The organism is Agrococcus sp. ARC_14, from assembly GCF_022436485.1.
In the GTDB taxonomy this organism is placed as follows: Bacteria; Actinomycetota; Actinomycetes; order Actinomycetales; family Microbacteriaceae; genus Agrococcus.
The window spans coordinates 1,565,540-1,679,822 of the sequence record NZ_JAKUDO010000001.1 but is presented as its reverse complement, the minus strand read 5'-3'; the positions used below and the strand labels follow the sequence as shown (position 1 = coordinate 1,679,822).

The 114,283-nt window shown below is 67.6% G+C and carries 106 protein-coding genes and 2 tRNA genes (1 of these 108 only partly in view); 56 read left to right on the top strand and 52 right to left on the bottom strand.

The annotated features are described in order from the left end of the window. Positions 1-103 precede the first annotated feature (103 nt). The 4 genes from holA to MKD51_RS08280 all read right to left on the bottom strand — a co-directional run bounded on the left by holA (position 104) and on the right by MKD51_RS08280 (position 5,024). Entirely contained in the window at positions 104-1,084 is a 981-nt protein-coding gene (holA, locus tag MKD51_RS08295; protein WP_240239852.1) for a DNA polymerase III subunit delta, read from the bottom strand. Between the two features lie 9 nt (positions 1,085-1,093). After that, positions 1,094-3,364 carry a ComEC/Rec2 family competence protein gene (locus tag MKD51_RS08290; RefSeq protein ID WP_240239851.1) on the bottom strand — a complete coding sequence of 757 codons (2,271 nt, stop codon included), beginning with the start codon at positions 3,362-3,364 and terminating at the stop codon, positions 1,094-1,096. A gap of 141 nt (positions 3,365-3,505) precedes the next feature. Further along, positions 3,506-4,084: a ComEA family DNA-binding protein gene (locus MKD51_RS08285; RefSeq protein ID WP_240239850.1), complete on the bottom strand. Its 579-nt coding sequence runs from the start codon at positions 4,082-4,084 to the stop codon at positions 3,506-3,508. A 148-nt stretch (positions 4,085-4,232) separates the two neighbouring features. Further along, on the bottom strand, positions 4,233-5,024 hold the full coding sequence (locus tag MKD51_RS08280) for an SDR family NAD(P)-dependent oxidoreductase (protein WP_240239849.1): 792 nt from the start codon (positions 5,022-5,024) through the stop codon (positions 4,233-4,235). A gap of 107 nt (positions 5,025-5,131) precedes the next feature. Between MKD51_RS08280 and MKD51_RS08275 the strand changes: the two genes are divergently transcribed. Continuing rightward, positions 5,132-5,680, top strand: coding sequence for a MarR family transcriptional regulator (locus tag MKD51_RS08275; protein WP_240239848.1), 549 nt, complete (start codon positions 5,132-5,134; stop codon positions 5,678-5,680). 17 nt (positions 5,681-5,697) lie between these two features. Here MKD51_RS08275 and leuS read toward each other — a convergent pair whose 3' ends face one another. Beyond that, complete coding sequence (leuS, locus tag MKD51_RS08270) at positions 5,698-8,241, bottom strand: leucine--tRNA ligase (RefSeq protein WP_240239847.1); 2,544 nt, start codon at positions 8,239-8,241, stop codon at positions 5,698-5,700. Positions 8,242-8,356: 115 nt separating this feature from the next. Here leuS and MKD51_RS08265 point away from each other — a divergent pair, with 115 nt between their 5' ends. Next, entirely contained in the window at positions 8,357-8,827 is a 471-nt protein-coding gene (locus MKD51_RS08265; RefSeq protein WP_240239846.1) for an SRPBCC domain-containing protein, read from the top strand. Positions 8,828-8,899: 72 nt separating this feature from the next. On the opposite strand, the gene MKD51_RS08260 is transcribed toward MKD51_RS08265, so the two are convergent. Beyond that, a complete protein-coding gene (locus tag MKD51_RS08260; RefSeq protein ID WP_240239845.1) occupies positions 8,900-10,240 on the bottom strand; it encodes an anthranilate synthase component I family protein in 1,341 nt (446 codons plus the stop codon). A gap of 12 nt (positions 10,241-10,252) precedes the next feature. Here MKD51_RS08260 and MKD51_RS08255 point away from each other — a divergent pair, with 12 nt between their 5' ends. Both MKD51_RS08255 and MKD51_RS08250 read left to right on the top strand, forming a co-directional pair. Then, a complete protein-coding gene (locus MKD51_RS08255; protein WP_240239844.1) occupies positions 10,253-11,044 on the top strand; it encodes an aminotransferase class IV in 792 nt (263 codons plus the stop codon). Next, the gene (locus tag MKD51_RS08250; RefSeq protein WP_240240886.1) at positions 11,044-11,703 is read left to right on the top strand and encodes a DedA family protein; all 660 of its coding nucleotides are present in this window, start codon (positions 11,044-11,046) and stop codon (positions 11,701-11,703) included. Before MKD51_RS08255 ends, MKD51_RS08250 begins: the two co-directional genes overlap by 1 nt. Here the strand turns inward: MKD51_RS08250 and MKD51_RS08245 are convergent. Next, entirely contained in the window at positions 11,700-12,341 is a 642-nt protein-coding gene (locus tag MKD51_RS08245; RefSeq protein ID WP_240239843.1) for a TetR family transcriptional regulator, read from the bottom strand. The genes MKD51_RS08250 and MKD51_RS08245 overlap by 4 nt on opposite strands. Between MKD51_RS08245 and MKD51_RS08240 the strand changes: the two genes are divergently transcribed. The 5 genes from MKD51_RS08240 (at position 12,340) to MKD51_RS08220 (ending at position 15,746) form a co-directional block, all read left to right on the top strand. Beyond that, the gene (locus tag MKD51_RS08240; RefSeq protein ID WP_346986701.1) at positions 12,340-13,086 is read left to right on the top strand and encodes an SOS response-associated peptidase; all 747 of its coding nucleotides are present in this window, start codon (positions 12,340-12,342) and stop codon (positions 13,084-13,086) included. The two genes, MKD51_RS08245 and MKD51_RS08240, sit on opposite strands and share 2 nt — an antisense overlap. 62 nt (positions 13,087-13,148) lie before the next feature. After that, positions 13,149-14,186 (top strand): phosphatase domain-containing protein, encoded by a 1,038-nt coding sequence (locus tag MKD51_RS08235; protein WP_240239841.1) that lies wholly within the window; start codon positions 13,149-13,151, stop codon positions 14,184-14,186. Next, a complete protein-coding gene (locus MKD51_RS08230) occupies positions 14,183-14,614 on the top strand; it encodes an NUDIX domain-containing protein (protein ID WP_240239840.1) in 432 nt (143 codons plus the stop codon). Before MKD51_RS08235 ends, MKD51_RS08230 begins: the two co-directional genes overlap by 4 nt. Positions 14,615-14,752: 138 nt before the next feature. Then, positions 14,753-15,088, top strand: coding sequence for a PadR family transcriptional regulator (locus MKD51_RS08225; RefSeq protein WP_240239839.1), 336 nt, complete (start codon positions 14,753-14,755; stop codon positions 15,086-15,088). A 4-nt stretch (positions 15,089-15,092) separates the two neighbouring features. Then, positions 15,093-15,746, top strand: coding sequence for a hypothetical protein (locus tag MKD51_RS08220; protein ID WP_240239838.1), 654 nt, complete (start codon positions 15,093-15,095; stop codon positions 15,744-15,746). On the opposite strand, the gene MKD51_RS08215 is transcribed toward MKD51_RS08220, so the two are convergent. Then, complete coding sequence (locus MKD51_RS08215; RefSeq protein ID WP_240239837.1) at positions 15,743-16,357, bottom strand: hypothetical protein; 615 nt, start codon at positions 16,355-16,357, stop codon at positions 15,743-15,745. The genes MKD51_RS08220 and MKD51_RS08215 overlap by 4 nt on opposite strands. A gap of 57 nt (positions 16,358-16,414) precedes the next feature. Between MKD51_RS08215 and MKD51_RS08210 the strand changes: the two genes are divergently transcribed. Continuing rightward, positions 16,415-17,314 (top strand): acyl-CoA thioesterase II, encoded by a 900-nt coding sequence (locus MKD51_RS08210; protein WP_240239836.1) that lies wholly within the window; start codon positions 16,415-16,417, stop codon positions 17,312-17,314. Further along, positions 17,311-17,889, top strand: coding sequence for a GNAT family N-acetyltransferase (locus MKD51_RS08205; RefSeq protein WP_240239835.1), 579 nt, complete (start codon positions 17,311-17,313; stop codon positions 17,887-17,889). The genes MKD51_RS08210 and MKD51_RS08205 overlap by 4 nt, the downstream gene beginning before the upstream one ends. A gap of 60 nt (positions 17,890-17,949) precedes the next feature. On the opposite strand, the gene MKD51_RS08200 is transcribed toward MKD51_RS08205, so the two are convergent. From MKD51_RS08200 to msrA, 6 genes are all read right to left on the bottom strand, one after another. Further along, a complete protein-coding gene (locus MKD51_RS08200; protein ID WP_240239834.1) occupies positions 17,950-19,479 on the bottom strand; it encodes a CoA-acylating methylmalonate-semialdehyde dehydrogenase in 1,530 nt (509 codons plus the stop codon). 43 nt (positions 19,480-19,522) lie between these two features. Beyond that, on the bottom strand, positions 19,523-20,011 hold the full coding sequence (locus MKD51_RS08195) for a thioesterase family protein (RefSeq protein WP_240240883.1): 489 nt from the start codon (positions 20,009-20,011) through the stop codon (positions 19,523-19,525). Continuing rightward, positions 20,008-21,690: an energy-dependent translational throttle protein EttA gene (ettA, locus tag MKD51_RS08190; RefSeq protein WP_240239833.1), complete on the bottom strand. Its 1,683-nt coding sequence runs from the start codon at positions 21,688-21,690 to the stop codon at positions 20,008-20,010. The genes MKD51_RS08195 and ettA overlap by 4 nt, the downstream gene beginning before the upstream one ends. 4 nt (positions 21,691-21,694) lie before the next feature. Next, positions 21,695-22,120 (bottom strand): hypothetical protein, encoded by a 426-nt coding sequence (locus tag MKD51_RS08185; RefSeq protein ID WP_240239832.1) that lies wholly within the window; start codon positions 22,118-22,120, stop codon positions 21,695-21,697. Positions 22,121-22,157: 37 nt separating this feature from the next. Then, positions 22,158-22,655 (bottom strand): single-stranded DNA-binding protein, encoded by a 498-nt coding sequence (locus MKD51_RS08180; protein ID WP_240239831.1) that lies wholly within the window; start codon positions 22,653-22,655, stop codon positions 22,158-22,160. 94 nt (positions 22,656-22,749) lie between these two features. Then, the gene (msrA, locus tag MKD51_RS08175; RefSeq protein WP_240239830.1) at positions 22,750-23,274 is read right to left on the bottom strand and encodes a peptide-methionine (S)-S-oxide reductase MsrA; all 525 of its coding nucleotides are present in this window, start codon (positions 23,272-23,274) and stop codon (positions 22,750-22,752) included. 139 nt (positions 23,275-23,413) lie between these two features. On the opposite strand from msrA, the gene MKD51_RS08170 reads away from it, so the two are divergent. Next, positions 23,414-23,665, top strand: a complete 252-nt coding sequence (locus MKD51_RS08170) for a hypothetical protein (protein ID WP_240239829.1) — start codon at positions 23,414-23,416, stop codon at positions 23,663-23,665. A 69-nt stretch (positions 23,666-23,734) separates the two neighbouring features. Here the strand turns inward: MKD51_RS08170 and MKD51_RS08165 are convergent, their stop codons facing one another. The 4 genes from MKD51_RS08165 to MKD51_RS08150 form a co-directional block, all read right to left on the bottom strand. After that, on the bottom strand, positions 23,735-24,295 hold the full coding sequence (locus tag MKD51_RS08165; RefSeq protein WP_240239828.1) for a YceI family protein: 561 nt from the start codon (positions 24,293-24,295) through the stop codon (positions 23,735-23,737). Between the two features lie 96 nt (positions 24,296-24,391). Next, positions 24,392-25,066: a DedA family protein gene (locus MKD51_RS08160; protein WP_240239827.1), complete on the bottom strand. Its 675-nt coding sequence runs from the start codon at positions 25,064-25,066 to the stop codon at positions 24,392-24,394. 9 nt (positions 25,067-25,075) lie between these two features. Beyond that, positions 25,076-25,525 carry a hypothetical protein gene (locus MKD51_RS08155; RefSeq protein WP_240239826.1) on the bottom strand — a complete coding sequence of 150 codons (450 nt, stop codon included), beginning with the start codon at positions 25,523-25,525 and terminating at the stop codon, positions 25,076-25,078. A gap of 41 nt (positions 25,526-25,566) precedes the next feature. After that, positions 25,567-25,639 (bottom strand) — tRNA-Arg (locus tag MKD51_RS08150). 122 nt (positions 25,640-25,761) lie between these two features. Between MKD51_RS08150 and MKD51_RS08145 the strand changes: the two genes are divergently transcribed. After that, on the top strand, positions 25,762-26,283 hold the full coding sequence (locus tag MKD51_RS08145; RefSeq protein ID WP_240239825.1) for a pyridoxamine 5'-phosphate oxidase family protein: 522 nt from the start codon (positions 25,762-25,764) through the stop codon (positions 26,281-26,283). Here MKD51_RS08145 and MKD51_RS08140 read toward each other — a convergent pair whose 3' ends face one another. Continuing rightward, on the bottom strand, positions 26,284-27,564 hold the full coding sequence (locus MKD51_RS08140; protein WP_240239824.1) for an Nramp family divalent metal transporter: 1,281 nt from the start codon (positions 27,562-27,564) through the stop codon (positions 26,284-26,286). It lies immediately after the preceding gene. A 113-nt stretch (positions 27,565-27,677) separates the two neighbouring features. Here MKD51_RS08140 and MKD51_RS08135 point away from each other — a divergent pair, with 113 nt between their 5' ends. The 3 genes from MKD51_RS08135 (at position 27,678) to MKD51_RS08125 (ending at position 29,157) form a co-directional block, all read left to right on the top strand. Then, the gene (locus tag MKD51_RS08135; RefSeq protein WP_240239823.1) at positions 27,678-28,319 is read left to right on the top strand and encodes an HAD family hydrolase; all 642 of its coding nucleotides are present in this window, start codon (positions 27,678-27,680) and stop codon (positions 28,317-28,319) included. 72 nt (positions 28,320-28,391) lie between these two features. Beyond that, on the top strand, positions 28,392-29,015 hold the full coding sequence (orn, locus tag MKD51_RS08130; RefSeq protein WP_346986700.1) for an oligoribonuclease: 624 nt from the start codon (positions 28,392-28,394) through the stop codon (positions 29,013-29,015). Between the two features lie 66 nt (positions 29,016-29,081). After that, a tRNA-His gene (locus MKD51_RS08125) sits at positions 29,082-29,157 on the top strand. Here MKD51_RS08125 and MKD51_RS08120 read toward each other — a convergent pair. The 7 genes from MKD51_RS08120 to MKD51_RS08090 all read right to left on the bottom strand — a co-directional run bounded on the left by MKD51_RS08120 (position 29,150) and on the right by MKD51_RS08090 (position 36,945). Further along, a complete protein-coding gene (locus tag MKD51_RS08120; RefSeq protein WP_240239822.1) occupies positions 29,150-30,829 on the bottom strand; it encodes a recombinase family protein in 1,680 nt (559 codons plus the stop codon). The two genes, MKD51_RS08125 and MKD51_RS08120, sit on opposite strands and share 8 nt — an antisense overlap. A gap of 388 nt (positions 30,830-31,217) precedes the next feature. Further along, a complete protein-coding gene (locus MKD51_RS08115) occupies positions 31,218-31,796 on the bottom strand; it encodes a hypothetical protein (protein WP_240239821.1) in 579 nt (192 codons plus the stop codon). Beyond that, positions 31,793-32,230 (bottom strand): single-stranded DNA-binding protein, encoded by a 438-nt coding sequence (locus MKD51_RS08110; RefSeq protein WP_240239820.1) that lies wholly within the window; start codon positions 32,228-32,230, stop codon positions 31,793-31,795. Before MKD51_RS08110 ends, MKD51_RS08115 begins: the two co-directional genes overlap by 4 nt. A gap of 83 nt (positions 32,231-32,313) precedes the next feature. Beyond that, complete coding sequence (locus MKD51_RS08105) at positions 32,314-34,089, bottom strand: type IV secretory system conjugative DNA transfer family protein (protein WP_240239819.1); 1,776 nt, start codon at positions 34,087-34,089, stop codon at positions 32,314-32,316. Then, entirely contained in the window at positions 34,086-34,622 is a 537-nt protein-coding gene (locus MKD51_RS08100; protein ID WP_240239818.1) for a hypothetical protein, read from the bottom strand. The genes MKD51_RS08105 and MKD51_RS08100 overlap by 4 nt, the downstream gene beginning before the upstream one ends. A gap of 11 nt (positions 34,623-34,633) precedes the next feature. Further along, complete coding sequence (locus MKD51_RS08095) at positions 34,634-36,118, bottom strand: ATP-binding protein (protein ID WP_240239817.1); 1,485 nt, start codon at positions 36,116-36,118, stop codon at positions 34,634-34,636. Continuing rightward, the gene (locus tag MKD51_RS08090; RefSeq protein WP_240239816.1) at positions 36,115-36,945 is read right to left on the bottom strand and encodes a hypothetical protein; all 831 of its coding nucleotides are present in this window, start codon (positions 36,943-36,945) and stop codon (positions 36,115-36,117) included. The genes MKD51_RS08095 and MKD51_RS08090 overlap by 4 nt, the downstream gene beginning before the upstream one ends. 84 nt (positions 36,946-37,029) lie before the next feature. On the opposite strand from MKD51_RS08090, the gene MKD51_RS08085 reads away from it, so the two are divergent. Further along, a complete protein-coding gene (locus MKD51_RS08085) occupies positions 37,030-37,887 on the top strand; it encodes a DUF4062 domain-containing protein (RefSeq protein WP_240239815.1) in 858 nt (285 codons plus the stop codon). A gap of 3 nt (positions 37,888-37,890) precedes the next feature. Here MKD51_RS08085 and MKD51_RS08080 read toward each other — a convergent pair whose 3' ends face one another. From MKD51_RS08080 to MKD51_RS08070, 3 genes are read right to left on the bottom strand one after another with little or no spacing between them, the layout of a single operon-like run. Beyond that, positions 37,891-39,360 carry a PrgI family protein gene (locus MKD51_RS08080; protein ID WP_240239814.1) on the bottom strand — a complete coding sequence of 490 codons (1,470 nt, stop codon included), beginning with the start codon at positions 39,358-39,360 and terminating at the stop codon, positions 37,891-37,893. 3 nt (positions 39,361-39,363) lie between these two features. Beyond that, a complete protein-coding gene (locus MKD51_RS08075) occupies positions 39,364-40,719 on the bottom strand; it encodes a conjugal transfer protein TrbL (protein WP_240240881.1) in 1,356 nt (451 codons plus the stop codon). Between the two features lie 30 nt (positions 40,720-40,749). Beyond that, on the bottom strand, positions 40,750-41,070 hold the full coding sequence (locus tag MKD51_RS08070; protein ID WP_240239813.1) for a DUF6112 family protein: 321 nt from the start codon (positions 41,068-41,070) through the stop codon (positions 40,750-40,752). 162 nt (positions 41,071-41,232) lie between these two features. On the opposite strand from MKD51_RS08070, the gene MKD51_RS08065 reads away from it, so the two are divergent. After that, positions 41,233-42,099: a TIGR02391 family protein gene (locus tag MKD51_RS08065; protein ID WP_240239812.1), complete on the top strand. Its 867-nt coding sequence runs from the start codon at positions 41,233-41,235 to the stop codon at positions 42,097-42,099. Between the two features lie 14 nt (positions 42,100-42,113). On the opposite strand, the gene MKD51_RS08060 is transcribed toward MKD51_RS08065, so the two are convergent. From MKD51_RS08060 to MKD51_RS08020, 9 genes are all read right to left on the bottom strand, one after another. Continuing rightward, on the bottom strand, positions 42,114-42,380 hold the full coding sequence (locus MKD51_RS08060; RefSeq protein WP_240239811.1) for a DUF6112 family protein: 267 nt from the start codon (positions 42,378-42,380) through the stop codon (positions 42,114-42,116). Positions 42,381-42,386: 6 nt separating this feature from the next. Next, a complete protein-coding gene (locus MKD51_RS08055; protein ID WP_240239810.1) occupies positions 42,387-43,997 on the bottom strand; it encodes a M23 family metallopeptidase in 1,611 nt (536 codons plus the stop codon). 12 nt (positions 43,998-44,009) lie between these two features. Next, on the bottom strand, positions 44,010-44,723 hold the full coding sequence (locus tag MKD51_RS08050) for a hypothetical protein (protein WP_240239809.1): 714 nt from the start codon (positions 44,721-44,723) through the stop codon (positions 44,010-44,012). A 10-nt stretch (positions 44,724-44,733) separates the two neighbouring features. After that, complete coding sequence (locus MKD51_RS08045) at positions 44,734-45,735, bottom strand: ParB N-terminal domain-containing protein (protein WP_240239808.1); 1,002 nt, start codon at positions 45,733-45,735, stop codon at positions 44,734-44,736. After that, a complete protein-coding gene (locus MKD51_RS08040; protein WP_240239807.1) occupies positions 45,732-46,625 on the bottom strand; it encodes a hypothetical protein in 894 nt (297 codons plus the stop codon). The genes MKD51_RS08045 and MKD51_RS08040 overlap by 4 nt, the downstream gene beginning before the upstream one ends. Positions 46,626-46,718: 93 nt before the next feature. Next, positions 46,719-47,123 carry a hypothetical protein gene (locus tag MKD51_RS08035; protein WP_240239806.1) on the bottom strand — a complete coding sequence of 135 codons (405 nt, stop codon included), beginning with the start codon at positions 47,121-47,123 and terminating at the stop codon, positions 46,719-46,721. Then, positions 47,120-47,806, bottom strand: coding sequence for a helix-turn-helix domain-containing protein (locus MKD51_RS08030; RefSeq protein WP_240239805.1), 687 nt, complete (start codon positions 47,804-47,806; stop codon positions 47,120-47,122). The genes MKD51_RS08035 and MKD51_RS08030 overlap by 4 nt, the downstream gene beginning before the upstream one ends. After that, the gene (locus tag MKD51_RS08025) at positions 47,806-48,753 is read right to left on the bottom strand and encodes a bifunctional DNA primase/polymerase (RefSeq protein ID WP_240239804.1); all 948 of its coding nucleotides are present in this window, start codon (positions 48,751-48,753) and stop codon (positions 47,806-47,808) included. Before MKD51_RS08025 ends, MKD51_RS08030 begins: the two co-directional genes overlap by 1 nt. Continuing rightward, the gene (locus MKD51_RS08020) at positions 48,753-49,841 is read right to left on the bottom strand and encodes an ImmA/IrrE family metallo-endopeptidase (protein ID WP_240239803.1); all 1,089 of its coding nucleotides are present in this window, start codon (positions 49,839-49,841) and stop codon (positions 48,753-48,755) included. The genes MKD51_RS08025 and MKD51_RS08020 overlap by 1 nt, the downstream gene beginning before the upstream one ends. Before the next feature lie 307 nt (positions 49,842-50,148). On the opposite strand from MKD51_RS08020, the gene MKD51_RS08015 reads away from it, so the two are divergent. The 14 genes from MKD51_RS08015 to MKD51_RS07950 all read left to right on the top strand — a co-directional run bounded on the left by MKD51_RS08015 (position 50,149) and on the right by MKD51_RS07950 (position 69,991). Then, entirely contained in the window at positions 50,149-50,580 is a 432-nt protein-coding gene (locus tag MKD51_RS08015; protein ID WP_240239802.1) for a hypothetical protein, read from the top strand. Positions 50,581-50,583: 3 nt separating this feature from the next. Continuing rightward, positions 50,584-51,105, top strand: coding sequence for a hypothetical protein (locus MKD51_RS08010; protein ID WP_240239801.1), 522 nt, complete (start codon positions 50,584-50,586; stop codon positions 51,103-51,105). Further along, positions 51,102-52,109, top strand: coding sequence for an MAB_1171c family putative transporter (locus tag MKD51_RS08005; RefSeq protein ID WP_240239800.1), 1,008 nt, complete (start codon positions 51,102-51,104; stop codon positions 52,107-52,109). The genes MKD51_RS08010 and MKD51_RS08005 overlap by 4 nt, the downstream gene beginning before the upstream one ends. Next, positions 52,106-53,245, top strand: coding sequence for an alpha/beta hydrolase (locus MKD51_RS08000; RefSeq protein WP_240239799.1), 1,140 nt, complete (start codon positions 52,106-52,108; stop codon positions 53,243-53,245). Before MKD51_RS08005 ends, MKD51_RS08000 begins: the two co-directional genes overlap by 4 nt. A gap of 126 nt (positions 53,246-53,371) precedes the next feature. Continuing rightward, positions 53,372-53,572, top strand: coding sequence for a helix-turn-helix domain-containing protein (locus MKD51_RS07995; RefSeq protein ID WP_240239798.1), 201 nt, complete (start codon positions 53,372-53,374; stop codon positions 53,570-53,572). Between the two features lie 90 nt (positions 53,573-53,662). After that, on the top strand, positions 53,663-54,283 hold the full coding sequence (locus tag MKD51_RS07990; RefSeq protein ID WP_240239797.1) for a DUF1819 family protein: 621 nt from the start codon (positions 53,663-53,665) through the stop codon (positions 54,281-54,283). Further along, entirely contained in the window at positions 54,280-54,879 is a 600-nt protein-coding gene (locus MKD51_RS07985; protein WP_240239796.1) for a DUF1788 domain-containing protein, read from the top strand. Before MKD51_RS07990 ends, MKD51_RS07985 begins: the two co-directional genes overlap by 4 nt. A 5-nt stretch (positions 54,880-54,884) precedes the next feature. Further along, positions 54,885-58,421: a BREX system P-loop protein BrxC gene (gene brxC / locus MKD51_RS07980; RefSeq protein WP_240240880.1), complete on the top strand. Its 3,537-nt coding sequence runs from the start codon at positions 54,885-54,887 to the stop codon at positions 58,419-58,421. Between the two features lie 12 nt (positions 58,422-58,433). After that, on the top strand, positions 58,434-61,934 hold the full coding sequence (gene pglX, locus MKD51_RS07975) for a BREX-1 system adenine-specific DNA-methyltransferase PglX (protein WP_240239795.1): 3,501 nt from the start codon (positions 58,434-58,436) through the stop codon (positions 61,932-61,934). Next, a complete protein-coding gene (locus MKD51_RS07970) occupies positions 61,927-62,112 on the top strand; it encodes a hypothetical protein (RefSeq protein WP_240239794.1) in 186 nt (61 codons plus the stop codon). Before pglX ends, MKD51_RS07970 begins: the two co-directional genes overlap by 8 nt. Then, positions 62,109-64,604, top strand: a complete 2,496-nt coding sequence (gene pglZ, locus MKD51_RS07965) for a BREX-1 system phosphatase PglZ type A (RefSeq protein ID WP_240239793.1) — start codon at positions 62,109-62,111, stop codon at positions 64,602-64,604. Before MKD51_RS07970 ends, pglZ begins: the two co-directional genes overlap by 4 nt. A gap of 14 nt (positions 64,605-64,618) precedes the next feature. Beyond that, on the top strand, positions 64,619-66,745 hold the full coding sequence (brxL, locus tag MKD51_RS07960; protein WP_240239792.1) for a BREX system Lon protease-like protein BrxL: 2,127 nt from the start codon (positions 64,619-64,621) through the stop codon (positions 66,743-66,745). Next, the gene (locus MKD51_RS07955; RefSeq protein ID WP_240239791.1) at positions 66,742-68,007 is read left to right on the top strand and encodes an SIR2 family protein; all 1,266 of its coding nucleotides are present in this window, start codon (positions 66,742-66,744) and stop codon (positions 68,005-68,007) included. The genes brxL and MKD51_RS07955 overlap by 4 nt, the downstream gene beginning before the upstream one ends. Positions 68,008-68,014: 7 nt before the next feature. Further along, entirely contained in the window at positions 68,015-69,991 is a 1,977-nt protein-coding gene (locus MKD51_RS07950; protein WP_240239790.1) for a DUF87 domain-containing protein, read from the top strand. On the opposite strand, the gene MKD51_RS07945 is transcribed toward MKD51_RS07950, so the two are convergent. Further along, positions 69,945-70,337, bottom strand: a complete 393-nt coding sequence (locus MKD51_RS07945) for a DNA cytosine methyltransferase (protein WP_240240878.1) — start codon at positions 70,335-70,337, stop codon at positions 69,945-69,947. The genes MKD51_RS07950 and MKD51_RS07945 overlap by 47 nt on opposite strands. Before the next feature lie 337 nt (positions 70,338-70,674). Between MKD51_RS07945 and mobF the strand changes: the two genes are divergently transcribed. Then, positions 70,675-74,286, top strand: a complete 3,612-nt coding sequence (gene mobF, locus MKD51_RS07940) for a MobF family relaxase (protein ID WP_240240876.1) — start codon at positions 70,675-70,677, stop codon at positions 74,284-74,286. 141 nt (positions 74,287-74,427) lie between these two features. Then, positions 74,428-74,802, top strand: coding sequence for a sulfate permease (locus MKD51_RS07935; protein WP_240239789.1), 375 nt, complete (start codon positions 74,428-74,430; stop codon positions 74,800-74,802). Between the two features lie 262 nt (positions 74,803-75,064). Here the strand turns inward: MKD51_RS07935 and MKD51_RS07930 are convergent, their stop codons facing one another. Together MKD51_RS07930 and merA are read right to left on the bottom strand one after the other, a co-directional pair. Next, entirely contained in the window at positions 75,065-75,838 is a 774-nt protein-coding gene (locus tag MKD51_RS07930) for a hypothetical protein (protein ID WP_240239788.1), read from the bottom strand. A gap of 328 nt (positions 75,839-76,166) precedes the next feature. After that, complete coding sequence (gene merA / locus MKD51_RS07925) at positions 76,167-77,558, bottom strand: mercury(II) reductase (protein ID WP_240239787.1); 1,392 nt, start codon at positions 77,556-77,558, stop codon at positions 76,167-76,169. 93 nt (positions 77,559-77,651) lie between these two features. Here merA and MKD51_RS07920 point away from each other — a divergent pair, with 93 nt between their 5' ends. The 4 genes from MKD51_RS07920 to MKD51_RS07905 all read left to right on the top strand — a co-directional run bounded on the left by MKD51_RS07920 (position 77,652) and on the right by MKD51_RS07905 (position 81,003). Continuing rightward, positions 77,652-78,041: a heavy metal-responsive transcriptional regulator gene (locus MKD51_RS07920; protein WP_240239786.1), complete on the top strand. Its 390-nt coding sequence runs from the start codon at positions 77,652-77,654 to the stop codon at positions 78,039-78,041. A 153-nt stretch (positions 78,042-78,194) separates the two neighbouring features. Next, positions 78,195-79,202 carry a bile acid:sodium symporter gene (locus MKD51_RS07915; protein WP_240239785.1) on the top strand — a complete coding sequence of 336 codons (1,008 nt, stop codon included), beginning with the start codon at positions 78,195-78,197 and terminating at the stop codon, positions 79,200-79,202. A 63-nt stretch (positions 79,203-79,265) separates the two neighbouring features. Further along, a complete protein-coding gene (locus tag MKD51_RS07910) occupies positions 79,266-80,348 on the top strand; it encodes an IS30 family transposase (RefSeq protein WP_240239784.1) in 1,083 nt (360 codons plus the stop codon). 121 nt (positions 80,349-80,469) lie between these two features. Then, positions 80,470-81,003, top strand: coding sequence for a TnsA-like heteromeric transposase endonuclease subunit (locus MKD51_RS07905; RefSeq protein ID WP_240239783.1), 534 nt, complete (start codon positions 80,470-80,472; stop codon positions 81,001-81,003). Here MKD51_RS07905 and MKD51_RS07900 read toward each other — a convergent pair. Beyond that, positions 80,939-82,186 (bottom strand): IS256 family transposase, encoded by a 1,248-nt coding sequence (locus MKD51_RS07900; protein WP_240239782.1) that lies wholly within the window; start codon positions 82,184-82,186, stop codon positions 80,939-80,941. The two genes, MKD51_RS07905 and MKD51_RS07900, sit on opposite strands and share 65 nt — an antisense overlap. A 52-nt stretch (positions 82,187-82,238) precedes the next feature. Here MKD51_RS07900 and MKD51_RS07895 point away from each other — a divergent pair, with 52 nt between their 5' ends. From MKD51_RS07895 to MKD51_RS07885, 3 genes are read left to right on the top strand one after another with little or no spacing between them, the layout of a single operon-like run. After that, positions 82,239-82,544 (top strand): hypothetical protein, encoded by a 306-nt coding sequence (locus tag MKD51_RS07895; protein WP_240239781.1) that lies wholly within the window; start codon positions 82,239-82,241, stop codon positions 82,542-82,544. A gap of 9 nt (positions 82,545-82,553) precedes the next feature. Next, entirely contained in the window at positions 82,554-82,844 is a 291-nt protein-coding gene (locus MKD51_RS07890) for a hypothetical protein (protein WP_240239780.1), read from the top strand. After that, positions 82,841-84,124, top strand: a complete 1,284-nt coding sequence (locus tag MKD51_RS07885; RefSeq protein ID WP_240239779.1) for a M23 family metallopeptidase — start codon at positions 82,841-82,843, stop codon at positions 84,122-84,124. The genes MKD51_RS07890 and MKD51_RS07885 overlap by 4 nt, the downstream gene beginning before the upstream one ends. An 82-nt stretch (positions 84,125-84,206) precedes the next feature. On the opposite strand, the gene MKD51_RS16330 is transcribed toward MKD51_RS07885, so the two are convergent. Continuing rightward, entirely contained in the window at positions 84,207-85,385 is a 1,179-nt protein-coding gene (locus MKD51_RS16330; protein ID WP_240239778.1) for a M23 family metallopeptidase, read from the bottom strand. Between the two features lie 284 nt (positions 85,386-85,669). Here MKD51_RS16330 and MKD51_RS07875 point away from each other — a divergent pair, with 284 nt between their 5' ends. From MKD51_RS07875 to MKD51_RS07855, 5 genes are all read left to right on the top strand, one after another. After that, a complete protein-coding gene (locus tag MKD51_RS07875; RefSeq protein ID WP_240239777.1) occupies positions 85,670-86,080 on the top strand; it encodes a four-helix bundle copper-binding protein in 411 nt (136 codons plus the stop codon). A gap of 32 nt (positions 86,081-86,112) precedes the next feature. Next, a complete protein-coding gene (locus tag MKD51_RS07870; RefSeq protein WP_240239776.1) occupies positions 86,113-86,733 on the top strand; it encodes a DUF305 domain-containing protein in 621 nt (206 codons plus the stop codon). Between the two features lie 77 nt (positions 86,734-86,810). Further along, entirely contained in the window at positions 86,811-87,215 is a 405-nt protein-coding gene (locus tag MKD51_RS07865) for a DUF6153 family protein (RefSeq protein WP_240239775.1), read from the top strand. A 77-nt stretch (positions 87,216-87,292) separates the two neighbouring features. Further along, positions 87,293-87,907 carry a DUF305 domain-containing protein gene (locus tag MKD51_RS07860; protein WP_240239774.1) on the top strand — a complete coding sequence of 205 codons (615 nt, stop codon included), beginning with the start codon at positions 87,293-87,295 and terminating at the stop codon, positions 87,905-87,907. A 110-nt stretch (positions 87,908-88,017) separates the two neighbouring features. After that, positions 88,018-88,875, top strand: a complete 858-nt coding sequence (locus tag MKD51_RS07855; protein WP_240239773.1) for a hypothetical protein — start codon at positions 88,018-88,020, stop codon at positions 88,873-88,875. A 23-nt stretch (positions 88,876-88,898) separates the two neighbouring features. Here MKD51_RS07855 and MKD51_RS07850 read toward each other — a convergent pair whose 3' ends face one another. After that, a complete protein-coding gene (locus MKD51_RS07850; RefSeq protein WP_240240875.1) occupies positions 88,899-90,056 on the bottom strand; it encodes an FAD-dependent oxidoreductase in 1,158 nt (385 codons plus the stop codon). A 107-nt stretch (positions 90,057-90,163) separates the two neighbouring features. On the opposite strand from MKD51_RS07850, the gene MKD51_RS07845 reads away from it, so the two are divergent. From MKD51_RS07845 to MKD51_RS07820, 6 genes are all read left to right on the top strand, one after another. Continuing rightward, entirely contained in the window at positions 90,164-90,376 is a 213-nt protein-coding gene (locus MKD51_RS07845; RefSeq protein ID WP_240239772.1) for a heavy metal-associated domain-containing protein, read from the top strand. After that, positions 90,373-91,353, top strand: a complete 981-nt coding sequence (locus MKD51_RS07840; RefSeq protein WP_240239771.1) for a heavy-metal-associated domain-containing protein — start codon at positions 90,373-90,375, stop codon at positions 91,351-91,353. The genes MKD51_RS07845 and MKD51_RS07840 overlap by 4 nt, the downstream gene beginning before the upstream one ends. 55 nt (positions 91,354-91,408) lie before the next feature. Beyond that, positions 91,409-93,736 (top strand): heavy metal translocating P-type ATPase, encoded by a 2,328-nt coding sequence (locus MKD51_RS07835; protein WP_346986699.1) that lies wholly within the window; start codon positions 91,409-91,411, stop codon positions 93,734-93,736. Positions 93,737-93,747: 11 nt separating this feature from the next. Beyond that, positions 93,748-94,032: a hypothetical protein gene (locus MKD51_RS07830; protein ID WP_240239770.1), complete on the top strand. Its 285-nt coding sequence runs from the start codon at positions 93,748-93,750 to the stop codon at positions 94,030-94,032. A 384-nt stretch (positions 94,033-94,416) separates the two neighbouring features. After that, on the top strand, positions 94,417-96,384 hold the full coding sequence (locus MKD51_RS07825) for a heavy metal translocating P-type ATPase (protein WP_240240873.1): 1,968 nt from the start codon (positions 94,417-94,419) through the stop codon (positions 96,382-96,384). Then, positions 96,381-96,698: a metal-sensitive transcriptional regulator gene (locus tag MKD51_RS07820; RefSeq protein ID WP_240239769.1), complete on the top strand. Its 318-nt coding sequence runs from the start codon at positions 96,381-96,383 to the stop codon at positions 96,696-96,698. The genes MKD51_RS07825 and MKD51_RS07820 overlap by 4 nt, the downstream gene beginning before the upstream one ends. 18 nt (positions 96,699-96,716) lie before the next feature. Here MKD51_RS07820 and MKD51_RS07815 read toward each other — a convergent pair whose 3' ends face one another. From MKD51_RS07815 to MKD51_RS16325, 8 genes are all read right to left on the bottom strand, one after another. Then, positions 96,717-97,796, bottom strand: a complete 1,080-nt coding sequence (locus MKD51_RS07815) for a type II glyceraldehyde-3-phosphate dehydrogenase (protein WP_240240872.1) — start codon at positions 97,794-97,796, stop codon at positions 96,717-96,719. A 35-nt stretch (positions 97,797-97,831) separates the two neighbouring features. Next, positions 97,832-100,987 carry an HAD-IA family hydrolase gene (locus tag MKD51_RS07810; RefSeq protein WP_240239768.1) on the bottom strand — a complete coding sequence of 1,052 codons (3,156 nt, stop codon included), beginning with the start codon at positions 100,985-100,987 and terminating at the stop codon, positions 97,832-97,834. Positions 100,988-101,051: 64 nt separating this feature from the next. After that, positions 101,052-103,481: a phosphoketolase family protein gene (locus MKD51_RS07805; RefSeq protein WP_240239767.1), complete on the bottom strand. Its 2,430-nt coding sequence runs from the start codon at positions 103,479-103,481 to the stop codon at positions 101,052-101,054. Positions 103,482-103,529: 48 nt separating this feature from the next. Further along, complete coding sequence (locus MKD51_RS07800) at positions 103,530-105,947, bottom strand: heavy metal translocating P-type ATPase (protein ID WP_240239766.1); 2,418 nt, start codon at positions 105,945-105,947, stop codon at positions 103,530-103,532. Between the two features lie 173 nt (positions 105,948-106,120). After that, positions 106,121-106,729 carry a DUF305 domain-containing protein gene (locus MKD51_RS07795; protein ID WP_346986724.1) on the bottom strand — a complete coding sequence of 203 codons (609 nt, stop codon included), beginning with the start codon at positions 106,727-106,729 and terminating at the stop codon, positions 106,121-106,123. 196 nt (positions 106,730-106,925) lie between these two features. Beyond that, entirely contained in the window at positions 106,926-108,101 is a 1,176-nt protein-coding gene (locus MKD51_RS07790; RefSeq protein ID WP_240239765.1) for an ATP-binding protein, read from the bottom strand. After that, the gene (locus MKD51_RS07785; RefSeq protein ID WP_240239764.1) at positions 108,098-108,808 is read right to left on the bottom strand and encodes a response regulator transcription factor; all 711 of its coding nucleotides are present in this window, start codon (positions 108,806-108,808) and stop codon (positions 108,098-108,100) included. Before MKD51_RS07785 ends, MKD51_RS07790 begins: the two co-directional genes overlap by 4 nt. A gap of 614 nt (positions 108,809-109,422) precedes the next feature. Then, positions 109,423-110,190: an NlpC/P60 family protein gene (locus MKD51_RS16325; RefSeq protein WP_240239763.1), complete on the bottom strand. Its 768-nt coding sequence runs from the start codon at positions 110,188-110,190 to the stop codon at positions 109,423-109,425. 504 nt (positions 110,191-110,694) lie between these two features. Between MKD51_RS16325 and MKD51_RS07775 the strand changes: the two genes are divergently transcribed. The 4 genes in view from MKD51_RS07775 to ccsB are tightly spaced (each overlapping or abutting the next) and all read left to right on the top strand, a layout consistent with a single transcriptional unit that may run on beyond the window. Then, complete coding sequence (locus MKD51_RS07775) at positions 110,695-111,090, top strand: TlpA disulfide reductase family protein (protein WP_240239762.1); 396 nt, start codon at positions 110,695-110,697, stop codon at positions 111,088-111,090. Beyond that, positions 111,087-111,848, top strand: coding sequence for a cytochrome c biogenesis CcdA family protein (locus MKD51_RS07770; RefSeq protein WP_240239761.1), 762 nt, complete (start codon positions 111,087-111,089; stop codon positions 111,846-111,848). Before MKD51_RS07775 ends, MKD51_RS07770 begins: the two co-directional genes overlap by 4 nt. Continuing rightward, positions 111,832-113,460, top strand: a complete 1,629-nt coding sequence (locus tag MKD51_RS07765) for a cytochrome c biogenesis protein ResB (protein WP_240239760.1) — start codon at positions 111,832-111,834, stop codon at positions 113,458-113,460. The genes MKD51_RS07770 and MKD51_RS07765 overlap by 17 nt, the downstream gene beginning before the upstream one ends. After that, positions 113,457-114,283: the 5' portion of a c-type cytochrome biogenesis protein CcsB gene (gene ccsB, locus MKD51_RS07760; RefSeq protein WP_240239759.1), read on the top strand. The gene runs 106 nt beyond the window's last position; 827 of the gene's 933 nt are visible here — the first part of the coding sequence; it begins with the start codon at positions 113,457-113,459; its stop codon lies off the right edge, out of view. Before MKD51_RS07765 ends, ccsB begins: the two co-directional genes overlap by 4 nt.

The following is a 114,283-nucleotide window of genomic DNA, read 5'->3' as shown; positions in this document are numbered from 1 at the left end:
TCGATGTCGGCGGGCGCCACTCGATGTCGGGAGTCGCCCATCGATGCCGCACGACGCCGCTCAGCGTGCGAGCGCACTGACGTCAGCTGTCGCGGCGGGCGACTCAGCGCTCGGCGAGCTGGCGCACCAGGCGCTCGACCGCGTGCTGCGGGTCGCGCTCCGCGCCCTTCACGGCGTGGTCAGCGTGCGCGATGGACTCGATCGCGTCGCAGAGGCTCGCGTCGGTGAAGCTGCGCAGGTCCTTGCGGGCGTTGCGCACCTGCCAGTCCTGCATGCCGAGCTGCCGCGCGGCCTGGCCGTCGCCGCCGCCCGCGCCGGAGACCTTGGCGAGCTGGCGGAAGCGCATGGCGAAGGCCGCGACGATCGGCACCGGGTCGGCGCCGGTCGCGATCGCGTGCCGCAGCGTGACGAGCGCCTTCGCAACGTCGCGCGCGATCACCTCATCGACGACCGCGAAGGCCGTCGTCTCGACGCGGCCGGCGTAGTAGGTGCGCACCACCTGCTCGGTGACGGGCCCCTCCGTGTCGAGCGCCACCTGCCGCACGGCGTTGGCGAGCTCAGCGATGTCGGAGTGGAACGCGTCGACGAGTGCAGCGATCGCGCCGGGCGTCGCCTCGCGCTCGAGCAGCCGCAGCTCGTTGCGGGCGAAGGGCACCATGTCTCCCTTGCCGAGCGGCTGGCAGACGACCTCGATCGCACCTGGCATCTTCCGGATCGCGTCGAGCAGCTTCTTGCCGCGCACCGTCGAGCCGTCGTGGCGGATGACGAGGGTCGTGCCGTCGACGGGCTGCGCTATGTAGCGGAGCGCGTCGGTGATGAACGCATCCGTCGCCTTCACGCCGTTCTCGACCCGCACCAGTCGCGGCTCATCGAACAGCGAGGGGCTCGCGATCAGCTCGAGTGCGCCGTCGTTGTACTGCCCGGCATCGACGTCCGAGACCTCGAGATCCGGATCCTCCATGACGAGCAGCGCCCGCAGCCGCTGCATCGCGCGGTCGGCGAGGAACGACTCCTTGCCGAACACCAGCACGACGGGCGCAGGAGACACCTGCTCCCAGCCGATCTTGGGGATGCTCGCTGCCATGCGTTCAGCCTACGGCCCGCTGCCAACAGGCTCGGTCGCCCCCGAGCCACCGACGCGCTCCGTCCAGACCCGCACGCCCGCCTCGTCGACCGCGAGCGCGATCGTGCCGAGCTCGTCGGTGCGCAGCGGCACCCCGCCGCTCTCCTGCACGAGCCGCATGGCCGCATCCGTCGGGTGCCCGTAGTCGTTCTCACCGACGCCGATGAGGCCGGCGGATGCGGCGATGCGGTGGTAGAGCGCGGGCAGCTGGTCGGCGGAGCCGTGGTGCGCGACCACCACCACCGCCGCGGATGGCAGGCCGGCGCGCAGCAGCCGCGACTGCGACTCGGCACCCAGGTCGCCGAGCACGACGAGCTCGAGCCCACCGCCGGGCAGGTCGATCGACACCGCGACGCTCGCGTCGTTGCCGGGCTCCACCTCGCCGACGGGCCAGAGCGCCTCGACCCGCACCTCCCCGACCTGCCACGCGTCGCCTCGGCTGGCCTGCTGCGTCGCTGCGCCGCCCGCGGCGAGCTCCTCCACCACCGGCACCGCGCGCTCGTCGAGCGGCCCGTGCACGAGCAGCCCGGTGCGACCGACGAGCGCGGGCGAGCCACCGGAATGATCGACGTCGAAGTGCGTCAGCACCAGCAGATCGACGCCCTGCACACCGAGCATGCTGAGGCACCGCTGCACGAGCGCGGGATCCTCGCCGGTGTCGACGAGCAGGACCGCGCCGCCGTGCCGCACGAGGGTCGCGCTCCCCTGCCCCACGTCGCACTGCGCGACGCGCCAATCGGCGAGCGAGCCCAGCCGGATGCTCGGCCACGCCGCGCCGAGACCCACGACGAGGCCGAGCACGAGCGCCCCGGCCACACCGCGCGCGAGCAGGCGCCGCGCATGGCCGACGACGACGAGGGCGAGCATGACGGATGCGGCCACCACACCCCAGGGCGCGACCGGCCACGGGGTCTGGGCGGCGGGCAGCTGCTGCGCGAGCATCGCGACCTGCGCGATCCAGGCCGCGGGCAGCCACGCGACCCACGCCAGGCCGACCGCCACAGCCGGAGCCAGCGGCGCTGCCAGGCACGCGGCGAGCCCCACCACCGTGACGATGGGAGCCGCGGGACCGGCCAGCAGGTTCGCCAGCACCGAGACGAGGCTGACGCGGGCATCGAGCGCGACGAGCACCGGCATGCACCACAGCTGCGCCGCGAGCGGCACCGCGATGAGGGCGGCGATCGGCATCGGCAGCCACCGCGACAGCACGTTCGCGATCGCCCGGCCGTGCACGATCAGGCCGCAGGTGGCAAGCGCCGAGAGCGCGAAGCCCGCGCTCGTCGCCAGGTGCGGCTGCATCGCGAGCACGACGAGCACGGCCAGCGACAGCAGCGCGACGGCGCCGGCGCGCCGGCCCGTGGCGATGCCGAGCAAGCCGATCGAGGCCATCGCGCCTGCGCGCACGACGGAGGGCTCCGGCGTGACCAGCACGACGAATGCCGCGAGGGCTCCCAGTGCCACCGCGACCCGCACCGAACGGCGCGCGCCCAGGGCCGCGGCGGCCAGGAACGCGGCGCCCACGACGATCACGCAGTTCGCCCCCGACACCGCGGTGAGGTGCGACAGGCCGGTGTCGAGCATCGCGGTGCGCAGCTGCGGGCTGACGCGTCGCTCGTCGCCGATGGAGAGGCCCGGCAGCAGCTCTCCCCCGACGCCCGGCAGCTGTGCGGATGCCTGCAGCAGCCCGTCGCGCAGCGGCCCCGCCCATGCCGACCAGGCCGCGGGCTCAGCGACCTCGAGCTCGGAGCACGTCAACAGCCAGCGGGAGCCGTCGAGCCACGCGTCGCACGGCCCGGTGGCTGTGCCGCCGATCGTGAGCGCGGCATCCGACACCCGCAGCAGCAGCGCGCTGCGCAGCATGCCGCCGCCCAGGCTCGCGCCGTCGCAGCCCGTCACCACCACCTCGGTCGGCGCAGCCTGCCCGAGCAGCAGCAGGCTGAGCTCGTCGCACTCCTCGAGCCCGGTCGCCACCACCGCGTCGGCGCCCAGCAGCAGCGGGCACGCGAGGGCGGCACCCAGCGCGAGCGTGCGCAGCACCGCGACGCCGTCCCACGCTGCACTGCGCCCACCCGCCAACCATGGCGACAGCCGCCGGGACCACAGGTGCGCGCCCAGCAAGCACGCGGCGGCGATACCCGCCGCCAATGCTGCCGCAACGCCCAGCACCGCCCCGTTCCCGCTCAGCGCCGCCAGCACGGCCCACGCGATCGCAACGGGCAGCGCGAGCCGCAGGTCGCGCATCAGCGCACGCCCCGAGTCACGGCGACATCCGGTGCCACTGCGGCGCCGGCCGTGCATCGCCTGCCGTTGGCACCGCGGCGCCCATCCTCACAGCGCCAGCCGTCCTCGCAGCGCCAGCCGCTCGCACAGCGCCACCCAGGCTCACAGCGCCACCAGCGGCGTCAGCGTCGCCAGCAGCGCGGGCCCGATGCCGGGCACGTCGTCGAGCTGCGCGATGTCGGTGAACGGACCGTGCTCGTCGCGGTGCGCCATGATCGCCGTCGCCAGCGACGGCCCGACGCGTGGCAGCGCCTCGAGCGCAGCCTGGTCGGCGCGGTTGAGCGAGACCAGCCCGCCCGCGCCAGGGCCGGTGCCTCCGTCGCCCGCCTCAGCAGCGCTCGACTGCTCGTCGACGGTCGGCACCAGCAGCTGCTCGCCATCCACGAGCGGCCGCGCAAGGTTCAGCGCACCGGGTGCCGCCGCATCTGCCGTGCCGCCCGCCCTCGCCAGCGCGTCGAGCACCCGCGATCCCTGCGGCAGCCGGTAGACGCCCGGCTGTGCGACCGCGCCCTGCACATCGATGACGAGCTCGGCCGTCGCAGTCGCCACCGGGGTCGGCAGCACCGCGGCAGGCTGCGCGTCCACCACCATCCGCTGCGCGACGCCGCCGGCAACGGCGCCGAGCACGAGCAGCACCGCGGCCCCCGCGCCCAGCCGCCAGCGCGCATCCGTTCCGGCCATGCCGGGCACGGTAGGGCGGATGCGTCTGGGCGCGTCAGCGGTGAGCGCCCGGCTGTGGAGGTCGGCGCGTGAGGCGCAGATCCGTGCCCGGTCGCCCGTGGCGGCCCTGCTTCGCGAGCGACGCTGTCGGCGCCCGGCAGCGGAGCCGCTACAGCGTGCCGGTGAGCACTCCGCCGTCGACGCGCAGCGCGGCGCCGTTGGTCGCGGACGCCAGCGGGCTCGCGAGGTAGGCGACGAGGTTTGCGATCTCATCCGGCTCGATGAACCGCTCGAGCAGCGTCGTCGGATTCTGGCCGATGATCGCATCGCGCATCTGCTCGACCGGGACGCGCTGTGCGGCGGCGATGCCCGCCACGGTCGCCGCGACACCGTCGGAGTAGGTGGGGCCACCCAGCACCGAGTTGACCGTGACCGACGTGCCGCGCGTGCGCTTCGCAAGCCCGTTGGCGAGCGCGAGCGCCGCTGCTTTGGTCGCGCCGTAATGCACCATGTCGGCGGGCACGTTCACGCCCGACTCGCTGCTGACGAAGATGATCCGCCCCCATCCTCGCTCGAGCATGCCAGGGAGCACGTGGCGGGAGAGTCGGACGCCGCTCATGACGTTCACCTCGAAGTAGCGCGCCCATGCCTCGTCGGGGATCGTCTCGAACTCGGCGAGGCCGAACAGCCCCACGTTGTTGACGAGGATGTCGATGCGCTCGAGCGATGAGAGCAGCACCTCCACCTCCTCCGGCTCGCCGAAGTCGGCTGCGAAGCCCGACGGATCAGACCCCGGCACTTCCTGTCGGAGGCGATCCACGGCAGCCTCGACCCGAGCCGGATCCCGGCCGTTCAGCGTCAGCCGCCCGCCCTCGCGGGCGATCGCGGCAGCGATCGCGTACCCGATGCCCTGCGTCGAACCGCTCACGAACGCAGTCTTCCCCGACAGCTTCAGATCCATGTCGACCCCTCTCTTGAGTTGCTTGCTCAAGCAAGCGTCAATTCGACGATATCACTTGCTTAGGCAACCAATTACGTCGGTCGAGCACGGTGCCGTACCCTTTCGCCATGGCGATCGAGTCCTCACCTGCAGCGTTGCCGCCCGCACAGCTCGAGATCTGGGCGGCGCTCGCCACGCTCCTGGAGCGCCTTCCCTCGGCGCTCGATGCGCAGCTGCAGCGCGACAGCGGCCTGACGCACTTCGAGCACGGCTTGCTCTACGCCCTCGATACCGCGCCCGACCGCAGTCTGCGCATGAGCGTGCTCGCCGACTTCGCGAGCGCAACCCTGTCGCGACTCTCCCGCGCCGTCACACGCCTCGAGGCGAAGGGTTGGGTGCGCCGCGAGCCCGACCCAGGCGACGGACGCATCACGCTCGCCAGCCTCACCGAGGAGGGCCATCGAGCGGTAGCGCGAGCCGCTCCCGCGCACCACGCGCTCGTGCAGCAGCTTGTGTTCGACACGCTGAGCGACGCGCAGGCCCGACAGCTGGGCGTGATCAGCCGGCGCATCGCCGAGGCTGTCGACGCGGCGCCAACATGGCGTCCGCCGTCGAGCGACGACTCGGCGGGAGGCTCGAGCGCACGGCGACGACCCAAGCCCGGCGCCGAGCGCTAGCGGGTGACCCCCGCCGCTCAGCCGATCACGAAGTTGACCAGGCGCGGCGCGCGCACGATCGCCTTCCGGATCCCCGCGTCGCCGATCGCGCGCACCACACCTGGCAGCTCGCGCGCGGCGGCCTCCAGGTCGGCCTCCGTGATGTCGGCGGCGACCTCGAGCTTGTCGCGCACCTTGCCATTGACCTGCACGACCGCCGTCACCGACTGCTCGACGAGCAGCGAGCGATCCGCCTTGCGCCAGCCTGCGTTGGCGACCGAGGGCTCGAAGCCCAGGTTCGCCCACATGTCCTCCGCCGTGTAGGGCGCGAAGAGCGACAGGCCCAGCGCGATCGTCTCCACGGCTTCACGCACGGCAGGATCTGCCGCGCCTGGGCCCGCATCGATGGCCTTGCGCGTCGCGTTCGTCAGCTCCATGAGGCGCGCGACGACCACGTTGAACTTCATGCCCTCGATCAGCCCCGGCGCATCCGCCAGGAACCTGTGGGTCTCGCGGCGCAGGCCGGCGTCCCCGGGCTTGGGGTCGGAGCCCCGCTTGGCCAGCGGCTCGTTCGAGAGCCGCCAGGCGCGCGCCAGGAACTTCTGCGAGCCGGTGGGACTGACGTCCTTCCAGTCGATGTCGTCCTCGGGCGGGCCTGCGAACGACATCGTCAGGCGCACCGCGTCGACGCCGAAGCGCTCGAGCTCCTCGGAGAGCGTGACGAGGTTGCCCTTCGACTTCGACATCTTCGCGCCGTCGAGGATCACCATGCCCTGGTTGAGCAGCGACTCGAAGGGCTCCGTGAACGGCACGTGGCCGAGGTCGAAGAGCACCTTCGTGATGAAGCGCGCGTAGAGCAGGTGCAGGATGGCGTGCTCGACGCCGCCGACGTAGCGGTCGACCGGTGCCCAGCGCTCGACCTGCTTGCGGTCGAACGGCTGCGTGGAATCCTGCGGGTTGAGGAAGCGCAGGTAGTACCAGGACGAGTCGACGAAGGTGTCCATCGTGTCGGCGTCGCGCCTGGCAGGCGTGCCGTCGATCGGCGACGGCACGTTCACCCAGTCCTCGGCCGCGCCCAGCGGGCTCGTGCCCTTCGGCTTCAGATCGAGCCCCGCCGAGTCGGGCAGCGTGACGGGCAGCTGCTCGAACGGCACCGGCACCTCCTGCCCGTCTTCGGTGTGGATGATCGGGATGGGCGTGCCCCAGTAGCGCTGCCGGCTCACGAGCCAGTCACGCAGCCGGTAGGACTTCGCGGCGCGGCCGGCGCCCTTGGCCTCCAGCAGCTGCACCATGCGGCCGATCGCGTGCGCCTTCGAGAGGCCGTCGAGCTCGCCGGAGTTGATCAGACGACCGTCGCCGGTGAGCGCCTCGCCAGTGGACTTCGGGTCGAGCGGCGCCAGGTCTTCGGGCCAGACGGCGTTGCCGTCCTCGTCGAGCGGGATCTGCGGCATGACGCCCGTCACCGGCGCATTCGTGTCGACGACCACCGTCACCGGCAGGTCGAAGGCACGCGCGAAGTCGAGGTCGCGCTGGTCGTGCGCGGGCACGGCCATGACGGCGCCGTGGCCGTAGTCGGCGAGCACGTAGTCGGCGGCCCAGACCGGCAGCCGCTCGCCCGTGAGCGGGTGGATCGCCCAGCGGCCGAGGTCGACGCCCGTCTTCACGCGCTCGGTGCTCTGCCGGTCGATCTCGGTCAGCCTGCCGACGTCGTCCACATAAGCCTGGAACCGCATCCGCACCTCAGCGTCGGCGCCAGCCGCCAGCTCTGCTGCCAAGTCGGAATCGGGTGCGACCACCATGAAGGTGGCGCCGTAGAGCGTGTCGGGGCGCGTCGTGAAGACCGGCACGCGGCCGGCGTGGCCCTCGATCTCGAACTCCACCTCTGCGCCGATCGAGCGCCCGATCCAGTTGCGCTGCATGCGCAGCACCTTCTCGGGCCACCGGCCCTCGAGCTGGTTCAGGTCGTCGAGCAGGCGGTCGGCGTAGTCGGTGATCTTGAAGTACCACTGCGTGAGCTTCTTCTTCACGACCGGGGTGCCGCAGCGCTCGCACGCGCCGTCGACGACCTGCTCGTTCGCGAGCACCGTCTGGTCCTTGGGGCACCAGTTGACGTTGGAGGGCTTGCGGTAGGCCAGGCCGGCCTTGTAGAGCTCGAGGAAGAGCCACTGGTTCCACTTGTAGTACTGCGGGTCGGAGGTGTGGAGGATGCGGTCCCAGTCGAACGCGGTGGCGTACGCGCGCATCGAGCGCTTGTGCTGCTCGATGTTCGACTCGGTCCACTCCTTCGGGTCGATGCCGCGCTGGATCGCCGCGTTCTCGGCGGGCAGGCCGAAGGAGTCCCAGCCGATCGGGTGCAGCACGTTGAAGCCCTGCTGGCGCCAGTAGCGCGCGAGCACGTCGCCGTACGCGTACGACTCCGCGTGACCCATGTGGAGGTCGCCGGAGGGATACGGGAACATGTCGAGCACGTACTTGCGCGGGCGCGTGTCGCTCTCGTCGTCGGTCGCGAAGGGTCGCAGGGTGTCCCACACGGGCAGCCAACGCTGCTGGATGCGGGCGAAGTCGTAGATCTCGTCGGTCACTGATGCTCCTGGATGGCGCACGCCGTCGGCGGCGGATGCGGCTCTCAAGTCTAGGCGCGACCGCGGATGCGTGCGTCGTGCCAGAATCGTCCGAGGGACGTCAAGGAGGTGGTCGGTGCCGGAGTTCGAGAACCCGCCAGCGACCGTCGACGTGCCCGCGTCGCGCGTGACGCGAATCGTCGCGGTCGACGCGCCGGTCGCCACGGTGTGGCGCTGCCTGGTCGAGCCTGACCTGCTCGCACAGTGGCTGGGCGATATCGCGGCCTTCCCCGACGGCGTCGTGCCGGGCGCCATGGGTCGCTTCGCCTGGACGGGCGAGGTCGTGCTGGCCGCCCGCATCCAGGAGGTCGTGCCGCAGGCGCGCTTCTGCTTCGAGTGGGCGGAGGGCATCCTCTCCGGCCGCGCCTCGACGGTCGAGATCACCCTTGCCGAGATCGACGGCGGAACGCAGATGCACCTGGTCGAATCCGACTTCCCGCTCGAGGGCGACGACGCCACCCGGCGCGGGGCGCTGCGCTCGCTCGCCGCGGGCTGGACGGTCGAGCTCGACGAGCTCGTCGACCTCGCCGAGTCGCTCGACGCCTGACCGATCGCTCTCGCCGAGCTTCCCGGGTCGTGCGTTCCCGCGCGCAACCGCGCGATCTCGGGAGGCTCGCCGTCAGCGCGGCACGAGCGAGGCGAGCAGTGCCGCCGCCTTCACGTGCAGCTCCTCCACCTCGAAGGCGGGCTCTGACAGCGCCGTGACGCCGCCACCGACCCCGATGTGCGTGCCGTGCTCATCCGCGACGACGCTGCGGATGACCATCGCCAGCTGGCAGGTCTCCCCCGCGACCAGCCCGAAGCATCCGGAGTAGACGCCGCGCCTGCCGCCCTCGAGCGCCTGCAGCAGCTCGACGGTGCGGCGCTTGGGCGCACCGGTCATGGAGCCTGCCGGGAACAGCGCGCGCACGGTATCGAGCGGCCCGAGCCCCGGCAGCAGGCGGCCGCGCACCGTCGAGACGAGCTGGTGGACGGTCGGGTAGGTCTCGACCGCGAGCAGGCTCGTCACCTCGACCGAGCCCGGCGCGCACACCCGCTGCAGGTCGTTGCGGCACAGATCGACGATCATGACGTTCTCGGCCCGCTCCTTCTCGCTCTCGAACAGCTCGAGCGCGAGCGCGGCGTCGTCGCCGCCTGATGCAGCACCGCGCCGCCGCGTGCCCTTGATCGGTCGCGTCGTCGCGATGCCCTGCTCGACGCGGAGGAAGGTCTCCGGGCTCGCGCTCGAGACGGTCACGCCCGCGATGCGCAGCAGGCCGCCGTGGTGCACGGGGCTCGCGGCGCGCAGCCGAGCGTGCGTCGCGATCGCGTCGATGGGCGGCGCCGCGATCGCGGTCGTCAGGCACAGCACGTAGGAGTCGCCCTCGCGGATGTGCTCGCGGCAGCGCTCGACCTTCTCGGCGTAGCCGGCGTCGTCGTCGCGCCAGCGCAGCAGGCTGCTGTCGAGCGTCTTCGCGGATGGCTGGCGCACCGGCGCAGCCTCGAGCGACCACGGCTCGCCGTCACGCGACTGCAGCTGCGCCTCCCCGTCGGCGACGACGAGCCAGCGATCGAGCAGCAGCCACGCCGCTTCGGGGAAGCGCCCGGCGCCCAGGCTGTCTGCGCCCGGCCCGCGCTCGTCTGTGCCCTCCGCGCCGGGCGCGAGCCCGAGCATCCGCACGCCCGCCTCGTAGCCGAACCAGCCGACCCAGGCACCGGGATGCGTGGCGCGAGCAGCCTCGAGCGCGGCGACGGCGTCGCCGGCGAGCGGCTCGCCGTCGAGGAACGCCTCCCCGTCGTGCATCACGAGCGCATGCGCCCCGGTGCCGATGACGTGATCGCCGTCGGAGGACGAGTCGAGCCACACGACGTCGTCGCTCGCCGACTCGAGGGCGGCGAACGCGGCCTCCGGGGTGAGGTCGCTCGGCACCGCCCAGCGCGCACCGAGGTGCGGCAGGAGCGGCGCAGAGGTCGCTGGCATAGGGTCGATCCTATGAGCGGGATCGAGGCCGTGCGCGCGTGGGTGCACCCGAGCTTCTCCCCCATCGGCGAACCGGTCTCCGAGACGCTCGCCGCCGACTCCTGGCTGGTCGACGATGGTCGGGTCCTGGCGCTCGACCGGCATCGTCTGAGGTTCGCGGATGCGGTGGCAGACGCGGGCGGCGACCGTCTCGACGCGCTGAGCGCGGCCAGGCAGGCGATGACGCAGGTGCCCCTCGAGGGCCGGTGGTCGCCCAGGCTGGATCTCACGCCGGCGGGCATCCGGCTGCGCGTGCGCCCCGCCCCGGCGCAGAGCAGCACCGTCTCGGTCGTGACCGCCGCTCGTGACCCGCGTCAGCACCCGGTGCGCAAGGGCCCCGACCTCGCCGCGCTCGCCGAGCTGCAGGCCGAGGAGTCCGCCAGGGCCGGCACCGAGGTCGAGCCGATCATCACGGTCGACGGGCTCGTGGCCGAGGGCACGTGGTCTGCGCTGCTGTGGTGGCGCGACGACGTGCTGTGCGTGCCGGCGGCCGACACGCCGCGCCTGCCGTCGGTGACGGCAGCGGTGCTCGCCGAGCTCGCCAGGATCGACGGCGTCGAGCTGCGCGAGGAGCGCGCGGCACCGAGCGACCTCGATGGCTGCGAGGTGTGGCTCGCCAACGCGCTGCGCGGGATCCGCGCCGTGGCCGACTGGCACGGCACGCCCGAGCATGGCGCCCCGGTGGTCGCCGCCCCGACCCGCGCGGCTGCCTGGCAGGCCCGTCTCGAGCGCCTGCGGCTCGCCCCGACCGCGAGCCGGCGGTGATCGACCAGCTCATCGGCGACTTCCTCGAGGCCGTCGGCGCGATCGATCCGCTGCTGCGCACGCTGCTCGCCGGCGTCGCGATGCTGCTCGAGACGAGCGTGCTGCTGGGGCTGGTCGTGCCGGGCGACACGATCGTGATCGTGGCGGCGCTCGCCGTCGAGCACTGGCCCTGGTGGCTCGCGCTCATCGGCGCGATCGTGCTCGGAGCGCTGGCCGGTGAGTCGATCGGCTTCGCGATCGGGCACTGGCTGGGGCCGAAGATCGACCGTTGGCTCGAGCGCCGCTGGCCGCGCGCCTCGGCGCAGTGGCGGCGCACCGAGCGCTACCTCGCCCGCCGCGGCGGCCCGGCGATCTTCCTCTCGCGCTTCCTACCCGTGGCGCACTCGCTCGTGCCGCTCATCGTCGGCGCGTCGGCGATGCCCTACCGGCGCTTCCTGGCGTGGACGATCCCGGCCTGCGTGCTCTGGGCGGGCGCCTACGCGACCGCCGGCTGGCTCGCCGGCGGCACCTACCGCGAGCTCGCCGACAGCCTGCACGGCGCCGGCTACATCCTGGTCGCCGTCATCGCGGTGTTCATCCTGCTCGTGTGGCTCGCCAAGCGACTGATCGCGCGCTACGAGGCGCGCCACATGGACGACGAGCCGCAGGAGCGCAGCTAGGCGTCGCGCGCAACCGGGATCAGCCCGTCGAGCTGCTCGTGCGCGAGCTGGAGCCCGAAGGCCAGGTAGCGCGGATCGCCGTCCGGGTCGTGCAGGAACGCATAGGTGACGAGCGCGTCGAGTCCGCCGATGCCGAGCTCGAGCCGCTCGCGGCGCTCGGTGTCGAGCGTGACGCCCCAGCGTTCGTGCAGGTAGCCGGCCAGGTCATCGACGAACAGCGGCGCGACCGGATCCCGATCCTGCGGCCCCAGATCGAGACCCTCGCCCGTGCGAAGCGCACGGAAGGAGGGCACCTCGCGGAAGGTCTCGACCATGGCGGCGACCATCGCCTCCATCGCATCGACCCAGCTCTCGTGCTCTGCGACCAGCACGCGCTCGATGGCGAACCGCATGCGCTCGAGGTTGCGCTCCGCGAGGGCCACGAGCACGGCGACGCGATCCGGGAAGTAGCGGTAGACCGTGCCGATCGATGCACCGGCGCGCTCTGCGACGAGCGCGGTGGTGAGGTGCTCGATGCCGTGCTCCTCCACGACCGCGGCGGCTGCGTCGAGCAGCGCCTCGATGCGGTGGGCTGCACGCGCCTGCACCGGCTCGTTGCGCACGGTCACGGAGGGCACGCCGGGGGTGCGATCGTTCATGGGGGCCATCCTCTCGCATCGAGGGCCAGATGGTGAGACCATCTCGGATATGTGCGGACGCTACGTCATGGCCACACCCGCGAGCGACCTCGTCGCGCTGTTCGAGATCGACGAGGCGGGTGCGGACCTTCCGGAGCCGAGCTGGAACATCCCTCCGACCAGCACGGTGCCGATCGTCGTCGAGCCGAGGCCGCGCGACGAGACCCCGCCCATCCGCCGTCTCGAAGCCGCCCGCTGGGGTCTCGTGCCCGCCTGGGCAGACGACATCTCGGTCGGGGTGCGAGCCTTCAACGCCCGCGGCGAGTCGGCGGCCGAGAAGCCGATGTTCCGCGACGGCGTGCGCGAGCGCCGCGCGCTGGTGCCGGCCGACGGCTGGTTCGAGTGGCAGAGGCTGGGTGATGCCAAGACCCCGTACTACGTGCACGGCGAGGCGCCGATCTCGTTCGCCGGGCTGTATGCCTGGTGGAAGCAGCCCGACGGCGCCTGGCTGCTGTCGACCACGATCCTCACGACCGCCTCGACGGGCGAGCTCGCCACGATCCATGAGCGGATGCCTCTGGTGGTCTCTCCGGAGATGCGGGATGCGTGGCTCGACCCGACCGAGGACGGCGAGGCGGCGCTCGAGGCCGTCATCGCGGAGGCGGGCGAGGTCGCTGCCGGGCTCACCCTGCACATCGTCGACGGCCGGGTCGGCAATGTGCGCGAGCAGGGCCCTGCGCTGATCGCGCCGATCGACGCCGCGTAGTCGCCGAGGAGCAACCCCCAGCCAGTAGGGTCGAGTGGCGTTCACGGCTCGGGAGGTCACGCATGGATGAGCTCGATCCGCTCTCACGCATCCCGGAGCCGATCAAGCACACGGCGGCGCGCATCGAGGACTGGATCCACGAGCAGCGCGAGGCCAACGCGCTGCGCGCCGGCCGGCTGCCCGCGATCGTCGCGTACCCCGGCTACGGCGGCGACGGCTGGGTGCGCGTGCTCGCGCGCGTGCTGCTGGTGCAGCCGGGCGCAGAGCGCAGCGTGCACTACGAGAACGTGCGCGGCTGGCGCTCCTTCACGTCGCTCTCGCTCAACGATGTCGACGTCACGCTCGAGGCCAATGGCGAGCGGCACGTGGTGATCGCCGACCGAGGCGGCGTGGTGGATGCGATCGTGCCGTTCAAGCTCGAGCCCGGCTGGCAGGAGGTCACGGTCTCGGCCGCCGGATCCGTGCCCGTGGTGGCGCCCGTGTTCGTCGTCGATCCGGCGACCCGCTTCGGCGTCGTGAGCGACATCGACGACACGGTCATGGTCACATCCCTCCCCCGCCCGCTGCTGGCAGCCTGGAACGCCTTCGTGCTCGACGAGCACGGCCGTCAACCGGTGCCAGGGATGGCCGTGCTCTACGAGCGCCTCGCGGGCGAGCACCCGGGCAGCCCCTTCGTCTACCTCTCGACGGGCGCCTGGAACGCTGCGCCCGCACTCACTCGCTTCCTCTCGCGCAACCTCTATCCCGCCGGCAGCATGCTGCTGACCGACTGGGGCCCCACACACGATCGCTTCTTCCGCTCCGGCAAGGACCACAAGCGCGCCGAGCTGCGCCGGCTCGCGCGCGACTTCCCCGACATCCGGTGGCTGCTCGTCGGCGATGACGGCCAGCACGACGAGGAGATCTACGGCGAGTTCGCGAACGCGCATCCGACCTCTGTGCGGGCGGTCGCGATCCGCGAGCTGTCGGCGCAGGAGGCGGTGCTCGCCGGTGGCCGCAAGCACGCCGAGACGCGCTCGATGCACCCCTGGGTGTGGTCGCCGAACGGGGGCGGCCTCGCGAAGGAGCTCGCGGCGATCCCCGAGCTGCACGTGCTGTGAGCGCCCGGCCGATCGCGATCGCGGTCATCCGCCGCGCGCACGGCGCGCTGCTGGTGACGAGCGCGGTCGAGCCCGGCACGGCCGAGGCGGGGTCGCCTCGCACGCTGGTGCGCCCGCCCGGCGGCGGCATCGAGCAGGGCGAGACGGCGGGGGATGCGGCGGTGCGGGAGCTGCAGGAGGAGCTCGGCGTCGAGATCACCGGCGTGCGGCCGCTCGGCGCGATCGAGCACCGCATCCGCTTCGCGGGGCGCGAGCTGCACGAGCTCGTGCACGTCGTCGCTGCCGAGATGGGGGCGGATGCGTCCCTCCCGTCGACGACGGACGCGGGGCATCCGGTGTGGTGGCTCCCGGTCGACCGCTTCGACGACCCCTCGCTCGAGCTCGTGCCTGCCGGTCTGGTCGCGCTGCTTGCGGACGTCTCGGGCTGAGCCCCTGCTGCCGGATCGCCCGCAAGCCACCGGAGCAGATCCGTCTCTGAGGGCATCCGGCTGGATAGTCCAGCCGGGCGCGCTGAGCGACGGTCATCCTCCGGCCATTACCTTGCAACGCACAGTATGGTGTCTCGCATGGCGACGGCATCGGCGGCACCGCAGCTGCGCAAGGGCGTGCTCGGGCCGGTCGTGCTCGCGCTGCTCGAGCAGCGTGACCGATACGGGCTCGAGATCGTGCGGGAGCTTGCGGCGCTCGAGCTGATCGCCAGCGAGGGCACCGTGTACCCGCTGCTGACCCGACTGCAGGATTCGAGGGCGGTCGAGAGCACCTGGGTCGTCTCCGATTCCGAGCGCCCGCGCCGGTACTACCGGCTGACCGCCGCGGGCCGCGACGAGCTCGCGGCCTTCCGCGCCGATTGGCCCGCGTTCACGCGCGCCGTCGACTCGATCCTCGACAACCACGAAGGGTGATGCCATGACCGAGTCGGCCGAACTGCCGCCCGCCGCGCAGCACTATCTCCAGCAGCTCACGCACGAGTCAGCCGTGCTCCCGGAGGGATCGCGACAGCAGCTGCTGGGCCAGATCCGCGAGCACATGTCCGAGGCGATCGATGACGACTCGGATGTCGAGGCTGCGCTTCGACGCCTTGGCCATCCCCGCGAACTCGTCCAGGCAGCGCGCGGAGACGAGACTCCGCCTGCGGCACCGCTGTCGCGGCAAAGCCTCCTGCTGTGGCTCGCGGTCGTGGCGCTCGCCGCCGGTCTCTTCATGCTGCTGCTCAGCGGAACCGTCTTCGTGCTGACCGGCAGAGGACGCTCCACGCTCATCGCGATCCCCGGCATCCTGCTCGCGGTCGCCGGCGTCCTCCTGCTGATCCGGGAGCTCCGAGCCATGCGGTCGAGGCCAACGGCCGCGCTGGAGACGCAGCGCATCCTCACATGGCTCGGCATCGCGGCACTCGCGGCGGGGCTCATCGTGCTGGCGATCGGCGGCGGCATGTTCGCACTCACGACGCGGTGGCGCTCGGTCGTCGTGATTGCGCTTCCCGGCATCCTGCTCGCGATCGCGGGCACCGTGCTCCTGCTCAGTGCGAGGCGTCGGCGCTCGGCGTCCGACGCCGGGAGCTAGCGGGCCAGCACCTCGCCCGCGTGGCCGGAGGCGCGCATCCAGCCGCCCGCCTCGGTGACGCGCACGGGCGCCTCGCCCAGGAACCGCATCGCGACGAGCGCCGCGGCCTGGCCGGCGGTGAGCCCGCTCGGATCGACGCTGCGACCCCAGACCGCACGCTCGGCCCTGCGGCGCACCGGTTCGCCCGGCGAACGCGGCAGCGCCGCCTCGACGTCGGACGCCGCCTGCGACGCAAGCTCCCGTACCAGTGCGGCCTCGACCTCGCCGGTGGCCGTCCAACCACCACGCGGCGGAGAGACGGCGGCCCACGCGGGGCGACCGACGGCATCCGGCACCTCGATGTCGGCGCCCTCCCTGAGCGCGTCGCGCAGCGCGGTCAACGCCACCACCCCGTCGAAGCGCGCAGGTTCGCGCATGCGCGAGGCGCGGGCGATCAGCACGGTGGGGCCGCTGTCGAGCAGACCAGAGGATGCGGTCATGGGCGTCGTGAGCAGCGCGACGTCTCCGTCGGCGGCGAGGCGCACGCTGCCGTCGCCGAAGACTGCTGCTCGATTGAGCAGCAGTGCGAGGTCGGCGCGGGCGCGCTCGTCGAGCGAGAGAATTGCGTGCATGCGCTCTCTAGACTAGAGCGGCCCCGTCCGGGGAAGAGCATCACCGAGAGGACCGGCATGACCGACAGCATCCGCATCCTGCTGGAGACCCTCACCCTGACCGACACCGGCGCGCGCACCGATGAGGACATCTTCACGGGACAGAGTCACCCGATGCCGCACGGGCGGGTGTTCGGCGGCCAGGTGATGGCCCAGGCCGTGGTCTCGGCGCAGCAGACCGTCGACACCGTTCGACCGATCCACTCGGTACACGGCTACTTCGTGCGACCGGGCGACGTCGAGCAGCCGATCACCTTCTCTGTCGAGCGGATCCACGACGGTCGATCGTTCTCGACCCGACGTGTGCAGGCCTACCAGCACGGCAAGCCGATCATGTCGATGATCGCGTCCTTCCAGGACGTCGACGATGGCCCTTCCTCGCAGCACACCATGCCGCAGGGGCTGCCGCGACCAGAGCAGCTGCCGAGCACGGACGAGCTGCTGGCCGCCCATGCTGACCACCCGCAGGCGCGGGCCGTGATCGCGCGCCCGTTCGACATCCGTCATGTGGAGGGCCCGATCTTCCTGCCCGACCCGTCGCGGCCCCGCGATGGCAAGCAGCACGTGTGGATCAAGGCCAAGAGCCCCCTGCCCGACGACGACGCGCTGCACCGCGCTGCGCTGGCCTACCTGTCCGACTACGCGATGCTCGAGCCGATCGTGCGCATGCACGGCGCCGCGTGGACGACGCCGGGGCTCAAGGCCGCGAGCCTCGACCACGCGCTCTGGTGGCACCGGCCTGCGCGGGTCGACGAGTGGCTGCTGCTCGAGCTCGAGACGAGCTCCTCCGGCGGCGGGCGAGGCCTCGGACACGGCTACATCTACGCGGCCGACGGCACGCATGTCGCGACGGTCGCGCAGGAAGGCATGGTGCGCGTGCCGCAGACGAACGCCGCAGCGCGACAGGAACAGCCATGACCGTGCAGCCGATCGCTCCGGAAGACGCGATGCGCGTCCTGCGGGCCGCGCTGCCCATCCATACGGAGCGACTCGTGCTGCGCACGCTGCGCCCTGACGATCTCGAATCGGTGCGGTCGTATCGCAACGCGCCCGGTCAGCGGCGGTGGACGTACACCCGCAACCAGACCGAGGCAGAGCTGATGGCCTGGACGGCCGGCGGCGCGCCGGTGTTCCTGCGCGACGGTGACGCGGTGCAGCTGGCCATCGAGCTCGAGGGGACGCTGGTCGGTGACCTGATGGTGCGGATCACGAGCCTCGCGAGCCGGCAGGCAGAGCTCGGGTGGATGATCGCTACCGCGGCGCAGGGCAAGGGCATCGCCACCGAGGCGGCGCAGGCCGGGCTCGAGGTGTGCTTCGCGCTCGGCGCACAACGGGTCACCGCGCAGCTCGACGAGGAGAACGTCGCCTCACGCCGGGTAGCAGAGCGCATCGGCATGACGCTCGAAGGACGCTTCGTCAACGACGAGCTCAATCCGGCGACCGGCGAGCTCGGCACCTCGCTGTACATGGGGGTGCTTCGACCCCGCGCCTGAAGCCGACCGGCCCCCGAGGCGGGCGCCATCTGCGGCGGCGCTCGCCTCGGGCCGCGAGGCCTAGTCGTGCTGCGGGAAGCCCAGGTTGAGGCCGCCGTGGCTCGGGTCGAGCCAGCGGCTGGTCACGACCTTCTCGCGCGTGTAGAAGTCGAACGCGTGCTTGCCGTAGGCCTTGCCCTGGCCGAAGATCGATCGCTTCCAGCCGCCGAAGGAGTGGTAGCCGACCGGCACCGGGATCGGCACGTTGATGCCGACCATGCCGACCTGCACCTCGTTCTGGAACCGTCGGGCTGCGCCGCCGTCGTTCGTGAAGATCGCGGTGCCGTTGCCGTACTGGTTCGCGTTGATGAGCTCGAGGCCCTCCTCATAGGAGGCGACGCGCACGATCGAGAGCACCGGTCCGAAGATCTCCTCCTTGTAGGCGGTGGAGTCCGTCGGCACCTTGTCGATGAGCGTCGGCTTCAGCCAGAAGCCGTTCGGGTCGCCGTCGACCTCGGGGTCCCGACCGTCGACGAGCACGTCGGCGCCGTCATCGGCAGCGGTCTGGATGTAGCCGACGACCTTGTCTCGGTGCTGGCCGGTGATGAGCGGGCCCATGTCGTTGTCGCGCGTGCCGTCGCCGGTGCGGATGGCCCCCATCTTCTCCTTGATCTTCGCGGCGAGCTCGTCGGCGATCGAGTCGACCGCGACGACCACCGAGATCGCCATGCAGCGCTCCCCCGCGGAGCCGAAGCCGGCGTTGACGGCGGCATCCGCCGTCACGTCGAGATCGGCATCGGGCAGCACCAGCATGTGGTTCTTCGCACCGCCGAGCGCCTGCACGCGCTTGCCGTGCTCTGAGCCGGTCCGGTAGACGTACTCGGCGATCGGCGTCGATCCGACGAACGAGATCGCCTGCACGTCGGGGTGCGTCAGGAGCGTGTCGACCGCCTCCTTGTCGCCGTGCACGACCGTGAGCACGCCATCCGGCAGTCCGGCCTCCTTGAAGAGCTCCGCGATGAAGACAGCCGAGGAGGGATCCTTCTCGCTCGGCTTGATGACGACGACGTTGCCTGCGGCCAGGGCCACCGGCGCGAACCACAGCGGGATCATGGCCGGGAAGTTGAACGGGCTGATGATGCCCACGACGCCGAGCGGCTGGCGCAGCGAGTAGACGTCGACGCCGGTCGAGGCGTTCTCCGAGTACTCGCCCTTCGTCAGCAGCGGGAACGCGGTCGCGAGCTCTGCGACCTCGATGCCGCGGGCGATCTCGCCCAGTGCGTCGGAGTGCACCTTGCCGTGCTCGCGGGTGACGATCGTGGCGAGCTCATCCTTGCGCTGCACGATCAGCTCACGGAACCGGAACATGATCGACTGGCGCTTCGCGATCGACAGGTCGCGCCACGCGGGGAACACCGCGTTCGCGGAGGCGATCGCCTCGCTCATCTCCTCCGAGCTCGCAAGCCCGACCTCAGAGACGACCGTGCCGAGAGCGGGGTTGTAGACGGGGGCGGTGCGGCCCGTCCCCTCCCTGCGGGCGCCGGCGATCCAGTGCGGGATCGCAGTCGGCTTGTCGGATTGCTCGGTGGTCTCGACGACGGTGTCGGTCATGGGTGGAGCTCCTCACTGAGGGTGGCGTCATTGCCCCTCCAGCCTAGCGAGCGTCGGTCTCCGCGGCGTGCCTGGCTCCACGCCGGAACGCGATCGGCTCCTCCAGGTATGGCTCCCATGCCGCGCGTTCGTCGGCCGTGAGCCGACGCGGTTCGCCGGTGGCTGCATCCAGCATCACCACCGTCGTCTGGGCTCGCGCGTAGACCTGCTTCGCATCGGGCGAGAGCACTTCGTAGCAGACGTCCATCGAGGCGCCAGCCATGCGACCGATCCAGGTGTCGACCACGATCGGCTCGCGATGATGCGGGATCTGCGCGAGGTACTCGGCCTCCTGGCGCGCGATGACGGTGACGCTCGTCGCGCCCGGCCCGGCATCGATGACGGCTGTCGTCGGCGAGCCCTCCGGCCCACCAGCCCAGAACGCCGTGACGCGGGCCTCCTCGAGCAGCGTCAGCAGCGAGGCGTTGTTGACGTGCCCGTACGCGTCCAGATCCGACCAGCGCACCAGGACGGGCACCGGCAGGCGCATCAGTCCCTCGTGAGCTTGCGGTACGCCGAGCGGTGCGGCTTCGCGGCGTCCGGGCCGAGTCGCTCGACCTTGTTCTCCTCGTACGCCTCGAAGTTGCCCTCGAACCAGTGCCAGTAGCCCGGGGTCTCGTCGGTGCCCTCATAGGCGAGGATGTGGGTCGCGATGCGGTCGAGGAACCACCGGTCGTGCGTGATCACGACGGCACAGCCGGGGAACTCGAGCAGCGCGTTCTCGAGGCTCGAGAGGGTGTCGATGTCGAGGTCGTTGGTCGGCTCGTCGAGCAGCAGCAGGTTGCCGCCCTGCTTGAGCGTCATCGCCAGGTTGAGGCGGTTGCGCTCACCGCCGGAGAGGACTCCCGCCTTCTTCTGCTGGTCGGGCCCCTTGAAGCCGAACTTGCTGACGTATGCGCGCGACGGGATCTCGACGTTGCCGACCTGGATGTAGTCGAGGCCGTCGGAGACGACCTCCCAAAGGTTCTTGTTCGGGTCGATGTTCGAACGGCCCTGGTCCACGTAGCTGAGCTTGACCGTCTCACCGATCTTCAGCTCGCCGCCGTCGAGCGGCTCGAGCCCGACGATGGTCTTGAAGAGCGTGGTCTTGCCGACGCCGTTCGGGCCGATGACGCCGACGATGCCGTTGCGCGGCAGCGTGAAGGACAGCCCGTCGATCAGCTGACGGTCGTCGAATCCCTTCTCGATGCCCTTGGCCTCGAGCACGATCGAGCCCAGGCGAGGACCCGCCGGGATCTGGATCTCGTCGAACTCCAGCTTCTTGGTGCGCTCGGCCTCGGTGGCCATCTCCTCGTAGCGGGCGAGACGGGCCTTCGACTTCGCCTGTCGGCCCTTCGTGTTGGAGCGCACCCAGTCGAGCTCCTCGGAGAGGCGCTTCGCGAGCTTCTGATCCTTCTTGCCCTGGATCTGGAGGCGCTCGGCCTTCTTCTCGAGGTACGTCGAGTAGTTGCCCTCGTAGGGGTAGAGGCGGCCTCGGTCGACCTCGCAGATCCAGCCCGCGACGTGGTCGAGGAAGTACCGGTCGTGCGTGACGGCCATGACAGCGCCGGGGTACTTCGCGAGATGCTGCTCGAGCCACAGCACGCTCTCGGCGTCGAGGTGGTTGGTGGGCTCGTCGAGCAGCAGCAGGTCGGGCTTCTCGAGCAGCAGCTTGCAGAGTGCGACACGACGACGCTCACCGCCGGAGAGGTTCGTGACCGGCCAGTCTCCCGGCGGGCAGCGCAGGGCGTCCATCGCCTGCTCGAGCTGCGAGTCGAGGTCCCACGCATCGGCGGCGTCGATCTCCTCCTGCAGCGTGCCCATCTCAGACATCAGTGCATCGAAGTCGGCGTCGGGGTTCGCCATCTCGGCGGAGATCTCGTTGAAGCGCTCGACCTTCGACGTCAGGTGGCCGAAGGCACCCTGCACGTTCTCGAGCACGGTCTTCGTCTCGTCGAGCTCCGGCTCCTGCATCAGGATGCCGACGCTGTAGCCGGGGCTCAGCTTCGCCTCGCCGTTCGAAGGCGTGTCGAGCCCGGCGATGATCTTCAGGATCGTCGACTTGCCCGCGCCGTTCGGCCCGACGACGCCGATCTTGGCGCCAGGGATGACAGCGGTCGTGACGTCGTCCAAGATCACCTTGTCGCCCACCGTCTTGCGGGCGCGGACCATCGAAAAAATGTACTCGGCCATGCCCTCAGTCTAGGGCGATGACGTCTCCCACCAGACATCGCTCGCCGCCGAGCACTCCGGCGCGCTGGGCGAGAGGCTCGCCGTCGCCCACCTGGCCGATGAGGCAGCCGTCGTCGACGCGCACCGCGACCTCCAGGAAGGTCACGGGCGCGCCGAGCGAGTCGAGCTCTCGCGTGCGCTCCATCGACCCGCGGTCGAAGCCGGCGGCTTCGACCGCGGCGACCAGCGCATCCGGATCTGCCGGCGACTGCCCCTGCAGGGCGGCGCGGAACGCATCCAGCTCGGCATCGGGCGCAGCGGTCGCAGGCGTGCCGGTCGCTGGCTCGCCGGACTCCGGCGTGGCCGGATCGGGCCCATCGGTCAGCACGCCCGGCGAGCAGCCGACGAGCGCGAGCGACGCGAGCAGAGCGAGTGCTGCGAACCGGCGCACGCGCCCTCCTTCACCGCCAGACTGGGACGCCTCCAGCCTAGGTGCCGAAGCTGCTGGCCGCCGCCGGCTCGGCCCACATGGGCTCATGGTCGGGCTCGGGTGCCCCCACGCTGCCTGTCGCATCGACGCGGGCCTCGGCGAGGGCGTCGCGCTCGCTCACGGCCGGGTCGTCGCCCTGCTCGGCCGGCCTCGCCTTGCGCTGACGCAGGGCTGGACCGACGCGCAGGGAGTGACCGATGTGCTCCGCGCGGATCTTGATGCTGGTGCCGCGCTTGTCGCCGGACTCCCACTGGTCGACCTTGAGCTTGCCGAGCACCATGACGACGTCGCCCTTGTGCAGCGAGGCGCCGATGTGATCGGCGAAGCCTCCCCATGCCTCGATCGAGAACCAGTTGGTGTGGCCGTCGACCCACACGTCGCCGTCCTTGCGGCGAGCCGTGCATGCGAGGCGGAACTCGGCGACCTGGTCGCCGTTGACGGACTTGAGCGTCGGGTCGCCTCCGAGGGACCCGACGACGGTGATTGCTTCGTTCATGCCACGAAGGATGCCCCGGGCGCGGGCAGCGTCGTGCGTGCTCGTCGCCGAGCTGTGGAGAACGGGCCGATGCGGGTGCACCGCCCGCGCGAGGTCAGACCCGCAGGTAGTCGGCGAAGCCTGCGCGGATCTTGTTGACCTTGGGCGCGGCGACCGCGAGGCAGTAGCCCTGCGTCGGATTCTTCGCGAAGAAGTCCTGGTGCTCGTCCTCGGCGCCGAAGAACTCGCGAAGCGGCTCGAGCGTCGTGACCAGCTCGCCCGGCCACCACTCGCTCGCGCGAGCGATCGCCGTCTCGAAGCGCTCCTTCTCGGCCTCGTCGCGATAGAACATCGCCGAGCGGTATTGCGTGCCGACGTCATTGCCTTGGCGATTCAGCTGCCGAGGGTCGTGCATCGTGAAGAACATGTCGAGGATGACCTCCGTCGGCACCCTCGACTCGTCGTAGACGACCTTGACGGCCTCTGCGTGGCCGGTCGAGCCCGTGCAGACGAGCTCATAGCTCGGCTGGACGACCGAACCGCCGGTGTAGCCGGACACGACGTCTTCGACGCCGTCGACGACGCGGTACGCGGCGTCCAAGCACCAGAAGCAACCACCGGCGAGCACGATCTCCTGCATGCTCCGAGGCTACCCCTCGTCGCTGTCAGCCGGATGCGTGTGGGTGGCTCGACATAGCGTCGGAGACGAGCGGGGCAGACACCCGTCAGGTAAACCGCAGACCAGCACGACAGCCCGGCCGGAGGCGAGAGGAGCCGCAATGGCGATCATGACGAGCACGCAGCGGGGCACCGCACCCGGAGCACCGCACGTCGCCACCCGACGGGTGCGCGACGACCTCTGGCGCGTGACCAGCGCATCCGGTCTCGCCCTCGGCTACATCACGCTGATCGACGGCCCCGCAGGCCGCGTCTTCGAAGCTCGCAGGCTGCTGCCCGGTGGGACGACGATGCTGCCGATCGGCAGGGGCTGGGCGCTCGAGGATGCGCTCGCCTGCTTCACGGGGCCTTGAGCGGCGACGCGCCTCGCACAGCGAAGCGGGGCCGAGGCATGCGCCTCGACCCCGCTGCAGCTGCTGGGCTCAGACGGCCGCAGGAACCTGCTTCACGGCAGAGATCTCGATCTCGACGTCGACGTCGTCGGAGAGCATGACGCCACCGGTCTCGATCGCGACGTTCCAGCTGATGCCGAAGTCGCTGCGCTTGATGCGCGTGCGAGCGGAGGCGCCGGCACGAGTGCCGCCCCAGGTGTCGGGGCCGATGCCGCCGAACTCGACGAGCAGCGAGACGGGCTTGCTGACGCCGCGCAGCTGCAGGTCGCCGTCGATGTAGAGGTCGTCGCCCTCGACGCGCGCGCCGGTGGAGGCGAACGTCCACTCCGGGTTCTCCTCGATCGCGAAGAAGTCGTTGGAGCGCAGGTGCGTGTCGCGGTCGGCGTTCTTCGTGTTGATCGTCGACGGGTCGATGGTCGCCGTGATCGACGACTGCTCGGGGTTCTCGCCGAGCACGATGGTGCCCTCGAGGCCCTCGATCTCGCCGCGCACCTTGGCGACCATCATGTGGCGCACCGAGAAGGTGACGTTGGAGTGCGAGCCGTCGATGACGTAGGTGCCGGGCTGGTAGCCGGGAATGTTCTGCAGCATGGTTCGGTGCCTTTCGAAGTCGGAAGTCGTTCAGATTCTAACAACGAGGCACCCGGGGGTGGCATTCCCGATCGCTCGAAACCCGTCTGAGCGACGTCACTCCCCGTGGAGCAGGTGCTTGCCCTCTGCCCTGTTCTGCAGCATCCGCCGCGTCACCCAGACCACCACGACCAGCACGACCGCACCGATCACGATCCACTGGAGCCACTCCATGTAGGGCTCGATGATGTGGAAGTTCATGCCGAGCGTGACGCCGATCATGATGAAGATCGTGTTCCAGATCGCGGAGCCGAGCGCGGTGAGCCCGAGGAAGAGCAGCACCGGCATCCGCTCGATGCCGGCCGGGATCGAGATGAGGCTGCGAAAGATCGGCAGGAACCTGCCGAAGAGCACCGTCTTCCAGCCGTGCTTGGCGAACCAGGCGGTGGTCTTGTCGATGTCGCTCGAGCGCACCAGCGGCATCTTGCGAGCGATCGCCGAGAGCCGCTCGTGCCCGAGCAGCCTGCCGAGCAGGTAGAGCACGAGCGCACCGACGACCGAGCCGATGGTGGTCCAGATGATCGCCTCGGCGACCGTGAACGAGCCCTGCGCAGCAGCGAACCCTGCGAGCGGCAGGATGATCTCGCTCGGGATCGGCGGGAACAGGTTCTCCGCGGCGATCGCCACCGCGGCACCGGGTGCGCCGATCGCGTCCATCAGGCCGACCGCCCAGCCGGCGACGCCGGTGAGCCCATCGGTGTCGGTCGCGGTCTGCACGAGGGAGTCGATCACTCAGCCAGCCTACGGCCGGCGCCCTGACGGGCTCGGCAAGTAGGCGTCATGCCACGACGCCCCTCGGCGCTCGATCGTCACGATCGCATGGCAGTTCCGACAGCGCACTTCGCATTTCTCGATCTCCGCCAAGATCATGGCCAGCGAACGCCCTCGTCGCACCATGCTTCCGACACTGGCGACCTTCACGCCACGCACATGGTCGAACTCCAGCACCCGGATGTCCTTGCAACCACAGTCCACACAGCCCTCGGAGAACCGGATCATGATCGCGTCGAGCGCCTGCTTGCGCCGAGCTTTGCTGATGCGCCGCACGTTGGCCTTGTGCCGGACCGCGTTGTCCCGGTAGTGCGCCTTCTGGCACGCACGACAGTACGAATGCCGGCCGTCCTTGTTGCGCGGGCCTCGATTGAACTCGCCGACAGGCTTCTCGGTCTGGCACCGCGAGCAGCGTTTCATGGGCGGAGGCTCAGGCGCACCACTGACAGATCGGGCGGACGCGCCCCCGGCGGGAGTCGAACCCGCGACAAAAGGATTAGAAGGCCTCTGCTCTATCCGCTGAGCTACGGGGGCCACACCAATCTACTGGCTGGGCGCCTCGCGCTGGATGCTGCCTGCCGATTGCGCCGCCTGCCGCCCCGCGCGATCGTGACGCACGTCTGGTGCATGTGGGCGGCCCACGCCACTCTGTCGGCATGCTCACCGATCTCACCCCCATGCCCGCGCCCCGCCGCGACCGCCCGGTACTGCCCGAGGGCTACGGTCTCCCGGACGACGACTCGGGGCTGCTCGAATGGGCCGAGGTCGAGTCGCGCCTGCAGGCGTCGCACCACTACTGGCTCGGCTCGGTCCGCCCCGACGGCCGCCCACACGCCATCCCGCGCTGGGGCGTGTGGGTCGACGGCCGATTCTGGTACGACGGCTCCCCCGCGACGCGGCATGCGCGAAACGCCGAGCACAACCCATCCGTCACCCTCACCCTCGAGGACGGCAAGGAGGCCGTGGTCGTCGAGGGCGAGTCACATGCGACGAGAGCGGATGCCACGGGTCTCGGCGAGCGGCTCTCGGTCGCGTTCGCGAAGTACCACGATGACGGCTACGCGCCCGCCGCCGACGCCTGGGCCGGCGACGATGGCGGCGGGCTGCGCGTCGTCACGCCCTCGCGGGTGCTCGCGTGGTTCTCGTTCCCGCAGGATGTGACGCGGTTCCGGTGGTGATCAGCCGCCCTGCAGCGCGGTGACGTAGCCGGTGATCGCCTTGACGAGCTCGTTGCCGCCCAGCACCACGAACACGAGCGCGCACAGCCCCAGCAGCGCGTTCGTGTACCAGCGGTTGCGCCACTCGCGCGGTGTGCGATCGGTGTTGAGCAGCCCCAGCAGCGTCAGCGCCAGGAACGGCATGAACAGCGAGCCAAGCACGCCGTAGGCGAGGATCACCTCGATCGGCCTGCCGAGGAAGACGAGGATCATCGGCGGGAACGTCAGCCACAGCACATAGGCCCGGTAGTAGGAGCCACCCGCGCGCATGCGCGAGTCGGCGGGCTCCAGCTTGCGGAGCGTGCCGAGGAAGTCGGCGAACATCAGGCTCACGCCGTTCCAGACGCCGATCAGCGACGAGAACGACGAGGCCCAGAACCCGACCAGGAAGACCATGCCGAACACGGCGCCATAGCGCTCTGCGAGCACGTTGGAGAGGTCGAGCAGCCCTTCGTCACCCGTCGAGATCGCCAGGTTGGCCGAGTACAGCAGCTCTGCGCCGACGATGAGCATCGCGATGACGAAGATGCCCGTGATCACGTAGGCGACCGCGTTGTCCAGACGCATGACGCGCATCCATGATGCGTCGCTCCACCCCTTCTCGCGCAGCCAGTAGCCGTAGGCGGCGAGCGTGATCGTGCCGCCGACGCCGCCGGCGAGCGCGAGAGTCGTGATGAGCCCTCCCTCGGGGATGATCGGCACGAGACCGCTGAGGATGTCGAGCAGGTTCGGCAGCGTCATGATCGCGGCGCCGACCACGGTGACGAACATGATGCCGACGAGCACCGCCATCACCTTCTCGACCACCGAGTACTTGCCCCACCAGACGAGCGCGAAGCCGATCAGGCCGGTGAGGACCGCCCACACCTGCAGCGGCACTGCCGGCATCATCGATGCCAGCGGGAGTGCCGACGAGAGCATCGCGGTGGCGCCGTAGACGAAGCCCCAGAGCACGATGTAGGGCCCGAAGTACCAGGTCGTCCATCGGCCGAGGGAGCGCCAGCCGACGAAGATCGTCTTGCCGGTCGCGAGCGAGTACCTGCCCGCGCCCTCGACGAGCACGATCTTGAAGATCGTGCCGGCGATGACTGCCCAGAGCAGGATGTAGTTGTAGTTCGATCCTGCGACGAGCGTCGCGACGAGGTCGCCGGCGCCGACGCCGGTCGCCGCCACGACGATGCCTGGGCCGATGATGCTCCATCTGCGCGGTGTGCCGGTGCTGCCAGTGCTGGTGTCGGCCATGTCACTTCCTCGTGTCGTCGGTCGCTGCGTCGTCCGAGCCGTGCCCGCGTGTGCATGCAGAACGGCGTGTTCGGCAAATCTACAGACATCCGCTCCCGTGGCAGGCTGGGGCCATGACCGGCGCACTCCTGTTCGACATGGACGGCACGCTCATCGACTCCGAGCCGATGTGGCACGAGGAGATGCGCGCCTTGGCACGCCAGCACCGCATCGTGTGGACCGCCGAGGACGCCCACTGGACGACGGGGCGGCCCATGGCGGAATGGGCAGCGCGGATGCGCGAGCGCGGCATGGCGCTGGACGGCGAGACGATCATCGCGACGGTCGCACAGGCTGTGGCTGAGCGTGTGCGAGAGGACGTGCCATGGCTGCCAGGCAGCCTCGCGCTGCTCGAGCGTGTTGGCGCCGACGGCATCCCCGCCGCGCTCGTCACCAATGCGAGCCGCGCGAACGCGCGAGCGCTCCTGGACAGCGCACCCGCCGGCGCGCTGCGGTTCGCCATCACGCGCGATGACGTGCAGCGCGACAAGCCCGACCCTGAGCCCTACGCGACCGCGATGCACCGGCTCGGTGCCGATGCATCCGCGTGCATCGCCTTCGAGGACTCCGGGCCTGGCGCGCGATCGGCGACCGCGGCGGGCGCGCAGCTGTGGTTCCTGACGACGCAACTGATCGAGTCGCCGGTTCCGGCAGCGCGCACGTTCGGCACCCTCGCCGACGTCGACCACGGAGAGCTGTTCGCGGCACTGGGCTGAGCCCGGCGCCAGGCTGAGCGCGGTATCGGCGTGAGCGGAGCGCCGATCCGCCACGCCGCATAGACTCCATCCGTGGCTGTGAGTGATCGGATCGTCTGGATCGACTGCGAGATGACGGGACTCGACCCGCAGGTCGACGAGCTCGTCGAGATCGCGGTCGTCGTCACCGACTTCGAGCTCGAGGTGCTCGAGCCCGGCATGCAGGTCGTGATCAAGCCCTCTGACGAATCGCTCGAGCAGATGAACGACTTCGTCCGGCAGATGCACGCGACGAGCGGCCTCGACGTCGAGATCCCGAACGGCGTGAGCCTCGCAGAGGCCGAGCTGCAGGTGCTCGAGTACGTGCAGCGCTTCGTGCCGCTCGAGCGCACCGCGCCGCTGGGCGGCAACACGATCGGCACCGACCGCATGTTCCTGGCCCGCTACATGCCGGCGCTCGACGGCTTCCTGCACTACCGATCGATCGACGTCTCCAGCATCAAGGAGCTCTCGCGCCGCTGGTTCCCGCGCGCCTACTTCCAGAGCCCGGCGAAGGCGGGGGGCCACCGCGCGCTCGCCGACATCCTGGAGTCGATCCGCGAGCTGCGCTACTACCGCGCCGCGGTCTTCACGGATGCACCGGGGCGTGCGAGCGAGGAGCTGCAGCAGATCTCGGCGAAGGTCGTGGAGGGCTTCGGCACGCATCTTCCGGGCTGAGCGCTCGATGCGGCATTCGGCCGCAGGATGTCGTACACTGTCCTGGTTGCGCTTCGAGCGCACATGGTGGGTATAGCTCAGCTGGTAGAGCGCCGCCTTGTGGTGGCGGATGTCGCGGGTTCAAGTCCCGTTACTCACCCCAGACGGGTCAGGTGTGAACTTTCGACCAAGGGACCACCCTTGGAGGAAGTTCGCACCTGGCCCTCTCTCTTCGCCTCGGCGGCCCAGGTGAGAGCGTCGGCCTGCAAGTCGGCGCCGCTCAGTCCGTCGTATGGAGACCGGTACCCGACGCGCACGTCGTTGTCCTCGTCGACGTAGATCGCCTTGAACAGCGCCTGGTTGCAGAGCCGGCGGTTCGCGTCGTCGGCGTTGGCATAGATGTCGGCGACGTTGGACAGCAGCTCCAGCGAGTCATCGAGATTCGCCCGCGCCTCCGCGTAGTGACCGTGGTGCGCGGCGATCCGGTGAGCGATCGTCTCCAGCGAGGCCGTGATCCGGTCCTGCTCCTTCTTGAGGAGATCGAGAGGAATCGCGCCAGCGTAGTGGGCCTGAAGCAGCTTCTGCTGTTCGCCTTCCAGCTGCGTCCTGCGCGTCGCAAGGTCAGCCAACTCGGCTGCTCCCTCGGACATCATCTGGTCGAACTTGGCATGCAGCATCGACGACAGTGCCTGCATCGTCTCGGAACTGATCTGAACCCGTGCGTAGAAGCGCTCGACGAGCCGCTCGACGTGCTCGATCAGCATCGCCTGCCGAGTGCAGTCGCTCCTGCCCCCATGCCGACTTGCGCACACGAAGTACGGGTAGATCGTGCCCTGGCTGCTCTTCGCGTTGCACACCAGCAAACGCGACCCGCACTGCCCGCAGAAAACTGTCCCCTTCAAGTAGTGCTCATGCACTTGGGTCGCGTCCGCCGCCGAGCGGTGAGTGCCGAGCACAGTCTGAACCTGGTCCCACACCTCGTTGGGGACGATCGCCTCGTGCACTCCGGCGTAGGTGACACCCTGGTACCGCACGCTGCCCTTGTAGTAGGGGTTCGTCAGCATCCGGTGCACAGATGACTTGGCGATGGGCCGGGATGGCCGTCGTGGCGTCGCCGCACTGGACAGTCCGCGCGCCACGAGCTCTTGGTGGAGCTGGCTTGTCGTCCAGTCGCCGGAAGCGAACACCAGGAACGCCCACCGGACCAGCGGCGCTCGTTCACCGTCGGTCTCGACGGTACGGACTTCCCGTCCGAACTCGTCTCGCACGCCGACGTTGCGGTAGCCGATGGGTGCCTTCGTCACTGTGCCGCCCTGCGCTGCCTTCTGCGACAAACCCTTGACGACCTCGGTGGCGAGGTTGCGTGAGTAGAACTCGGCGATCGAGGACATGATTCCGTGCAGCAGCATTCCCGAGGGCGTCTCGTCGATGTTCTCGGTCGCCGACACGAGCGTGACGCCCGCGTCCTTGAGTGCCAGATGGATGGTCACGTCGTCGGCACGGTTGCGGGCGAGCCGGTCGACCTTGTGGACGATGCAGTAGTTGGTCTTGTGCTGGGTGACGTAGTGGATCATCCGCTTGAGTGCGGGCCGGTCCGCCTTGCGCGCGGACTCCCCAGCGTCGACGAACTCCTCGACGATCGTCGCGCCAATCTGATCGGCCTTGCGTTGGTTCGCCTCCCGTTGCGCCGGGATCGAGAAGCCTTCGGCGTTGCCGCCCTTCTCCGCCTGTTCCTTCGTAGAGACCCGCAAGTACGAGACTGCGATCGCTCCGGGGAAGGGTGTCGGCGCAACGAGGCTGTCGATCGCGGTGCGGTCCGTGTCGATGAAAGTCATGGCTCTTCTCCACAGTCGCTGGGCCTGCCGACGCGGACTGATGTGACGGCGGATGTTGATCGTGAGAAGAGCCCGAAGGCTGAAGGACCAGGCCAAGACGGCCACGTTGACTTTGCCTCGTCGAGACGACGAAGCGCTAGGACCACAACATCCGCCATCCGCGGCGGATGGGCTCATTCTACGACGACCTCCGCCCGGAGGCACGAGGGCGCTTCGGTCCTGGCGCGTCACCCGAGCGACACGACCCGGACTGCTGGAGTGCCATGCGAATCAGTAGTTCGCTGAGCTTGTCCAGGTCGGGTGGCTCGTGGAAGTCAGCGCGGATCGTCAGCTCGCGCTCGCTCTGCTGACGCTGCCCGGTCTTCCGCACATAGCGGCGCGCCACGATTCACACCTCGCCGTTCTCCGGATCTGCAGCCGCGAAGAAGGCATCCTCTGCTTCTTGCCGCGCGGCAACCTCATCAAGGACGAACCGCACGAAGTCCTCGTCACGGTCCGTGATCGACGACTCTTCGACCGGCTGTGCGGGGTCTTCGCCCGGCCAGCTCGTCTGACGTGTCGGGCGGTCCCTGTCGAGCCGGGTACCGCAGGCCGCTGTCCAGTCACGAAGCCGAGCACGGGTATCCGCGAAGTCACGGTGCCAGCCGAGCGGCGCGGAACCGTTCTGCTCCGGGTCGTAGGCGCACAACCAGTGGAGATGCAGCGCGGACAGCTCCCAGAGGAGTTCGGTGTGGCGGTGCCAGTACGGCGGCACGACACTGGCCGGGAGTCCGTAGGCATGCCGGAGCCAGTCCACCCAGCGGTTCAGTTCGAGCAACTCTGCTTCAAGGTCGTTGGCCGTGAGGAGATTCCAGTTGACCGGATGCGGCGGCTCCGGCACGTCGAATCGGGTTGGCGACGCCCCTCCCTCGGGCGGCATGTCGTCATGCTCGGGGAGGAACTGATCGGTCATGACGGGATCGCTCACATTACGATCGCAGCCGCACTGGACGGCGCGGAGTGCTGCGGGGATGCGAAGGGTGTGGCTTCGCGGCCGGCAGTGCGCCCGCTGCGGTCCACCTCGTAGCGGGTGCGGGCCAGGTCGTGGCCGATACGCGTCGCGATGAACTCCTCGCCGTCGTAGCGCTGGCCGTTGCGTTCGTACGAGTAGTCGCGGACCCGTCCGTCGGCGATGATGTTGTCGCCCTTCGCCAGCCGCTCGGCTCCCTGTTCTGCGGCACCGCGATAGGCGATTAGATCGTGGAAGGTGGTCTCGAGCTGAGTGAAGCTGTTGTCCGGCTCCTTGCGGTAGTGCTCGATGCCGACCTTCATGTAGAGGCGCGCGTCGCCACGCTCGGTACGGCTGAGCTGCGGTTCCGAGGCAACGAAGCCAGAGATGGACTGGTGTGTGCGAACGGCCATAATGTCTTCCTCCTGATCTCCGACGACCAGCTGAATGTGGTCGCTGTGTCAGGCAGGTGCGCTCCGGCACCCCGGCGCCGTCCTCAGGGAGTCGGATTGCGCAGGAGTGCTTCGAGTTCGTCTCGATCCCTTCGGAGCTGTGCGGCGTCAGGCCGGGTCGGCCAGGCGCGCAGGTCGGTGACGATGGGCGGTGCGGAGCGCAGCAAGGTGATGCCGGTGCCGAACGGCAGCCTGCGGATGCGGTCTGGCGGCAGGATCGGGATGCGGCGGATAGAGCGCTGGTTGGAGCGGGTGCCGCGGTCGCCGAGAGTCACACTGTCGGTGTACTCGTCGCGCTCACCGATCAGAGTGGCGAGGTCTTGAAGGTCGCGACTGTTGGACGCGCCCCCAAGGATGATCTTCACGATGCTGGCATCCCAGATCGCACCTGCTTGATGTTCGCTCCACCGGTCACGAGCCTGAGCGAGCGACTGCAAGACGGGCAGTGTCGTGATCCCGGTGCCGCCACCTTCGGCCATAAGCGTCGGAAGGGACGGCAGCGGCGCGAGGTTGCCGATCTCGTCGAGCGCGAGCAGCAGAGGCGGGTCGAGCCGCGCTCCGGGTGAGCGGGCGGCCAGGCTGCGGGCGGTCTCAATGAGGTCTTCGACGAACGCCGCGACCAGCGCGGCGGAGGCACCCGCTCCGGCCCCCGTGGCGAGGAGGTGGAGGGTGCCCTCCTCGGTGAGGAAGGTTTCGGGATCGAAGTGCTCATCTGGGGCGGGCGTGACCGCATCGAGCACGCGGGGGTCGGCCAGCGCCGCGAGTGCGAGGGAGACGCCCTGCCAGATGCTGTCGCGGGTCTTGGGGTCGGCGTCAATCATCGCGCCCAGGGAGTCGTCCCAGCCCAGCGCTGCGTTCGGATGTGAGGCGAGGATCGCGACAGCCTCCGACGCGGCACTGGGGTCGAGGGTCCACCTGAACAGCTCGGCCGGTGCCCTGCCGTCGAGTGCAGCGGCGTGCAGCAAGCTCTGGAGTGCGGTGCGGGTCTTGCCTTCCCAGAATCCGCCGGACTCGACACCTCCAGCGCTTAGGCCGGTGGCTGCGGCGAACCCGTTGGCGCGGATCATCGCGGTCAGCGGATCGTGGCATCCACGTATCGGTGACCACCGCAGTCCGGCGGGTATGCGCTCGGCCAGGCGTTGGGGGTCGAAAACGGCGACCGGCCCGCCTCGCCGTTGCCGGGCTTTCAGGGTGGCGGTGAGGTTGTCCGGCCGGGTGCTGGTGGTGACGACGGCACCGGGGGCGTCGAGGATCGCGTTGATGACGACGTGCAGGCCTTTGCCGGAGCGGGGCGGGCCGATCAGCAGGATCGAGTCCTCTACCGATGCCCACACCTTGGTGCCGCGGCTTGACCCCAGCAGGTAGCCGACGTCCTGCGGTGTCGGTGATTCGAGTGACGGTCGCAGCGTTGGGGCGCGCCGCAGCAGCGCCTTCGCTGACGCCGCGACCTTGACCTCATGGTTGGTCGCGACGCCGGCAAGTCGATGCGGATCGGTCTCGGTCTTCCGCGTGTGATTACGCAGCATGCGCCAGACCCACACGATCCCGACGGCGAGTCCGCCGAGCAGTCCCACGCTGACCAGCCAGTATGCGACTGGGTTGAGCCCGTCGGTCCCGAGCGCGGAGGCGGGATCGGCGGGGTTGAACAGGACGGCGAGGCCCGCGGCCGGGCCGGCATCGGGCTGCGGCGCAGCGGTCAGGAACGCGGTGACGCTGCCAGCGGCACGGAGGACGAGAGCGATGCCCAACATGCCGACCAGACCGAAGAGGGCGGCGTTGGTCAGTTCGTCGCCCATGCTCCCGGTCTGCCGCTCGTTCATGTCATCCGCCGCACCGCGAGCGTTCCTGAGATACGGCCAAGCAGGATGGCTTCCTGCCCCGAACCGTCGGGGAGAGTGTCGAGGTCGATGAGCGCGCGGGCTTCTCCGCTTTCGGTGGCGTTGGTGTGGCAGACGATCGTCGCGACTGCGACATTCTCGCCAGGGATGAATCCGCGCGCGGTGACCTCCATCAAGCGCGGCACACCGCGCGCATGGCCAGTCCGGCGCGTCTCCGATGTCGACGCGTCAGGTGGGGCTGCGGCGCGTTGGGGCTGGCGGGCGCGGATGATGTCGGTGAACACGGTCCCGTCAGGCTCGCGCACCTCCACTCGGACCGCGACTGTGCGGTCCCTCGTGATGGCGTCCATGAGCGGGCCGAACGTCGCGCGCGTCCAGGCGGTCGCGGCCGGTGACGGAAACGGTGTTCCATCGACCGTTGCGGTGAGTGTTCCGTCCTCGGCGACGGTGACGAGGACATGCAGCAACTCGACCGCCGCCTCGACCCCTTCGTCGTCCGGACTGAAGCGGTGCATGCTTGGGAGGTTCATCGGTGACCTCCAGCCGCGCGACTGCTGGTGTCGAACAACGCGAGTTCGGCCGGGTGGAGTTGGTGCTGGCAAACGAAGCTCCTGGCCTTGATACGCCACAAGCCCTGCCCGACCCCGAGGTTCGGCAGAAGGTGCTTTTCGGTGCCAGTCAGGCCCAGCGCGGTCGCGGTCGGCCCGAGCTGGTCGGACTCTTGCCGATACACGATCCGCGTCTCCGCATTTGCCAGCAGCGAGTTCGCCAGCGAGCGCATGGCGGAGCCTTGATCGCCTACGTTGTCCAGGTCGGTGAGCTTGTGGAAGATCAGCATGTTCGCAATCCCGTAGTGACGAGCGAGTCGCCAGTGAGCGTCCATCCGGCGCAACAGCGCCGGATGGGACATCAGCTGCCACGCCTCGTCGTAGATCACCCACCGCTGCCCGCCGTTCGGGTCGAGCAGCGCGGACTCCATCCACGCCGACGAGCACGTCATCAGAACGCTGATGAGGGTCGAGTTCTCCGTGACACGAGACAAGTCGAGTGTGATCATCGGCAGGCTGGGGTCGAACGCAACCGTCGAGGGGCCGTCGAACAGTCCCGCCAGGTCACCCGCGACCAGTCGACGCAGCGCATGGCCAACGAGACGACCGTCCTCGGCCAGCCTGCCGTCAGCATCGGAGCTGGGGGTCAGGACGTGATCGACGACCATCGGCAGGATCGGCACGTCGTTCTCCCGCACAGTCTGGGCCAGGGCAATGTCGATCGCGGTGTGCTCCAACGGCGACAAGCCCCGCCCCAGCACCGTCTCTGCCAGCGCACCGATCAGGTCACGGCGACGGGCAGCAACCGTGGAGGCCCATTGCTCGCCCGAGAGACCAGCGGGCCGATGACCTTCATCGAGCGGGTTCAGGCGGGTGTTCAGGCCGTGACCAAGCACGATGGCCCGGCCACCGACAGCGTTGGCGACTGCGGTGTGCTCCCCCTTGGGATCGCCGGGCACGTACACGCGCCGCCCGAAGGGCAGCGAGCGGGTGTAGAGGGACTTGGCGAGGCTGGACTTTCCGGAACCAACGATCCCGGCCAGCACCACGTTCGGGGCCGTGATGACTCCGCGCGCGTAGAGCACCCACGGGTCGTAGACGAAACTGCCGCCCGAGTAGAGGTCCTGGCCAACGAAGACACCGTCGGCTCCGAGACCACCCTCGGCGACGAAGGGGTACGCGCCCGCCAGCGTCGCGGACGTGTCCTGATGCCGGGTCAGGCGGAACCTGCCTGGTGTCCGCAGCTGGGCCGGCCCGGACTCGCCTGCCTTCGGTAGGTAGACCGTCGCCCGTCGCTCGGCACGCTCCCGCTCAGCCTTGGCTTTGGCGGTATCGAGTTCGGCCTTGCGTTGCTCGGCGTGCAGTCGCGCTTCCGCCTTTCGGCGCTGCTTGCGGAGCTTTCGCCGCTCGTTCGACGGTGCCAGAAGGACGGCGGTGTGCAGCCGCTCCCGATCCTGGGTCACAGTCCCAGCCCCCGCGCCTGCTTGACCGCCGTGATCTTGGCCGGCTCGAACCACGACCCATCCGGCTTCGACGCCGGCATGTCGGTCTGCTTCGGAGCGCCCGGCGACGAGTACGACACCAGCAGCTCCGGGCCACCCTGCGTCGGCGACGGCGCGGCTGGCTCAGGTTCCTGCGGCTCGAAGACGGGCTCGGTGTAGCGGCGCAGGAGCGAGACGTAGCCGATGTGCGGATTGACGACCAGCGCGTACTCGCCGGACGTCACAACTCGATCGTTGGCGCCCTCGCCGGGCACGTTGTAGATGTACCCGTTCTCCAATGCGGCCTGCGTGGTCTCGTCTCCGTAATCCCACTGCGCGAGATAGTCCACTGCATCGACGTGTCCCAGCTCGCCAAGGATGCGCAACGGTCGGTCAGCCTCATCGCCCTGGAGGAAGACCACGCTGACCCACCGCGACTGCGCGGCATCCTCGAGGGCAGGGCTGGTGTGCCAGGCGATTCGCCCGGCCGCGATGAACCCTTCCGCGAGCCTGTCGTAAGCCCGGTCGACGAGGTTCGCGGCCTGATGCAACTCCTCCGCGGCGGCAAGCGCGTCCCGAACTCCTGCCTGGTGGTCGCCATCATCATTGAACGCGTGGGCGACTTTGCGGGAGTGAACACCGGCGAGTTGGTCGAGCACCTGCCGCAACGAGCGCAGACCAGAGGACAGATCACCGATCACCCCGTACATCTGAGCGGGTTGATCGAAGCCCCGGCTCGCGTGAGCCAGCCCGCGCAGCGCTTCGGACGCCTCAGCGGCGTCGGCGGTCGGATCGAAGAACGTAGGCATAGCGACCTCCGGGAGCGAGCAACTGAATCACCAGGCAGGTGCGCCCCCAGGCCCTATGTCAGTGCTCCCCCATACCCTTAAGGCATGGGTTTCACCGCCTCCGTGCTGCGCGTCATGATCGCCTCTCCATCGGACATCCCCGACGCCCGCGATGCCGTAGAGGCGGCCATCAACGACTGGAACAATGCGAACGCCAAGAACAAGCAAGTGGTGCTGCTTCCTTGGCGATGGGAGACGTCGTCCGTACCGGTGCTCGGTGGGCACCCGCAGTCACTCATCAACTCACAGGGAGTTGATGAGTCCGACATCGTCTTTGCGCTGTTCGGTAGCCGTCTTGGGTCCCCGACGCCAGACGCGGTGTCGGGCACCGTCGAGGAGATTGCGCGCGCGGTGGACAGCGGGAAGCCGGTTCACCTCTACTTTTCTACAGCGGCGCTTCCGAACGATGTCGACACACGTCAGCTGGATGGGCTTCGAAATTTTCGCGCTGAGATCAGCCAACGCGGGCTGCTCGGTGAGTTTGCCACGACTGCCCAGCTCGGTCACGAAGTATGGAAGGCGATTGAGTATGACATCGCGCAACTCGACTTGGGGGTGCCCGTCTTGTCGTCACCCCCTCGCGGAGTGAGGTTCTCAGCTCAGCCGCAGCAAGAGCGCGAAGTCAAGAGCTTCGACAACAAGGGCAAGCCTTGCTACTCGAACCGCCACTGGATCGAGATCACCAACGCGGGAGACGAAGACGCGACGGATGTCGTCTTCGAATCGGCAGGTGACAACTCCAGCATGATGCTGGCTGGTGCCGATGCACCCACGGTCATCCATGCCGGCCAGACTCGCCGCCTCAACGTCTTTCACCACATGGGTGGAGGCGACCCTGACATCCTCCGCATTCGCTGGATCGAGAATGGGGAGCCGAAAGAGCAGGACTACCACGTCGGCTGATAGTCACACTGGGCGGCAGAGCGGAAGCGCAGCCGCAGAGAATGCAGCGGCTTGCTGCCCGACGAGCAGTCGGGTTTCGCATGATGCCTGGATCGCGGCCTGCTCGATTGCGGCGACGGCGGCGTCGAGTTCCTCCACGGTGGGCGCGGACACGCTGATGAGTCCGGTGTAGCGCAGGATGCCGTGGCCGGCGGTCAGGTCGGCTTCTTGCTGGAGGACGTCGTGGTATTCGGCGGTTAGGGAGGCGTCTTCGATCTGACCGATCTTCGCTCGCTGGGCTTGGTCGGAGATGTGCTCGACCTTCTTCTTGCGGATGTCGCGGGCGGCTTGGTCGGAGCGCATCGGGGTGCAGATCAGCGAGAAGCTCCGCTGGATGCCGGTGGACAGCAGCACCGGCGAGAGGAAACCGGGATAGACCAGCGAGCGGGGCCACTCGCTGATCCAGAGCACGGCGTGGTGGGCGGAGTCGGTGCGTAGCCGTCCCCAGGTTTCGGTGACCGCGACCGGACCCGCGGTGGCGAGCGACTGTCCGAGTTCGCCGTGGCGTTCCAGGGTGGCGGCGATAGCCGGATCGTAGGCCGAGCGCAGCATCACTGCGATCTGTCCTGGTGTCAGCCATCCTGAGGGTGACAGGTCGGCCGAGCGGAGCGCCGCGACAAGGGTGTTCATCTCTTGCCGCAGGACGGCGGCGGCACCGCGAATGCCGCCGCCTGCGGTCCTGATCTGCCGAGCACTAGCCTTCGTGTCGAGGCTGAGCGAGAGCGTCGTGGCGTGACGCTCACCGGCGGGCCCGGCACGGTCGATGAGTTCGGCGTAGGTGTCGGCCGCCCATGATCCGTCGTGTGTGCCGTGATTGGCCCACCATTCGGCCAGGCCGGTGCCGGAGTCTGGGAGGGTGCGTTCGAGGACTTGCAGCGTGCCGATGCGCCCGGACCGGCACACCGTCGCAAGGACACGGCCCCAGGAGGTGACACGACGTTCCTGCTCACCGGGATCGAGCAGCACGAACGCGGGGTGCGTGAACCCGCACACCACCGTGAGGGTGGCGGCGTGGGGGTCGTGGATCATCCCGGCACCGGTGTCGGGATCGGAGTACTCACGCAGTCTCGCCATGTCGCCGGGCAGTGCGAGCGTGCCAACCGGACGCGGCACAACGATCCTGCGCCGGTAAAGCAGCTGCCCACCCGTTGTGCGCCACAGCCACCAGCCGGCCACGGGCAGCCACTCCACTATCGGACGGCCCGCGGCCGGTATCCACGTCAGCGCGGCGGCGAGCACCCACACTGGGGAGGTGTAGGCGAGCAGCATCGCTCCGCCGGCGTATAGCGCTCCGACCAGTGTGCCTCCGCCGATGGCGAGGGTGATGAGTTGTGTGAGCGACAGCCCGAGGAGGACGCCGCGGCGGGTGAGCCGGGAGAACTTCACCGGCACCAGCTCACCCGCGGTCTGCCGGTCGTTGTTCGCGCTGCTCAACGTCTACTCCTTCGGCGGGCGTGGCGCGGGCTGGTTCGGTGGAGGCGGTGACAGGTCGGTGCTCGGCGGGCGTCGGGCCGGGCCCGCCGCCGGCGGTGCTGCGGGTGGCGCTGCGGGCGGTGGCGGTGTCTGCGCGGCTGCATCGGCGGCGCGTTCGCCCTGGGCCCCCAGTGCGGTTCCGGCCTTCGGGCCGGCGGTCGCGGCTCCCTTGGCTACGCTCGCTCCGACCACCACGCCCGCGGCCACGGGACCGGCTGCGCCTGCGCTGCCTCCGCTTGCTGCGGCCCCTCCCCCGCTCGCAGCGGATGTAGGTGCGAGGGCCTTCGCCGCCGGTGGAGTCCCGCTCTCACTGCCGGAGGGTCCGCCCGAGCCACTGCTGCTGCTTGCCCCGTCGAGCACCTTCTTCCGGTCTCCGCCGCCTTGCGGCTTAATTGGGATGGGGATGGGCCGGTTGAGGGCGTTCTTGGCGTCTTGCTCGGAACCGATCGCGTGGTACATGTCGAACCCGACGAAGGCGATGAACTTGTACGTCAGGTAGGGCGCGAACGCAGCCATCGCCATCAGAACGATCCCCGCGATTGGGTCGCTGATCGATGCCAGGTCGGCGTCGATCGGTGCGGAGACCTGGGTGATTGCCACCAGGAACATGACGACTAGTACGAGCTTGGAGCAGATCAGTGCAATGACGAACATCGCCCACTTCCCGATCCAGCCGCGCGACGCGTCCCACGATGCGCCGCTGAACGCGAGCGGGGCGAACACGACTGTAACCAGCAGCAGCGCCTTCCTGACGAGGAGGGACAGCCACACGATCGCGGCGGCGGCGATCGCGAGGCCGGCCAGGAAGATCGTGATGATCGCTCCCACGCCAGGGGCGGCGATGTTGATCCCGACCAGCCCGGTGGCGAGGAGGGCGATCTTGTCTCCCATCGACCCGGTGGTCTCCCCGGCGGCCTGCACGATCCCGAGGCACAGCTGATCCACGACCTCCAGCAGGAGCGCCGTGAGCGTGATGACGACAAACGATCCCAGCACCGACTTGGCGAGTCCGAGTGCGGCGCGGGTAAGGGCGGCCGGGTCACGGCGGATCAGCCCGGTGATGAGTTGGATACAGAAGAAGATGAGCATCACGAAGACTGCGATGCCGAACAGCAAATTGTAGACGGCGAGGTAGCCGGGCTTGGTGACATCCACCAGTGTCGTGGTGTCGAACACCGACCAGACCGCCTCGAACAGCCACCCGGCGGCAGCCCCCATCGCCTGCGCGAGCCAGTCGAACGGTGCCGCGACCAGAGAGGCGGCTCCTTCGCCGACGGCATCGCAGACCGAGGAGATCACGGGAACGTCGCACACGCCCATCACGAACACCAGCTCTCGACGTGGGCGTGGTCAGACCTGTTGGCCGACGTTCCAGAAGAAGTTGATGAGCGTCACGCTCGCGCCGCAGATCACCGCCGCGCCGCAGGAGACCAGGACGCCGATCTTCCCCCGCGACGCGAGGTGCGGGTTCGACGAGTTCGCGCCGAAACCCCACACAATCGCGGAGACGATCAGCGCCAGCACGGACAGGATCAGGCCGATGGTCATCACCGCGCCGACTATGGTGCGCAGCTGATTGATCCCCGGCAGGCCGTCGGTGTTCGGGTCGATGTTGATGTCCATCGGCACTATCAGCGGCGCGGACATGGCGGTAGTGAGCAGATCGAGCACGGTGGATCTCCTTGGCGACGAGCGTCCCGCCTGCGAACTCGCAAACGGGTACACGCGACAGGTGCGCCCTCGTCACCGTCCTCGTCGGTGGTCCCCCTAGCCTTGAGGTGTCTGTGCGTCGCTCGCCCGAACGGGGTCGCCGGATCGAGGGGTGCAAGCAAGATGAGTCAGTACGGGGTGGACTATCTCCGGCGTTTACGCGCCGCTGTCGAGAAGTTCGAGGAAGCGTTCAACGCCTGGATGAGCACTCAGGTCGAGTCAGATCACATGTCTGCACGCGGCCTCTTTCCGACTGTGTGGACTAAGGAAGGCCAGGATCAGAACGAGGTCCAACGCCTCGAACTCGGTGTTGCGGAGGCAGCCGGCTTGGCAGCGAGCGCAGTGTCGGTAAGCGGTGCCTATATTGCGATTGCGGGCATCGGAGTGATCGACCCGATCTCCAACTGGTCGTTCATGGCCGCTCCCAAGGCTCCGATCGCGCCTCGAGACATTCGTACGACGACCGCCAATGTCAAGGGCAGGCTGGACGCAATGATCGTCGATGCAGAGTCGCGCACGGACTCTGAGCTACCGACTTTCGCGCCCGCGCAGTTTCACCCGGTGGTCTGGGCGGGCGCGTCCGCACATTGGACGATGCATCAGTACCGAGTGGCAGTTCGCGAGGCGGCCGAGGGCCTCACGGTCCACTGGAAGGAGCGGCTCGGCAGAAACGATGTCGATGACACTGTCTTCTGGCAGCAGACGCTCTCACCAGGTGCACCCGAACCGGGCAAGCCGAAGCTCAACTGGCCGGGAGCGTCGGACGACAAGACGGTGAGGAGCATGCGCGGTGGCCTCGAACCGCTTGGAAAAGCCCTCAACGCGCTGGCCACCGGTCTGAACCTCACAGTCCGCAACGTGACAACGCACACGCGCACCGAGCTGTCTGAGCAAGAGGCAATGGAGCGCCTCGGGGCCTATAGCTACTTCGCGCGGTTGCTTGATCGGTGCGAGACAGCGAGCGCCGAGGTGGAGGATTCGGACCAATGACGCCAACCTTCCAGCTACAAGCTCGATCCGACTGTGAGTAGCCAGTTCATCCAGGCCACGCCACCTCCGGCGAGCGCTGCGGCACCGAGTGCGACGAGGACGCCCGTTCGGCCCTTGCTGGCGGCCGCGTAGTTGCCGTGGGCCGTCGCGATGGCCCAGACGATCGCGGACAGAATCAGCATCAAGACGGCGACGATGAGAACGAACGTCAAGAGTGCGCCGACTACCGCGCGGAGGTCTCCGATGCCGCCGAGGCCGTCGAAGTCGGGGAACACGCCCATGGTCGATCACCCGCCTTTCACGGTGACGTGGAGGTGGTCGTAGTGGCCTCCGGTGATCGAGGCGGGGTCGTGCATGCCGCCGCCGCTGTAGGGTCGCCAGCCGTCTGCGTCGCGGTCGACGGACCAGATCTGGCCTTGCCAGATGAGGTACTGAACCCCCAAGACCTGGGCGTTGTCCTTCATCCAGTGCGTGAGCTTCCAGCCTGCGTAGAGTTGCACCGCGGTGGGGCGTTGTCCGATCTGGTTGCCGAAGGCGATGTCGCAGGCGCGTCCGAGGGGGTGCTCGGACTCGGTGCCGGGCCGGGGTGAGTAGCAGCCCCAGCCGGTGTCGGGGAACGCAGTGAGGGTCTGTTGGTAGAGGTGGAGCAGGCGGGCGGTGACCTGCCCTGAGCTGGTGGGATCGTCGACGAGCCGGTCGGGGTCTCCATCGACGCCGATCGGCGCGCCGGCAGTGCCGTTGTTGCAAGCGGCCGGTGATCCGCTGGTCGCGGTGGGGAGGTTCGCGGCGCCGTGCTGGTTGAGCCAGGCTGCGGCGTCGATGGCCTCGCCGTTGGTGCCGCCGGGCCGGACCTCGAAGTGGAGATGTGCGCCGGTGCTCATGCCGGAGGAGCCCACATCGCCGATGTGTTGCCCGGCGCTCACCCGGTCGCCAGCGCGGACGTAGATGCCGGTCTGCCACATGTGCGCGTAGGCGGTCGCGACGGTCTGGCCGTCGATGGCGTGCTCGATGACGATGAGACCGCCGTACCAGCCGGAGAACTCCGCGACGGTGACAGTTCCGTCAGCGGCGGCGAGGATCGGTGTACCGTCGGCTGCTGCGAGGTCGGTGCCGGTGTGTAGTTTCCGTTCGCCGGTGATCGGGTGCACGCGCATCCCGAACGGCGAGGACAGCACCCAGGTGCCCTCGGGCAGCGGGAACACCACCCGCGACGACGAAGATGCTGGGCCACCGACGCCCAGAGCGGTGCCGCCGCCGTTGGTGAGGGCGGTGAGGATGCTGTCGGCGACGGGTGCGTAGTTGCGGTATCGATCTGGGTAGGCGGAGACCTCGACGGCTTGAGCGGCTTCGCCGGGGTCCATCTGTTGCCAGCCCGGGAGGTCGAGCAGGCCGCGAGGCGAGGGATAGTTCGGCCCGGTCGGTCCGCCGAAGAACGCTCGGGCCTGGTAGGTGGGGTCCATGAGTTCGGCGACGGTGCCCCATCCCGATTGCGGTCGCATCTGGAACAGCCCGAGCGAGTCGTAGTCGCCACCGTTGCCGTCGTTCGGGTACTTCGCGGACTCGGGGTAGGCGCCGGTGTTGGTGAGCATGCGCAGTGTGGACTCGGTGAGGGCGGCCATCAGCGCGATCTTGACTCCCAGCCGGCCTACGTCGTCGACGCCGTCGCCGATGGTGATGATCGTTGCGGCGTGCGTGAGCTGCTGACGGCCCAGGGTGAAGGTCTCGCCGTCCGCGGTGGTTGCGGTGAGCGAATCCGGGACAGGGCCAAGAGCAAAAGCGCCGCTCGGTGTGGCGCAGTGGGCGGCGGCGGGGTTCATCAGCACTCCGATGCTGAGCAGTCCTGCGGCGGGTCCGAAGAACAGCAGCGCCAGTGCTGCGAAGGCGACTTTGCGGAACACGACGCCATCCCTTCAGCGCAGCGGATTGTCGAGCTGCGAGAGCCGAAGCAGATGGCAGGTGGGATAGGTCGGTGCGCAGACGACGAACACGGTGAAGGCCACGGGATGCTCGCTGGTGACCGATTGGCCGTTCCATACCCCTGCGCGGTGGCGGGTGCCCTCGATCGTGATGGCGGTCGTGCCTGGCGCGAGTTGCCCCGGTTGCGCCTGCTCTACCGCGTCGGCCCAGGCTGCGGGAACGTGTGCAGCGTCGATGGTGAGGTGCTGGCGGGTGGCGTACTGCCGCAGCTCGATCCAAGCCTCCCGGTTCGGCAGGTACGCGGCGACATCGGAGGCGAGCCCGGCTTGTTCGTCTCCGCTGGGGTCACCGACCGCGAGGATCGCCGAGGTGTAGTCGAGCGGCCACCGACCTGAGGCGGTGTCCCAGGCGAACAGCGTGGCGGCGACGCCTTGAGCGAAGGTCTCTGGATCGGCGGAGCGCGGGACGGAAGCAACGTGCGGCGGCTTGGGCGCGGTTGGCGGCGAGGTTGGTGTCGTGGCGGCCCGGCCAGGCTCCGAGTCCGGGTCGGTGTTCAGCGTTGTGCGTGGGCCTGTGAGGAGTCCGTAGATGCCGACTCCGGCGAGGAGCAGCAGCACGACGCCGGCGGCGATGAGTGCAACGGTGCGTCGTCGAGTACGGGGATCAGAGGCTGCAGGGCTCATGCTGAGCAGGTGCGCACCCGGCATCCGCCCTCGGTCAGAGTGCGCGCAGGTGTGGGCCTTCACCCGTGGCTTGGCGAGCTGAACGGAGTTCGTCGGCGACCCGGGCGGTGCCTTCAGCTGTTTCGAGGAAGCTCTCGAACTGCCCTTGGGTCAGCTCGTTGGCCAGTGCGTCGGTGTCGTAGTGGGTCCACCAGTTGGTCAGCTCGCCCCAGGTCTGGATGAACGCGCGCACTGGGTATCGCACCGGCTGACCCTCGTTGGCGACGATGGGCAGTAGCCGTGGCGGCGTCCGCTTGCCCTTCTTGACCGACTTCGCGTGGGCCACGGCCGCCTCAGCGCGAGCCTGAAGCTCGGCCTCGAGGCGCTGACGGGCAATGGCATCGGCCTCGCGGATCGCTTGATAGATCGAATGCACCGGATCGCCGGCCTCGATCCGCTCCAGCCCAGCGGCGGCCTCGGTGCGCAGCGTCTCGGGTTGAGCGGGGTCGTTGGCGACGTCTTCGAGGTAGCCGATCTTGTCCATCGTCTTGTAGGACGCTCCTCCGGGGACCATCGCGGCGGCCTGTTCGTGGGCACGTCCGTGCGGGGTGCGTGACGGTGTGGGAAATTTTCCCGCACCGTTTATCCCTGGCTGGTTCTCGCTGCTGAACTGTGTGGCGGTCTGGCGTCGGGCGGCGTCTTCGGCCATGACCCGCTTGAGTTCGCGGTACAAGCCAGCGGCTTCGAGCTGGGTGTAGGGCTTGTGGAGCACGTTGTCGTCCTGCTCGGCGAAGAGTTGCCCGAGCCGGTCGGACAGGCCGCTGCGTACCCACACGTTGACGGTGCGCCAGCCGAGCCTCTTGATCGCGGCGAGGCGACGTGCCCCGCATACGAGCACGCCATCGATGGTGATCGTGAGGGGTTGCAGCAGTCCGTCGCGTTCGATGGACGCGGCCAACGCGTCGATGTCGCCGAGGTCGGCGCGGTGTCGGTGCCCCACGATGATCGAATCGACGGCCCGGTCGAGTTGGATGCTGCCGATCTGTGGCTCGGTCACGACGCCTCACCGCCTCCGCCGCTCGGCGCGGCCAGTGCGAGGGCGAGGATCAGATCGTCGTCGCGCAACAGCAGGTCGAGGGTCTCGCCGAGCAGTAGTCGCAGCAGGACGCCTCGTCCGCTCCTGGTCGCCGCGTACGCCGGGTGCGGGTTGCCGAGCAGTGCCTTGAGCAGGGCGGTCCAGGAGCGGCGCGGCAGATCGAGCAGTGCCCGCGCGTGACGGTCCCGGCGTAGCGCCTCGTAGGCGGATTGACGTGTGCCGGCCTTCATCAACGCGCCACACACGTGCTCCACCGACGCCCGGGCAGCGTCGGGCGGCCAGTTGAGCAGGCACAACATCGCGATGGCGTCCTCGGCCGCCGAGCCGGCGGACATGCAGGCCTGGGCCGAGCCGAGACCCTCGCGCGGCCCAGCGTCGAAGTCGCTGGGATGGGCGTCGGTGCTGTGGAACGCGGGATGGTAGTCGGTAAGCGCGGTGTCGCGTTCTGAAAACCTTTCGGGGTCGTGGAACGCCGAGACGTGCGCGCGGCGGGCCTGGTGTACCGAGCAGAGCAGGCCTTGGGCACGTTCCTCGTAGACGCAGGTGATCCGGACGGCGTGGGTGATGATCGCCCACGGATCGTTGGCTTCGCGGGTCGAGCGGTACCGCATCGCGTCGAATGCGGCAGCGACCGCCTCCCAGGTGTCGAGCTTGTGCTTGCGTGCCAGGGCTCGGTACTTGTCGGCGGCGAACTCCATCAGGTCGCGTGCCACCGGGTCGTGAACCCAGGCGTCCTCGCCTCCCACGTAAAGACGGTTGAGCAGGGCACGAAGGCCTTCGCTGGTGGTGAAGTCCTCAGGCCTGTGGGCCGTCTGCTCGGTGCTGGTGCTGGTGCTGGTGGATGTGGTCACGGTGTCGGTACCTCCTGACAGGCAGGTGCGCACTCGCTCCCACGAGTGCGTCCTGCTTGCCGATGCCGGCGGGGCCATGACCTGTCACCACCGTCAGCTCATCGAGACCCCGGGCCGGGACGGCTGAGACGAGGGTGCGCTGCTGCGCCCGAACGCCGAGATCGGCGGCAACCGGCGGGGACGATCCCCGAGACGACGTGCTCCGGCACCAATCGGGGTCCGGGTGCGGCGCGCCAATTCGGCCTGGAAGTCGAGACCTCGACCGGCCGCGTGCGCCGAGTGACGAGCGATCAAGTCGGTCGGGCGCACCCACTCCACGCCCCTGCCGCGAACGATCGCGTGATGCTTGTCGTCACGGGCGACCTGCGCAACCCGTACCGCCTCCGGAGTGCTCGTTGCCTCGACGGATTCGTGACGCTCGCGCGGCTCGTGGGGTACCTGACGAGCCAGATCGGGCTCAGTGGCGCCATTCTGCTGCGGGGTGTCGGCGGTGTTCATGGGGTTGTCTCTTTCCGCTCGTCGGAGGTGTCGTTGGTGTCAGCCAGGTGCGCGATGGCGAACCAGCGGCCGACCGTCGAGGGATGCACTCCGAGTTCGCGGGCGATCCGCTTGTTCGACCAACCCGCCTCGCGCAACTCCGACCCCAGAGCTCTGCGATCCACGACCGTCGCCGTCGCGCCGCGAGCAGGCGGTTGTGGATCAGCAGTTGGTAGCGCCGGCAAGGCATCCGCAATGACCGTCGAGAACGACGCACCAGCGGGTCGGTCGGTGTCGGTTCCGGCTGGTCGAGTGAGGATCACGGTCAAGTGGGTGATGGCGAGCAGCACGACGGGCGGCACTGCCGCGACGGAGGCCGCGAGCACGCCCGGTACGTCGGCGTCCGCGGCAACGACGGCGTGGATGGCGTTGGCGGTAACCGAGACGAGGGCGCCGCCGACCAGGAGAGCCCACGGGTACCAGGCAGAACGTTGCCCGGCCAGTGCGACGACGGCGACCGTAGCGACGACGATGATGCCGTCCACGATCAGCGGCCAGGCCCACGCCTGCCCGGCGCCGATCCCCGAGCGGGCGGCGAGGTCGGCCAGCGACGTGAACGACAGCCAGAACGCGCCGGCGGCGATGAACACCGTCCCGGCCGCCGCCGTCACGACCGCCCACCTTCGCCCATCCGCGGCGCGCATCACAAGTCCCGCCCTCGCTGGGACGCGACCGGCGGCGGGTTGCGTTGCCGCTCGAACCACCCCGCCGAACGCACGCCACTTGTCGGCGGGTCCGGATGCGACGGCGAACGGGGTGCGGGCGGAACGAGGCGATAGGCGGAGCGCACCGTCGTGGTGATCTCTCGCTCGCTGAGCCCTGCTTGGCTTGCGGCAGTGGTGAGGACATCGAGCGCATCGGAGGTGGGTACGCCGTTCTCCGCGAGGCGGCATGCCGCCCAGAACAGGCTTCGGTTCCGTTCGCCCTCACCCCGCCCGGCGACCCATGCCGCCAGTCGCGCAACATCGGTCCCTTGGACCTCGACGCCCGTGCGAAGGGTGGCGGGTTCGAGGCGAGGATCAAGGAACTCTCGCAGCCCGGCCGCATCAACATTGGCGCGATCAGCGCTGGCCCTCACCACTTCGTATCGAGTCGGCACGTCGTCGATGACCCGCTCCGAGGGCGGCACGATGATGTAGCCGCCGTCACCCCGGAAATCGACACCGGCAGCGGCAGCCTGCCACGACCGTTGTTCGACGCCCGGCGTCGCAGCGTAGAAGGCGTGCAACCCTCCCGACGGAGTCCGCACCAGAAGCGCCCATCCGCCGACCAGTCCAGCGCGGTTGGCGCGGTCGAACGCGATCCGCCCATCGGCGCGGCCATGCACGTCGACATCCACCACGACCATCCCGGAGGTGCCGCCGGTCGGGACACCCAGGTTCGCCTCGGGGGTCCGCGACCACCACGTCGCGACCTCCGCCACGCGGGTGGTCGCGTCGCGGAACCCGTGCGGGGTGATCGGCTGTTTCCCATCCGGCGCGCACGGAAACACCGGCACTCCTGCCAGCGCCAGATTGCGGGCGGCGACCGCCAGCGTCGCTGCTCCACTTGCGCGGAGCAGCGCCCTGGTGAAATCCGGCGGCTCGGTCATCACAGCTCCCGCCCTGCCAGCACCGGCACCCCTGAGGGACGGTCCGATTCAGCCAACGACGACACCGTGGCCGCCTGCGTGGGCCTCGCGGGTGAACGCACCGCGGCGTCACGTTCGAGTCCGGGCGGGGTGCCGTCGCCCACCTGGGGTGTGTCGAGCTGGTCGAGGATCGCCAGCACGGTCTTTCGCACGCGTTCGCCGGTCGCTTGAACCACGTTGGCGGGCTCTTGGCCGTCTACCCTGGCGGCCCAGGTGGAGACGTACGGGATCGTGTACCCGGTGGTGTCCATGCCGTGCGCGGCACCGATCATCAGCGCGACGCTTTCGGCCTCGACCTCGCGGATGCCGCGGTGCTGTCGGACGTCGTCGTCGTCGGGATCGTGCATCAGCACGTGCGCCAGCTCGTGCGCGAGTGTCTTGACCTGAGCGGCGGGGTCCATGTTCTCCCGGACCGCGACCGTGCGTGCCTTGTAGTCGGTGAGGCCGTTCGCCCCCGACATCATCCCCTCGTGCGGCACCCACAGCACCTCGAACCCTGCACCGCGAATCTGTCCCGCGAGCCCGTCCCACAGGCCAGATGCAGCCTCACCTTCCAGCAATACCGGCGAGGGCAGGGTCGGCAGCGGGTCGCCGTCGGTCTGGGATGCATCCCACACGTAGGCGGGTCGCGCGCCGATCATCCGCGAGCGCACGACCTCGCCCGCCTTCGGCTTCTCCCGCGGCCCCAACCGTCGCCACGAGCCTGCATCGCCAGGTGTCGTCGTAGCAAACCGACCCGTCACCGGCGCGAAGATCATGTACCCGGCTTGGCCCTTCACCACCTGTCGGCCGACTCCCTGCCACTGGCGGTAGCCGGCGACCAGAGTCGGAAACGGTTCCGGCACCCGGCCTGCGTCGAATGCCGCCTGGTGCTGCACCCAGATCAGCAGCGTGTTGTTGAATGATCGGCTGCGGAAACGCGCTGCGAAGGCCAGCGCCTGCCGCCAGTGGTCGCCCGTCACCAGCGACTCGACCGCCGCGGTCAGCTTCTCGTGCAGCTCGTCTAGCTTCGCGTCGCGCGCGGCGCGGGCGTCCAGTGTCGATGCCATGCTCCGGCCTCCTCTTCGGTGTGCCACGACGCGCGTGCGCGCGGCTGTACACCTGCCAGGTGGGCGCGAGCTCCCGTGGCGGTCCCGTAAGTTGGACACCGTTCGCCTCCTTGAGACAGCGTGAGCCGACTTTGCGGAGCATGTTGAGCATGCTCAATGGGTCCGAGGGTCCCGTTCTAGCACCGGCTGTTGAGCATGCGCAACCGTTGACTTGTGCATGCTCAACGAGTATGTTTGAGCATGCACAACCACCCTCTGAGGTGCGGTACCTCGATGCCTTGCCCGTCGCGAAGGGAAGGGGCAGACCATGACCGAAGACGAGAGCCAGGCTGCGGCTGAAGACCTTGCCAAGCGTCTGCGGCTCTTGATGGACGTTGCCGTCGCCGAGTCCGGCTCCGAACCCACCTACTCACAGATTGCGGACTACCTCAAGGAACGCGGCGCCAACCTGTCGCGGTCGCGATGGACCTACATGGTCAACGGCCACCGCTACGTCCAAGACCCTGCCCTCTTCAAGGGGCTGGCGGCGTTCTTCGATGTAGATACCGCCTTCCTGATGGGCGAGGACGGCGCAGCGACCCCCGAGAAGGTCTCCGCTCAGCTCGACCTAGTTCGTTCGATGCGCGCAGCGAAGGTGAAGTCCTTCGCCGCCCGCACACTCGGGGACATCTCGCCGAAAGCACTCCAAGCCATCAGCACGTTCCTGGATGAGGAAATGGCGCACATACCCGAGCACTGACGGGTGTCGCGCGCCGCGGAGCCGATACCGGTACATGCTCTCCACCGAGAGGGGCACATTGTGAACGTCGAACAGACCGTATCGGCGGCCGTCACAGACCTTCGGCTCGACGGCACCTTCACCCTCGACGAGCTCCTCCACGCGGTTCAGAACTGGCGGCACCGCAGGCTCCGTGTCGTTGAACTCGCCGACCTCGACACGCACGACGGCATCTGCGCGGTCTGGCTGGTCACCGACACCGAAGACATCGTGCTCCACGCGCGCAGCGACTCGGCGCTCCACCGGCAGCAGTTCGTCCTGCACGAGTTCGCCCACATGATCCTCGGCCACTGCGAGGGCGACGATTGCGCGGCCGAAGACGTGCTGCTGCCCACCATCCCGCCATACACGCGCGGACGCCTGCTGAAGCGGCAAGACATCGACTCCGAGACAGAGATAGCTGCCGAGTCCCTCGCCGACCGGCTCGCCGCGGGCATCCGAAGATCGGTGTTCGCTGAGTCCCGATACTCGGAGATATTCGGATGATCCAGACGCTCGTCGCGACGCTCATGTGGGTGCTCGTGGCGAGCCTGCTCATCTTCCGCCGCAACCGCGCCGACCGGAGCATCACCTACGCCGCCCTCACCATCGCCGTCGCGATGACGCTGAACGTCGATGCCATCTACACCGCTACCGATCCACTCCTTGGCCGAACCAACATCACGACCCTGGTCGCGGACGCACTGCTGATGACCGGGCTGTTCTTCCTCGGCCGAGGAGTGATGAAGACCGGCGAGTACCGACCCCGGCTCGTCCGCACCGCCGTGAGCGTCCCCATGCTCATTGTCGCTCTGCTTGCGATCACTGCCACGTTCCTATTCATCGACCGCGGCGTGACCACGACCCGGTTCATGAGCGACCTCGGCGCACAGCCCGCAACAGCGACGTACTCGATCATCAACTTCACCTACGCCGGTCTCGTCGTCGCAACGATGATGGTTCTCGCTGCGCGACAGTATCGGCACAGTTTCGGGATTCAGCGTCTACCCGCAGGACTGTTGAGCCTCGGATCAGCGTTCGGCGTCGCCCTGTGCCTATCCGTGCTCACCATGGACATCGCCCACGTCACCGGCCACCTCGACTTCATGCGCGCCGTCCAGCCCGCTTACGGGCCGCTCTCTCTGCTCACTTTCTTGTTCCTGTGTGCTGGCTCCGCGACTCAGCCCGCCGTGCGCCGCGCCCGGCACTACCTGCGCCGGAGGCGCACCGCTGGCCTTGTGACACAGTTGGAACCACTCTGGAACGAGGCGACGTTGGTGCGACCTGGCCTGAGCCAAGCAGACCCGCTCGCCGCGAACGCGGAAGACCCGGAACGTCGTCTGCACCGAGAGATCGTCGAGATTCGCGACGCGATGATCGACCCGCGCGTTTCCTTCGACATCAGCAGAGCCGAGCGCACCCTGCTAGAGCACGCCGAGAGCCACCTCCTCGGACTCGACGGCGTCGCCGCATCGTCGCCACGAACGCCGAACGAGGAGAGCCGCTCATGAGCAGCCGCCTCGCCCTGGGGGCGGGGATCGCGGCGGCAGCTGCCGTGGCCACCGGTTGGGTCATCGCACGACGCCTGACCGCTCCCGTCTGCCCGCGCACGTTCGACCTGACCATCCGTGGAATCGAGCACGACGACGACGGGACTCAGCAGATCGTGCTCGATCGCAGCGCCAACACCACAGCCGGCGGCATCTACAGCCTCTGGTTCGACGGCGGTGGCTGGGCGCAGCTCTCCGCAGCGGTACTGGAACGCGGGCCAACCCGAATCGCACGAACTGTGACCGGCGCTTCGCCGGGGCTGAGTCTCGCGGCTGGTGAGCGCGTCTCGTGGAGCGGGATTCACTTCGCGACTCCGGCAGACGCCGGCCTCAACGCGCGCGACATCACCATCGACACGCCCGCAGGAAGGTGTCCAGCCTGGCGCATCGACGGCGACCCCTCGACGTGGGCGATCCACATCCACGGCCTCGGCAGCACCCGCGCTGGAACTCTCCGCGGCGTGCTCGCCGCAACCGAACTCGGCTACACCTCACTTGTCGTCACATACCGCAACACCGACGAAGGGCCGCGTGTAGGCAACGGCCGATCGACCCTCGGATACTTCGAGACGGCAGACGTTGACGAGGCCCTCGGATACGCCGCTCGACGAGGTGCTCAACAGATCGTCCTGTTCGGATGGTCAATGGGTGCCGCGATCGCGCTCCGGCTCGCCGCCAGACCTCGGCACCACGGCCTCATTACAGCGCTCGTGCTCGACTCACCAGTGCTCAACTGGACGGAGACGATCAAAGCCAACTGCGCCCGCAGCGGACTACCCGCGGCAGCGGGCGTCCTTGCCGTCCCGTGGCTCACCCTTCGCCCACTCGCACGCATGGTCGGTGTGCCTGAACCGCTCCCGCTCCGCTCATTCGACTGGATCGCTCGCGCCGCCGAGCTCACCACCCCGATGCTCATCCTTCACGGCGCACACGACGACTCCGCACCGATCGGGCTCTCACAGGTACTGCAACGCCAGCGTCCCGACCTCGTGACGCTAGAGACCTTCGATGCTGGTCACACCTTGACCTGGAACACCGACTCCGCCCGCTGGCGCGTCGCCGTCACCGACTGGCTCGCGACGCACCTTCCGACCTGACGACCGTGGCCGCTTGCACCCCGCTTAGTTCGGCCACGCCCGGAGAAACCCAGTTCAAGCGGCACAACCCCCGATAACATCCGGGGTGTTGGCCCCCGCTGGGCCGTAGAGCGAGGGAGGACCAACGTGTCTGAGCCGTGGCTGTCCGCAGACGACATCGCCGCCCACCTCGGCATCACCAAAGACACCGTCTACACGTGGATCGCCGAGAAGGGCATGCCCGCACACAAGGTCGGCCGCCTCTGGAAGTTCCAAGCCAGCGAGATAGACGACTGGGTGCGCCGAGGCGGTGCTGCCTCCTCCTCCGAGAGTTCCCCGCCAGGGTGAGCATCGCACCACTCTGAGCCGTCACCGACCCTTTGTCGGTGGCACCCCATAGCTTGATCCACTGCCCAGAAACCGGAAGGAGGCACCAGAATGAGCGGCACATCCCAGACGGACGGCCGATACGCGCTGTCGTTCACCAGCGGTGCCCTCCTGACGCGGGAGGCCGTGATCGCTGTGCCGCTCTACCTGGACGTTCGTGACTGGCGCATTGTCCGTGACCAACTCCGCGCGGAGAATCTGCTCCAGGCGAGAACGGCCTCGTCGGGGTTCCGGCTGGCGCGCGAGGTCGCGCAGCGCTTGGCGGTGCTCACAGATGCGGAGCTGGAGTTGCTGCGAGATGCGAGCCCCAGCGAGCGCGACCATCTGATGTGGGTCGCGGCCTGTCGCCGCTACGCCGTGATTGGTGACTTCGCCGAGGAGGTCCTGCGCGAACGATTCCTCTTGCTCACCCCCTCGCTGAGCTACGAGGACTTCGACAGCTTCGTTCGGAGGAAAGCGCTGTGGCATCCGGAGCTCGCTGAAGTGAAGGACTCAACGTTGCAGAAGCTCCGCTCGACCGTGTTCAGGATGCTGACCGAAGCCGGTCTTCTCATCGGCGGTGAGGTTGTGAACGCGCCGCTGTCTGAGCGTGTCCGAGACGCGCTCGACGCACAGACGCCGAGCGATGTGCGGTTCCTCCCGACCCGCGACCGCAAGGAGGTCCCACGGTGACACCACATGAACTCACTCGCCAAGAGGAGCACTTGTTCTCGGTGCTGAGCGGTCAGCGCTTCTTGAAGATGGAGGGACTGTCGAACGAAGTTCCGTTCTTCATCTATCCCTACGAGCCCGAGCACGCACTCGACGTGGCGCAGGCCAAGAAACGAGTCAAGAATCGGCTGGCCAACAAAGGCATCGAGGTCCGCGAGATCAACATCTACGACCTGTCGGTCGAGGTACTCAAGGAGCGCGGCGACTGGGATGAAGTCCTCGAAGTGGAGCCCGAGCTGGATAAGGCCGAGTTCACCGAAATGCTGCAGTCCATGCTCAACCCGCAGCAGCATCTCGCTCCAGCCATCAGAGCGAAGCTTGCGGATGGCGGTTTCGACATCGTGTTCCTGACGGGGATCGGCGAAGTCTTCCCCTACATCCGCTCCCACAACGTGCTCAACAACTTGCAGAGCGTCGTGGTAGGCCGACCCATGCTCATGTTCTTTCCCGGCCGCTATGAGCAGTCCGACGCCCTCGGCTCATCGCTAGTGCTGTTCGGCAGGTTGAAGGACGACCAGTACTACCGCGCCAAGAACATTCTGGAACAGGAACCGTGACCGTCATGCACCTCACCGAGATTTTCGCCAAAGACGTCCAGCGGCCCATCGAGGGCGTCATCAAGGCCGACGACGCCCGGCACCTGGGCACCGAGGTCGACGAGTACGTCCTGACCAACGAAGCCGCCAAGGGGCTGGAGCTGCTGCTTGAGGCGTACACGAACTACACCAACGCGAACGGGGTGTGGATTTCGGGCTTCTTCGGCTCCGGTAAGTCACACCTGTTGAAGATGCTCGCGCACCTCCTCGGTGACGTGGAGGGCGACGATTTCCCGCGCGAGCGCGTCTCGGAGAGCTTCCGCGTCAAGGCAACGGATGCCTTCCTGCCGCCGCTGCTCGACAAGGCCGATCGCACCCCGGCGAAGAGTCTGCTCTTCAATATCGATCAGAAGGCCACCCTGATCAGCAAGGATCAGACCGACGCACTGCTGCGCGTGTTCGTGAAGGTATTCGATGAGTCCCGCGGCTACTACGGCGACCAGGGTCACATAGCGAGGTTCGAACGGCAGCTCGACGACGAGGGCCAGCTGGAGGCGTTCAAGCACGCCTTCCGAGCGGTCTCCGGCCGCGACTGGGTAGAGCGCAGGCCGAGCTTTGGGCTCCCGACCGTGCGTCGCCAGGTCAACGAGGCATACGCCCAGATCACTGGCCTCGACGCATCAACCGCGCCCGACATCCTGAAGACCTACCAGGATACTTACTCGGTGTCGATCGAGGACTTCGCCGACGAGGTTCGCGGCTGGCTCGACCAGCAGCCCTCGGGCTACCGGTTGAACTTCTTCGTCGATGAAGTTGGGCAGTTCATCGGCTCGAACACGCATCTGATGTTGAACCTTCAGACGATCGCCGAGTCGCTGAACACGAAGTGCGGTGGGCGGGCCTGGGTGTTCGTGACCTCGCAGGAGGACATGGACAAGGTCGTCGGCGACCGCACTCAGCAGCAGGGCAACGACTTCTCAAAGATTCAGGCCCGATTCAAGACGCGCGTCAAGCTCACTTCCGCCGATGTGGAAGAGGTCATCCGCAAGCGTCTGCTGGAGAAGAACGACAAGGGCACCCAGATGCTCGAAGCGGTGTATGCGCAGGAGGCGGGGAACTTCAAGACGCTATTCGACTTCGTCGATGGCGCCAAGACTTACCGGAACTTCACCGATGTGACCCATTTCGTGGGCACCTATCCGTTCGTGAGCTACCAGTTCCCGCTGTTCCAAGCCGCGATCGAGGGCATCTCCGACCACAACGTCTTCGAGGGCCGCAACAGCTCGGTCGGGGAGCGCTCCATGCTCGGCGTCGTCCAGCAGGTCGCCAAGGACATCGGCGACGTCGAGATCGGCACACTGGCCACCTTCGATCAGCTCTTCGCCGGCATCCGCGCGTCGTTGAAGTCCGCGGCACAGAGGTCGATCGACCGGGCCGAGCGCGACCTCCCCGACAGCGGTTCGCCGGTCACCAAGCTCGCGGTGCGGCTGCTCAAGGCGCTGTTCCTGGTGAAGTATGTGGAGAGCTTCCGGGCCACTCGGCGCAACCTGACCGTGCTGGTATACGACCGGTTCGGCCTTGACCTGCCAGCGTTGTCCAAGCAGGTCCAGGAAGCGCTGACACTGTTGGAGACGCAAACCTATGTCCAGCGCAACGGCAACGTCTACGAGTACCTGACCAATGAAGAGCAGGTGATCGAGGAAGAGATCAAGAACGTCGAGATCGACTCCTCCGAGGTCTCCACCCGGCTCAACAAGATTCTCTCCGGCGATGTCGTCAAGACCTCTAAGCTCCGCTACGCCAAGAACGGGCAGGACTTCGCGTTCGGGTACAAGCTCGACGACCAGGCATTCGGTCAGCAGCGTGAACTCTCGCTGCACTTCGTCACTCCCGAGTACCCCTACGGGCCTGAAGAGATTCGGATGCACTCGGCAGGCAAGGATGAGCTGCGCGTGATCCTCGCGCCCGACGACCGCGTGCTGGCAGACCTGCGGCTGCTGATCAAGACCGAGAAGTACACCAAGCGCAAGCAAACCAGCTCGCTGTCCCCGGTCCAGGAGCAGATTCTGCGGGGCAAGGCCACCCAGAACTCCGAGCGCGAGAAGGAACTGGTCGAGCGTATCCGCCGCGCCGTCGGGCGAGCCGATCTCGTGATCAACGCCGCAGACCTCACGGTGGGGTCGCAGGACGCGGTGACGCGGATCACCGAAGGGTTCCAGGACCTCATCGCACGGACTTACACGCAGCTAGGCATCCTCGGCGGGCGCACCTACTCCGAGCAGCAAGTCGCCGGGTTCGCGAACCCCGACCAGTCCACGCTGCTGGACGGCGCCGCGATCGACGACTCCTCCATCCACGCACTCGCCGCGCCGGCCGACGAAGTGCTGTCGTACCTGCTTCAACGAGACCGGCTCCGCGAGCAGGTCACTGTCAAGAAGATCGTCGATCACTTCCAGGCCAAGCCCTACGGCTGGGACCTCGCGTCCATCGAGTGCGTCTCAGCCTGGCTCGTCGGCACTTCAAAGATCACTCTGACCGTCGACTCGAACATCCTCAAGCGCAGCGAGGTCGCCGCCGCACTGCGCAATACGCAGAAGCACTCCCACACCGTCGCCGCCCCTCAGAAGACCTTCGACCAGCGCAAGGTCGCGGCGCTGCGTGCCTTCTGCACCGACTTCTTCGACGAACCCGCCGCGCCGAAAGACCCACTCGAACTGGCCCGGCACACAAGTGAGCGCCTTCGCGCCAAGTGCGAGGAGCTCAAGGCACGCGTCAACGGCTCGAAGTACCCCTTCGTGACTCAGCTCGACGCTCCCATCGCGCTGCTGGAGTCCGTGGTCGGCAAACCGGACGACTGGTACCTGACCGACTTCGCCATGGCCGACGATCTGCTCGACGCGAAAACCGACACCATCGACCCGATCCAGGCCTTCCTCGGTGGCGCCCAGCGGACAATTTTCGACGAGGCAACCGACCTTCTGACCAGCAACGCCAGCAACCTGAACTACCTGCCCTCCGGCAGCAGCCAGGAGGTGGCGCAGCTCCTGGCCGACCCGCAGGCCTTCCGCGGCAACCGGATGACCAGGCTCAAGGCCGCCGCCATCGAACTCCAGTCCCGCATCGACGAGGCTCTCCTCACCAATCGCGACGGAGCACGACTGGAGATCGACTCCCGCTGGGCGCCTCTCCAGACCAGCACCATCTATCTGGACGCCACCGACGACGCCCAGCGCAACGTCAACCAGATGGTCAGTGGAATCCTCGACCGCGTCGGTCGCGAGAGCCAAATCGCCGTCGTCCGCGAGATTGCGAACACCTTCGAGGAACGCACCTACCCATCCATCCTCGACCGTCTCGCCGCATCCCCCCGCACCAGCCGCCCGGATGACGGCAGCGAGCCAACCCCGGCACCCCCCACGAAGCAGACCGTCTCGGTCAAGAGCATCAACGCCACCGGCATTCACGGCGTCCTGCAGACCGAAGAAGACGTCGATCGCTACCTCAACGCGCTGCGCACGGCACTGGTGCAGGCCCTCAATGACCACAAGCGCATCGCGCTGTAGGAGACGATACGCATGGAAACCGCACCGCTGAAGAGCTTCGCCACCTGGGCGAGACGCGAGCTCATCACCCAGGTCAGCGCACGACTGACCGCCGTGCTCGCCCCCGCATCACCGGCCCGGGTCGAGAACCAGCGTGCCATCACCATGCTCGAGCGCGACATCGCAGCCGCCGGCGGCGGAGCCAAGGGCAAGGACGCGATCGCCGAAAAGGTCGCGTACACCTGGTTCAACCGCATCATCGCGCTGCGCTTCATGGACGCCAACGGCTACACCGGAGTCGGCGTCGTCTCACCCGCCCACGGCCAGCAGACCGGACAACCAGAGATACTCGCCGACGCCAAGCGCGGCAACATCGACCCCGCCGTTGTTAGCAACAAGCGCACCCTTGACACGATCATCGGACTCCTCGACGGCACCCGTCCCAGCGCAGACGCCCAAGGCGAGGCGTACACAATTCTGCTCGCGGAGTACTGCCGCTACTGGAACCGCTCCATGCCGTTCATGTTCGAGCGCGAAGGCGACTACACCGAACTCCTCATCCCGGCAAACCTCCTCGCGTCAGACTCGATCCTCACCAGGGCCACTGCGGCCCTCACCGCAGATGCCTGCCGAGATGTCGAGGTGATCGGCTGGCTCTACCAGTTCTACATCTCGGAACGGAAGGACGAGGTCTTCGCGGGGTTCAAGAGGGGCAAGAAGGCTGGCGCGGAAGAGATTCCCGCCGCGACCCAGCTCTTTACCCCGCACTGGATCGTCCGCTACCTCGTCGAGAACTCCCTCGGCCGCCTCTGGATGCTCAACCACCCCTCATCGCGGCTCGTTGAGCAGATGGACTACTACATCGCCCCAGTCAACGAAGAAGCTGACTTCCTTAAGGTCAGTGGCCCCGAGGAACTGAAGGTCATCGACCCCGCCTGCGGCTCCGGGCACATGCTCACTTACGCCTTCGACCTGCTGCACGCGATCTACGAAGAAGAGGGCTACGCTCCCTCCGAGATTCCCGAACTGATCCTCACCCATAACCTGTATGGCACCGAGATCGACCCACGCGCCGGGTCGCTGGCAGCATTCGCGCTCACGATGAAGGCGCGTGCCATGCAGCGATCGTTCTTCAACAACCCTGTAGCGCCAAACACGTGCGCGATCGACCCGATCTCGTTCACGCCTCACGAGGTCGACTTCCTCGTAACGCGCTACGGTGACCGCCGTGAGGAGGAGGACTTCTGGAACCAGTTCGCCGAGGCTGACACACTCGGCGCGTTGATCCAGCCTGACCCGAACGTAACGGACCGTCTCTTGCGACACCTAGAAACGCTCGATGACAGCGGCGACATGCTCAAGGCAGACACAATTAAATGGGCGGCGCGTGTGATCGAACAAGCGACCGTCCTGTCGCGGCGATACCACGTTGCAGTGGCCAACCCGCCATATATGGGACAGCGGAATGCTTCGGATGCACTCCAATCGTTCCTCAAATCGCGCTATCCGAGTACGAAGTCCGATCTTTACTCCGCGTTCATCGAAAGGATGCTTGAGCTTGTGGCACCAGGCGGCTACCTCGCGATGATCACCATGCAGTCTTGGATGTCACTGACGACCTACGCGGGCCTCCGGGCTAAAATCCTTGCCGACTCAGAGTTGGTGACGCTTGCGCATCTAGGAACAGGCGCGTTCGACAGCATCGGCGGTGAGGTGGTGTCAACTGTTGCGTTCGTGCTAGAGCCGGGCGCATCTGCAAAGGTTGCGACCTTCGTTCGCCTTACAGATCTCCGTAGCGAGGCGCTGAAGGCGGCGGCCCTCCGTGATTCCGTTCATGGCGACGTGAAAGACCGTAGGTATTTGGTCGAAGCCGACACTTTCGCGGCGATTCCCGGGAGTCCGTTTGCGTACTGGCTGCCGGAGGCGGCTCGACGTGCGTTTGTGGACTTGCCTTCACTTGGCGATATCGCCTCGCCGCGCGTAGGCATGCAGACATCGAACAACGGCAAGTTCCTTCGATCCTGGTGGGAGGTGTCTGCAACTGAAGCGACGGCTCCGCTCTCGGGTTCGTCGAAGTGGATCACTTACTTGAAGGGCGGTGCGTTCCGGCGCTGGTATGGCAACGTCGAACTCTTGCTGCACTACAACGGCGATCCGGGCCACATCCTTAGCCAGCGCAACGCGACCATTCTCTCCCTCGAAAGGGGGATGGCTCCGAAGGTCACGTGGACCGACCTGACCAGCGGGGATTTCAGCGCCCGTCTCGCACCCCAAGGAAGTTTCCATGACATCTCGGGCCACTGCTTCTACCCGAATGCCCGGGACGCGGAGTGGGTTCTAGGTTTCTCAAACTCTCGGGTGTTTCAGATGTACCTGTCCGTGCTCAACTCCACGATGCACGCTCAAGTTGGCGACGTCGCACGGATTCCCGTCACGGAGTTCGATCGTTCCGCGATGGCACATCTCGCTGCGCGTGCGGTTGAGTTGTCTAGACGTGATTTCGATAGATCCGAGACTTCATCCCGATTCCAGGCAAGCGAGCTGGTCTCTGTCACAGACCCCGCACAACCACTTCGGCGCATTTACGAGTCGCTTGTCACGCAATGGCGCGCTGAGATCGACGAACTGCACGATATTGAAGTGGCCGTGGACAGTTTGGCAGATCCCGATGGAGTCTCGGACTGGTTCCGGCAGGCCGACTACCCGCGCACGGTCTCGCTCGGGATCAACCCTGCGTACTCGTTCCTTCGGGCAAGTGATGCTGAAGCCGCGAAGGCTCAGCGGTCCGCCGCGGTGGCAGAACTCGTCTCTTATGGCGTCGGCTGCATGTTTGGTCGCTACAGCCTCGACGTGCCGGGGCTGATCCTCGCCGATCAGGGTGCGACCGTGCAGGACTACCTTGCGAAGGTGCCGGTGCCAACGCTCGCCCCCGATGCCGACAACGTTCTTCCGCTAGTGGATGGTGACTGGTTCGAGGACGACATCGTTGCGCGGTTCCGTCAGTTCCTGCGGGCTGCATTCGGCGAGCAGCACTTTGAGGAGAACCTTCGGTTCGTTGAGGGGTCGCTTGGGGTCACGTCTCTGCGGGAGTACTTCATCACCCGAGCCGGGCGGTCGAAGTTCTACGACGATCACGTGAAGCGGTACAAGAAGCGTCCGATCTACTGGCTGTTCTCCAGTCCGAAAGGGTCGTTCAACGCGCTGATCTACATGCACCGCTACACCTCGTCCACGGTCTCAACGGTGCTGAACGAGTACCTGCGCGAGTTCGAGTCAAAGCTGGAGGCGAACCTTCAGCACCAGGATCGTCTCGCCGCCGGGGACGGCACACCACGCGAGAAGGCTGCGGCGCTCAAGGAAGCCGAGCGGCTGCGCAAGGTGCTGCTGGAACTCGGCGAGTATGAACATGACGTGCTCTATCCATTGGCATCGCAGCAGATCGCGATCGACTTCGATGACGGGGTGAGGGCCAACTATCCGAAGTTCTACCCGGCCCTCAAGAAGATCGCAGGGTTGGAGGCTGCCGATGAGTGAGACCGAGCGGACGCCTGGTGGCAGGAAGATTGTCGTCTCACTGGCACGACAGTCCCTCGCCGGCGCCCGCTACCCGGAGTCGGATGGTAAGCGCAAGCGTCAGGAAGCGCTCAAAGTTGATGCCGCCGACTTTGAGAGTCTGCGAGCGATCGAGCGAAAGCTGGAGGGCCACGAGTGAGTTCACTTAGCGCGGTCCTCCCGCATCTGGAACAGCGGTTCGAGTCACAACGGCTCGTCTTCTGGCATGACGCCCACGGCGAGTATGCCGCCGAACTCGACGCCCTGGGTCTGGCTGCCGTCACTACGGTGCGGGTGGAGAACAACGAGTACGCGGTGAAGAACCAAGTGCTCCATGATGAGCCGACCGGCAAGTTCCTCATCTACCGCGGAGCCCCGGTGCCTCCCGGCATAGGGAATTGGTTGCTCGATCTTGAACTGGCTTATGGGGTCTTCACCGCCGACCGGACGGCGCTGGTGCGCCAGGGGCTCGGCCTCACCGGCAGCGGGATCGACGCGGTGATCCGCGACCATGAGAAGTTCTTCCGCGCCGCCAAGCGGGTGCAGAGCCTCAAGACGCTGCTGGCGGCCGGCGATGACGCGGACAGGTTGCGGGCGAAGATGTGCGCGGTGATCCTCGTTCAACACGAGCACAGCATGCTGGAACTCACGCGCACCCTGCTGATCGAGAACGCGCGCGGTGGCCACGATAAGTACGCGGCGCTGGCCGAGCAGGGACTCGATGGCTTTCACTGGGCTGGGGTCGCCAAGATTTACGGCTACGAAGCGAGCGAGCCGAGCGTCGACGACTTCGTGCTGTGGATGTTCCGCCATGCGATCACCGGCTTCGCATCAGAAACCCCGGGAGCCCTGCGCAACATTCAGCTCGACTTCGCGAGCCTGCGCAACGACCGGCGCAGCGCCGACGCCCTCGCCACCCTCGCACGACGGGCATCGGAGAGCCTGGATTACGGCAACAGCATTGAGGACGCCGAACTCTCCGAGATTGTCGGCAACGACCTCTTCGAAGACGTGGAACGCAAGGTCATCAGCGCCCTTGCTCACGGCGTGGTCGAGCGGACGATGAGCGCACGCGAGGTGTCCGAAACCATCCGTGCGCGCCAGAGCAGCATCTGGGTTGACGGCTATCGGGAGCTGTACGCAGCACTCGGTGCCGCCTCCGATCTGCTCGGTGAACTCGCGACCGCACAATTCGGGATTACCTCGTTCGACGAGGGGCTCGACCGATACCGCAAGACCTGGTTCCGCATCGACCAGCTCTACCGGCAGTTCCACTTCGCCGCCCGTACCACCGAGTACGCCGGCCCGCTCGAAGCGCTCCGGGTCGAGGTGGAGAAGCACTACGCGAACAAGTTCCTCTACGAACTCGGCAACACCTGGCAGCAGCACGTAGATGCGGTGGACGGCTGGCGGTCGGTAACGCTGCGGCCCCAGACACGGTTCTTCGCCGACCACGTGGAGCCGATCATCCGCAAGGGCAACCGGAAGGCCGTCGTCATCATCTCCGATGCCCTGCGCTACGAAGTCGCCGACGAACTGCGCTCACGCATCCGACAGGAAGACAAGTTCGACGCCACACTCGACGCGATGCTCGGCGTCCTGCCGAGCTATACCCAGCTCGGCATGGCCGCACTCCTACCGCACAAGACGCTGGGTCACTCGTCCGCTGGCGATCCGGTGCTCGTCGACGGCCAGCGCTCCGACGGAACAGGGAACCGCAACAAGGTGCTGGCCCCGGTGGATGGGTACGCGATCCAGGCCGAGGACGTCCTCTCCATGCCGCGCGGCGAACTGCGGGAGCTATACAGCGCACACCAAGTGCTGTACGTGTACCACGACCGGATCGACGCGACCGGCGACAAGGCCCGCACTGAGCGGCAGGTGTTCGAGGCTGCCAATGAGGCGCTGCGCGATCTCCTCGACCTGATCAAGCGCCTGACGAATGCGAACGCCACAAACATCCTCGTGACCGCCGACCACGGCTTCCTCTACCAGGACACTGCCCTTGCCGATGCGTTCTACCTCTCGACCAAGCCGCAGGGCGATGACCTCGTGGTGACGAACCGCCGATACGTATTGGGCCGAGGGCTCAAGGACGATCCCGCGTTCCGGAAGTTCGAGCCCGAACAGCTCGGGCTCAGTAGCGACCTTGAGGTGCAGATTCCCAAGTCGATCCACCGACTTAAGCTGCCCGGCGCGGGCTCACGGTTCGTCCACGGCGGCGCCTCGCTCCAGGAAGTCGTCGTGCCGGTGCTGACAGTCAACAAGAAACGCAAAAGCGACACCCGCCCGGTCAACGTCGAGGTGCTGCCCGAGACCGACAAGATCACCACCGGCCAGCTCGTCGTGAAGCTCTTCCAGTCCGAGCCGGTCAGTGAGAAGGTGCAGCCGCGCACGCTGCGCGCAGGCATCTACGTCGGCGAGACGCTGATCTCGAACCAGCCCGCATTGGTCTTCGACCAGCCCTCCGACGACAAGCGCGACCGCTACCAGAGCGCACCGATGCTGCTCAGCCAGGACGCCAACGAGTTCAACAACCGCTCCGTCGAGTTCCGCCTCGAAGAGCAGATACCCAACACCACCCAATGGCGCGTCTACCAGCGGGCTCAGTACCTGCTCAAGCGTTCGTTTACGTCGGACTTCGATTTCTAGGGGAACCAGCAGCCATGACCGACACCGAGAACCCGAGCGCACGGAACACGGATGCGGAGCCGAGCACGCCGCAGCAGAGCGACCTCGACTACAAGATCAACCTGCTGTTCGGCGGGTCCGTCGTGCGCAAAGACCTCGTGAAGACAGTCAAAGGAAACGCGATCGTCCCCTCCTATGTGCTGGAATACCTGCTCGGCCAGTACGCCGCCTCCGACGATGAGGCGACGATCCAGGCGGGCATCGACGCGGTGCGCAAGATTCTCGCCGACCACTACGTGCACCGCAACGAGTCCGAGCTGGTGAAGTCCGCCATCCGTGAAAAGGGCCGTCACCGGATCATCGACAAGGTGACGGTGACGCTGAACGACAAGCAAGACGTGTACCAGGCGTCGTTCGCTAACCTCGGCCTCGGCGGCGTGATCGTCGAACCGGCAACGGTGAAGACGAACCCGAAGCTGCTCGTCGGCGGCGTCTGGTGCATCTGCGACATCGAGTACTTCCACAGCGACGACGCCCGCGTCGTGCCGTGGATTCTGGGGAGCCTGAAGCCGATCCAGATGTCGAGCTTCGACTACGAGGGCTACCTCGCCTCGCGCGGAGGCTTCAACACTGAGGAGTGGATCGACTTACTGATCCAGTCCATCGGGTTCAATCCCGAGATGTTCGGACGGCGGGCCAAGCTGCTGCAGCTCGTCCGGCTCATCCCGTTCGTCGAGCGCAACTACAACCTCGTCGAGCTGGGCCCCAAGGGCACCGGCAAGTCCCACATCTACTCCGAGTTCTCACCCCACGGCATGTTGATCTCCGGCGGCGAGGTCACCGTCCCGAAGCTCTTCGTCAACAACGCCAACGGACGCATCGGTCTGGTCGGATACTGGGACGTCGTCGCGTTCGACGAGTTCGCCGGCAAAAAGAAGCGCACCGACAAGGCACTCGTCGACATCATGAAGAACTACATGGCGAACAAGACGTTCTCCCGTGGCGTCGAGACTCTTGGAGCAGAGGCGTCGATGGTCTTCGTCGGCAACACCTCGCACAACGTGCCCTACATGCTGAAGCACTCCGATCTGTTCGACGAGCTACCCGAGAGCTATCACGACTCCGCCTTCCTCGACCGGCTCCACTTCTATATCCCCGGCTGGGAGGTCGACACGATCCGCAGCGAGATGTTCTCGTCCGGCTACGGCTTCGTCGTTGACTACATCGCCGAAGTGCTGCGGTCCATGCGCAACACCGACTACTCCGACCGCTATCAGCAGCACTTCACCCTCGGCTCCGACATCTCCACGCGCGACCGCGACGGCATCCACAAGACCTTCTCCGGCCTGATGAAACTCATCTACCCCAACGGCCAGGCGACACCGGAGGAGATCGAGGAGCTACTCCGGTTCGCCATCGAGGGACGCAAGCGCGTCAAGGACCAAATCCTGCGGATCGACACCACGATGGCCGCCGTCAACTTTGGCTACACCGAGACGGCAGGCACGTGGCACGGTGTCACCGCGCTGGAAGAGGGCGAGTACCCCGACTACTACCGAGCCCGACGCCCCGAGACCGAGCCAGGCACCGATTCGTCCAGCCTCTCCGGGTTGGCGGGCGAGGAGGCCGGTGTTCCGGCCCCGCCGGCGGTCGACGCAGCGCCTCAACTGTTCGAGGGCCACCGCGAGTTCCAGGAGAACCAGCGCGGGGTCTCCTACGAGACGCTGCTCGTGCCCTACCTGCGCGGCGCGACGGAGATCACCATCGTCGATCCCTACATCCGACTACCGCACCAAGGACGCAACCTCGTAGACCTACTCGCACTGCTTGCCGCGAGCAAAGACCCCGCTGACGAGATCGCGGTGACGCTGGTGACCAAGGAAGACCGCGGCGAGTACGCCCAGCAGCACCTCCTCATGCTCAAAGACATCCAAGACAGCGCCGCCACCGTCGGCATCCGGTTCACCGTCAACTGGGACATGACCATCCACGACAGGTCGATCCGCACCGACCACGGCTGGAAACTCCTCCTCGGACGAGGGCTCGACATCTTCCAGAAGGGCTCCGGCAGCCAGTTCGACCTCGGCTCCCGCCGCCAGGAGTTCCGCCAGGTCTTCGCGTTCGGCATCACCTATATCCGCGAAGGCAAGGAGGCCTCATGACCGACGTCAGCATCAACGGCGTTCCACATAGGCCTGTGCCGGGCAGTTCCGTTGACGGCATCAGTCCGGAACGTCTTCGTACGATCGTTCAGGACTCTCACCTGAGCTTCCTGATCGGTGCAGGAACCCCTTCATCGTTCTTCGGTCTGCTCGGCAATGTCGAAGATGCACTTACTGAACTCTCCGAATCAACCGCTGATGACGACGTGAAGACTATCGTCCGGGCGTCCATCCAGGCGTACTTCTTCGACTCAGTACTTGTACCGAACGTGAAGGTCGTTGACCGCCATGCTGACGCAGAGGGCGTGTTGACCTCGTACGCTGAGTTCCTGCGCACTGTCAACCGCATCTTGCTGAAGCGTCACAGCTCGATTCTCGCCAAGCAGGCCAGTGTTTTCACAACCAACGTTGACTTGGTCTTCGAGGTCGCCATGGAGCAGATGGGTATCGACTTCAGCGATGGCTTCAGCGGCAAGATTCGACCTCGATTTGACCTCGGCGACTTCAACACCATCCGCCTCCGTATGGCCAGCAGGTTCGAACAACGATCCGAGATGCCGGTGTTCAACCTGGTGAAGCTCCATGGCTCAGTAGGATGGCGCCAAGAAACGCGCTCGCCTGGGCGAATCGACATCATCTTCGATCACGGCCTGACAGTGGTCGCCGAAGTTCAGGAGGCACTGGCCGCAGCGCGAGACGACCTCATCTCGATTGGCGAACCCGCTGAGGTCAATGCGGCTGCCCTCGTCGCCAAGGCGTCACCTGGACTTGCTTCTCCCGCTGTTCACGACTTCGTGGCGGCGTACAAGAAGCTCGGCATCGTCAACCCTGACAAGCAGAAGTTCGCGACCACGGTTCTCAATGAAACCTACTACGAACTGATCCGCCGATTCGCAAACGAGATGGAGAAGGAGAACAGCGTCCTGTTCGTTCACGGATTCTCCTTCCGAGACGAGCACCTTCGCGACGTCGTGCTGCGGGCCGCGCGGGCAAATCCGACACTGCAAGTGATCGTCTTCTGCTACTCCCGGGCTGATCGTGCAGAGTACCAGAAGCTGATTCTCGACATCGACGTCAAGAACAGCAACGTCCTCTTCATCGTTCCCGCGGAGCCAGAGGAGGGTATCGATGAGCTCAAGGCCACACTCGATGTCGTGACCCGCGACTACTTCGCCCCGATCGTTGCAGACAAGTTCCCCGCGCCTGACCAGCGGATCGAGCTTGGTATCCACATCTCAGCGGGCGAGAGCGCTGATGTTTGAGGGGGACGTGGTCGACCTGGACGACGTCTTCCGGGTTGGTCGCGTCGTCTCGGTCGAGGGTAGACAAGTCCACGTCGCCGTCGACAAACTCAAGAACGGCTCGCACTTACTCTTCCGAGGCGGCATAGTCCGCAACGTTGCCGTTGGTGGGTATCTCAAGATCATCAAAGGCTTTTCGGAACTGATCGCCAAGGTTGATGGCGAGGTCATCGAGCAGGACCGGAGCGCGTCACCCATCTACAAGCGCGGAGTCGACCCGATGAACCGCCGTCTCCAGGTCAGTCTCATCGGGTACATCGAGGGCGGGCGCTTCGAGCGGGGAGTACGAGAGATGCCGCTCCTCGACAACGAGTGCTTCATCCTCACAGAGGTCGAGTTTGGCCTCCTGCACGCATTCGTCGAGGACTCGGACACCCCCATCGAACTGGGCGTTCTGGCGATGGAACCTACACAGCGCGTGTCGGTCGGTGTAGACGCGATCTTCGCCAGTCATGTGGGGATTTTCGGCAACACCGGCAGCGGTAAGTCATACACGCTAGCAAAGCTCTACCACGAACTGTTCGATCGATACGGTGCAATAGACAGCTTCCGCCAAAAGTCGCAGTTCGTGCTGATTGACTTCAATGGCGAGTACCTCAATCGCGACCCATCAGACGGGGACAGTCGCTCCACCGCCGTGCTGACCGGTGATGCGAATAAGCGCGAGTACGCCCTCAGCACGCGTCGTGACAGTGGCCCCCGCCTGCCGCTTCCATCGAGCGCGGTGAGTGACCTGGAATTCTGGACGGTCCTCCTCGATGCCACCGAGAAGACGCAGGCCCCGTTCCTCGCGCGCGTTCTCAACAGTGACTACTGGGATCGACGGCTCGCAGACCCCAACGACTTGTTGACCGTTCTTGGCGATATGGTCCTTCGCGCGACGAAGAGCAGCGACAAGTCCGTCGACCGGCAGACCCTGCTAAACCTCTTGGCCGAGGTCCAGACATGTCTCGGTTCGACGGCGCCCCGAGAACTGACCGACCTGATAGATGATTTCCAGACGAACCTCCACTACAACGCAACGATGGGGAAGTTCTTCTGGGGCGAATGGAGTCGCTACGTCGACCCGGATCATTCGACCTGGGAGTCGCTTACGAAGGACAAAGTCGTGGCGCTCCCGATCGACTTCTCGACGATCGAACCGGGTGTCGACCTGATTCGGTTCAAGATCGTGCTCCAATACTACAACGACATCATCAGTGGCTTCTCCAACCGTGAGCATCTGTCGCCGCTGCTCAAGCGCCTCGAAACACGAGTGCCCGACATCAAGAAACTGATAACCGTCGTCGACGACGACCAGGCATACGACGAACCCCTGATCGTCGTCTCGCTGCGGGACGTGAACTTGTCGATGCGCAAGGTCATCCCGATGCTGCTCTGCAAGCACCTGTACGACCAGAAAAAGGAGAACGACCCCACCAACGCGCGGTACCTCAACCTCATCATCGACGAGGCGCATAACATCTTGTCGTTGGAGTCGTCACGCGAGAGCGAGGCCTGGCGCGACTACCGGCTAGAGACGTTCGAAGAGATTGTTAAGGAGGGTCGCAAGTTCGGCGTGTTCTTGACATTGGCCAGCCAACGTCCCCACGACATCTCACCCACGATCATCTCGCAGCTCCACAACTACTTCCTCCACCGCCTCGTCAACAATCTGGACGTGCAGGCGATTGAGAAAGCTGTCGCCTACCTGGACCGCGTCTCCTTCGAACAGTTGCCCATCCTCCCTAGAGGCGTCTGCGTCGTGGCTGGTGTCTCTGCCCAGGTGCCGGTGATCGTGAGAATCAGTCCGCTCGCTCCGGAGACAGAGCCAAACAGCCGGACTATGTCTGTCGCCGCAGGTTGGTTGCAGCCCTTGGAAGTCGCGAGCCAGTCGATCATTGGCGCTCAGACCTTCACTACGTCACCTGTGGGTGCTGAGGGTGTTGAGATGCCTGAACCCTAATTAGCACCATGGGATGACGACGAGCCACCGTTCTAGAGTCAACGTCAGATGTCGTGGGGCTGCGGCCATGTGTGCCGACAATCCGAACGTGAGCCTGATGCGATGCCGGCGCGCTTGCCGACGGTGGACACGTCTTGGCGGAGCACCCGCCGATGGGGATGTGCACGGGCTTGACCTGGCTGCAGTCGATGGTCGTGATGTCGCCAAGGTTCGGCGCATCCGGCCAGTGCCTGGAGAAGACCCGGGCGACGGGCTCGTTGAGTTCGGAGAACCATACCGTTCTGGCGTTGAAGACGTGCTCCACGGCGAGGTCGAGGCCACCGTCGCCGCTGAATAGCGATCCCATCCTGAGCCGTGATTCGCTGCCGGCGTTAGGTTGGTGCATGAGGAGCGCTGCGACTGACGGTCGTCCCGACATGCACTCCTCGTCGAGAACTGATGCCGAGCTGGTCACCCGTCGGGTGCACGACCCCGACACACGCACTCACCGACCTGAGCGACCTCTGGCCACGCCCGATCGAGACCGCCGGTGAGGCCCTCTGTCCCCGGCCGGCGCTCCGACCTCCTGCTGAGGCCACACGCCTCTTGCAGGTCGAGGGGGAGGGCGCTCCCTGGCAACAGAAATTACGGGAGGCGGGTGCTCACCTGTCTCGTACGACCGGGAGGTGGGCGTGACGGTTTCGATGCGTGTGATGTCGGCGGGCGACGGCTACAAGTACCTACTCAAGACGATCGCGGCCGCCGACGGCGATAGGCCGCTGTCAACGCCCCTGACCCGCTACTACGTGGCAGTCGGCACCCCGCCGGGCCGCTGGCTCGGCACCGGAGTCTCTGCCCTTGGCCGCGGGGAGCTGTCGGACGGTGATCACGTCTCAGAGCCGCAACTCCAACTCTTGATGGGAATGGGACGCGATCCGATCACCGGCGATCCGCTCGGCTTGGCATTCCCCATCTACAAGACTCCGGTGGAAAGAATCGAGGGCCGGATCGCCGACCTGGATCCTTCGCTGACGCCTGGCGCGAAAGGCGAAGCTGTCGCGCAGATCGTGGCGGAGGAGACCGGGAGTAAAAGGCGACGTGCGGTGGCGGGGTTCGACTTCACGTTCTCGATCCCGAAGTCCGCGTCGGTGTTGTGGGCGGTTGCTGACGCAGGGGTGCAGGCGCTGATCGGTGAGGCGCACCATCGGGCCGTTGCGGAGGTGGTTGCGTTCATGGAGCGCGAGGTTGCGGCCACCCGTACCGGCGCAACCGCCGGTGACGGCGCGGTTGCACAGGTCGACGTCACCGGGCTGGTCGCCACGGCGTTCGATCACTTCGACTCCCGCGCCGCCGACCCCCACCTCCATACGCATGTCGTCATCAGCAACAAGGTCAAGACCGTCCTCGACGGCAGGTGGCGCTCGCTTGACGGCCGGCCGATGCACGCCGCCGTCGTTGCCCTCTCCGAGCTGCACGAAGCCGTGTTCGCTGACCACATGACCCGCTCCTTCGGCGTGGCATGGGAGGCCAGAGAGATGGGTCGCGACCATAACCCAGCTTGGGTGATCACCGGGGTACCGGAGGAGCTGATCGCGGAGTTCTCCACCCGTGCACGCCACATCGACGCCGAGACTGACAGCCTCATCGCCGAGTACGTCGCCAACCATGGGCGGCGTCCGAGGTCGGCGGCGATCATGAAGCTACGGGCCCAGGCCACGCTGAGCACCCGGCCCGAGAAGCAGGTCCGATCCCTTACCGACCTCACCTCGGAGTGGAGGACTCGCGCGGCCAAGACGCTGGGCCAGGACGCGACGATGTGGGCGCGCAACCTCACCGACAACGACAAGCCACTGCTCCTGCGCGCTGACGACGTTCCACTCGACGTGATCGGCGAACTGGGCCGTTCGGTCGTGGAGATAGTCGGCGAGAAGCGCTCGACGTGGCGCCGGTGGAACCTCATCGCCGAGGCATCCAGGCAGACGATGGGCTGGCGGTTCGCCACCATGCAAGATCGAGAAGCCATCGTCGCGATGGTCTCCGACGCCGCCGAACTCGCCTCCCTCCGGCTGACGCCGCCTGACCTGGCCACCTCACCCGTCGTCTTCCGCAGACCGGACGGCACCTCGGTGTTCCGCCCGAGGAGCTCGACGGTGTTCACCTCGGAGGCCCAGCTTGCGGCCGAGGACAGACTCCTCGAACGCGCCAGCTTGCTCACCGGCCCCACGGTGACGCTGACGACGGTCGAGCAAATCGCGCACAGACCCGATGCGGACGGTCGGATGCTCGGCGCCGACCAAGCCGACGCCTTGTCGCGGATCGCCGTATCGGGGCGGATGGTTGACGTGCTGGTCGGTCCCGCCGGCGCGGGCAAGACCACTGCCATGGACGCTCTCCGCCGGGCCTGGGAGGCCGAGCATGGCGCCGGTTCCGTCGTCGGTCTCGCGCCATCGGCCGTCGCCGCCCACGTGCTCGCCGACGAACTGGGGATCGCGACGGAGAACACCGCGAAGTGGTGGCAGAACCACCTCCTCCACGGCACCGCGTTCGAGGCAGGTCAGCTCGTCATCATCGACGAGGCTTCGCTGGCGGGCACCCTCTCGCTCGACCGCATCACGCACCTTGCTCAGAGGGCTGGAGCGAAGGTGCTGCTGGTCGGCGACTACGCCCAGCTGCAATCCGTGGACGCCGGCGGCACGTTCGCGATGATCGCCCAAGACCGGCACGACGCCCCCGAGCTGGTCGACGTCCACCGCTTCACCCACAGCTGGGAGAAGAGCGCCTCACTCGACCTCCGCCACGGACGCACCCATGCCATCGACGCCTACCTCGCGCATCAGCGCATCAACGATGGCGACGCAGAGACCATGACGGATGCCGCCTACAGCGCCTGGCGCGCCGACCGCATTGCGGGCCTGGTGTCGGTGCTGATCGCTGAAACCCACGAGGACGTGACCGCCCTCAACCGTCGCGCCAGGGCAGAGCTGATCCTCAACGGCACCCTGAACCCCGATCGCGAGGCCGAGCTGCACGACGGCACCGGAGCCGGCGTCGGAGACACGATCATCACCCGAAAGAACGACCGGAAGCTCCACACCATCACGGGGCGGGACTGGGTGCGCAACGGCGACGTATGGATCATCGCCGCCGTCGGTGACGACGGGACCATCACCATCGCCCGAGACTACGGGGTCGGCACCGGTGTCCGCGACGACGGGACCATCACGAGCCGCAGACGAGGACGTAGGTTCGGCGGGAGCATCCTCCTCCCAGCGGCGTACGTGGCCGAGCACGTCGATCTCGGCTACGCGGTTACCGCCTACCGCGCCCAAGGGGTCACGACCGACACGGCGCACGTGCTGGTCGAGCCGACCTCGACCAGGGAGAACTTCTACGTCGCGATGACCCGAGGACGGCACTCGAACCACGCCTATGTAACGCTGGACCGCGCCAACGACCATGCACAGCCTCACCCAGGCGACGATCCCGATGCCACCGCGCGAAACGTGCTCTACGGCGTTCTGCAACACAGCGGAGCCGACCTATCGGCACACGAGACCATCGCCGCCGAGCAGGAACAGTGGGGCTCGATCGCCCAGCTCGCAGCCGAGTACGAAACCATCGCGGCTGCGGCCCAGCAGGACCGTTGGGCCACCCTCGTCCGTGGTTCTGGACTCACCGACGAGCAAACAGAAAGCGCCATCCAGTCCGAGGCATTTGGCCCGCTGGCCGCCGAACTCCGCCGCGCCGAATCCAACCACCATGATCTCGACGCGCTGCTGCCGCGTCTCGTTGCAGCCCGCGGGCTCGACGACGCCGACGACATCGCTGCAGTCCTCCGCTACCGCGTCGAGCAAGCAGCCGCCCGCCCCGCCGGATCGGGGCGGACCCGCAAGCCACCGAGGCTCATCGCCGGCCTTCTCCCGCAGGCGCACGGCGTGGCGGACGTCGAGATGCGAGCCGCCCTCAACGAACGAGAGGCCCTGATCGAAGCTCGCGCCGACGCCGTGCTCGACACCGCACTGACTGAGGCAGCGCCCTGGACCAGGGCGCTCGGCGCGACGCCGCGCGACCGTCAGCAGGTCACGAGGTGGCGAAAGGCCGCGCGAGTGGTCGCCGCCTACCGAGACCGTTACCAAGTCCCCGACGACACTCCCCTCGGTGTTCCGCCCGAGATGGCCGCGCAGAAGATCGACGCCGCGCGGGCAAGGGCTGCTCTCGACCAGGCGCTCCATGTCTCCGCCGATGCGAACCGTCCAACAGAGGCAGGTAGCCATCGCGCCACGCGCAGTCAGTCTCAGGCGGGGCGCAGCATCTGATCCTTCCAAATGCCGCCATCGCGGCGTAACGTTGAAGGTGAGGCGGATTTCTCCTTACCTTTGGGCCGTTCGCGGCAGACCTCCGGGTCACTCTCCACGCACCGTCACGACGACGTACTCGCGTGTTGAGAGGAGCCCATCATGATCCGCCTATTGTGGACCGCCAGCGCAGAGGTCCGCTACTACCTGCGCCGATACATGCCGAGCAACATCGTGCTCGACCTGATCCGCTCCAGGAGAGGACTGAAGTGGGCCTTGCCCGCCATGCTCCTGGCCGTTCCCTACTTGCTCGTCGCCTCCTGGTCCACCGCGCTCATCGAGAACGGTGGACCAGGATGGCTGCATCTCGTCGTTTTGATCGGGATTTGGAACGCTCTAAAGATGGTGGCCATCGGCTCGGTGAGCCTCGCGATGCTCGTGAAGGCTCGTGCCCGTGAACGCCAGGCAAGGCGGCATCGCGAGCGCCAGGTGCATGACGAGGTGTCTCTGTTTGAACTCACCCGAAGCGGCCGCTGAGGCCGAGTCAGTGGCGTTCAACCGCTGACGCCGAGCTAGCAGGCGATGCCGACGCCGGCGAATGGTGCGCCGTCGGCGATGAGCACGAGGACGGCCTGGCCGCCGGCGACCACGACGAAGTCGTCGAGCTATTCACCCGATCGGCAAGCCCATCGCGGCAGCCGCGAACGTGGCTAGAGCGGTCGCGGCGGCGCCGGCGCCGCCACTCGCCGCGGACTCCGCAATCTTCGTGAGTACCGTTCGCGTCTTGCTTTCGTCGCCATCACTGCGAGCCGCCTCCCCGCGCAGCGTCTCCGCGTGCTTCGCGAACTCCTCGCGGGCCGCATCCGGAAGCGACGCTTGCAACGACTCGATCACGACGGCCATAGCCTGCGCGAGTTCGCGCCAGTCCCCACCGAGTGACGTTGGTCGAGCCCTGCGCGATCGCCGCTGGCCCGTTTATCGTGCCGATCGAGTAGGTATGCGTCGCGCTCGGCGCCGGGTCGGGCGCGCCGAGCGGCAGCTCGTGCTCGATCGCCTGAGAGCCCCGGGGAGTGATCTTCACGCGAAGCGGGTCCGGGCGACCTCCCCCCACTCCAGGGCCGTCGACGTAGCCCTGCTCTTTCAGCCATCTACCCGCCTCGTGTAGATCCTCCTCAGCCACCGGCTCGCCGAACCAGAGAGCGCCGGAGGCGAGGAAGTCATCGGCCTGCAGCATTGAGCCCTCATCGTGCTCGTAGATCCAAGTCAGGTATGCGAGCCGGTAGTGGCGCCGCTTCTCGAGCCGCGACCCTCGCTTCTGCTGAACCGCAGCGTAATGCGCGAGCCCTAGCGCCGTGAGCGTTGCTCGCCACGCGCCGCCGAACATTTCGTCGAGGTCCACCAGCGCCCCGTCCGCGAGGCGGTGGACGGTACGGTTGACCTCCGCGCGCTCCTCTGCTGACATGTCAGGGTGGCCGACGGTGCTGGAGATGATGTCGGCCCCTTCATCGCGCAGACGCACGATTCGGGTGAGCACCCAGTTGTCATCCCCGTACAGTGCAGCGCCTCCGCCCATGACATCTCCTCACCCGGTCGCTGTCAACGTATCGGAGATCGACCGGAGGAGCTCGAAGCAGTCGGGTGGGCTGCGCGCCGCTGCAGTCGGCGCCGCTGGACCCCTTCTCTAGCTCCGGCCCCACTCTCCCTGAGGCCCAAGTCAGCAAACAAATCCCATCAAAACCCGCTCCTGACCGGGCGTTTTCCGCGCAGGGTCGGACGCCGGCCGACGGGCGCCGCTCCTGGTTGATGCAAATAGTGCACCAACCAGAATTGGAGGCGCGTGCTGGTGAAGTCGGCACTGCCCGATGCCGAGCATGCGGTACGGCCGGGCTGCCCGGGTCGGGTCAGGCACAGCAGGAGGTGGGTAGTTCGTTGCGGAACAGCCCGGCGGCGATCCGCAGGCTCTCGGCCATAGTCAAGTAGGGAGCCCAGGTGTCGGCGAGGTCGTCGACGGTCATCTCGGCCTTGATCGCGTAAGTGGCGGCGAGCATGATCTCGCCCGCTCCGTCGGCGACCGCGTGGACGCCTAGGACCCTGCCGGTGCTGGCGTCGGCGACCAGTTTCAACGCGCCGCGAGTGTCGCGGTTCACCAGTGCTCTCGGCACGTCCTCCAACGCCAAGAGGCGGCAGGTACACGGGAGGCCTTGCTCAAGCGCTTCTTTTTCAGTGAGCCCTGCCGAGGCCAACTGTGGGCGGGTGAACATCACCGCCGGCAGGCCCGTGTAGTCCACCGTCTCAGGCTTGGTCCCACCGTCGGCGAGTGCGTTGACGGCGGCGACCCGTCCAGAGGCGGCGGCGACGTACACGTACTGCGGCGTGCCCGCAACGTCGCCCGCTGCATACACCCGCGGGTTGGACGTGGCCTGGTGTTCGTCGATCACGACGAAGCCCCGGGCGTCGGTGTCGACTCCGGCTGCCGGGAGATCCAACGCGAGGGTGTCGGCGTGCCGGCCGGTCGCCAGCAACAGTCGCTCCGCAGTCACCTGGTTCCCGGACGCGGTGATCACTCTGACGCCGCCTTCCTCGGCGGTCTCGACGCCGGTCGCGTGTTCGGCGATCACGGCGATACCGTCATCGCCGAACACACCGGCCATGACCTCGCGCAACTCCGGCTCCGCGTGCGGCGCCAGGCGCCCGATCACAGTCACGCGAGCGCCGAGGTGAGCGAACAGCTGGGCCTGCTCCATCCCGACAAAGCCGCCACCGATGATCACCAGTGACTCGGGCACCTCGGTCAATTCCATCGCAGTAGTCGACGTCAAGTACTCCACGTCCTCGATCCCGTCGATACCGCGCACCGTGGGCTGCGAACCGGTCGCGATCACGTAGGACCGTGCCCGCAGCGGCTTCCCGTCGACCTCCACCGTGTCCTTGTCGGTGAATCGCGCCTCACCGGAGATCAGCGGGAACCCCCACGCCTCAGCGACCGCGGTGTACTTGTGCTGCTTGAGTCGGTCGATCAACTCAACTTTCTGCGCCACCAGCGCGTCCAGGTCCACGCCGTCGGCGAAGGTGGGAACGCCGTCGAACGGGTTGGTTAGCGCACTGTGCCGGGTTCCGGCAGCGGCCAGCAGGGTCTTGGACGGAACACAGCCGACATTCACACAGGTCCCGCCCAGAGCGCCGCGCTCGATCAGTACGACCTCGGCACCCGCCTTGCGGGCCGCGATACCTGCTGCCATCGCGGCTCCTCCCGACCCGATTACGGCCAGGTCAATGTCGTACTCCGCGCTCATCTCAATCTCCTCCGGTTTGGTATTCGCCCATCCATCACCCACCATGGACCTTCCAGTGCAGTAGAAGGTCAAGTAGCGAGAGCGGAGACCGCCATGCGAATCGGTGAACTCGCCGCGGCCACTGGCACGACCACCACGACCCTGCGGTTCTACGAGGACAGCGGACTGCTTCCGCCCGCCGAACGAACCGTCAGCGGATACCGCAGCTACGGCCAGGAGGCCATCGCCAGGCTGGACTTCATCCGGCGAGGGCGCGCCGCCGGACTCACGCTTACTCAGATCCGCGAGGTGCTCGATATTCGAGACGCGGGGACCGCCCCGTGCCACCACGTCAAGGAGCTCCTCGACCTCCGCCTCACTGCCCTCGACCGGCAGATCGCCGACCTACAAGCGCTCCGCGCCAACGTCACCCACCTCCGAGACGACGCCGCACAAGCCAAGCCCTCCGAATGCCAGTCCGAAGACGTATGCCGCTACCTGTGAGCCGCTCGAGACCATAGCCCGCGGCGGTCTAGAACCACCCACAGCAGTCGTGACGCATTTGCAATAGCGACCCGGCTTCTGACATCGGCTTGTCTTTGATGCACATGCTGCAGCAACCGTTGAGGTCCAGAGCGGGGTCTCTAGGCTTGAAGGATGCAGCAGATCGCAGATTGGTGGGACAAACACCAGGTCGTGCTGTACGTAGCCGCAATCATCTTCGGCGGGGCGTTGGGAGTTCTCGTGCCGGCGTCGGCGCCGATGTTGACGGTCGCGACGAACCCGGCGCTGGCGGTTCTGTTGTTCGCCACGTTCCTCGCGGTACCGCTCATAGAGGTCGGACGGTCCTTCAAGGACCTACGATTCCTCGGCACTGTGCTCGTCGTCAACCTCCTGCTGGTGCCGATCGTGGTGTTCGGTCTGTCCCGGTTCGTCGTGGATGACCGGGCGCTGCTCATCGGTGTGCTGCTGGTGCTGCTCACTCCATGCGTCGACTACGTGATCGTCTTCACGGGGCTCGCCGGCGGGGCGACGGCGCGACTGCTCGCGGCGACGCCGCTGTTGATGCTGCTGCAAATCCTGCTCCTTCCCGCGTACCTATGGCTATTCGCCGGCGGCGAGGCGGTGGCGCACCTTGAGATCCGTCCATTCATCGAGGCGTTCGTCGTCATCATCCTGATCCCGCTCGCAGCAGCCGCGATGGTGCAAGCCGTCGCTCGGCGGCACCGTGCTGGACGCTCGGTCGAGCACGGCATGGCCGCGGCAACGGTGCCGCTCATGATGCTCACTCTGGCGGTTGTCATCGGTTCCCAGATCGCCGCCGTCGGCGGTCAAGCACTCGCTCTGCTCCGAGTGGTGCCGCTGTACGTTGCATTCCTGGTCGTGATGCTCTTCCTCGGCCTCGCGGCTTCGCGTATCGCACGACTCAGAGCTCCGGAGACTCGGGCAGTGATCTTCAGCGGCGCGACGCGCAACTCCCTCGTCGTCCTCCCGCTCGCGCTCGCGCTACCGGCCGAGCTTGCGCTCGCACCGCTGGCGGTCGTCACGCAGACGCTGGTCGAGCTTGTCGGCATGGTCGTGTTTGTTCGACTGGTGCCGAGGATCGCACCGTCGCAGAAGGACCAGTTGCCGGCTAGGGGCCATTCAGAGTCGGAGCTGGGTTAGCCAGCTCTGGTTGTCCTCGACGCTCACCACGCTGTGCAGGCGGCCTCCGGTGACTCGGAAGAAGTGAAGCTCATCAACGTTTTCGAAGCGGACGCCACTTGGCTCGTGATCTCGCCATGGGCCAAGGTGTGTGCCCGAGCAGCGGAAGTGGGCCGCGACCTTCTCGCCCTCGACCACGACCGTCAGGATCTCCATGTGGACATCCGGGAACGATCGTCGAAACGGCTCGATCCAGCGGCGCATCAGCTTCACCTCTTCCGCTGCCGTAGCGACGATGGCAACTACTACGCGACGCTCGCGCACGCGCGGGCGCACCAGCGCCGTCGCAGCCCGAAGCCGTTCACGCTGCTCGAGCATCCGGAGCTCTGCCGGCAGATCGAGGCGTGGATGGACGATGGTTGGTCGCCGCGGCTGATGGCGGCGATGCTCGCGATCGAGTTCCCGGACGACGAGACTATGCGGGTGAGCCACGAGACGATCTACCAGGCGCTCTACGTGCAAACGCGCGGGCAGTTGCGCAAGGACCTGGCGAAACAGCTCTCGACGAAGCGCGCCAAGCGCAAGCCGCGAGGCTCGCTGGAGCCGCGGCAACGGCTCTATCGGGACGCGTTGAAGATCAGCGAGCGGCCACCAGAGGCTGCCGATCGGGCCGTGCCTGGGCATTGGGAGGGCGACCTGATCATCGGCTCGGGATCGTCCGCGATCGGCACGCTCGTGGAACGAAGGACGCGGTTCACGATCCTGCTGCACTTGCCCCAGACGCATACCGCCGACGAGGTCGCGGCCGAGATGATCAAGCAGATGGGGAAGCTGCCGGCGCACCTGCGGCGCTCGATCACCTGGGACCGCGGCAGCGAGCTCGCCGCCTACGAGCGCATCCAGCTCGACCTGTCCACGAAGGTGTTCTTCGCCGACCCGCACTCGCCCTGGCAGCGCGGCACGAACGAGAACACCAACCGGCTGCTGCGCCACTGGTTCGAGAAGGGCAGCGACCTGCGGACCTGGGACGCCGCCGGACTGCAACGCGTCCAGGACACCCTCAACCGCCGGCCCCGGCCCACGCTCGAACTGCAAACCCCAGCGCAAGCGCTGAACAAGCTACTCGAACGAGCAGCAACAACCCCGAGCGTTGCACCGACCAGTTGACTTTGCCGACAGCGAGAACCTACAGCAACTGTAGATTCTCAATTTCGGTGGCGCATTCTCAATTTCGTGGCGCAGCCGTGTCGCAGCTTCTCAGTTTCGTGGCGCAGCGCGTCCTGGATGTATGAGCGGCGACCAGCTGCTTGAAGCCGAGGTTCGCTACCTCACCGAGGACGACGAGTCGATCGTCCGGTCCTACGCGCGGCAGCGGCACTATTCCGGGCTCTACTGGTCCTTCAAGAACCGCGATCACGTCGTCTACGAGAGTCGACTGGAACTCGCAAGGCTCTTGGTCGCCGACATCGATCCGGCTACGCAGCGCATCGCCGCGCAGCCGATGCAACTGCTCGGCGCAGACGGCTCGCGTATGCGCCGGCACGTTCCCGACTTCCTCATCGTCCGCGCCGACGACTGTCCGCTGGTGGTCGATTTGGAGCCCGCCCGGTTCGCCGTCAAGCCCGAGGTCGCGTACGTTCTCCGGTGGACCGCGAAGCTGTGCTCAGCGCGTGGACTCGACTACCAAGTGTGGAGCGGCGCGGACCCCGTGGTCAAGTCCCCGGTAGTGGTGTCGCGGTGTCCTTCGTTCTGGCTGGTTAGGCGGAGAGCTGGAGGGCGGGTTCGGTGGTCACCTCGCTTCCGGTGTCGGCCACGAGTGTGAGGCGGCTCTTGGCGAGCATCTCGAGGCCGAGGTAGCGGCGCCCTTCGGCCCATTCGTCGGTCTGCTCCGCCAGGACCGCGCCGACCAGGCGGGTGATGGCGTCGCGGTTTGGGAAGATGCCGACGGAGTCGGTGCGGCGACGGATCTCGCGGTTCAGGCGCTCGTTCGGGTTGTTCGACCAGATCTGCTGCCAGAGGCCTTCGGGGAACTGCGCGAAGGCGAGGATGTCGGCGCGCGCCGCGTCGAGGTGCTCGAACGCGTCGGGCAGCTTCCCGTCGACGTAGTCGAGCAGTCGATCGAACTGAGCGTGGACGGCGTCTCGGTCTGGCTGATCGTCGACGGAGTGCAGCATCGCCTTCACGGCTGGCCAGAGGTTCTTGGGAGTGACGGACATGAGGTTCACCGCGTAGTGCGTTCTGCAGCGCTGCCAGCTGGCCCCTGGGAGGTTCGCGGCGATCGCCTCCACCAGGCCCTGGTGGGCGTCGGAGGTGACCAGTCGCACGCCGGTCAGGCCGCGGGCGACAAGGTCGGCGAAGAAGCTGTTCCAGGCCGGCCCGGTCTCGCTGGTGGCCACGCGCATGCCGAGCACCTCGCGGCGCCCGTCGGCGTTGACGCCGGTAGCGACCAGCACGACGGCATTGATCACGCGCCCGCCTTCGCGGACCTTCATCGTGAGCGCGTCGGCGGCGACGAACGTGAACGGGCCCGCCTCATCCAGCGGCCGGTGCCGGAACTGCTCGACGTGCTCGTCGAGATCGGCCGCCATGCGCGAGACCTGCGACTTCGACAGCGAGTGGATGCCGAGCGTCTTCACCAGCTTGTCCATCCGCCGGGTGGAGACGCCGGCGAGGTAGCAGTCGGCGACGACGGTGATCAGCGCGGTCTCGGCACGCTTGCGCCGCTCGAGGAGCCAGTCGGGGAAGTAGGTGCCGGCCCGCAACTTCGGGATCGCGACATCGACCGTGCCGACGCGCGTGTCGAGCGGGCGGTGCCGGTAGCCGTTGCGATGCGTCGTGCGGTCGGAGCTGGGCTGGCCCCATTCGGCGCCGACGACCGCGTCGGCGTCGGCAGACAGCAACGCGTTGATCATCGTCTGCAACAGCGAGCGCATCAGATCCGGCGACGCGTCGGTCAGGGCTTCTGCCAGCACGCCGGCAGGGTCGACAATATGAGGAGCGGTCATCGTGATGACTCCATTCGAGTGGGTTGTAGGAGATTCCTCGAAGGATCACACGGTGACCGCGCTCACGTCGATAGCGACGAGCCCGGCCACCCTGCGCTACACCACTATGCGGGACTCAACTGACCCCGTCGTCATCCGCAACATCGAGTGGCTGCAGGCCGCCCGGAGGCGCCCGCTATCGCCGCGAACGCTGACCGAGAAGATCCGCTGGATGGCGGCAACCCCGATCCCGCTCGGCCAGCTCTTGCATCAGACCTCGGCAACTTACCAGGACCTGCTCCGGCTCGTCTGGCACGGAAGCTTGCAACTCGAACTCGCAAGCACCCTCAGCGACGAGACGGCCGTCTGGGCAAGTTAGGAGCACAACATGGACACCCGCTCGATCGAGATCATGCCGGGATCGGAGATGTGGTTCGAGGGCGAGCTCGACCGCGTGGCGGTTCATCGCGTAGTGAAGCACGAACGTTGGTACCGTTTGCTCGATCGTGTCGTGACCGGGTCGATGACCGGGGAAGACGGTGGACGATGCAGCGGCCAAAGCTGCGAGACGGGAAGACCATGGCCCAGCCCGACCCGGCCGCCCGAGCCGGTCGAGCACGCTCGCGCTGGCGCAGCCTCCAGTTCGGTGCCGCGGCCACGGTCGCAATCGGTGCCTTGATCGCGACTCTGATCGCCCCGGGCGCGCCACAGGCAGAGGCCGTCGACGAGTACGGCTTCCCCACCTGGGCAGAGGTCGAGGCCGCCCGGAGCAACGTGAACGCGAAGGACCAGCAGATCAGCGAGATCCGCGCGCTCATCTCACAGCTCGAGAGCGACGCCGACAACGCGCAGTCGCTCGCCGATCAGCGCGCGGCGGAGGCAATCGAGGTGCAGCGCGTCTATGACGAGGCCGTCGCAGCGGCCGAGCGGCTCCAGCAGCAGGCGGACGAGGCCTCGGCGAGCGCCGAGGAGTCGCAGCTGGCGGCCGGCCAGCTCGCCGCACAGATCGCACGCTCTGGCGGCACCGGCGACATGAGTGCCGAGCTGTTCGCCAATCCCGGCTCAGCCGACGACTGGCTGCACCAGCTCGACATGATGGATCGCGTCGCAGGTACCGCCGACACTCTCTACCAGCAGGCGCAGCAGGACGCGAACGCTGCACAGGCGCTACAAGATCAAGCAGCGGTCGCCCGCGACGCGCTGCACGAGATGAAAGTCGCGGCCGACGAGGCCTACGCGACCGCGCAGGCTTCCGCGATCGCCGCACAAGAGGCGGTCGTCACGCAGCAGGAGCACCGCGCCGAACTCGACGCACAGCTCGCGGTGCTGATCGAGAACCGGGCTGCGACCGAGGAGGACTACCAGGCGGGCCAGGCGCACCGTGCATGGCTGGCAGAGCAGGAGCGGCTTCGGCGGGAGCGCGAGGCGCGGGAGCGCGAGGCGGCTCACCAGCGCGCGCTCGAGGAGCAGCGCAGACTGGCCGCTGCCGCCCGCGAATCCGGCGGCAGCGGTGGCGGCGCTGCGGTCCCGGTCGCGCCGAACCCGAGCAGCGGCTGGCAGACGCCGCTCTATGGCCGCTTCACCTCCGCTTACGGCATGCGCAACGATCCGCTCGGCCGGCTCGGCCGGAAGTTGCATGCCGGTGTCGATATCGCGGCCGGCTGTGGCGCGCCGATCTACGCCGCCGCTGACGGCGTCGTCACGCTGCGTTCACGTGACACCTATGGCGCGAACATGCTGTACATCGATCACGGCGGCGGCGTCAGAACCGAGTATTACCACATGATGCAGCCCGCCAGCGTGGCACCCGGCCAGCGCGTACAAGCCGGTCAGGTCGTCGCATACGAGGGCAGAACCGGCTACGTGACCGGCTGCCACTTGCACTTCCAACTCCGCGTCGGAGGCACGCTTGTGAATCCCGAATCGTTCCTGAACGCACGAGGCGTGTACCTGCGCTGACGGGCATCGTGGTGCCGGTCGGGCCGCGGCCTCCCAGGACACTGCCGTGGCCTCCGGGTGTTGCTAGCTCCAACTACTCGTACTACTCGAGGTTCATCTCGCGCGTCTGCAGCCACAGCATCGGATCGAAGGACACGTAATTGCTGTTCTTCAGTTCGAGGTGCAGATGCGGACCCGTCGAACGGCCGGAACTGCCCACCTGGCCAATGACTGTCGTGATGTCCACGACCTGGCCTACCTCGACCTGGATCGAACCGGGCAGCATGTGCGCGTACCAGGACTGCACGAACTGTCCATTGATGTTGTGGTCGACGAAGACGACGTACCCGCCACCACCGGGATTGTTCCCCTGCCACACCTCGGAGACGACACCGTTCGCAATCGGCCGGATCTGCGTGCCGAGGCCGAGGGCAATATCCGTCCCGCCGTGCGATCCACCGGGGCGGTATCCGAACGGACTCGTGATCCTCAACTGCGCCAAGCTGGGGAACGGGCTCTGCACATAGTCGGTGTTCAGCGCTTCCCAGGCACGGGGAAACGCCGGATCGCCCCCGTACGACGAACCTGGCACTTCTGAGTCCGCAACTGCCTGGTAGCTGGCGAACTCGGCATCCGTCATGCTCGCTGCAGCAAGCGGGTCGGTGACGACGATCTCGTCGCGTGCGAAGAATGTGTCGCTGTCTGCGGCGACTTGATCGAGCTCCTGTGAGCTCGGCTCGATCAAGGCCACCTCCGGGGCGAGGGTGCTTGGCGCCTGCATTGCCTGCGCGGGTAGCGAGGTGACGGCAACAAACGATCCGATAAACACCAGCGCACTGCCTGCAGTGATCTTCCGCGCGAGCTTGCGGACGCGTCGCTCGGCACGCGCCGGCGGTGCCGTGGTCACTGGTTGCCGGATGATGCGCGGCGTGAGCGGTCTCTGTGCACGGCGCGCCCCGGATGTCGAAGGCGCGTTGTCGACGCCCAGCGCCGGGTTCGCAATCGTGATGCTGCTTGCCGTACCAGTCGCAGCCTTCGAGACCGTCAATTCCCGGGCGACCTGAATCGCGGCCTCGCGCATGGCGCGGCGGCTCGAGTACAGCGATGGGGCGCCATGAAGGACCGTCACTCGCGCAGATGCGCGAGCTTCAGCGCCGGTACGCGCGATCGCTTCGGCGGCCCGTTCCTGCTCGCGAAGGACGCGCCGAGTTGCCGGCTGCGCTGTGACGATCGACGGAAGAGCCTCGCTCTTCTCCCGTGCAGGAGATGTGGGCTGCGTCACGCTAGATAGATCCTCAGACTCTTTGAACAGGCGTCCACGAGGGCATCGGCCTTGCCATGCAGCGACTCGCAACGGATCGCGCCCAAAACGCGAACCCACCGAATATAACGGATTGGTAACGGCCTGGTCAACGTCGCCGCCGCGCCACTCATGGATTCCATACATCATCGGCGAGAACCTCACTGCTATCCGGTTGCGAACCCGACCGCAAACCGAGGGGGTGACAATCACGGTCACAGTGGCTTCGATGGGGTACAGAGCCCCGACGATCGAAGGAGAGAATCATGAGCCACCACGTGGAGTCCATGCTCGACACCTACCCCAAGGATCTCGGGGGAATCGACAAGCAGGCGCTTGCGGCGTGCATCGAGGCGTGCTTCGAGTGCGCGCAGACGTGCACCGCGTGCGCCGATGCCTGCCTGTCGGAGGACATGGTCGCCGAGCTCACCAAGTGCATCCGCACCAACCTCGACTGCGCAGACATCTGCGAGACGACCGGGCGCATCCTCTCGCGCCACACCGGCTACGACGCGAACATCACTCGCGCCGTCTTGGAAGCGTGTCAGACGGCATGCAGGGCGTGCGCGGAAGAGTGTGAGCAGCACGCGCAGATGCACGAGCACTGCCGCGTGTGCGCGGAAGCGTGCCGACGGTGCGAGCGCGCGTGCGCCGACCTGCTCGCCACACTGCGTTGAACTCGCATCGCACCTACACGGAATGACGTACCATGCGCAGGCCCACCGTCCTGACCGCACTCGCGCTGGCCTCCGCATTCGCCCTCGCGGGATGCGCGAACGGCAGCGAACAACCAGCTGAAACCCCGGGGGAGCGCGCGAGCGTCGAGCCCTCGACGACGGCTGGCGAGTCTAGTTCGATCTCCAGTGAGCACAACGAGCAAGACGTGATGTTTGCGCAGATGATGACACCGCACCACCAGCAGGCGGTGGAGATGAGCGAGATGCTGCTGGCCAAGGACGACATCCCGACCGAAGTGGCCGACTTCGCCCAGCAGGTCATCGACGCGCAGGGTCCGGAGATCGAGCGCATGAACGCCATGCTCGAAGCCTGGGGCGAAGAGCCCGGCGACATGGAAGGCATGGATCACGGATCCGGCATGGGCGGCATGATGAGCGAAGCGGCCATGGCCGCCCTTGAAGAGGCGCAGGGAACCGAGGCGGCCCAGCTCTACCTGGAGCAGATGATCACCCACCACCAGGGCGCAGTCGAGATGGCTCAAGAGCAGCTCGATAGCGGTGAGAACCCGGAGGCGCTGCAGCTTGCCCAGCAGATCATCGACGCGCAGGAGGCCGAGATCGCGCAGATGGAGGACATGCTGCAGAACCTCTGACCACGCCACCCCGCCGGCACACCCGATTCGACCGGCTGCGCCGGCGGTAGGCTTGTCAAGTGGGATCGGGGGCATCCATGCGCGCGCTCAGCAGCAGACCGGCTGACGCCGTTCCCCGTGCACGGATCCTGCTCGCACTGCTGCTGGCCGTGGCTGGCGTGCTGGTTGGCCTGCTCGGCATGCACGTGTTGGGCGGAGGCACCCATGCCGCGCACGATGCCGCCCCTGCCCCGGCGATCTCCCATGCGATGGGAGAAGATCACGCACCGGCCCCGGCACACTGCGGCGAGACCGGTTGCGAGGAGTTCGGGTTGATGGCCGCGAGCTGCGTGCTGGCACTGCTGGCGCTCACGCTGCTGCTGCCCGCCTCCCCAGTGCGATGGTTCGTGCGAACCAGCGCTCCACCGGCGCGCTCCTTCCCGCTCTTCGCACGGTCCACCCCCACCCCTTCGCTCATCGCGCTCTCGATCAGCCGGACTTGATGGAGCCGATGCGGCCGCACCCATGCAGCCGCATCTCGCCAACCCCACAAATCCTTACTGACAGAGAGAAGAACACCATGCATGCACCCAAGCGCGCGCTCGCAGCGAGCGCGCTCACGATCGCCCTCGTCCTCACCGGCTGCGCCGCCGCGTCCGAGCCCGCCACGAGCCCCTCGACATCGAGCAGCCCCACGGAGAACAGCGCTGGCAGCGCGGGGGCGACGGACTTCAACCAGGACGACGTGATGTTCGCGATGAACATGATCGCCCACCACCAACAGGCCATCGAGATGTCCGACACGCTGCTGGCCAAATCCGACGTCGACGAGCGCGTCGCCGACCTCGCCGAACGCATCCGAGAGGCGCAGCAGCCGGAGATCGAGCGCATGAACGCCATGCTCGAAGCCTGGGGCGAGACCCCCGGCGATATGGAAGGAATGGACCATGGATCCGGCACGGGCGGCGGCATGATGTCGGAATCCGACATGGAACTGCTCGAGGAGGCACCGGGACCTGAGGCATCGAGGCTGTTCGTGGAGCAGATGATCATGCACCACGACGGCGCCGTGGCGATGGCGGAGGCTGAGGTCGCCTCGGGCGAGAACGCCGACGCTGTCGAGCTGGCCGAGCGCATCATCAACGACCAGTCGTCGGAGATCGCCGAGATGGAGGCACTGCTCGACGAACTGTGACGGCGTGGCGGGGGCGGCAGCCGCTGTCGCCCCCGCCGGTCGTCCTCGCGCTGTCTTGCCGCCGGTGCCCCCCACGCCCCCTTCCTCAACCGAATCGAGAAGAACGGTCCATGCAACTCCATCGATCACCGCGCCTCCGGCGCATCGCCGCGGCCTCTGCGCTCTCGGCCACGATCCTGCTCACTGCCACGGCGTGCGCGCCCGCTGGCGCGACCGCAGAATCGCTCACGACGGACAACCACATCCACAAGCTCATGCCGAGCGATGACGGGCAGTCATTGCTCGTCGGCACCCACAACGGCCTCTTCAGCGTCGACCTCGAGTCCGGCGACGTGGAAGGCCCGGTGGGCGAGCACGTCATCGACCTCATGGGCCTGACCCGTGCAGACGACGGCCTGCTCGCCTCCGGCCACCCCGGGGCGTCCGGGGTGCAGCACCTGCAGGGGCCGAATCTCGGTCTGATCCAAAGCTCCGACACGGGTGAGACCTGGGAGTCCGTATCGCTCGAGGGCGCAGCCGACTTCCACGCGCTCACCTACGATTCGGCTGCGGGCACGGTCGTCGGCGCGCACGCGGGCCAGATCCTCATCAGCGACGACATGGGCGCGTCGTGGCGCGAAGGCGCGGCAGCGGATCCCTACGAGCTGCTCGCCACCAGCGATGGGCTGCTGATGACGAGCTTCGACGGTCTCAGCGTCAGCACCGACGCGGGCGAGAGTTTCCAGGCGGTCGAGGGCGCCCCACCACTCGTGCTGCTCGCCAATGCCGAGGACACCGTCATCGGTGTCGATCTCGACGGCACGCTGTGGCGGTCTGAGCGTGGAACGCCGTGGACCCCAGTAGGCACGACCCCAGGGCAGATCCACGCGCTGACGCTCCTCCCGAGCGGCGAGGTGATCGTCGCGACGGAAGCAGGGCTGCAGCGCACCAGCGACCTCGGCCAGAGCTGGGAGCCGCTCATCTCCTGACACCTGCCGCCATCAGGATCGCGTCATCGGTGGCCCGCGAGCTCGGCCTTGATGGCGAGGATCTCGCGGGCCGCCGAGAGTCCGACCGCCCCCGTCACGCACCCGTCGCCGTCACGGAAGGTCGTGACGATGCTGCCGTCACGCGAGCGGTCCGTGCCGACGACCGCATTTGGTGACACGGTGCCGACCCCCATGATCGAAGTCCCGTAGACGTTCAAGCTGAAACCGGAGGCCGCGCGGTACGGTCCCGGGTCCTCGCCTTCACCGAGGTCGTGCAGGATGGTGCGCGCGGCGTGCGCGCCCTGGGCCATGGCATCGTCCCAGTGGTCGATGCGGTGCCATGAGCCGTCCGGGGTCGTGTGCGCTGCTGCTGCGCCGGCCGCGTACGCACCGGGGATCGTGCCCGCCCGCAGGCGGTCATCGACCCTCACCCCTTCGGCGTCCCCGGACGCCCATGACGTATCCGGCACGGTCCCCTGCGCCACGATCACCAGATCCGAGCGCAGCTCGCTGCCGTCGTCGAGCCTCACGCCTAGACGCGAAGCAGACGGCAGCAGTACGGTCACGGCTCGCCCGAAGTGGGCGTCGACGTGCGCGGCGTGCAGGTCTCGAAGCCGCGTCGCGATCGGGCGCCCGAGCACGCGCGCGAGCGGCACGTCCGATTGCGCGACCAATTGCAGCTCGGCGCCTGCCGCTGCGAAGTAGCTCGCGACCTCAGACCCCACCAGGCCAGCGCCGAGCACCGTCACGGTGCGCCCGGTTGGATCGTCCCCGAGGTGGTCGCGGATCCGCAGAGCGTCTTCCGCGCGATGCAGCGAGAAGACGCCGGGACCAGCACCGCCGGGAAGCGCCCTTGGCGTGCTGCCCATCGCCAGCAGCAGGGTGCTGTAGGGCAGCGCCCGGCCGTCCTGCAGGCGGACGACGTGCCGATCCGCGTCAATGGTGAGCGCGCGCCCGTGCACGAGCTCGACGCCGAGCGGCGTCAGATCCTTGAGCGCCGCCTGTTCGACGGTGAGCAGGCCGGGCAGGATCGCCTTGTCGACCAAGGTTCGGCTGTACGGCGGATGCGGCTCGTCATGCACGATCCGCACGGAGCCGGTGAACCCTGCTGCGCGCAGCGCGGCCGCCGCTGCGTGCCCAGCGGCTCCTGCTCCGACGATCAAGACGTCCGGCTCGAGCATCGACATGGCGCTCAGCTCCTCCTCTTGACGCGCATACCCCTGCTGGGTATATCGTCGTCTCAATCGATACCCCCCAGGGGTATCCTGTTAAGTGAGAGGAAGACACCATGAGCAGCTCCGAGTTCCAGGTCACCGGCATGAGCTGCGGCCACTGCGAGGTCGCGATCCGCAGCGAAGTCGAGCAGATCGCGGGGGTCGAGAACGTCCAGGTGAGCGCGCAGACCGGCCGGCTCGTGATCACGGGCTCGCAGCCGATCGACGACGCAGCGATCCTCGCCGCAGTCGATGAAGCCGGCTATGAGGCTGCGCCGCTCCGATGAACACCGCCGCCCGATTGGGCATCTACGGTGCTGGACTCGTGCTCGCCTTCGGCGGAGCCTTCGCCATCGCCGCCGCCGTCGTGCCAGACGCCACCGTCGCCGCCTGGTCGCAGGACGACCGAGGCGCCCACAGCGATCCGGCCACCAGCACGACAGCACCACCGGCAACCACGCAGGAAGAGCAGGAGATCGACGTGACCGGAGTCACCATCGCCCAATCAGGCTTCATGATCGGACCGATCGACGCCCCCGCGCAGCCGGGTGAGACGAGCCCGCTCTCGTTCCAGATCCTCGATGGCGACGGCGCACCGGTGACCGCATTCGAGACCGCCCACGGGAAGGACCTGCATCTGATCACGGTCCGCACCGACGGCACCGGGTACCGTCACGTGCACCCGGAGCTCGATCCCGCGAACGGCACGTGGTCGCTGCCGTGGACCTGGGAGGCCGCCGGCAGCTACCGGGTCTACGCCGACTTCACGACCACAGACGCCACGAGCATCACTCTCTCCCGCATGATCGACGTGGTCGGCACGGTCGAGCCACAGCCGGCGACCGACGTGAGGCTTCGCGACGACGTAGACAGCTTCGACGTCACGATCAGCGGCGAGTTGACGGCGGGTGGCGCGAGCGAGCTGACCGTCGAGGTGGCTCGGGACGGGGACCCAATCACCGATCTCGAGCCGTACCTCGGCGCCTTCGGGCATCTGGTCGCGCTTCGCCAGGGCGATCTCGCCTATCTGCATGTGCATGCGCACGGCGACGAGCCGCAGCCCGGCGATCTGGCCGGCCCCGACGTGACGTTCACGGCCGAGGCCCCGACCGCCGGCCGATATCTGCTGTATTTCGACTTCCAGGTCGACGGAATGGTGCACACCGCGCAGTTCGTGCTCGACGCGATCCCCCCGACGGGCAGCGCGGGCACCCCTGATGAGCCGGCGGGCACTGACGGCGACGCTGAGCACGACGGACACTGACCAGTAGCGAGCCCCGGACGCGCACAGCGCCCGGAGCACCGACGAGGAGACGATTTTGACTGACTTGCAGCCGGCAGCTGCGGCTTCCAGCGTGGAGCTGGAGATCGGCGGGATGACGTGCGCCTCGTGCGCGATGCGGATCGAGAAGAAGCTGAACAAGCTCGACGGCGTCAGCGCGACCGTGAACTATGCGACGGAGAAGGCCAAGGTTTTGGCACCCGCGGACTTCGACCCGGCGGTGCTGATCGCGGAGGTGGAGAAGACCGGATACACCGCAGCACTCCCCGCCCTGGAACAGTCCTCGACGGTGGACGACGACGGCGAGGCTCCGGATGCAGAACTGGTGAGCCTGCGGCACCGACTGATCGGCTCCGTCGTGCTCACCGTCCCAGTGATCGCCATGGCGATGGTGCCGGTGCTGCAGTTCACCTACTGGCAGTGGCTCTCGCTCGCGCTCGCCGCGCCGGTGATCGTGTGGGGCGCGTGGCCGTTCCACAAGGCGGCCTGGACGAATCTGCGGCACGGTGCCGCGACGATGGACACGCTCATCTCGATGGGAACCAGCGCGGCGCTGCTGTGGTCGCTGTTCGCGCTGTTCTTCGGCACCGCTGGCGTCCCCGGTATGACGCACCCGTTCGAGCTCACCGTCGCCCCCAGTGACGGCGCCGCAAACATCTACCTGGAGGTCGGCGCCGGGGTGACGATGTTCATCCTGGCCGGCCGCTACTTCGAGAAGCGATCCAAGCGGCAGGCTGGCGCGGCGCTGCGAGCGCTGCTCGAGCTGGGCGCGAAGGACGTCGCCGTGCTCCGCGACGGCGTCGAGGTGCGCATCCCGACCACAGATCTCGCCGTCGACGACGAGTTCGTCGTCCGGCCCGGCGAGAAGATCGCCACCGACGGCACGGTCGTCTCCGGCACCTCCGCGGTAGACGCTTCCATGCTCACGGGCGAATCGGTGCCCGTCGAGGTCGGAACGGGCGACACCGTCACCGGAGCCACCGTCAACGCGGGCGGCCACATCGTCGTGCGCGCCACGCGGGTCGGCTCGGACACGCAGCTCGCCCAGATGGCGAAGCTCGTGGAGGACGCGCAGTCCGGCAAGGCCGACGTGCAGCGCCTCGCCGACAGGGTCTCCGGCATTTTCGTGCCGATTGTGATCGCCATCGCGGTGGGCACGCTCGGCGCCTGGCTCGGCGCCGGCTTCCCAGCCGCGGCCGCGTTCACGGCGGCCGTCGCCGTGCTGATCATCGCCTGCCCCTGCGCGCTCGGCCTCGCGACCCCCACCGCGCTGCTCGTGGGCACGGGACGCGGTGCGCAGATGGGGATCCTCATCAAGGGGCCGGAGGTGCTCGAGTCCACGCGCCGCATCGACACCATCGTGCTCGACAAAACCGGCACCGTGACCGTGGGCAAGATGACCCTCACCGATGTGTACACCGCCGCCGGCACCGACCGGACCGAGCTGCTGCGACTCGCGGGCGCCCTGGAGGACGCCTCCGAACACCCGATCGCCCAGGCCGTCGCGAAGGCCGCGGTGCAGGAGTTCGGGACACTGCCGACCCCGGAAGGCTTCACGAACATCGAGGGCAAGGGCGTGCAGGGCGTCGTCGACGGGCACGCGGTGATCGTCGGCCGGGCCTCGCTGCTGGCCGACTGGTCCCTGCACTTGTCTGCCGAACTCGCCAAGGCGAAGGCCGGGGCCGAGCGCCAGGGGAAGACCGCGGTCGCCGTCGGCTGGGACGGTCAGGCGCGCGGCGTGCTCGTCGTCGCCGACACGGTCAAGCCCACGAGCGCGGCCGCCGTGGCGCAGTTCAAGCGCCTGGGGCTCACGCCGGTGCTGCTCACCGGCGACAACCAGACCGTGGCCGAGCAGATCGCCGCCGAGGTCGGCATCGCCGACGTGATCGCCGAGGTGCTGCCGCAGGACAAGGTCGACGTCATCAGCCGGCTGCAGCGCGAGGGGAAGGCCGTCGCGATGGTCGGCGATGGGGTCAACGACGCCGCCGCCCTCGCCCAGGCCGACCTGGGTCTCGCGATGGGCACCGGCACCGATGTCGCGATCGAAGCCTCCGACCTCACGCTCGTCCGCGGCGACCTGCGCAGCGCTGCCGACGCGATCCGGCTCTCCCGGAAGACGCTGGGCACCATCAAGGGCAACCTGTTCTGGGCCTTCGCCTACAACGTCGCCGCGATCCCGCTGGCCGCCCTCGGGCTGCTCAACCCCATGCTCGCCGGCGCGGCAATGGCGTTCTCCAGCGTCTTCGTCGTCGGCAACAGCCTCCGCCTTCGCAGCTTCAGGAGCGAGGCGGTGGACCCCGCACCGACCGCCACGACCGCGCCGCGGCCTGCGGCACGGTCGGCAGCAGTCGACACCCATCACTGAGAGGAACCCCCATGTCCGACACCACCGGTCACGACCACAGCCACGGCAACCACGACCACGCCGGCCACCACGAAGATCACGGCCACAGCCACAGCGCCACCGGTGCCCACGGGCACGACGCGGCCGCCGGCGAGATTAGCGAGTGCCCGGTGATGGCTGGCAGCACGGTCCTGAAGGCGGACGCCGAGGCCGCGGGCCTCGTCCGCGACTACGAGGGCACGCGCTACTACCTGTGCTGCGCCGCCTGCGGGCCCCTGTTCGACTCCGACCCCGCGAAGTACGCCGCCGCGGCCTGAGCTGCACCGTGTCGGGCTTATCTCCAGATAGGTCCGGCACGGCTTCCCCGCACCCGAGAGGATGAGACCATGACCAACCCGCACGAGCACCGACCCGACCCGACGGATCCCGACCAGCTCCACGCGCACCACGCGGCCGCACAGATGGAGGCACCCGAGGTCAACGGGTCCGACCATGCAGACCATCATCACGATCAGTTCCAGCCGACGGGTGCGCACGATCGGATGGGGGGTCACGCGACCGCGGCGTCCGACGGTGCGGCCACGAGCGACTCCCATGGCGGAAGCCACATTTCGCATGCGGGCCACGACGACCATGGCGCAGATGGCGAACACGGCGGTCACGGCGATCACGTCGGGCAGTTCCGTCGCCTGTTCTGGATCATGCTGGCCCTAGCAGTCCCGACCGTCGCGCTCTCGAGCATGTTCGCCATGATCCTCGGCTACACGCTGCCGGACGTCCCCGGGCTGGCCTGGGTCTCCCCCGTGCTCGGCACGGTGATGTACGTGTGGGGCGGCAAGCCCTTCCTGACCGGCGCTGTGAGCGAGATCCGCGCGCGCAAGCCCGGCATGATGCTGCTCATCGGCCTCGCGATCACCGTCGCCTTCATCGCCTCGTGGGGAGCGAGCCTCGGACTGCTGCACCACGAGCTCGACTTCTGGTGGGAGCTCGCGCTCCTGATCGTGATCATGCTGCTCGGACACTGGATCGAGATGCGCTCGCTCGCGCAGACCACCAGCGCTCTGGACTCGCTCGCGGCACTCCTCCCGGACGAGGCCGAGCGCGTGGACGGCGACAGCATCGTCACCGTCGCGCCTACCGATCTCGCCGTCGGAGATGTCGTCGTCGTCCGTCCCGGCGGCAGCGTGCCCGCTGACGGCAGCATCGTCGATGGACGCGCAGCCATGGACGAGTCGATGGTCACGGGAGAGTCGCAGACGGTCACGCGCACCATCGGTGAATCCGTCACCGCCGGCACCGTCGCCACCGACTCCGGCCTGCGTGTCCAGGTGACCGCCACCGGCGACGACACCGCCCTCGCAGGCATCCAGCGGCTGGTCACGGATGCGCAGAACTCCTCCTCCCGAGCGCAGCGCCTCGCCGACACCGCCGCAGGGTGGCTGTTCTGGTTCGCGCTCGGCGCGGCAGCGATCACCGCGATCGTCTGGTCGCTCGTGGGCCTGCCCGACGCGGCGGTCGTCCGCACGATCACCGTGCTCGTCATCGCGTGCCCCCACGCGCTCGGCCTGGCCATCCCGCTCGTGGTCTCCATCGCCACCGAGCGTGCCGCCCGCGGCGGTGTGCTCGTCAAGGATCGCCTCGCGCTCGAGAGCATGCGCACCGTCGACACGGTGCTGTTCGACAAGACCGGCACCCTCACGAAGGGCGAGCCGACCGTGACCGACATCGCCGTCACCGACGGGCACGAGCCCGATGATGTGCTTGCTCTGGCTGCGGCCGCGGAGACCGACAGCGAGCACCCGCTCGCCAAGGCGATCGGCCGGGCGGCTGCCGCCAAGAACCTGGCCGTTCCGCGCAGCAGCGACTTCTCCTCGTCCCCTGCCGTCGGCGTCACCGCGACCGTCGACGGCGCGACCGTCCGCGTCGGCGGACCGCACCTGCTGACCGAGGAGCACGCGGAGGAGCTCGGTGCCGCCGACCGATGGCGCTCCGATGGGGCGATCATCCTCCACGTGATCCAGGACGGCCAGGTCATCGGAGCGCTCAAGCTCGCCGACGAGATCCGCACGGAGTCGCGCGAGGCGATCGAAGCGCTGCACGCCCTCGACGTGCAGGTCGTCATGATCACCGGCGATGCCGAGGCAGTGGCACGCTCGGTCGCGGAAGAGCTGGGCATCGACCGCTTCTTCGCCGGCGTCCGTCCCGAGGACAAGGCCGCGAAGGTGCAGGAACTGCAGCGCGAGGGCCGGAAGGTCGCGATGGTCGGAGATGGCGTGAACGACGCCCCGGCCCTGGCCCAGGCGGATGTGGGGCTCGCGATCGGGGCCGGCACCGATGTCGCGATCGCATCCGCGGGAGTGATCCTTGCCAGCGACGACCCGCGATCCGTGCTGTCGGTGATGGAGCTCTCGCGCGCCGCCTACCGCAAGATGAAGCAGAACCTCTGGTGGGCAGCCGGCTACAACCTCATCTCCGTGCCGCTGGCAGCCGGCGTGCTCGCACCCATCGGCTTCGTGCTGCCGATGTCCGTCGGCGCCGTCCTGATGTCGCTCTCCACGATCGTCGTGGCGCTCAACGCGCAGCTGCTGCGGCGCCTCGACCTTCGACCCGCCGCCACCACGCAAGCCATCCTCCAATCGATGAGCGCATCCGACCGGAGAGCACGATGACGGACACCACCACTCCCACCACCTGCGATCAGAGCGAGCACGGCTACATCACCGACAAAGCCCGATACCTCGCGCGACTCCGGCGGATCGAGGGACAGGCACGCGGGATCCACCGCATGGTCGATCAAGAGCAGTACTGCATCGACATCCTCACCCAGATCTCCGCCCTCACCGGCGCGCTGCAGAACGTCGCCGTCGGGCTCCTCGAGGACCACCTGCGCCACTGCGTCGCCGACGCCGCCCGTGCCGGCGACGACGTCGCCGAAGAGAAGATCCGCGAAGCATCGCAAGCCATCGGACGACTCATCCGCTGAACCGCTCGATGGGGATGACTATCGGGCCGTCGATGGACGGCTTGTCGACTCCGACGTGCCAAGCGGCGTGGTCAGGAAGTCCCGCCGCATCCCGAGGGTGGTGTCGGTGATGTGCATAGACGTGGCCGCATCGGGGGCGCTCTCGGTCAGCGCGCGGATCGCGTCGATGGTCTCGGGCACGACGATGGCCTCGTTGAAGACCTGGTAGGTGAGATACACCTCGTCGCCGTTCACGGTGACGAGGTCCTCCCAGAGCGCCACCTCCCACATGTCGCCTCGTGGTCGACCGAGGTCCCGCATAAGTTCGATCGTGGAGTTCAGCGCGACGAGTCCGTCCGACATTCGAATGAAGGCGATGCGCGGCGCGGCGCGGAACGCGTCGAGCACCTCATCCCTGCTCGCGTTCCTCGTGAGCTGCAGCGTCCAATAGTGGTTGTGCGTCTGCGTATGGGCCCCCTTCGCCGCGATGGTGATGAGGTCGAGGTCCGGCAGCACGGTTTGCGCGTCCGGTCCCTGATGTGAGGGGATGGTCGCTTCGGGAACCATGGTGTTCATGATGCCACCCAGGTGCGATTCCCACGGGTCGGTCGCGCGGCGGATGAGCACGCCTCGAGCCTTGGCGAGGAGGCCCGCGTCCTGCAGTGCGCCGAGCACGCGGACGATGCTCGTGGTGTTGCACGACACCACGCGGGTGCTCTCCCGGCCGAGGGCACTGTCGTAGTTCGCCTGCGCGACGAACGAGTGCCCGGTCGTCTCATGCGACTCTCCGCCTTGGAGCACGAACTTGACGCCGGCCTCCCGGTACCGGTCAAGGTTCCCGGCCGCGACGTGCTTGGGAGTGGTGTCCACCACGATGTCGGCACCGCCGATGAGGTCCTGCAGCGTTCCGGCGATGTCGAGTCCCGCCGCACGCATGCCGTCGACCGCCTCGACAGTCGCGCCGAAGATCGGCGCCCTCCCAGCGGCGGCCCTGATGCGCCAATCGGTCGCGACGTCGGCGATGCCCACCAACTCCATGTCTGGTTGCAGCTTCACCGCATCGGCGACCCGCTTTCCGATCACTCCGTATCCGTTGACGGCCACTCTGATCGTGCTCATTGCTGATCCTTCCGGTTCGTGATGTGCTGCATCATTCAGGTTGGAGCGCCGGCCACGCCTTCCGGGCGCATGCGTGGCGCCAGCGGGAACTCCCGTGCTTCCCCTCCGGCGAGCAGCGCGTAGCGTCCTGTCACGCCGACCCGGACGGGCGGCGCGTTGCACGGCTGCAGAGAGACCGACAGCAGATCGGCGCGCACGGACACGTCGATCCGATGACCCCGGTATCCGACCTGGAAGCGTGCCCGTCCAAGATGGGCGGGCAGTCTCGGGTCGAAAGTCAGCGCGTTCGCCTCGGTCCGCAGGCCTGCGAAGGCGCGGATCACGATATCGATCGTCCCGGACATGGCTCCGAGATGGATCCCTTCACGGGTGGTGCCGCCTTGCGTGTCGTCCAGGTCCGCGACCAAGGCCTCGCGGAAGGTCGACCAGGCGCGGACCTCGTCGAATCGCGACAGCACCGAGGCGTGCACCACGCGGCTGAGGGTCGAGCCGTCCGCGGTGCGTGGGAGGTAATACGCGACCGTGCGCTCCAGCTCCTGTTCGGTGCACTGATAGCCGAGCCGATGCAGTTGGTCGAGCACGCCTGCGGGTCCCAGGAGGTAGATCAGCATCAGCACATCCGCCTGCTTGGACAGCTTGTACCGGTTGGTCATGTCGTGCTCGGCCTCGAGGATCAGGTCCAGCCGCCCGATGTTGCCGTACGCGGCGCGATAGCGGGGCCAGTCGAGTTCGAGAAGATCTTCGTAGCCTTCGAACTGACTGATCACGCCATCGGCGTGGAAGGGCACAGCGAGACGGCTGCCGAGCCGGGACCACTGGCGGATCTCCGCCGGGGTGATGCGCAGCCGGTCGGCAAGGTCGTTGCCGGGATGGCCCTGCAGCTCGCCCAGGGCATCGGCCGCGCGGTCGCAGAGCCAGGACAGCAGCACGTTGGTGTAGGCGTTGTCGCGCAGGCCGGCGCCGGGCGCGTCCGGGTACCCGTCGTGGTACTCATCAGGTCCCATCACACCCTCGATGTGGTACCTGTCGGTGGCCGGCTCCCAGCTGGCCGACGACGCGAACATCCGGGTGACTTCGACGATGAGCTCCGCACCGCGGGCGGCAAGCCAGTCCCGGTCGCCCGTAGCTTGGAAGTGCTGCCACGCGTTGAAGGCGACGGCGAGTCCGACATGGCGCTGACGAGTGGAGTTGTCCGGCATCCATCGGCCGGAGCGGGCGTTGTACAGCTGAGCGGGCGTCTCCTCTCGGCCGTCGCTGCCGCTCTGCCAGGGGAAGAGCGCCCCCTCGAGGCTCTGCGCGCGGGCGGCGGCTCGGGCGGCATCCAACCGCCGCCAGCGGTACTCCAGGAGTGCCTGACCGAGCTGCGGGCGCCGCATCCCGATGACGGGCACGACGAACAGCTCGTCCCAGAAGATGTGCCCGCGGTAGCCCTCCCCATGCAGTCCCCGAGCAGGCACACCGGCATCCAGGACTCCGCTGTGTGCGGAGACCGTCTGCAGCAGGTGGAACACGTGCAGGTTGAGGATCAGGCGGGACTGCCGGTCGGAATCGAGGGTGACCGCGAAGCGGTCCCACAAGCGCCGCCATGCCGCCTCGTGCTCCGCCAGCAGCGCGTCGAAGTCGCCGTCGTGGCGGGAGAGCTCGGTCAGCGCGGCGGTGCCCGGAGAAGCGATGGCACCGTCGCGAGAGGTCGCCACGGCCGCGGTCTTGTCGATCGTGACCGGCTGCCCGTCCGCCAGCCGAAGGTCGAACTGCCGCCAGTGTGCTCCGCCGTCGCGCTCTGCGGCGTGCGGTGTCACCGCTGCACCGCCGCCGATCCTCGTCCGGACCGCGAGGGCGATGCCGATCCGGCTCTGCACGGTGCTCACCTCGCACAGGACGGTGCCGTCGCCCGTCTCCGCGAAGACAGGATCGGTCAGATGCCGCGTGCTGGCATAGGCGCGGACGTTGCCGTTCGTCACGGCTGCGTCGACGCCGACCCGAACGCTGACGATGCCGCTGAAGCCGTCGGCCGTGATGGTGGTCTCCAGGCCCGCAAGGTGCGGGTTGTGCATGGAGACGAGCCGCCGCTGGACGATGGCGAGTCGTTCCCCGGCCTGCCCGACCAGTGCGGCTCGGCGTGTGAGGACACCCCGACGCAGGTCGAGTTCGCTCCGCTCGGCGGAGACTCCGACCTCCCCGGTCGACCACCACGGACCGTCGCCGATACGGACGTCCAGTGGCAGCCAGTCGGGGACGTTGACCAGGTGCTCCTCTTCGAGCTCGCGACCGTGGATCACGCCGGCAGCGCGGTTGTAGACCCCGGCCAAGTACGTGCCGGGATAGTGCACGCCGTCATCGCGGTGCTCCGGACGCGCCCCACGGGTGGTCATGTATCCGTTGCCCAGGGCCATCAGCGCTTCGCGGTGGCCCTCGTGCGCTGGATCGAAGGCCTCGTAGACCAGTGTCCAGGGGTCGGTGCGAGTGGCGCCCAAGTCCAGTTCCGAGACGTCCCCGACCACCACGTCGGCGCCGGCCCGCTCCAGCTGCTCGCGGTTCCCTGTCCGCTCGACGCCGACTACCAGCCCGAAACCGCCGCGGCGGGCGGCCTGGACCCCGGAGACGGCGTCCTCGACGACCGCAGTGCGTCCGGGTGGCACACCGAGACGGCGCGCTGCCTCGAGGAACATCGCCGGATCCGGCTTCCCGGGCAGCTGCTCCTCGGCTGCAGTCTGCCCGTCGACGATCACGTCGAACTCGACATCGAGCCCCGCGGCGGTGAGCGAAGCGAGGGCGTTCCGGCTGGCTGTGACGAGACCGACGGGAACCCCTCCGGACCGCAGGCGTTCCAGCAGGGCCACCGTTCCCGGGTAGGCAGCGACGCCGTCGCGGCGCACCGCCTCGAGGAACAGTGCGTTCTTGCGGGCGCCGAGCCCGTAGACCGACCACTCCCCCGGCGCGTCGTCCGTGTTGCCGCCGGGCAGGCGGACACCACGTGAGGCGAGGAATGCGACGACTCCATCCTCTCTTTGCCTCCCGTCGACGTAGCGCCGGTAGTCCTCATCCTCGTCGAACGGCCGAATTGCGGCACCGCTCGAGAGTCGGGGGTCCTGGAGGACCTCATCGAAGAGCTGCTTCCACGCCGCCGAGTGCACGGTCGCGGTCTGGGTGACCACCCCATCCATGTCGAACAGCACCGCGTCGTAGGGCACCGCAACCTCGTGCGCGGGCTGCTCGGGTCCGCTCGCGTGACCGCCTCGGCTAGAAGGTCGCATGCTAGACGGATCGCCCCTGGGGCTCGTTCGGAGGCTGGTTGCCATGGGTCGGGACGCGCGACCACTGCCAGTTCGTGATCTCGGGCATGTCCTCGCCGTGGACGCGGATGTACTGGCTGTGCTCGAGTAGCTTGTCCTTGAGCTCCTCCCGCACGTGGGCGGAGGTGTCCCGCAGCCGCGGCACCCGGTCGATGACGTCGATGGCCAAGTTGAAGCGATCGATCTCATTGAGCACGCACATGTCGAACGGGGTGGTGGTGGTTCCTTCCTCCTTGTACCCGCGGACATGGAAGTTGTGGTGGTTGGTACGCCGGTAGGTGAGCCGGTGGATCAGCCACGGGTAGCCGTGGTAGGCGAAGATCACCGGCACGTCTGCGGTGAAGAGCGCGTCGAAGTCGCGGTCCGTCAGGCCGTGCGGGTTCTGAGCGTCATCCTGGAGCCGCATCAGATCGACGACGTTGACCACCCGGATCCGCAGGTCGGTGAAGCGCGTGCGCAGGATGTCGACGGCCGCAAGGGTCTCCATCGTCGGCACGTCCCCGGCGCAGGCCATCACGACGTCGGGTTCGGCGCCCGCGTCCGAGCTGGCCCAGTCCCAGATGCCGATCCCCTTGGTGCAGTGCACGATGGCGGAGTCCATGTCGAGGTACTGCAGCTGCGGCTGCTTGCCCGCCACGATCACGTTGACGTACTGGCGGCTCCGCAGGCAGTGATCGGCGACGGACAACAGCGTGTTGGCGTCCGGCGGCAGATAGACGCGGATCACCTCGGGCTTCTTGTTGATCACATGGTCGATGAAGCCCGGATCCTGGTGCGAGAAGCCGTTGTGGTCCTGCCGCCAGACATGGGAGGTCAGGAGATAGTTCAAGGATGCGACCGGTCGGCGCCATTCGATGCCGTTGGCGGTGTCCAGCCACTTGGCGTGCTGGTTGAACATGGAGTCGACGATGTGCACGAACGCCTCGTAGCACGAGAAGAACCCGTGTCGCCCGGTCAGCAGATAGCCTTCGAGCCAGCCCTGGCAGGTGTGCTCGGACAGGATCTCCATGACGCGGCCGTCTCGGGCCAGATGATCGTCCTCCGGAACCGTCCGCGCGTTCCATGTCCGGTCCGTCGCCTCCAGCACCGCGTCCAGCCGGTTGGAGTTGTTCTCATCCGGCGCGAAGACCCGGAAGTTATCTGAGTTCAGGGCCATCACGTCTCGCAGCATCTCCCCCAGCACACGCGTGGACTCGACCGCCCCTGTGCCCGGCTCCGTCACCGGAACGGCGTAGTCGCGGAAGTCTGGCATCCGCAGCTCCCGCAGCAGCAGGCCGCCGTTCGCGTGCGGGTTGGCACTCATGCGCCGGATGCCCTCCGGGTGCAGGGTGCGGATCGCTTCCACCGGACCCCCGCTCTCGTCGAAGAGCTCCTCGGGCCGGTAGCTCCGCAACCAGTCCTCCAGCACCTGTCGGTGACCGTCGTTCTCGCGTGCAGCGCTGAAGGGCACCTGGTGGGAGCGCCAGGAGCCTTCGACCTTCTTCCCGTCCACCTCGGCCGGTCCCGTCCACCCCTTCGGCGACCTCAGCACGATCATCGGCCAGCGGGGACGCTCGTCCCTGCCCTCCTCGCGGGCTCGGCGCTTGATCTCTGCGATCTCGTCCAGACTGGCGTCCAGGATCCTGGCGAAGTCCTGGTGCATCTGTTCGGGATCATCACCCTCCACGTAGTACGGCGTGTGGCCGTAGCCCCGCAGCAGGCCGTCCAGCTCGTCCCGGTCGATCCGGTCCAGCACCGCCGGGTTCGCGATCTTGTAGCCGTTCAGGTGCAGGATCGGCAGCACCGTGCCGTCGCGGGCCGGGTTGATGAACTTGTTCGAATGCCAGCTCGCCGCCAGCGGACCAGTCTCCGCCTCGCCGTCCCCGACGACGGCCGCGACGATCAGCTCCGGGTTGTCGAACGCCGCCCCATACGCGTGGGAGAGGGCGTACCCCAGCTCCCCGCCTTCGTGGATCGAGCCAGGGGTCTCGGGGGCGACGTGGCTGGGAATGCCGCCGGGGAAGGAGAACTGGTGGAACAGCCGCTTCATCCCGACGGCGTCCTGCGAGACGTTCGGGTAGGTCTCGCTGTAGGTGCCCTCCAGCCACGCCGCCGCCACGGGGCCGGGCCCCCCATGCCCGGGGCCCATGATGTAGATCGTGTCCAGGTCGCGCTCCATGATCGCCCGGTTCAGGTGCGCGTAGATGAAGTTCAGTCCCGGGGTGGTTCCCCAGTGGCCCAGCAGTCGAGGTTTGACATGCTCCGGCAGCAGCGGCTCGCGCAGCAGCGGATTGTCCATCAGGTAGATCTGTCCCACCGACAGGTAGTTGGCCGCCCGCCACCAGGCGTGGATGCGATCCAGCTGCTGGGGGTCGAGGACGGGTACCGGACCGGGCTGGTCCTGAGCATTCATGAGATCTCCTGCCTCTGAGAATATTCGGTCGTCACGGTGCTGCAACGGCTACCGGACGCCGCTGGGCTCCGGAAGCGGCTGGCCCTGCTTCGCGCTGTCGGCGGCTGCCCCCGGCTCCGGCAGGCGCAAGCGCTTCAGCAGGAGGGCGTTCACGGCGACGATGACGCTGGAACCGGACATGGAGATCGCGGCGATCTCGGGGCTGAGCATGATGCCGAAGGCCGGGTAGAAGACGCCAGCGGCGATCGGCAGCGCGATGACGTTATACCCGATCGCCCATGCCAGGTTCTGGCGCATCTTGCGCACCGTGCCCTTGCCGATGGTCAGCGCGATCGGGACATCGAGCGGGTCGGAGCGCATCAGCACGACGTCGGCGGTCTCGATAGCGACATCGGTGCCGGCGCCGATGGCGATGCCCAGGTCAGCCTGGGCCAGCGCCGGAGCGTCGTTCACGCCGTCCCCGACCATCGCCACCCGCTTGCCGGCCTTCTGCAGCTCCCTCACCCGCGCGGACTTGTCGCCCGGCAGCACCTCCGCGATGACGGTGTCGATGCCGAGCTGGGCGGCGATCCGCTTGGCGGTCGCCTCGTTGTCGCCGGTGAGCATGACGACCTCGATGCCGGCTTCGTGCAGGGCCGCCACAGCGGGGGCGGCGGTCTCGCGGGCGGCATCGGCCAGGGCGATGACGCCAGCTGCCTTGCCGTCCACAGCGACGAGGACCGCGGTGCGGCCGGTCGAGGCGAGGGCCTCCCGCTCCTCGTCCACGGGTGCCATGTCGATGCCTTCTGCGACCATCAGCTTCCGGTTGCCGACGAAGACCTTCCTGCCGTCCACGGTCGCCCCTGCACCGTGTCCGGGAACGTTCAGGAACGCGGTGGCAGCCGTCGATCGGACGCCACGGGCGACGGCAAAGTTGACAACGGCCCCGGCCAGCGGATGCTCGGACTCGTGTTCGACTGCGGCGACAAGGGCCAGCAGCTCGTCCTCGTCGATGCCATGCGCGATGAAGTCCGTGACTTCCGGCTCACCCTTGGTCAGTGTGCCCGTTTTGTCCATCACCACGATGTCGATGCCGGCCGCGGCCTCCAGTGCGGTGGCGTTCTTGAAGAGGACGCCGCGCTTGGCACCGAGCCCCGTGCCGACCATGATCGCCGTCGGCGTGGCCAGGCCAAGGGCATCGGGGCAGGTGATGACCACGACGGTGATCGCGAAGAGGATGGCCTGCGGAACGCCCGCGCCGGCGAGCCACCACGTGAGGAACGTGGCCGACCCTCCGATCAGCGCGACGAGCACGAGCCAGAACGCTGCCCGGTCCGCCAGCCGCTGACCCGGGGCCTTCGAGTTCTGTGCCTCCTGGACGAGGGCGACGATCTGCGCCAGCGCGGTATCCGCCCCGACTCTGGTCGCCCGGACTCGCAAAGTCCCGGTGGTGTTCACCGAGGCGCCGATCACCTCGGCACCCGCAGACTTGGCGACCGGCAGGCTCTCGCCCGTCACCATGGACTCGTCGATCTCCGACTCGCCCGACTCGACCACACCATCCGTTGGGATCTTGGAGCCGGGGCGCACGAGCATCAGGTCGCCCGGCATCACCTCGGCGGTGGGAAGCTCGATGGTCTCCCCGTCGCGGATCACCAAAGCTTTCGAGGGCGCCAGTTCCAGCAGCGTCCGCACCGCGTCATTGGCTCCGCCCCTGGCCCGCATCTCGACCCAGTGGCCCAGCAGCACGAACGTCGCCAGGACGGTGGCGGCCTCATAGAAGACCTCGCCGCCACCGGTCAAGGTGACGATGAGGCTGTAGAGCCACCCGGCCCCCACACCGACGGACACAAGGACCATCATGTCCAGAGTCCGTGCCCTCAGCGCGCGGTAGGCCCCGTCGAAGAAGATCCAAGCCGAGTAGAAGATCACCGGCAGGGACAGGATGAGCGCGAAGACGTCGTCGCGCAGACCGAACGGAGCAGGGACGGTGAAGCCCAGCACTTCACGCCCGATGGGGGACCACAGCGTGATCGGCACCGACAGGATCGCCGCGACCAAGAACCGGTTCCGCATGTCGCGGATCATCGACCCCATCGACACGCCATGGCCGCCTCCGTGACCCATGACCTCTTGCGCGTCCCGGGTGACAGGCTGGCGATTGCCCGCCGGCGTGGTGCCGGCATGACCGGCGTGGGCCGAGCCGTCGGCCCGCTCACCGCCAGCGCCGTCATCCATCGGATCGCAGATGTGGTCAGGCACGGACTGGCCGGAGCAGTGATAGCCGCAGTCGCGGATCCACTCGGTCAGGTCAGCGATCGACGTCACCTTCGGGTCGAAGGTGACGTTCGCGCTCTGTGAGACCGGATTCGCTTCCACACTCACCACACCCGGCCGACGGGACAGGCTGGCCTCAGCGACGGACTTCGACGATGCCCAGTGGACACCCGCCACTTCCATGACAGCGGTCTGCATCTTCTCACTCATGGCGTCTCGTTCCCCTCAGGAATCGGTCGTGGGGTCCTGCATCACCCGGGACTGACGCCCCGATCATCAGTGTGCCAGCGCGGCAGTCGACGGTGAGCGGTCGACGAGCGGATAGCCGGCCCGACCTCCGGCGGCTCGGATGGCGCGACGTGCCAAGGAAGGGCATCTCGACCTCAGAGGGTCGACAGCATCTGCTGCATCTCGGCGATCTCGGCCTCTTGATCCGCAACGATCTGCTCGGCCAACGCGAGCGCCTGAGGGTTCTCGCCATCCTGCAGCTCTGTCTGTGCCATCTCCACAGCGCCCTCGTGGTGCGCGACCATGAGCTCCAGGAACTGGCGATCGAAGTCCGCTCCGGAGAGGCCTTCGAGATCGGCCATCGCCTCTTCTTGGCTCATGCCGTTCATGTCCATGCCGCCGTGGTCCATCCCGGCCATGGGCGTGGACTCCTCGCCCCACGCGCTGAGCCAAGAGTTCATCTGCTCGATCTCAGGTCCCTGGGCCGCGGAGATGCCCTCCGCGAGGGACCGGACGTCTTCGCTCTCGGCCTGCTCGACGGCCAGGTCGGCCATCTCGATGGCACCCTCGTGATGGACGATCATCATCTGGGCGAACATGGTGTCCGCGTCGTTGTGGCTCTCGCTGGTCTCCCCAGCTGCTGGCGCACTCGATGCACCACTCGTAGGTGTCGCGCCTGGCGTCGCGCTCCCCCCGCCGCTGCACGCTGCGAGCGTGAGGGACACAACGATTGCGGTGCCGGCGACGACACCGAGGTTGCGCATGTTCTTCATCATCTTCATCTTCTCCTTGACGAGTGTTCGCAGTGCAGGGTGTCTGCGCGACCGAACCGCGCAGCGGGTCGGCGGGGCTGGAACTGGTTCACCCCGGCGGTCCGGAGCGCCCGCACTGAGTTTCGCTCTCATGTCTATCGGGGATCGGGAGCCAGTGGCCCCCATCGACGCTGTCTTCACGGAACCTTCATGATTCGGTCGCTGCGGCTCCGCCGGCTCCGGGACGGCTGGTCACCACGGGCAGCTCTACGACGAGCACGGTTCCCCGAGCCGGCCCGTCGCTGCGGGCACTGACTGAGCCGCCGTGGGCCTCCGTGATCGACCGGGCGATCGACAGTCCGACCCCCGAGCCGCCGTGGGCCCGGTCGCGCGCGGTATCCACGCGGTAGAAGCGATCGAAGATGCGCGGCAGGTGCTCCGGTGGGATGCCCTGGCCGTCGTCGCGCACGGTGATCCGAAGCCGGTCGCCGACGCGTGCTGCACAGAGGTGCACGTGGCCACCGGACGGGGTATGCCGCAGCGCGTTGTCCAGCAGGTTCGTGAGAACCTGGCCAAGCCGGTCGACATCCGCGTCGAGGAGGGCAGTCGCTGCGCTGGGTGCGACATCCACGCTGAACCGGACACCGGCATCGGCAGCGCGTCCGACGATCTGAGCGGCAGCGTCGTCGAGAAGCCGGCGTGCGGACACGCGCGTTCGCCGCATGGCGAGCCGACCCTCCTCGGCCGTCGTGACCAGGGTGATGTCCTGACTGAGGCGGGTGAGGCGTGCGACCTGTGCCCGCAACATCTCAATGGTCGGTTCGTCGGCGTGGGCGACGCCGTCGCGAATGGCTTCCAGATAGGCCTCCAAGATGGCAGCAGGAGTCCGCATCTCGTGAGCGAGCTCGCCGAGCATGCGGGTGCGGGCGGCCTCTACCCCGGCAAGGTCGGCCGCCATCGTGTTGAAGGCCCTGGCCAGCTCGTCGAAATCCGAGCCCATGCCGATCAGCGGGGCGCGAGCGGAGTAGTCACCGACCGCAACCTGCTCGGCTGCGCGGCGGACCCCGATGAGCCGACGCTGGATCCGGCGGGCAAGGAACGCGCTGACGACGATCGAGCTGACCGCGGCGGCGACCAGCGCCAGCCCCAGGCTCAACCCAGAGGCGGTGCCGTACGCTTCTCCCGCGTGCCGATTCACAGCCGGGTCGGCGGTGCCGGACTCGAGCAGGTGTGCTTCGAAGATGGGTGGCCCGATTGCCGAAGCCACGGCCCAGGCCGTCAGAGAACCGGCGAGCACTGCGACGGCGATCGCGGCGAGCAGCCGACCGCTCAGCCCCCACGGAGGCCGCAGCACGCCATCGTCGAGCACCGCCGAGCCGTTCACCGGCCCGTCCCCATGCGGTAGCCGACACCGCGCACTGTGCAGATGAAGTCGGGCGCGGCGGGGTCGTCGCCGAGCTTGCGGCGCACGTGCGCGACATGCACGTCGACGAGATGCTCGTCCCCGACCCAGTCCGGTCCCCAGACCGCATCGATGATCTGTCTGCGTGAGCAGGCGAGCTGGGGACGGCTGGCGAGCGTCATCAGGACGTCGAACTCCGTCCTCGTGAGTCGCACCGGCTCGCCAGCGACGAGAACCTCCCGTCCCCCCGGGTCCAGCGTGAGCGCGCCGAACGTCAGCGGCGAGCTCGCCGCCCACCGCGCACCCCCACGCGGCCGACGCAGCATCGTCTTCACGCGCGCGACCAGCTCGCGCGGGCTGAACGGCTTGGTGATGTAGTCGTCCGCGCCGGCCGAGAGGCCGACCAGCTTGTCGAGCTCCTCGGCGCGGGCAGTGAGCATCACGACGTAGCAGTCGGAGAAAGTCCGCAGCGCGCGGCATACCTCGATGCCGTCGGCGCCCGGAAGCCCAAGGTCGAGCACCACGACGTCTGGATCCCACTCGCGCGCGATCGAGAGCGCCTCAGCGCCGTCACCTGTGGTCTGGACGGCGAACCGGCTCCGCTGGAGATACGTCTCGACGAGCCGGGCCAGCGGCTCCTCGTCCTCGACGACCAAGACACGGAGACCAGGCTCGGTAGGAGTCATCATGGCCTCATCCTGCCCGGCTCTCGCAGCGGCAAGCCACCGGCGAGACTACCTGCGGCTGTCGTAGACACGCGACCGCGAGTCGCGCTGTGGAAACCGGATGAGCGCCAGCGCCACTCAGGCAGTGAGGAGGGCACGTACGCGCTCGGCGCCGCTTGCGAGCAGCAGCGTCGGGATGCGAGGCCCGTCTCCCGGCCGACCAACGGCCGGTACAGCGGTGCGAAGAAGAGCGTAAGTCGCGGACCCTCACCATCTAGCGGTGCCGCACTGGCACGCGTACGTCATCTTGGTCGACTCGTCGTCGTACGCCACAATGATCGTGAGGTCCTTGCCGCAGCTCATCTCGTAGGGGTAGTACTCGGCTCCACCGGAGCCGTCGGCCCCACCGGCCGCGCCGGAGCAGGCTTGGAGCGCCCGCCGTCGGGCTCCTCGAGGACCACCTACTCCACTGCGTCGCCCACGCCGCCCGTGCCGGCGACGACGTCGCCGAAGAGAGGATACGCGAAGCATCGCGAGCTATCGGACGACTCATCCGCTGAACCGCTCGATGCCGCCCAACCGGTCGACCTGAAAGGCAGTGCCCGCTCAAATCGGGCGGGCACTGCCTTTCAGGAGGCTCAGGTGATGTCGATGAACACCGGCGCCGACCCACCGATGTCAACACCGGCGATCACGGTATTGAAGCCGGACCAGCCACCATGCACCGCACGGCCACCGCCGATGTAGATGCCAATGTGCGCGCGCCCCACACCGCCGTCGGCGTAGTAGATGACATCACCGGGCGAGGCGGCAGACATCGGGATCGTCGGGCCGAGGTTGAACAGCGAATTCATCCCGGAGTACGGCAGCCCCGCCGCGGCAATCGCCCGGCGCACCATGGCGACGCAGTCCTGTGAGATGCCGACCTGCGCGATCGCAGCCTCCGCGATGACGCTGCCGGAAGCTCCCGCCGCTGGGGCAGTCGAGGCCTGTGCGGGTTCGGACTGCGCTGCGCTGGGCGCCGCAGTGCCGCCGCCCGCGGTGCCGCCGCCCGCGGTGCCGGCCGTCGCTGCCGCTCGGGCCTGCTCCTCTCGTTCCATCTCCGCTTCGAGTTCCGCGCGGATCTGGGAGAGCTGCTCGGCCGTGGTCGCCTGCACATCGAGGCGCTCGTCGCTGAGTCCGTTGCCTCCAGCGGTGACGACACCCGACACGGTCTGCGCGTTCGCGCTGAGAGCCGACGGCAGTTGCTCAGCGCCGGTGTCCGCGGCGAACGCCGGCAGCGCGAGCGGTGTCGCAAGGGCGGCGGCGATGGCGATGACACCAATGCGCCGGGCCCCGCGCACGACGGCGGCACGGGTCATGCGCGCATCTTCGCGCGGCTTGAGGTTGTTCGTAGAGGTCGTCACAGGCAGCTTCTCCCTAGGTTCGAGTGCCGGGGCACAGGAGTCGACGTTACCAATCCGTTACCTGCTTGTCACCTGACACGCAGATTGGGCGCCGCTGACCGTGCTATTCAGCCGGTCGCGACATTCATAGGAACCGTCAATACGCTCACGAGTGATGCCCATCCGGCCAAGGCGGAACTCCGTGCGCAGCCCGGGCATCCTGCCAAGCCCAGTGTGGGGCCGAATCCTCGCCCGAGAGGTTCGTTGCGCGCCTCAGGCCGCCGATGACGGACACCTTCGGGGTGGGTTCGATTGTCTGAGCGGATTCCTGGAGGATTGATGAGGGGCACCGGACGTGTTCTCTTGACGGTGACGGCGGCGCTGAGTGCACTCGTACTCGCCGGCTGTGCGAGCGCAGCAGGCGTTGCCGGCCAAGTTGGGGATGCTGGATACATCGCGGGTGACGGCATCGTGACGGAGATCGCGGCCGAAGATCGAACCGAGCCCGGGGCCTTCAGTGGCCCCTTGGCCAGCGGAGGCGAGTTCGACTCCGCTGCGCTCGAGGGCATCACGCTCGTGAACTTCTGGTACGCAGCCTGCCCGCCCTGCCGGGTCGAGGCACCTGTGCTGGCAGAGCTGCATGCCGAGTTCGGCGATCGCGTGGACTTCATCGGCGTCAACGTGCGCGACGGCGCCGCGCAGGCCATGTCCTTCGAGGAGGAGTTCGGCATCGAGTACCCCTCGATCCTCGATGACCAATCTGCACAGGGACAGCTTGCCTTCACCGGCATCATCGCTCCCAATGCGGTGCCTTCGACGATCATCCTCGACGCCGAGGGCCGGGTGGCCGCTCGCGTCTCCGGCGCCGTCACCGACACCAGCATCCTCTCAACCCTCCTGCAGGAGGAACTGGAGCGATGAGCCTGACCGTTCTCCAGAGCGTCGCACTGGATCCCGGAGGCGCCGTGCTCAGCGGCCAGTTGCTGATCTCCGTACCGATCGCGCTGCTGGCCGGCATCGTCTCCTTCGCCAGCCCCTGCATCCTTCCGCTGGTCCCTGGCTATCTGGGCCTGATGGGCTCACTCGTCGGCGAGGAGGGCGGCCGAGCCAGACTCATCACCGGCGTGGCGCTCTTCGTTGCCGGCTTCACCGCCGTGTTCGTGCTCGGCACCGCGCTCGTCGGCGTCGTCAGCTCGTTCCTGCTCGCATGGTCAGCGCTGCTCGTGCGGATCCTCGGGGTGCTGCTGATCCTGCTCGGCCTGGTATTCATCGGGCAGCTCCGGTTCCTCCAACGCGTCTGGAAACCGCAACAGCTGAAGGCCGGCGGCATGTGGACAGCGCCCCTGGTGGGCGTCATCTTCGCGCTCGGCTGGACCCCGTGTTCGGGCCCCACGCTCGCCGCGATCAGCGCGCTCACGGTCACGACCGGCAGCGCCTGGCAGGGCGCGATCCTCGGCCTCGCCTACGCCTTGGGCCTGGGCATCCCGTTCCTGCTGCTCGCAGTGGGGCTCGGCTGGATGGGCTCGGCGATGGCGTGGATGCGCCGACATGTCCGGGCGATCAACATCGGCGGAGGGGTGACCCTGATGATCATCGGCGTGCTCATGGTCACCGGCGCCTGGGACGCGATCATGAACGAGATGCAAGGATGGATCGCCTCGTATGTCACGATCATCTAGCCCCGCTCGTGCCGCCGCAGACCCGCTGCGGCCCGGTGATCACATCGACGCCCCCGAGCCCGCCGAGCGCACCGGCAGCGGGCCGAAGCTCGGCATCGTCGGCTGGCTGCGCTTCCTGTGGCGGCAGCTCACCTCGATGCGCACCGCCATCGTGCTGCTGCTGCTGCTCGCGGTCGGCGCCATCCCCGGCAGCCTCGTGCCGCAGCGCTCTAGCGACCCCAACGGCGTCATCCAGGTGCGCGCCGACAACCCCGACCTGGTCTGGCTCTACGACGCGCTCTCGCTCCACGACGTCTACTCGAGCCCGTGGTTCTCGGCCATCTACATCCTGCTGTTCACGTCCCTGGTCGGCTGCGTCATCCCACGCCTCATGCACCACTGGAAGGCCATGCGCGCGCTACCGCCGCGCACCCCCGCCCGCCTGTCTCGCCTCGTCGGCTTCCAGACCGTCCCGGGCGACGCATCCGACCTCGACCGCGCGGATGGGGTGCTCAAGAAGCTCGGCTACCGCACGACCCGCTACGGCGACTCGGTCTCCGCCGAGCGCGGCTACCTGCGCGAGACCGGCAACCTGCTGTTCCACATCTCGCTGCTCGCGATGATCCTGGTCGTCGGGCTCGGCTCAGGCTTCGGCTACAACGGACAGCGGCTGCTGGTCGAGGGGCGCGGCTTCGCGAACACGCTCTCGAGCTACGACACCTTCAGCGGCGGGCAATGGTTCGACGACGCGACGCTCGAACCCTTCTCCGTCCGCCTCGACGACCTGGACGTGGTGTACGAAACCGAAAACCGCAACGCCATGGGCGCCCCCCTCGACTTCACCGCACACGTCACCGTCACCGACCCGACCGGCGATCACGCTGCGCAGATCAAGGTCAACGAACCGTTGGCCGTCATGGGCGCGGATCTCTACCTGATCTCGAACGGCTACGCGCCGCGCATCTCGGTGCGCGACGCCGACGGCAATCTCGTCTACGACGAGTACACGCCCTTCCTCGCGCAGGACGACCTGATGACAAGCCTGGGCGTGATGAAACTACCGGATGGCCTCGAGGGGCAGCTGGGCCTGCGCGGCTTCTTCTACCCGACCGCGGTGCAGCTCGAGACGGGGGCACTCGCCTCCGGCTACACCGATCTGCTCAACCCCGTGCTCTCCCTGCAGGCCTTCACCGGCGACCTCGGGCTCGACGAAGGCATCCCCCGCTCCGTCTATGCGCTCGACACCGACGACATGACGCAGATCGCCGGCGGCGCCTCGGGCACGGACGCGCTCATGCTCGCGCCACGTCAGACGGTCGAGATCCCCGGCGGACTCGGCACCATCACGTTCGAGGACGTCGTGCGCTACGGCGTCATCGAAGTGCACGTCGACCACACCCAGACGCCCGTGTTCTGGATCGCCATGACACTCGTGGTCTCGCTGCTCGGCTCGCTCCTCATCCCACGCCGTCGCCTGTGGGTGAAGGCGACGCCTGCCGGGCTCGAACTTGCCGGGCTCGCTCGCGGCGAAGACCCCACGCTCGAACGGGCAGTCGACGACCTCGCCCGACGACTCCGTTCACCACAGGCGCAGACCGGCGACTCTCAGCCACCAGGAAGGACCTCAGAATGACCACCGATCAGTGGGATGCGGCCGCGCTCCTTGCCGTCTACTCCGCCATGGCCATCTACACGCTCGCCTTCATCGCGTTCGCAGTCGACCTCGCCAGACGCTCGGCAGCTAAGCCGGTCGAGGCCAAGGAACTGGTCGGTGCAGGCGCCAGTTCAGCAGCCGAATCGGCGATGGAAGCACCCGTGGCCGGCGCCGGTCGTGGTGCCCGGATCGGCTACGTGCTCACCGTGCTGGGATGGGCCGTGCACCTCGCCGGAACGGTGATGCGCGGGATCGCGGCCGGCCGCGTGCCATGGGCGAACATGTACGAGTTCGCACTCACCGGCATTGCCGTCATCGTCGGCGTGTTCGTCCTCTCACGCCTCTGGCGCGATCTGACCTACCTCGGCGTCTTCATCACCGGCCTCGCAGTCGTGTTCCTCGGCGCGGCCACCGTCAACTTCTACGTCCCACCGGTCCCGCTGCCCCCAGCACTGCAGACCTACTGGCTCGTCATCCACGTCTTCGTCGCCACCCTTGCGACGGGCTTCTTCTCCCTCGGGGCAGGACTGAGCGTCCTGCAGCTGGTCAAGGAACGCCGCGCAAACGGCTTCCTGCGTTCACTCCCGAGCGCGGATCATCTCGAAGATCTGAGCTACCGCGTCGGCGTGATCGGCTTCATCTTCTGGACGTTCACACTCATCGCTGGCGCCATCTGGGCGGAGCACGCCTGGGGCCGTTACTGGGGCTGGGACACCAAGGAGGTCTGGACCTTCATCATCTGGGTCCTCTACGCCGGCTACATCCACGCACGCGCAACTCGAGGCTGGCGCGGCTCACGGTC

Bases quoted from the DNA above. Each gene is read 5' to 3' on its own strand.
- holA (WP_240239852.1), bottom strand. From the start codon at position 1,084: ATGGCAGCGAGCATCCCCAAGATCGGCTGGGAGCAGGTGTCTCCTGCG.
- MKD51_RS08290 (WP_240239851.1), bottom strand. From the start codon at position 3,364: ATGCGCGACCTGCGGCTCGCGCTGCCCGTTGCGATCGCGTGGGCCGTG.
- MKD51_RS08285 (WP_240239850.1), bottom strand. From the start codon at position 4,084: ATGGCCGGAACGGATGCGCGCTGGCGGCTGGGCGCGGGGGCCGCGGTG.
- MKD51_RS08280 (WP_240239849.1), bottom strand. From the start codon at position 5,024: ATGGATCTGAAGCTGTCGGGGAAGACTGCGTTCGTGAGCGGTTCGACG.
- MKD51_RS08275 (WP_240239848.1), top strand. From the start codon at position 5,132: ATGGCGATCGAGTCCTCACCTGCAGCGTTGCCGCCCGCACAGCTCGAG.
- MKD51_RS08260 (WP_240239845.1), bottom strand. From the start codon at position 10,240: ATGCCAGCGACCTCTGCGCCGCTCCTGCCGCACCTCGGTGCGCGCTGG.
- MKD51_RS08255 (WP_240239844.1), top strand. From the start codon at position 10,253: ATGAGCGGGATCGAGGCCGTGCGCGCGTGGGTGCACCCGAGCTTCTCC.
- MKD51_RS08240 (WP_346986701.1), top strand. From the start codon at position 12,340: ATGGGGGCCATCCTCTCGCATCGAGGGCCAGATGGTGAGACCATCTCG.
- MKD51_RS08245 (WP_240239843.1), bottom strand. From the start codon at position 12,341: ATGAACGATCGCACCCCCGGCGTGCCCTCCGTGACCGTGCGCAACGAG.
- MKD51_RS08235 (WP_240239841.1), top strand. From the start codon at position 13,149: ATGGATGAGCTCGATCCGCTCTCACGCATCCCGGAGCCGATCAAGCAC.
- MKD51_RS08225 (WP_240239839.1), top strand. From the start codon at position 14,753: ATGGCGACGGCATCGGCGGCACCGCAGCTGCGCAAGGGCGTGCTCGGG.
- MKD51_RS08220 (WP_240239838.1), top strand. From the start codon at position 15,093: ATGACCGAGTCGGCCGAACTGCCGCCCGCCGCGCAGCACTATCTCCAG.
- MKD51_RS08215 (WP_240239837.1), bottom strand. From the start codon at position 16,357: ATGCACGCAATTCTCTCGCTCGACGAGCGCGCCCGCGCCGACCTCGCA.
- MKD51_RS08210 (WP_240239836.1), top strand. From the start codon at position 16,415: ATGACCGACAGCATCCGCATCCTGCTGGAGACCCTCACCCTGACCGAC.
- MKD51_RS08205 (WP_240239835.1), top strand. From the start codon at position 17,311: ATGACCGTGCAGCCGATCGCTCCGGAAGACGCGATGCGCGTCCTGCGG.
- MKD51_RS08200 (WP_240239834.1), bottom strand. From the start codon at position 19,479: ATGACCGACACCGTCGTCGAGACCACCGAGCAATCCGACAAGCCGACT.
- ettA (WP_240239833.1), bottom strand. From the start codon at position 21,690: ATGGCCGAGTACATTTTTTCGATGGTCCGCGCCCGCAAGACGGTGGGC.
- MKD51_RS08180 (WP_240239831.1), bottom strand. From the start codon at position 22,655: ATGAACGAAGCAATCACCGTCGTCGGGTCCCTCGGAGGCGACCCGACG.
- msrA (WP_240239830.1), bottom strand. From the start codon at position 23,274: ATGCAGGAGATCGTGCTCGCCGGTGGTTGCTTCTGGTGCTTGGACGCC.
- MKD51_RS08170 (WP_240239829.1), top strand. From the start codon at position 23,414: ATGGCGATCATGACGAGCACGCAGCGGGGCACCGCACCCGGAGCACCG.
- MKD51_RS08165 (WP_240239828.1), bottom strand. From the start codon at position 24,295: ATGCTGCAGAACATTCCCGGCTACCAGCCCGGCACCTACGTCATCGAC.
- MKD51_RS08155 (WP_240239826.1), bottom strand. From the start codon at position 25,525: ATGAAACGCTGCTCGCGGTGCCAGACCGAGAAGCCTGTCGGCGAGTTC.
- MKD51_RS08145 (WP_240239825.1), top strand. From the start codon at position 25,762: ATGCTCACCGATCTCACCCCCATGCCCGCGCCCCGCCGCGACCGCCCG.
- MKD51_RS08140 (WP_240239824.1), bottom strand. From the start codon at position 27,564: ATGGCCGACACCAGCACTGGCAGCACCGGCACACCGCGCAGATGGAGC.
- MKD51_RS08135 (WP_240239823.1), top strand. From the start codon at position 27,678: ATGACCGGCGCACTCCTGTTCGACATGGACGGCACGCTCATCGACTCC.
- MKD51_RS08120 (WP_240239822.1), bottom strand. From the start codon at position 30,829: ATGACTTTCATCGACACGGACCGCACCGCGATCGACAGCCTCGTTGCG.
- MKD51_RS08110 (WP_240239820.1), bottom strand. From the start codon at position 32,230: ATGGCCGTTCGCACACACCAGTCCATCTCTGGCTTCGTTGCCTCGGAA.
- MKD51_RS08105 (WP_240239819.1), bottom strand. From the start codon at position 34,089: ATGAACGAGCGGCAGACCGGGAGCATGGGCGACGAACTGACCAACGCC.
- MKD51_RS08100 (WP_240239818.1), bottom strand. From the start codon at position 34,622: ATGCACCGCTTCAGTCCGGACGACGAAGGGGTCGAGGCGGCGGTCGAG.
- MKD51_RS08090 (WP_240239816.1), bottom strand. From the start codon at position 36,945: ATGCCTACGTTCTTCGATCCGACCGCCGACGCCGCTGAGGCGTCCGAA.
- MKD51_RS08085 (WP_240239815.1), top strand. From the start codon at position 37,030: ATGGGTTTCACCGCCTCCGTGCTGCGCGTCATGATCGCCTCTCCATCG.
- MKD51_RS08075 (WP_240240881.1), bottom strand. From the start codon at position 40,719: ATGGGCGTGTGCGACGTTCCCGTGATCTCCTCGGTCTGCGATGCCGTC.
- MKD51_RS08065 (WP_240239812.1), top strand. From the start codon at position 41,233: ATGAGTCAGTACGGGGTGGACTATCTCCGGCGTTTACGCGCCGCTGTC.
- MKD51_RS08060 (WP_240239811.1), bottom strand. From the start codon at position 42,380: ATGGGCGTGTTCCCCGACTTCGACGGCCTCGGCGGCATCGGAGACCTC.
- MKD51_RS08050 (WP_240239809.1), bottom strand. From the start codon at position 44,723: ATGCCGGGTGCGCACCTGCTCAGCATGAGCCCTGCAGCCTCTGATCCC.
- MKD51_RS08035 (WP_240239806.1), bottom strand. From the start codon at position 47,123: ATGAACACCGCCGACACCCCGCAGCAGAATGGCGCCACTGAGCCCGAT.
- MKD51_RS08030 (WP_240239805.1), bottom strand. From the start codon at position 47,806: ATGCGCGCCGCGGATGGGCGAAGGTGGGCGGTCGTGACGGCGGCGGCC.
- MKD51_RS08025 (WP_240239804.1), bottom strand. From the start codon at position 48,753: ATGACCGAGCCGCCGGATTTCACCAGGGCGCTGCTCCGCGCAAGTGGA.
- MKD51_RS08020 (WP_240239803.1), bottom strand. From the start codon at position 49,841: ATGGCATCGACACTGGACGCCCGCGCCGCGCGCGACGCGAAGCTAGAC.
- MKD51_RS08015 (WP_240239802.1), top strand. From the start codon at position 50,149: ATGACCGAAGACGAGAGCCAGGCTGCGGCTGAAGACCTTGCCAAGCGT.
- MKD51_RS08005 (WP_240239800.1), top strand. From the start codon at position 51,102: ATGATCCAGACGCTCGTCGCGACGCTCATGTGGGTGCTCGTGGCGAGC.
- MKD51_RS08000 (WP_240239799.1), top strand. From the start codon at position 52,106: ATGAGCAGCCGCCTCGCCCTGGGGGCGGGGATCGCGGCGGCAGCTGCC.
- MKD51_RS07990 (WP_240239797.1), top strand. From the start codon at position 53,663: ATGAGCGGCACATCCCAGACGGACGGCCGATACGCGCTGTCGTTCACC.
- brxC (WP_240240880.1), top strand. From the start codon at position 54,885: ATGCACCTCACCGAGATTTTCGCCAAAGACGTCCAGCGGCCCATCGAG.
- pglX (WP_240239795.1), top strand. From the start codon at position 58,434: ATGGAAACCGCACCGCTGAAGAGCTTCGCCACCTGGGCGAGACGCGAG.
- MKD51_RS07970 (WP_240239794.1), top strand. From the start codon at position 61,927: ATGAGTGAGACCGAGCGGACGCCTGGTGGCAGGAAGATTGTCGTCTCA.
- brxL (WP_240239792.1), top strand. From the start codon at position 64,619: ATGACCGACACCGAGAACCCGAGCGCACGGAACACGGATGCGGAGCCG.
- MKD51_RS07955 (WP_240239791.1), top strand. From the start codon at position 66,742: ATGACCGACGTCAGCATCAACGGCGTTCCACATAGGCCTGTGCCGGGC.
- MKD51_RS07945 (WP_240240878.1), bottom strand. From the start codon at position 70,337: ATGGGATCGCTATTCAGCGGCGACGGTGGCCTCGACCTCGCCGTGGAG.
- mobF (WP_240240876.1), top strand. From the start codon at position 70,675: ATGCGTGTGATGTCGGCGGGCGACGGCTACAAGTACCTACTCAAGACG.
- MKD51_RS07935 (WP_240239789.1), top strand. From the start codon at position 74,428: ATGATCCGCCTATTGTGGACCGCCAGCGCAGAGGTCCGCTACTACCTG.
- MKD51_RS07930 (WP_240239788.1), bottom strand. From the start codon at position 75,838: ATGGGCGGAGGCGCTGCACTGTACGGGGATGACAACTGGGTGCTCACC.
- merA (WP_240239787.1), bottom strand. From the start codon at position 77,558: ATGAGCGCGGAGTACGACATTGACCTGGCCGTAATCGGGTCGGGAGGA.
- MKD51_RS07920 (WP_240239786.1), top strand. From the start codon at position 77,652: ATGCGAATCGGTGAACTCGCCGCGGCCACTGGCACGACCACCACGACC.
- MKD51_RS07915 (WP_240239785.1), top strand. From the start codon at position 78,195: ATGCAGCAGATCGCAGATTGGTGGGACAAACACCAGGTCGTGCTGTAC.
- MKD51_RS07905 (WP_240239783.1), top strand. From the start codon at position 80,470: ATGAGCGGCGACCAGCTGCTTGAAGCCGAGGTTCGCTACCTCACCGAG.
- MKD51_RS07900 (WP_240239782.1), bottom strand. From the start codon at position 82,186: ATGACCGCTCCTCATATTGTCGACCCTGCCGGCGTGCTGGCAGAAGCC.
- MKD51_RS07890 (WP_240239780.1), top strand. From the start codon at position 82,554: ATGGACACCCGCTCGATCGAGATCATGCCGGGATCGGAGATGTGGTTC.
- MKD51_RS07875 (WP_240239777.1), top strand. From the start codon at position 85,670: ATGAGCCACCACGTGGAGTCCATGCTCGACACCTACCCCAAGGATCTC.
- MKD51_RS07870 (WP_240239776.1), top strand. From the start codon at position 86,113: ATGCGCAGGCCCACCGTCCTGACCGCACTCGCGCTGGCCTCCGCATTC.
- MKD51_RS07865 (WP_240239775.1), top strand. From the start codon at position 86,811: ATGCGCGCGCTCAGCAGCAGACCGGCTGACGCCGTTCCCCGTGCACGG.
- MKD51_RS07860 (WP_240239774.1), top strand. From the start codon at position 87,293: ATGCATGCACCCAAGCGCGCGCTCGCAGCGAGCGCGCTCACGATCGCC.
- MKD51_RS07855 (WP_240239773.1), top strand. From the start codon at position 88,018: ATGCAACTCCATCGATCACCGCGCCTCCGGCGCATCGCCGCGGCCTCT.
- MKD51_RS07850 (WP_240240875.1), bottom strand. From the start codon at position 90,056: ATGCTCGAGCCGGACGTCTTGATCGTCGGAGCAGGAGCCGCTGGGCAC.
- MKD51_RS07845 (WP_240239772.1), top strand. From the start codon at position 90,164: ATGAGCAGCTCCGAGTTCCAGGTCACCGGCATGAGCTGCGGCCACTGC.
- MKD51_RS07840 (WP_240239771.1), top strand. From the start codon at position 90,373: ATGAACACCGCCGCCCGATTGGGCATCTACGGTGCTGGACTCGTGCTC.
- MKD51_RS07830 (WP_240239770.1), top strand. From the start codon at position 93,748: ATGTCCGACACCACCGGTCACGACCACAGCCACGGCAACCACGACCAC.
- MKD51_RS07825 (WP_240240873.1), top strand. From the start codon at position 94,417: ATGCTGGCCCTAGCAGTCCCGACCGTCGCGCTCTCGAGCATGTTCGCC.
- MKD51_RS07820 (WP_240239769.1), top strand. From the start codon at position 96,381: ATGACGGACACCACCACTCCCACCACCTGCGATCAGAGCGAGCACGGC.
- MKD51_RS07815 (WP_240240872.1), bottom strand. From the start codon at position 97,796: ATGAGCACGATCAGAGTGGCCGTCAACGGATACGGAGTGATCGGAAAG.
- MKD51_RS07805 (WP_240239767.1), bottom strand. From the start codon at position 103,481: ATGAATGCTCAGGACCAGCCCGGTCCGGTACCCGTCCTCGACCCCCAG.
- MKD51_RS07800 (WP_240239766.1), bottom strand. From the start codon at position 105,947: ATGAGTGAGAAGATGCAGACCGCTGTCATGGAAGTGGCGGGTGTCCAC.
- MKD51_RS07795 (WP_346986724.1), bottom strand. From the start codon at position 106,729: ATGCGCAACCTCGGTGTCGTCGCCGGCACCGCAATCGTTGTGTCCCTC.
- MKD51_RS07785 (WP_240239764.1), bottom strand. From the start codon at position 108,808: ATGATGACTCCTACCGAGCCTGGTCTCCGTGTCTTGGTCGTCGAGGAC.
- MKD51_RS07770 (WP_240239761.1), top strand. From the start codon at position 111,087: ATGAGCCTGACCGTTCTCCAGAGCGTCGCACTGGATCCCGGAGGCGCC.
- MKD51_RS07765 (WP_240239760.1), top strand. From the start codon at position 111,832: ATGTCACGATCATCTAGCCCCGCTCGTGCCGCCGCAGACCCGCTGCGG.